The 86,991-nt window shown below is 61.5% G+C and carries 71 protein-coding genes, 1 tRNA gene, 8 pseudogenes and 2 riboswitches (1 of these 82 cut by a window edge); of the genes and pseudogenes, 40 read left to right on the top strand and 40 right to left on the bottom strand.

Annotated features, from left to right (window positions below):
• The 11 genes from KPG66_RS00625 to KPG66_RS00575 form a co-directional block, all read left to right on the top strand.
• On the top strand, positions 1-770 hold a 770-nt coding region (locus KPG66_RS00625), incomplete at its 5' end, for a baseplate J/gp47 family protein (RefSeq protein WP_237069715.1).
• Positions 763-1,305, top strand: a complete 543-nt coding sequence (locus tag KPG66_RS00620) for a phage tail protein I (RefSeq protein ID WP_237069714.1) — start codon at positions 763-765, stop codon at positions 1,303-1,305. The genes KPG66_RS00625 and KPG66_RS00620, both read left to right, overlap by 8 nt.
• A gap of 2 nt (positions 1,306-1,307) precedes the next feature.
• Complete coding sequence (locus KPG66_RS00615) at positions 1,308-3,224, top strand: hypothetical protein (RefSeq protein ID WP_237069713.1); 1,917 nt, start codon at positions 1,308-1,310, stop codon at positions 3,222-3,224.
• A 21-nt stretch (positions 3,225-3,245) separates the two neighbouring features.
• Positions 3,246-3,989 (top strand): tail fiber assembly protein, encoded by a 744-nt coding sequence (locus KPG66_RS00610; RefSeq protein WP_237069712.1) that lies wholly within the window; start codon positions 3,246-3,248, stop codon positions 3,987-3,989.
• Positions 3,990-4,060: 71 nt separating this feature from the next.
• Complete coding sequence (locus KPG66_RS00605; protein ID WP_237069711.1) at positions 4,061-5,233, top strand: phage tail sheath protein; 1,173 nt, start codon at positions 4,061-4,063, stop codon at positions 5,231-5,233.
• Between the two features lie 15 nt (positions 5,234-5,248).
• A complete protein-coding gene (locus tag KPG66_RS00600; protein ID WP_237069710.1) occupies positions 5,249-5,758 on the top strand; it encodes a phage major tail tube protein in 510 nt (169 codons plus the stop codon).
• Between the two features lie 161 nt (positions 5,759-5,919).
• Positions 5,920-6,243 carry a phage tail assembly protein gene (locus tag KPG66_RS00595; RefSeq protein WP_237069720.1) on the top strand — a complete coding sequence of 108 codons (324 nt, stop codon included), beginning with the start codon at positions 5,920-5,922 and terminating at the stop codon, positions 6,241-6,243.
• 8 nt (positions 6,244-6,251) lie between these two features.
• On the top strand, positions 6,252-6,365 hold the full coding sequence (locus KPG66_RS00590; RefSeq protein ID WP_237069709.1) for a GpE family phage tail protein: 114 nt from the start codon (positions 6,252-6,254) through the stop codon (positions 6,363-6,365).
• A 2-nt stretch (positions 6,366-6,367) separates the two neighbouring features.
• Positions 6,368-9,343, top strand: coding sequence for a hypothetical protein (locus KPG66_RS00585; RefSeq protein ID WP_237069708.1), 2,976 nt, complete (start codon positions 6,368-6,370; stop codon positions 9,341-9,343).
• Positions 9,344-9,361: 18 nt separating this feature from the next.
• A complete protein-coding gene (locus KPG66_RS00580) occupies positions 9,362-9,799 on the top strand; it encodes a phage tail protein (protein ID WP_013433946.1) in 438 nt (145 codons plus the stop codon).
• A complete protein-coding gene (locus tag KPG66_RS00575) occupies positions 9,796-10,821 on the top strand; it encodes a phage late control D family protein (RefSeq protein WP_013433945.1) in 1,026 nt (341 codons plus the stop codon). The genes KPG66_RS00580 and KPG66_RS00575 overlap by 4 nt, the downstream gene beginning before the upstream one ends.
• 937 nt (positions 10,822-11,758) lie before the next feature.
• On the opposite strand, the gene KPG66_RS00570 is transcribed toward KPG66_RS00575, so the two are convergent.
• Positions 11,759-12,262, bottom strand: a complete 504-nt coding sequence (locus KPG66_RS00570; protein WP_237069707.1) for a helix-turn-helix domain-containing protein — start codon at positions 12,260-12,262, stop codon at positions 11,759-11,761.
• A 392-nt stretch (positions 12,263-12,654) separates the two neighbouring features.
• Here KPG66_RS00570 and KPG66_RS00560 point away from each other — a divergent pair, with 392 nt between their 5' ends.
• The 6 genes and pseudogenes from KPG66_RS00560 (at position 12,655) to KPG66_RS00535 (ending at position 18,545) form a co-directional block, all read left to right on the top strand.
• Positions 12,655-12,909, top strand: coding sequence for an ogr/Delta-like zinc finger family protein (locus KPG66_RS00560; protein WP_013433939.1), 255 nt, complete (start codon positions 12,655-12,657; stop codon positions 12,907-12,909).
• 74 nt (positions 12,910-12,983) lie between these two features.
• Complete coding sequence (locus KPG66_RS00555) at positions 12,984-13,202, top strand: hypothetical protein (RefSeq protein WP_237069706.1); 219 nt, start codon at positions 12,984-12,986, stop codon at positions 13,200-13,202.
• Positions 13,203-13,823: 621 nt separating this feature from the next.
• Positions 13,824-16,619 carry a toprim domain-containing protein gene (locus KPG66_RS00550; protein ID WP_013433937.1) on the top strand — a complete coding sequence of 932 codons (2,796 nt, stop codon included), beginning with the start codon at positions 13,824-13,826 and terminating at the stop codon, positions 16,617-16,619.
• Positions 16,620-16,846: 227 nt separating this feature from the next.
• Complete coding sequence (locus tag KPG66_RS00545; RefSeq protein ID WP_162145540.1) at positions 16,847-17,053, top strand: hypothetical protein; 207 nt, start codon at positions 16,847-16,849, stop codon at positions 17,051-17,053.
• A gap of 158 nt (positions 17,054-17,211) precedes the next feature.
• Positions 17,212-17,349: pseudogene (locus KPG66_RS17515) on the top strand (helix-turn-helix domain-containing protein); the annotation flags it as partial.
• 65 nt (positions 17,350-17,414) lie between these two features.
• Positions 17,415-18,545 carry a tyrosine-type recombinase/integrase gene (locus KPG66_RS00535; protein ID WP_083813410.1) on the top strand — a complete coding sequence of 377 codons (1,131 nt, stop codon included), beginning with the start codon at positions 17,415-17,417 and terminating at the stop codon, positions 18,543-18,545.
• A gap of 267 nt (positions 18,546-18,812) precedes the next feature.
• Here KPG66_RS00535 and KPG66_RS00530 read toward each other — a convergent pair.
• The 5 genes and pseudogenes from KPG66_RS00530 to KPG66_RS00510 all read right to left on the bottom strand — a co-directional run.
• Positions 18,813-19,010 (bottom strand): annotated as a pseudogene (locus KPG66_RS00530) (ATP-binding protein); the annotation flags it as partial.
• Positions 19,011-19,078: 68 nt separating this feature from the next.
• Complete coding sequence (locus tag KPG66_RS00525) at positions 19,079-19,588, bottom strand: GNAT family N-acetyltransferase (protein WP_013433933.1); 510 nt, start codon at positions 19,586-19,588, stop codon at positions 19,079-19,081.
• A complete protein-coding gene (locus tag KPG66_RS00520) occupies positions 19,585-19,866 on the bottom strand; it encodes a type II toxin-antitoxin system TacA family antitoxin (protein ID WP_041752945.1) in 282 nt (93 codons plus the stop codon). The genes KPG66_RS00525 and KPG66_RS00520 overlap by 4 nt, the downstream gene beginning before the upstream one ends.
• Before the next feature lie 278 nt (positions 19,867-20,144).
• Complete coding sequence (locus tag KPG66_RS00515; protein WP_013433931.1) at positions 20,145-20,480, bottom strand: helix-turn-helix domain-containing protein; 336 nt, start codon at positions 20,478-20,480, stop codon at positions 20,145-20,147.
• Positions 20,461-20,782, bottom strand: a pseudogene (locus KPG66_RS00510) (type II toxin-antitoxin system RelE/ParE family toxin). Before KPG66_RS00510 ends, KPG66_RS00515 begins: the two are co-directional and overlap by 20 nt.
• Before the next feature lie 256 nt (positions 20,783-21,038).
• On the opposite strand from KPG66_RS00510, the pseudogene KPG66_RS17835 reads away from it, so the two are divergent.
• Both KPG66_RS17835 and KPG66_RS17830 read left to right on the top strand, forming a co-directional pair.
• A pseudogene (locus tag KPG66_RS17835) lies at positions 21,039-21,092 on the top strand (hypothetical protein); the annotation flags it as partial.
• Positions 21,073-21,316: pseudogene (locus tag KPG66_RS17830) on the top strand (tyrosine-type recombinase/integrase); the annotation flags it as partial. The pseudogenes KPG66_RS17835 and KPG66_RS17830, both read left to right, overlap by 20 nt.
• Positions 21,317-21,369: 53 nt before the next feature.
• On the opposite strand, the gene KPG66_RS00500 reads toward KPG66_RS17830, so the two are convergent.
• A tRNA-Arg gene (locus KPG66_RS00500) sits at positions 21,370-21,445 on the bottom strand.
• Between the two features lie 281 nt (positions 21,446-21,726).
• Between KPG66_RS00500 and KPG66_RS00495 the strand changes: the two genes are divergently transcribed.
• The 7 genes and pseudogenes from KPG66_RS00495 (at position 21,727) to KPG66_RS00465 (ending at position 32,598) form a co-directional block, all read left to right on the top strand.
• Positions 21,727-22,347, top strand: a complete 621-nt coding sequence (locus KPG66_RS00495) for a c-type cytochrome (RefSeq protein WP_237069705.1) — start codon at positions 21,727-21,729, stop codon at positions 22,345-22,347.
• Positions 22,348-22,508: 161 nt separating this feature from the next.
• The gene (locus KPG66_RS00490; protein ID WP_237069704.1) at positions 22,509-24,653 is read left to right on the top strand and encodes a UvrD-helicase domain-containing protein; all 2,145 of its coding nucleotides are present in this window, start codon (positions 22,509-22,511) and stop codon (positions 24,651-24,653) included.
• Between the two features lie 275 nt (positions 24,654-24,928).
• Positions 24,929-25,032, top strand: a riboswitch (glycine riboswitch).
• 60 nt (positions 25,033-25,092) lie between these two features.
• Positions 25,093-25,236, top strand: a riboswitch (glycine riboswitch).
• 63 nt (positions 25,237-25,299) lie between these two features.
• Positions 25,300-26,418 carry a glycine cleavage system aminomethyltransferase GcvT gene (gene gcvT / locus KPG66_RS00485; protein WP_237069703.1) on the top strand — a complete coding sequence of 373 codons (1,119 nt, stop codon included), beginning with the start codon at positions 25,300-25,302 and terminating at the stop codon, positions 26,416-26,418.
• Between the two features lie 95 nt (positions 26,419-26,513).
• Positions 26,514-26,894, top strand: a complete 381-nt coding sequence (gene gcvH, locus KPG66_RS00480) for a glycine cleavage system protein GcvH (RefSeq protein ID WP_013433925.1) — start codon at positions 26,514-26,516, stop codon at positions 26,892-26,894.
• A gap of 64 nt (positions 26,895-26,958) precedes the next feature.
• A complete protein-coding gene (gene gcvP / locus KPG66_RS00475) occupies positions 26,959-29,961 on the top strand; it encodes an aminomethyl-transferring glycine dehydrogenase (RefSeq protein ID WP_237069702.1) in 3,003 nt (1,000 codons plus the stop codon).
• A 326-nt stretch (positions 29,962-30,287) separates the two neighbouring features.
• A complete protein-coding gene (locus tag KPG66_RS00470; protein ID WP_237069719.1) occupies positions 30,288-31,301 on the top strand; it encodes an alginate lyase family protein in 1,014 nt (337 codons plus the stop codon).
• Positions 31,302-31,385: 84 nt separating this feature from the next.
• Positions 31,386-32,598 (top strand): annotated as a pseudogene (locus KPG66_RS00465) (L-serine ammonia-lyase).
• A gap of 124 nt (positions 32,599-32,722) precedes the next feature.
• On the opposite strand, the gene KPG66_RS00460 reads toward KPG66_RS00465, so the two are convergent.
• The 21 genes and pseudogenes from KPG66_RS00460 to KPG66_RS00360 all read right to left on the bottom strand — a co-directional run.
• Positions 32,723-33,874 (bottom strand): branched-chain amino acid ABC transporter substrate-binding protein, encoded by a 1,152-nt coding sequence (locus KPG66_RS00460; RefSeq protein WP_013433920.1) that lies wholly within the window; start codon positions 33,872-33,874, stop codon positions 32,723-32,725.
• Positions 33,875-33,963: 89 nt separating this feature from the next.
• Positions 33,964-37,887 (bottom strand): trifunctional transcriptional regulator/proline dehydrogenase/L-glutamate gamma-semialdehyde dehydrogenase, encoded by a 3,924-nt coding sequence (putA, locus tag KPG66_RS00455; protein ID WP_237069701.1) that lies wholly within the window; start codon positions 37,885-37,887, stop codon positions 33,964-33,966.
• A gap of 780 nt (positions 37,888-38,667) precedes the next feature.
• Entirely contained in the window at positions 38,668-40,977 is a 2,310-nt protein-coding gene (locus tag KPG66_RS00450) for a molybdopterin oxidoreductase family protein (protein ID WP_237069700.1), read from the bottom strand.
• Positions 40,978-41,244: 267 nt separating this feature from the next.
• The gene (locus KPG66_RS00445) at positions 41,245-43,536 is read right to left on the bottom strand and encodes a primosomal protein N' (RefSeq protein WP_237069699.1); all 2,292 of its coding nucleotides are present in this window, start codon (positions 43,534-43,536) and stop codon (positions 41,245-41,247) included.
• A gap of 456 nt (positions 43,537-43,992) precedes the next feature.
• The gene (gene hemE / locus KPG66_RS00440) at positions 43,993-45,132 is read right to left on the bottom strand and encodes a uroporphyrinogen decarboxylase (protein WP_237069698.1); all 1,140 of its coding nucleotides are present in this window, start codon (positions 45,130-45,132) and stop codon (positions 43,993-43,995) included.
• 625 nt (positions 45,133-45,757) lie between these two features.
• Positions 45,758-47,488: an AMP-binding protein gene (locus tag KPG66_RS00435; protein ID WP_237069697.1), complete on the bottom strand. Its 1,731-nt coding sequence runs from the start codon at positions 47,486-47,488 to the stop codon at positions 45,758-45,760.
• 212 nt (positions 47,489-47,700) lie between these two features.
• Entirely contained in the window at positions 47,701-48,126 is a 426-nt protein-coding gene (locus tag KPG66_RS00430; RefSeq protein ID WP_041752940.1) for a F0F1 ATP synthase subunit epsilon, read from the bottom strand.
• A 105-nt stretch (positions 48,127-48,231) separates the two neighbouring features.
• Entirely contained in the window at positions 48,232-49,623 is a 1,392-nt protein-coding gene (gene atpD / locus KPG66_RS00425; protein WP_013433911.1) for a F0F1 ATP synthase subunit beta, read from the bottom strand.
• Between the two features lie 71 nt (positions 49,624-49,694).
• On the bottom strand, positions 49,695-50,579 hold the full coding sequence (gene atpG, locus KPG66_RS00420; protein ID WP_013433910.1) for a F0F1 ATP synthase subunit gamma: 885 nt from the start codon (positions 50,577-50,579) through the stop codon (positions 49,695-49,697).
• A gap of 79 nt (positions 50,580-50,658) precedes the next feature.
• A complete protein-coding gene (gene atpA / locus KPG66_RS00415) occupies positions 50,659-52,200 on the bottom strand; it encodes a F0F1 ATP synthase subunit alpha (RefSeq protein ID WP_237069696.1) in 1,542 nt (513 codons plus the stop codon).
• A 66-nt stretch (positions 52,201-52,266) separates the two neighbouring features.
• Positions 52,267-52,815 (bottom strand): F0F1 ATP synthase subunit delta, encoded by a 549-nt coding sequence (locus tag KPG66_RS00410; RefSeq protein WP_013433908.1) that lies wholly within the window; start codon positions 52,813-52,815, stop codon positions 52,267-52,269.
• Between the two features lie 2 nt (positions 52,816-52,817).
• Entirely contained in the window at positions 52,818-53,288 is a 471-nt protein-coding gene (locus tag KPG66_RS00405; RefSeq protein ID WP_013433907.1) for a F0F1 ATP synthase subunit B, read from the bottom strand.
• Between the two features lie 121 nt (positions 53,289-53,409).
• Positions 53,410-53,679 (bottom strand): F0F1 ATP synthase subunit C, encoded by a 270-nt coding sequence (atpE, locus tag KPG66_RS00400; protein ID WP_041752938.1) that lies wholly within the window; start codon positions 53,677-53,679, stop codon positions 53,410-53,412.
• A gap of 60 nt (positions 53,680-53,739) precedes the next feature.
• Positions 53,740-54,588, bottom strand: coding sequence for a F0F1 ATP synthase subunit A (gene atpB / locus KPG66_RS00395; protein WP_013433905.1), 849 nt, complete (start codon positions 54,586-54,588; stop codon positions 53,740-53,742).
• 51 nt (positions 54,589-54,639) lie between these two features.
• Positions 54,640-55,179, bottom strand: coding sequence for an ATP synthase subunit I (locus KPG66_RS00390; RefSeq protein WP_041752937.1), 540 nt, complete (start codon positions 55,177-55,179; stop codon positions 54,640-54,642).
• A 221-nt stretch (positions 55,180-55,400) separates the two neighbouring features.
• On the bottom strand, positions 55,401-56,543 hold the full coding sequence (locus tag KPG66_RS00385) for an SLC13 family permease (protein WP_442929383.1): 1,143 nt from the start codon (positions 56,541-56,543) through the stop codon (positions 55,401-55,403).
• Positions 56,544-56,614: 71 nt separating this feature from the next.
• Positions 56,615-57,502 carry a ParB/RepB/Spo0J family partition protein gene (locus KPG66_RS00380; RefSeq protein ID WP_041753960.1) on the bottom strand — a complete coding sequence of 296 codons (888 nt, stop codon included), beginning with the start codon at positions 57,500-57,502 and terminating at the stop codon, positions 56,615-56,617.
• Between the two features lie 69 nt (positions 57,503-57,571).
• Positions 57,572-58,342, bottom strand: coding sequence for a ParA family protein (locus tag KPG66_RS00375; protein WP_041753959.1), 771 nt, complete (start codon positions 58,340-58,342; stop codon positions 57,572-57,574).
• Positions 58,343-58,410: 68 nt separating this feature from the next.
• The gene (rsmG, locus tag KPG66_RS00370) at positions 58,411-59,121 is read right to left on the bottom strand and encodes a 16S rRNA (guanine(527)-N(7))-methyltransferase RsmG (protein ID WP_237069694.1); all 711 of its coding nucleotides are present in this window, start codon (positions 59,119-59,121) and stop codon (positions 58,411-58,413) included.
• Positions 59,118-61,127 carry a tRNA uridine-5-carboxymethylaminomethyl(34) synthesis enzyme MnmG gene (gene mnmG / locus KPG66_RS00365; protein ID WP_237069693.1) on the bottom strand — a complete coding sequence of 670 codons (2,010 nt, stop codon included), beginning with the start codon at positions 61,125-61,127 and terminating at the stop codon, positions 59,118-59,120. Before mnmG ends, rsmG begins: the two co-directional genes overlap by 4 nt.
• A 274-nt stretch (positions 61,128-61,401) precedes the next feature.
• Positions 61,402-62,652, bottom strand: a pseudogene (locus KPG66_RS00360) (ABC transporter permease subunit); the annotation flags it as partial.
• A 285-nt stretch (positions 62,653-62,937) separates the two neighbouring features.
• Between KPG66_RS00360 and KPG66_RS00355 the strand changes: the two are divergent.
• The gene (locus tag KPG66_RS00355; RefSeq protein WP_013433891.1) at positions 62,938-63,360 is read left to right on the top strand and encodes a hypothetical protein; all 423 of its coding nucleotides are present in this window, start codon (positions 62,938-62,940) and stop codon (positions 63,358-63,360) included.
• Here KPG66_RS00355 and KPG66_RS00350 read toward each other — a convergent pair.
• Positions 63,338-64,213, bottom strand: coding sequence for a helix-turn-helix domain-containing protein (locus KPG66_RS00350; RefSeq protein ID WP_272907001.1), 876 nt, complete (start codon positions 64,211-64,213; stop codon positions 63,338-63,340). The genes KPG66_RS00355 and KPG66_RS00350 overlap by 23 nt on opposite strands.
• A gap of 262 nt (positions 64,214-64,475) precedes the next feature.
• Between KPG66_RS00350 and KPG66_RS00345 the strand changes: the two genes are divergently transcribed.
• Both KPG66_RS00345 and KPG66_RS00340 read left to right on the top strand, forming a co-directional pair.
• Positions 64,476-65,003 carry a class IV adenylate cyclase gene (locus KPG66_RS00345; RefSeq protein WP_013433888.1) on the top strand — a complete coding sequence of 176 codons (528 nt, stop codon included), beginning with the start codon at positions 64,476-64,478 and terminating at the stop codon, positions 65,001-65,003.
• Positions 65,000-65,302: a 4a-hydroxytetrahydrobiopterin dehydratase gene (locus tag KPG66_RS00340; RefSeq protein ID WP_013433887.1), complete on the top strand. Its 303-nt coding sequence runs from the start codon at positions 65,000-65,002 to the stop codon at positions 65,300-65,302. Before KPG66_RS00345 ends, KPG66_RS00340 begins: the two co-directional genes overlap by 4 nt.
• A gap of 31 nt (positions 65,303-65,333) precedes the next feature.
• Here the strand turns inward: KPG66_RS00340 and KPG66_RS00335 are convergent, their stop codons facing one another.
• Positions 65,334-65,555 carry a DUF3717 domain-containing protein gene (locus KPG66_RS00335; protein WP_041752933.1) on the bottom strand — a complete coding sequence of 74 codons (222 nt, stop codon included), beginning with the start codon at positions 65,553-65,555 and terminating at the stop codon, positions 65,334-65,336.
• Positions 65,556-65,630: 75 nt separating this feature from the next.
• Here KPG66_RS00335 and KPG66_RS00330 point away from each other — a divergent pair, with 75 nt between their 5' ends.
• Positions 65,631-66,317 carry a response regulator gene (locus tag KPG66_RS00330; protein ID WP_013433885.1) on the top strand — a complete coding sequence of 229 codons (687 nt, stop codon included), beginning with the start codon at positions 65,631-65,633 and terminating at the stop codon, positions 66,315-66,317.
• Positions 66,318-66,373: 56 nt separating this feature from the next.
• Positions 66,374-67,840 carry a sensor histidine kinase gene (locus KPG66_RS00325; RefSeq protein WP_083813488.1) on the top strand — a complete coding sequence of 489 codons (1,467 nt, stop codon included), beginning with the start codon at positions 66,374-66,376 and terminating at the stop codon, positions 67,838-67,840.
• A gap of 54 nt (positions 67,841-67,894) precedes the next feature.
• Here KPG66_RS00325 and KPG66_RS00320 read toward each other — a convergent pair whose 3' ends face one another.
• From KPG66_RS00320 to mnmC, 7 genes and pseudogenes are all read right to left on the bottom strand, one after another.
• Complete coding sequence (locus KPG66_RS00320; RefSeq protein ID WP_041752931.1) at positions 67,895-68,449, bottom strand: SET domain-containing protein; 555 nt, start codon at positions 68,447-68,449, stop codon at positions 67,895-67,897.
• A 124-nt stretch (positions 68,450-68,573) separates the two neighbouring features.
• Positions 68,574-68,799, bottom strand: a pseudogene (locus KPG66_RS00315) (oxidoreductase); the annotation flags it as partial.
• Positions 68,800-68,941: 142 nt separating this feature from the next.
• Positions 68,942-69,586, bottom strand: a complete 645-nt coding sequence (locus KPG66_RS00310) for a MarR family winged helix-turn-helix transcriptional regulator (RefSeq protein WP_237069691.1) — start codon at positions 69,584-69,586, stop codon at positions 68,942-68,944.
• A 704-nt stretch (positions 69,587-70,290) separates the two neighbouring features.
• On the bottom strand, positions 70,291-71,406 hold the full coding sequence (locus tag KPG66_RS00305) for a YbdK family carboxylate-amine ligase (RefSeq protein WP_041752929.1): 1,116 nt from the start codon (positions 71,404-71,406) through the stop codon (positions 70,291-70,293).
• Between the two features lie 76 nt (positions 71,407-71,482).
• Positions 71,483-72,685, bottom strand: a complete 1,203-nt coding sequence (locus KPG66_RS00300; protein WP_041752927.1) for a cation:proton antiporter — start codon at positions 72,683-72,685, stop codon at positions 71,483-71,485.
• 510 nt (positions 72,686-73,195) lie between these two features.
• The gene (locus KPG66_RS17825) at positions 73,196-73,372 is read right to left on the bottom strand and encodes a MarR family transcriptional regulator (protein ID WP_370645051.1); all 177 of its coding nucleotides are present in this window, start codon (positions 73,370-73,372) and stop codon (positions 73,196-73,198) included.
• A gap of 578 nt (positions 73,373-73,950) precedes the next feature.
• Positions 73,951-75,939: a bifunctional tRNA (5-methylaminomethyl-2-thiouridine)(34)-methyltransferase MnmD/FAD-dependent 5-carboxymethylaminomethyl-2-thiouridine(34) oxidoreductase MnmC gene (mnmC, locus tag KPG66_RS00295; protein ID WP_237069690.1), complete on the bottom strand. Its 1,989-nt coding sequence runs from the start codon at positions 75,937-75,939 to the stop codon at positions 73,951-73,953.
• Between the two features lie 344 nt (positions 75,940-76,283).
• Between mnmC and KPG66_RS00290 the strand changes: the two genes are divergently transcribed.
• Positions 76,284-76,562, top strand: a complete 279-nt coding sequence (locus KPG66_RS00290) for an HU family DNA-binding protein (protein WP_013433873.1) — start codon at positions 76,284-76,286, stop codon at positions 76,560-76,562.
• A 102-nt stretch (positions 76,563-76,664) separates the two neighbouring features.
• On the opposite strand, the gene KPG66_RS00285 is transcribed toward KPG66_RS00290, so the two are convergent.
• Positions 76,665-77,972, bottom strand: a complete 1,308-nt coding sequence (locus KPG66_RS00285) for a GTP-binding protein (RefSeq protein WP_041752925.1) — start codon at positions 77,970-77,972, stop codon at positions 76,665-76,667.
• Positions 77,973-78,008: 36 nt separating this feature from the next.
• The gene (locus tag KPG66_RS00280) at positions 78,009-78,458 is read right to left on the bottom strand and encodes a lytic transglycosylase domain-containing protein (protein WP_041753957.1); all 450 of its coding nucleotides are present in this window, start codon (positions 78,456-78,458) and stop codon (positions 78,009-78,011) included.
• 497 nt (positions 78,459-78,955) lie between these two features.
• Here KPG66_RS00280 and gspD point away from each other — a divergent pair, with 497 nt between their 5' ends.
• From gspD to gspF, 3 genes are read left to right on the top strand one after another with little or no spacing between them, the layout of a single operon-like run.
• Positions 78,956-81,373 (top strand): type II secretion system secretin GspD, encoded by a 2,418-nt coding sequence (gene gspD, locus KPG66_RS00275; protein ID WP_237069689.1) that lies wholly within the window; start codon positions 78,956-78,958, stop codon positions 81,371-81,373.
• Positions 81,374-81,405: 32 nt separating this feature from the next.
• Positions 81,406-82,896 (top strand): type II secretion system ATPase GspE, encoded by a 1,491-nt coding sequence (gspE, locus tag KPG66_RS00270; RefSeq protein ID WP_041752924.1) that lies wholly within the window; start codon positions 81,406-81,408, stop codon positions 82,894-82,896.
• Positions 82,897-82,908: 12 nt separating this feature from the next.
• A complete protein-coding gene (gene gspF / locus KPG66_RS00265) occupies positions 82,909-84,126 on the top strand; it encodes a type II secretion system inner membrane protein GspF (RefSeq protein WP_013433867.1) in 1,218 nt (405 codons plus the stop codon).
• Positions 84,127-84,171: 45 nt separating this feature from the next.
• Here gspF and KPG66_RS00260 read toward each other — a convergent pair whose 3' ends face one another.
• Positions 84,172-84,603 (bottom strand): hypothetical protein, encoded by a 432-nt coding sequence (locus KPG66_RS00260; RefSeq protein WP_013433866.1) that lies wholly within the window; start codon positions 84,601-84,603, stop codon positions 84,172-84,174.
• Positions 84,604-84,843: 240 nt separating this feature from the next.
• Here KPG66_RS00260 and gspG point away from each other — a divergent pair, with 240 nt between their 5' ends.
• The 5 genes in view from gspG to gspK are tightly spaced (at most 46 nt apart) and all read left to right on the top strand, a layout consistent with a single transcriptional unit that may run on beyond the window.
• The gene (gspG, locus tag KPG66_RS00255) at positions 84,844-85,308 is read left to right on the top strand and encodes a type II secretion system major pseudopilin GspG (protein ID WP_041753955.1); all 465 of its coding nucleotides are present in this window, start codon (positions 84,844-84,846) and stop codon (positions 85,306-85,308) included.
• 46 nt (positions 85,309-85,354) lie between these two features.
• On the top strand, positions 85,355-85,867 hold the full coding sequence (locus KPG66_RS00250; protein ID WP_049786431.1) for a GspH/FimT family pseudopilin: 513 nt from the start codon (positions 85,355-85,357) through the stop codon (positions 85,865-85,867).
• Entirely contained in the window at positions 85,839-86,249 is a 411-nt protein-coding gene (gene gspI, locus KPG66_RS00245) for a type II secretion system minor pseudopilin GspI (protein WP_013433863.1), read from the top strand. Before KPG66_RS00250 ends, gspI begins: the two co-directional genes overlap by 29 nt.
• Complete coding sequence (locus tag KPG66_RS00240; protein ID WP_013433862.1) at positions 86,227-86,886, top strand: PulJ/GspJ family protein; 660 nt, start codon at positions 86,227-86,229, stop codon at positions 86,884-86,886. Before gspI ends, KPG66_RS00240 begins: the two co-directional genes overlap by 23 nt.
• On the top strand, positions 86,883-86,991 hold the beginning of the coding sequence (gene gspK / locus KPG66_RS00235; RefSeq protein ID WP_013433861.1) for a type II secretion system minor pseudopilin GspK. It continues 1,025 nt past the right edge of the window; the window shows 109 of its 1,134 coding nt (coding positions 1-109); it begins with the start codon at positions 86,883-86,885; its stop codon lies beyond the right edge, outside the window. Before KPG66_RS00240 ends, gspK begins: the two co-directional genes overlap by 4 nt.

Raw genomic sequence — 86,991 nt, 5'->3', positions numbered from 1 at the left:
CTGCAACGCTCGCACTCGAGTCCGAGCCGATGGTCAAGCTTTTGCAGGAAAGCGCGTACCGCGAACTGGTGCTGCGCCAGCGCGTGAACGATGCGGCGCGCGCGCTGCTGCTCGCGTATGCGAGCGGTGCCACGTTGGACCACCTAGGCGCCCTGTTCGATGTCAAGCGGCTGCTCATTTGCGCTGGTGACCCGGAAACTAGACGCGATCCGGTGTATGAGGACTGCGACGATTACCGCGAGCGTATCCAGCTCGCGCCACGCGGCTTCTCAGTCGCCGGCCCGCTTGATGCGTATGTTTTCCACGCGCGCTCGGCCGATGGCCGCGTGCTGTCGGCCGATGCGTACAGCCCATCGCCGTGCGTGATGGTTGTCACGATCCTATCCCGCGAAGGCGACGGCACGGCCAGCGATGAGCTACTTACCGTCGTGCGCGAAGCGCTCGAGAAGAAGCGCCCGCAAACGGACGAAGTGATCGTGCGCAGCGCCAAGATTATCCCCTACACGATTCGTGCCACGCTGAAGTTTTTCAGCGGACCGGACCGCGCGGTGGCGCTGGCTGAAGCGAATCGGTGCACCACGCAATTCGCGCGTGAAATGCATCGCATCGGCCGTGAGGTCACGAAAGACGGGTTGTATGCGTCGATGCGGGTGGCCGGCGTCCAAAAGGTGTTGCTCGACACCCCTGCTGACGGCGTACCAGTAGCCCACGATGAAGCGGCCTATTGCACTGGCATCAAGTTGATCGACGGTGGGGTGGCCAATGAGTGAGCTGCTGCCACCGAACGCGACGCGACTGGAGCGGCGTCTTGCGACAACGAATGCGCGCCTGTCAGACATCGCGGTACCGCTGGGCACGCTGATGAACGCCGATACGGTGCCGCTCACGCTGCTGCCGTGGCTGGCTTGGCACTTGGGCGTTGACACGTGGAAGGACTACTGGCCCGAATCGGTCAAACGCGCGCGTGTGCGCGCTGCGATTCACATTGCTCGCCACAAGGGCACGGCCGAAGCCGTACGGCAAGTATGCGCGTCGTTTGGCGCCCATGTCGCGATGCGTGAATGGTTCGAGCAGACACCGCGGGGCAAGCCCGGCACGTTCGAGATTGTCATGACCGTGGGCGAGCGCGGCGACCTCCCCTGCACGGCACAGTACGTAGCCGACATCATCGCTGAAGTGGATTGTGTCAAGCGCGGCAGTGCGCACTACACCATTACGCAGCACATGGTGCGCACAGGCTCAGTCGGTCTGCGCGCAGCCACCCACCTTGGACTGTACCGGCGTCTTTCTCTTTGCGATAACTAACGATGGCAGGCACCCCGATTACCGTATCTGAGGCTTTCCGGGCCGCGCTCGTGAGCGGCAACCATCAGGGCACCGTCGCACACACGGTCACGCACATCGGTCTGTGCACCGCCGCGTTCGACGCCTCCGGCGCCGCGCTTAAGCAACTGCCGCACGAACTCAAACGCATCGACACGTTTGGTGGCCAGCACGTTGACGCAGCCACAATCCACATCACGATACAAGACAACTCGCCCGACCAGTACGCGCTGTACGGGTTCGGGTTGTATCTGGAAGACGGCACGCTCGCCGCGTACTACAGCCAGCCGGCGGGTGACGGGCCGATCATGGAGAAGTCCCCGGCTGCGACGCTGCTGCTTTCGACCGATATCCAGTTCACGACGATCGACGCCGGCACGCTCGGGTTCGAGTCCGCGTCGTTTGTGAACCCACCGGCCAGCACCGAGCACCAAGGCGTGATCGAGATCGCGACGCAAGCCGAAGTCGATGCGGGCGAAGACGACACGCGCGCCGTGACGCCGCGCACGGCGAACGCGCGGTATGCCCCGCGTGAATGGGTGCTCCGCCATGCGTTGCCGCTGCGTGACGCGCTGGAGCAGAACGTCGATCTGAACACCGTCACGTCAACGGGTATCTACCTGCAGCCCTACACCAGGGGTGCGAGCGTCGAGTTGAACTATCCAGTTGCGTTCGCCGGCAAACTACAAGTCTATGCGCTCTACTGGACAGCCTACCAGACCTACACGGTCTTCAACAGTGGCATCAGCTATACGCGTGTGCGCTACGACCGGACATGGAGCCCTTGGCGCCGAGTGCTGGATGATGGCTCGGACGTCGTGGTAAGCGGCATCGGTGCATTCTGCGGCGCCGTGGGGGACGCGTCGTTACGCACAGCGGCCACCGGCGTGGTGCTCGGCGCGAACGCGGGGGGCGATCTCGTCTTCAAATACACCGAGGCACCGACCCATCACAAGCTGTGGGACATTAAAACTGGCGCGAACGCTTTCGAATGCCGGGCAGTAAACGACGGATGGACCGACGTGAACCGCTGGCTGATCGTCACCCGCGCCGGCCTCGACATCTCGACGGTGGGACTGGCCACAGACGGCGGGCGCGTGCTGATCGGCGAAGGCGCCACCGACGATGGGGCGAGCGCGCTACAGGTGGCCGGTACCGCCACAGCGGCCACGCCGCCGACAGGCGACGTGTCGCACAAACTCGCCACGACGCAGTTTGTCGCCAACGCGATCAGCGAGGCGACCATCGGTCAAATCATCATCGAAGCGCGCACGAGCGTACGGGCAGGCTGCCTGAAACTGGCGGGCGTGTTGATCCAGCGGGACGACTATCCGCAATTGTGGACCTACGCGCAGAGCTGTGGCGCGCTCGTGTCCGAAGACGAATGGCCCGATAACCCGGGATGCTTTTCGACCGGCGACGGTGAGACGACGTTTCGTATCCCCGAGGTGCGCGGCGAGCATCTGCGCTTTTGGGATGACGGGCGCGGCGTTGATTCGGGCCGTGGCATCGGCACGTGGCAGGACAGCCAGAACCGTGCGCATGCGCACGCCGCGACGGCATCGGTCGAAGGTGACCATGTGCACGGCGCCTGGATGGATGAGCGAGGCTGGCACATCCACGCTGTCCACGACCCAGGCCACAATCACACAACAGAAGTGCCATACGGCGGCGGTCACTCACATTTCCGGTCAGTAGTCGGCCCTTATGGAATCGAGGGTTACTACAACACGCATCACACCCTTACAGGCATCTCAATCCATGGTGACGGCAACCACATCCACAACGTTGGCATTGGCAGCGCAGGGAACCACTCTCACACGATCACAGTAAATGACGACGGTGGCACAGAAGCACGCCCGCGCAACATCGCCCTGCTCGCGATGATCCGCGCCTACTAATTGCGATAAAGGTCACCCCCTATGCTGATCCACCAATACGACCACCAAACCGGCCAATACGTCAGCAGCCGCCTGGCTGACCCGGACCCGATCAATCCAACGCGTTGGCTCATCCCGTCTTGCTGCACCGACGTGCCACTGCCGGAGCGCCAGCGCAATCAATGGCCATTTTTCCGCGACGGTGCATGGGTGCTGCTGCCCGACTTTCGCGGCCAGCGCTTGTTCCGCAAAGTCAATGGCGCGGCGGCGGAAATCCTTGCCCCGGGCATCACTGCCGACGACGCGGGACTCACGCCCATCCCGCGCCCCGGTGACGAATATGTGTGGACAGACGACGGCTGGCAGATCGATCCGCGCATCGTCGCGCAGCGCGAGCGCGACGCGGCAATGCGCGAATTTGACCGGCGCATGAGCGAAGCGCAGGCGGCCAACGCGGGCAAAGCCGATGCGTATGCAGCGGGCTTGCTATCCGACGAGCAGGTGGCGCTCTTTAAGGCATGGAGCCATTACCAGATGGAACTCGTCCGCGTGGTCAATGCCGACGACTTTCCGGCCCACGTCCAATGGCCGTCGCCCCCGGATGAACAGGCCATTGTCACCAAAGCGCTATCGGAGCGCGTGCTCTCGCAGGTGCACGAGCAAAAAGCACATCGCGCGTCACACTACGCCGCGCAACATGCCGATGACGCGTCGCTCAACGACGAGCTGGTGCCTGGGCTCGATACGGACAACGCCTCCACGCCCGATGTCTCCGACCGCGAATAACCGACCACTCTTAATCCAGAACTTGCCCCCTAGGCTCCCTTAACCCATAACTTGCCCCAGGAGTATTTGACATGCCGCAGGACTACCACCACGGCGTACGCGTGCTTGAAATCAACGCAGGCACCCGCCCCATTCGCACCGTATCCACCGCTGTTGTCGGCCTAGTGGCCACCGCACCGGATGCCGACCCGAACGCGTTTCCACTCGACACCCCCGTGCTCGTGACCAACGTACAACAAGCCGCCGGCCAAGCCGGTACGCAAGGCACACTCGCCCGCACGCTGGAAGCAATCGCCGCGCAAAGCCAACCGGTCACGATTGTCGTGCGCGTTGCCGAAGGCAAAGACGAAGACGAAACGCAAACCCATGTGATTGGCGGCGTCAACGCAGCCGGCCAGTACACTGGCATGCAGGCGCTGCTTGCCGCGCAAGCGAAATTCGGCGTCAAGCCGCGCATTCTCGGCGCACCTGGCCTGGATACCCAAGCAGTCGCCACCGCACTGGGCACCCTGGCGCAAAAGCTGCGCGGATTCGCGTACGTCGGCACCCACGGCGCGCAGACCAAAGAAGACGCCACCGCGTATCGCAGGCGGTTCAGCCAGCGTGAAATGATGGTGCTTTGGCCGGATTTTCTCGCGTGGGACCCGACCACGAATGTGCCGGACACGCTCGCGGCGAGTGCCGTGGCGCTTGGACTACGCGCCAAAATCGACGAATCTGTCGGCTGGCATAAAACCTTGTCCAACGTCGGCATCAACGGCGTGACAGGCATTAGCCGCGATGTGTTCTGGGATCTGCAGGACCCCGCCACGGACGCCGGTTACTTAAACGAGCAACAAGTGACCACGTTGATCAACCAAACCGGCTACCGGTTTTGGGGATCGCGCACCTGTTCCGATGATCCGCTGTTCGCGTTCGAACACTATACGCGCACGTCGCAGGTGCTGGCCGATACGATGGCCGATGCGCATCTGCTGTACGTCGACAAGCCGCTGCATCCTTCGCTCGTGCGTGACGTGATTGAGGGCATCAACGCGAAATTTCGTGAACTGATTGCGCACGGCTATCTGCTTGGCGGCTCGGCTTGGTACGACGAAACCGTGAACACGCCAGAAACGATGAAGGCAGGCAAGCTGGCCATCGATTACGACTACACGCCGGTTCCGCCCATCGAAAACCTGACACTGCGCCAACGCATCACCGATCGTTATCTTGCCGACTTCGCGTCGCGCGTAGTTGCCTAAAAGGAGTCCCCCATCATGAGCATGCCTCGCAAACTGAAAGGATTTAACTTATTTCACAACGGCACAAATTTCGCCGGCCAAGTCGCGGAAGTCACGCTACCCAAGCTCACCCGCAAAATGGAGGACTACCAGGGCGGCGGCATGAGCGGGCCGATTAAGATCGACTTCGGGCAAGAACCCATTCAGATCGAATGGACCTGCGGCGGCTTGATGCGTGACGTCCTCGCTCAATACGGCATCATGCAACACGACGGCGTGTTGCTACGCTTTGCCGGCGGCTATCAAGCCGAAGACACGCCAAGCGTCGATGCGATCGAGATCGTGATCCGGGGCCGCCATTCGGAAATCGATCCTGGCACGGCAAAGGCAAAGGAAGACACCGCGTTCAAGGTCACCACCGTTGCGAGCTATTACAAATTGTCGATCAATGGCGAAGACATTATCGAAATTGACCTCATCAACATGATGGAAAACATTAACGGCAATAATCTGCTCGCGCCGCTGCGCATGGCAGTGGGCCTGTAATGCGCTTGGCCCGCGCGTGGATCGAAAGCGGGCCTCATTCCCTCTTGACGCAGCACACGGAGTCCCACGTGAAACACGCCCCCACATCGGATAACGAACGCAGCGCAGCTCCGAATCAGGACACACTGCTCACATCGAATCATGAATGCAGCGCAGCCCCCATTCAGGACACACTGCGCAACGATTCCACCCATTCGAACACGCATACGTTAGATACGCCACTGGTACGCGGCAACCAGACCCTTGACGCGATCACGTTGCGCAAGCCGACTGTTGGCGAATTGCGCGGCGCATCACTGTCCGATCTGATCAATCTAGAGGTGGCCGCGCTGCAAAAGGTGCTTCCCCGTATTAGCTCACCGACGCTCACCGAGCACGATGTGGCCAACCTCGATCCAGCAGACCTCATCATGCTAGGAGGCATTTTTGCGAGTTTTTTGATGCCGAAGGCCGTCAAATCGAAACTGGACTCCCCGAGCGCGTAGAAGACCCGATGGCCGACATTGCCACGGTGTTTGGCTGGACGCCGGCGACGATGCAGGACTTTAGCATCACGGAATTGATGGACTGGCGTGAGCGAGCGCGCCAACGCAGCACGAGCGAATAGCGATGGACCCTACCCAAAACCTGCGTGTGATGGCTGACATGGTTGAGAAGCTTACCCAGCCGCTCAAAGCTGCGCTCACCGGTCGCCGCGGCGTGGCGCGCTCGCTCAACGACACGCGGCGCGCGTTGGCCGAGATGGGCAAGACGCAACAGCACATTGCCCAGTTTCGCGCGTTGCGTGGCGCGTTGGCCGCTACCGCGTCGCAGCTTGATGTCACCCGCGCGCGCGTCACGGCGCTCGCCGCTACGCTGCGCGCGGGCGGACCGCCGTCGCGCCAGATGCTGGCCGAGTTTCATCAAGCCAAGCGCAGCGCCGCGCAGCTGGCGACCGTGCATGACGCACAAGTCGCGCGCGTGCAGGCGTTGCGCAGCCAGCTGGCGCACGCAGGCGTGAGCACCCGCCAGCTCGTGCACCACGAACGCACGTTGCGCGCGAGTATTGCGTCAACCACCGCGTCAATGAACCAGCAGCTCAGCAAGCTTGATGCGCTCAATGCACGCAAGAAGCGCCTCGCCGAAGTCCGCCGGCATCGGCATGACACAGGCAGGATGCTTGATGGATCTGCCCGTTGGCGCGCGGACGAGGACCCCATCGATTATCTGCGCCTCAAGTTGGGTCGTGCCCGTCATTGGCTCAGCGAAGCGATACACGCTGAGCGCGAGGCCATGCGCATTGATGTCCTCGGCGCAGGCCAGCCTGTCAGCGCAAACGCGATGACATTTGCCCGTGAAATGAAGACGGTGGGCGTTTCGATCAGCGAACGCTTGACGATGATGCGCAAAGCGCTGCCGATTCTTGGCAACGAGCACGATGCCCAAATGGCTCTGCCGGCCCTGTCAAAAGTGAAGTTTTTGAACGAAGTCATGTTTGACGCCGACGACGCGCGCGCGAACACACAAACTTTCATGACCATGCTGCCGATCATTCAGCAGCGCGGCAGCATGCGGCACATCTCGACCTTTGAGCGTGAGGCGAGCACGATGCGGCAGATGCTCACCGCAACCCAAGCACGGGTTGGCGTTGACCAGTGGCGCGCGTTTATACAAGCCGGCGGTGCCGCGGCCAAGCAGTTGCGCGACGACGCATTCTTCTTTCAAATGGAGCCGCTGATTGACGCCATGCATGGCCACGCGGCCGGCGCCGGACTGACGGCCGCATACAACCATCTCTACGAGGGTAAGACCACGCCGGCGGCCGCCAAGCAGATGATTGCGCTGGGCCTACTTAACCCAAAGAAGATCGAGTACACGAAGCTTGGCGCGATCAAAGCGTTCCAGCCCGATGCGCTGGCCGGCAGTGAGATTCTTAAAGCGTCGCCGTTTGAATGGCTTGAACAAGTGCTGTTACCGAAGCTGCGGGCCCACGGTATCACGGACCCTGACAAGATCAAGAACGTCATTCCGACGATTCTGCCCGATCGTGCCGCCGCAGAATTCTTCTCGACCCTGTACAGACTGCGTACGGCGATCCACCACAATGCGCAGTTAGGCGTGGGCATAGACGGGATCGACGCGCTGCATACCAACGCACTACAGATTACAAGAGGCCGCGAGGTGGCCGCGCTCGCCCAGTTGCGCGATCTGATGCATGAAACCGGGCAGCACATTTTACCGATGTACAACGAGGCACTGGCGTACACCACTGCGTTGACTGAGAAGTGGCTAACCTTCATGCGCGAGCACCCAGCGCAAAGCAAGGTGGTCGTTCAAGCGCTTGCCGGCGTCGCCGCGATACTGGCCGCCATCAGCACGTTGAGCGTCGCGCTCGCCGGCATACTTGCGCCGTTAGCCATCATCAAATACAGCCTCGCGACGCTCGGTCTACAAGGCGGCACCCTGTCACGCCTACTCGGCACGTTGCTCAAAGCGTGGCGGCTCCTGGGACACGGCATCATGCTCGTCGGTCGCGTGCTGCTGGCGAATCCAATCGGCTTGGCAATCACTGCCATTGCGTTCGCTGCCTTCCAAATTTATCGGTATTGGGGACCCATTCAAGGCTTTTTTAGCGACTTGTGGGAGCGGGTTCAGCAAACATTCGACGGTGCCCTATCTAACCTCACCGCACGGATCGGTCAGTGCTCGCCGCTATCCCTGTTTAAACAGGCGTTCACAGCGGTACTGCAATGGTTCGATTCCGACCTGCCAGCAACATTCTGGGAGTTCGGCGCAAAGCTGATGTCGCAGTGGGTGACCGGTATCCGAAGCCAACTTGCCGCCGTTAAGGAGACGATCACCGAGGTCGCCAACAGGACGGTCGAATGGTTCCAGGACAAGCTTCGCGAGCTTGGCGCTCTCCTGCGTTGGGCATGCAACGGCGGCCTTATGGAAATCGGCACGTGGTTCATCGACGGGTCGCCCATTGGCTTGTTTTATCGGGCGTTCGCGGCCGTGCTGCAATGGTTCGGCATCGATTTACCGAAGAAATTTTCTCAATTTGGTGTGAATGTGATGTTGGGGTTGGCCAACGGGATCAAGAGTCAACTGGGGGCCGTGAAAGACGCGATCACCGAGGTGGCCAACAGTACCGTCACGTGGTTCAAAGAACGGCTTGGCATGCATAGTCCAAGCCGCATCTTCGGCGAGCTTGGCGGCTTCATCGGTCAGGGCGCGGCGCGCGGCATCGAAGGCGAGCAATCGCGCGTCGCCCGTGCGGCGCTGGCGCTGGCGAGCGTGGCCGCCAGCGCGTTTGCCGCGCCGGCCGTGGGGGCAAGCGCATTTTCCACGTCAGCTTTCGGCGCAGCGGTTGTCAATCAGTCGACCGTACCGTTCGTGCGCGCCAGCGTGCCGATCGATGCCCGTGCGTCTGTCACACGCGCCTCTGCCGCGGCCAGCGCCGAGCCCATTGCGTCATCGATCGTCATTCATGTTCATCCGCCGGCCGGCGCGGATACGGCCGACATCGCGCGCATGGTGCGTGCGGAATTCGAGCGCGCGCAACGAGCGAAGTTGTCACGCGCTGGCTCGCGGCTGTCCGACTAGGGTAAGGAGCCACCACCGATGATGATGTCGCTCGATCAGTTCGTGTTTGGACTGAAAACCGTACCGTATCGTGAATTACAGCGCCAGCGTAGTTGGAAACATCGCACGACCTCGCGCGTAGGCGCACGCGACGGCAGTCAGTACACCGGTATCGGCGAAGATACGATTACGTTGAACGGTCTGCTTGCGCCGGATAACGGCATCGGTACCACCGCCTCGTTGGCGCAACTGGTGCGCATGGCCGACGCCGGCCACGCGTACGTGCTAGTCGATGGCATCGGCCACGTGTATGGCGCATTCGTCATCGACAGCCTAAGAGAGACGGCAAGCTATCACACCCGGGCTGGTATCGCGCGACGCATCGAATTTAGCCTGACCATCAAGCGCGTGGACGAGCGGCAACTGGCGAGCGTGCATGACGCGATCTCGAGCCAACGCGTGACAAATGAGCAATGAGCGGACCCCGAGGCACGCGTATGCAACCGCAGCCGGACTATCGCATCACGCTGGACGGACGCGACCTGTCGCGCGTCATCGCCCCCCATTTGGTGAACCTGACACTGTCGGAGTCGCGCGCCGATGAAGCCGATACGGTTGAACTCGTGCTGGACGACTCTTGTAATACCTTTGCGGTCCCGAAGCGCGGCGCGCTGATTCACGTCGCGATCGGATGGACGGGTGAGCCGCTGGTGGATAAGCACTCGTTCACGGTGGACGAAATCGAGCATAGCGGCGCACCGGACCTGCTCACGATCCGTGCACGTTCGGCCTCGATGACGAACGCACTGCGCGAGCGGCGCGAGCATAGCTGGCATCACCAGACGCTGGGCTCGATCGTCCACACGATCGCAGCGCGCCATGCGTTAAAGCCCACCATCGCCGATGCGCTCGCGCCCATCACAATCGCACACATCGATCAGACACACGAGTCAGACATGTCGTTTCTCACGCGCTTGGCCAAGCGCTACGACGCGGTGATGAACATCAAGGATCAGCATCTGCTTTTGATGCCCATTGGTAGCGGCACGACGGCAAGCGGCAAGCCACTGCGCGACATTGTGCTCACGCGTGCAAGCGGCGATCAACACCGATATTGCATCGTGCAACGTGAATCGTACACGGCGGTGCGCGCATATTGGCATTCAAACGGTCAGGCCAAGCGCCGGTCGGTCCTCGTCGGCGATGACAATAGTCGCAGCATCAAAGTGCTGCCTGAAGACTACCCAAGTGAAGCCGAGGCCCGTGCCGCAGCCCAAGCCGAGCACGCGCGCGCGCAGCGCTCACAGGCGACGCTGAGCTACACGCTCGCGCATGGTCGTGCTGAGCTTTTTGTGGAAGTGCCCATCACGCTTGCTGGGTTTAAGCCAGAGATCGACGCGACGCCGTGGCTGATCAAGCAAGTGACGCATACGATCGGTGAGACGGGATTCACGTCAGCACTTGAGCTGGAGGTGCGCAGTGGTCCAGCGACCGCGTAGCCTCGTGCGCACGCGCGCAAAGACCGGCCGTAACCGTGGCAACGAAGATGGGCGCCGCGTCAATGGACTGCAGCGGCCCACCCCCAACTCACCTAACGATCCATGCGATACGGTCGCCGTCGCCACGCCGCGGTATGGGATGTGCGATGTGTGATGGTGATGTGCGGGCACCTTGATACCGCGAGGCGACGCAATCAATCGTTTGGGTATTAGCCTATCGGTCTATATGACTATTGGTCTATATGACTATCAGCCTATATGACTATAGACCTATACGACTATCGGCTTATATCACTATCGGCTTATGACTATCGGCCTATATGCCACCACGAGAAAGCGAGCCGCTTCGCATATCGCAGTAGCCCAGCGCATCGCCGATGTTTAAGCTGACCGCTGGCGTCGGGTCGCGTGCAGCCGCCCACGCAAGTCGCACCCGGCGCATTGTCGTGCGGCGTCAATGCATCGCGCACATTACGTAGATTTTCCATCGCTTCGAGCGCGGTCTCCAGGACGAGTCCGACTGACTTCATCGCGTTATCAATTTCGGCGCGAGCGTCGCGGCACACATCGTCGCGCTCATCCAAGTAAAATCGCGTTGACAGCATCGGAGCGCAAGCGCCCGCATGGCGCTCAGCATTCGTAGCGGTTGCATCCGCGCCATGACTGCGCTTTGGATTTCTATACATTCTTCCAAACTCCTATTTAGCGCTTACAAATAGGGCCGCCTTGCACGAAGCAACGCCTCGAAATAGACGCCCCTCGACTCGCTGAATCAGGCACAGCGGAGCGGAACTGTAGACGCTCCTTATTCAGTCTCATCACGGTGAACGGCTAGAGGCGACAGATAGATACGGAAGCGAAAATACTGTTTGCGACTGAGGGCAGTGACCAGCCCTGAACCCAAGCGACAACGCATGGCCGCGTCGCGCGCGCGATATCACTTATTCGATTTTTTTGCTCTTGCGGCACGCTCGGCGCGCAATCGCTTGATGTGCGCGATGGCCCGCTCGATGTTCTCGGCAGTGCGCTGATCGAACGCTGCGCGCCGATGCTCGGCTAGACGTTTCGCGCGACGCGGAACGGCAGACACAAGCATCGCACTCGAATTGAAGCAAGTGGACAAAAACGCGTGTAATGCTGCCTTGCCTGCTTCATTGAGTGCTCTGTAGCTTTCAATCAACTCCTGTTCTTCGGTGTCGAATTCGCTGCTTGTCGCTGCTTCACCCGCTTCGTCAGAAGCCTGTCTTGTGCCCCTCAATACATAGAGCAGGTCAACGCCAAGTTCCGCCACCGCGCTCAAATACTTGGCATCGGGCGACCTTTCGTCCGATTCATAGTGGGATTGAGCACGCCGCAGGACTCCCCCGATCGCCGCAAATTCCTCCTGGCTGAGCCCAAGCCGTAAACGCTCTTCCCGGAGACGCGCGCCTATTGTGTTCATTTGCACCCATAATATATTGACGAGCCTTTTTGGTCGCATTACACTAGGTTAACCGTAATGCAAGACTAGGCATCAAAGTATACCGATCATGACTACCGTTAAAGGCCCGCGCCGCTCCCCGCGCGGCGCATTGTCGGGTACATCCGTGTACGTAGGGCTCACGCCTCTTGAGCGCGCGGAGCTTGAGCAGATCGCAGCAGCACGTCACCGTTCAATCTCCAGCATGGCGCGCGAATTGATTTGCATTGGCAAGCGTCACGTTCAAGACGACCCTGGGTCTTCCGTTCCTAACACTGGCCCATGAATCGAGTCGCACGCATGTCTGCCAAGCTAAAACATGTTTTTAGCCATGGGCACGAGCGCACCCTGTATCTCGTATCGAGTGAGACGAAATGCGAACACTGAACCGTTGTCCACATTGCCGTACACGCGCCAAAGCGCGCAGCAGCCGTGAAATGTCGCTGACGTTTCGCGAAGTAACCTACCAGTGCGATAACCCCGATTGCGGCCACACGTATATTGTCAATATGGAGTTTGCGCGCACTTTGTCGCCCTCCGCGATGCCGGACTTGTCGCTGAGCTTGCCGCTGTCATCACACGTGCGCGAGCGCCTGGCGCAGCAACTTAAGCTACCCGTCTCGATTTAAACACTGTCTCCAGTTCCCCTCGTATCGCCCCTATAGGGTGCGAGGGGCTTTCTTTGCCCAAAAAAGGAGTTTGCATGGCGACCCTGGCTGCTACCCCGCTTGTTCTGCCATTTGATCCCGCATCGTTGCCAATGGAAAAGCGCTGTGAATATCTACACAAGCTTTGGAGCGCCGATGTCGATCCATTTGTGTTCGTCGGTATTGCCCGCCGGCTGGGCTACGGGCTGTGCTGTCACTGGGATATCACAGCCGATATGCCGTTACTCGCGCCTGACCTCAGGATCCTCCACTAAAGAGGTCAATGGCTGATTTGCTTTTTTTCTTCTAATTTAAGAAGAAGTACTAAACATTGTAAAGGTATTGTCCAGCCATGATGTTTCAAGGTAATGCTAACCATCTCAAATGGCGTTGCTGAGCCTCGCGAAATTGTCAACGACTAACAGGCCTGCGCACGATGACAGGAACGCATCGTCATCTGGCTCACCGTCGCTGTGCCACGGCGAGCGATCTAAGACATAACACCGCCATCACAAGCACGACTGTGAACATTGAGCACCAACACGTGCACGTTTGTCACGGATTCAATGACGCAATAAGGGCCGCGCTACGGTGGAGCGGGACGTGCAACGGCTGCCATTGAGTGAAGAACAACTTTGGGAAGACTCCGACATGAAGGGATGACAAAGGACGAACGGCACACCGCGATCGCTGTAGCGGCTAGCACCGTTGGCGTCGATTGCGATCAGGTCAGTTTGGCACGCTAACGCACGCTTGTGAGATATGTCACCGTGCCAGGCCATTGACCAACACGCGTATCGCCAGCCAGCTGCGCGCTAAGCGCTGTCATTTTGCGCGCCAACGATTGGCCATGCGCGCGATACCCCTTTGCCTGAACCTGAGCAACACGCGTAACGATGGCATCACTTGACGAATTGAAACGACTGATTGATTTACACGACCTTGCCAATCGGCTCGGGCTCAAACGCGGCCACGGCGGTGACAAGGCACTGTATCACTCGCCGTTGCACGAGGACAAGAACCCGTCACTGTCCATTTACGTCAACCACGCCAAATACGGCACGGGCTGGCGTGACCATAGCGCCAACGTCGGTGGCTCCTGCGTGGATCTGGTGATGCACGCGCGTGGCGGCAGCGTGGCCGATGCCATTCGCTACCTGCACGACGCTTATGCGATTCCCATTGAGCGGCCAGCCCAGTTGGAGCGTCGCGAGAAGTCGAGCGTTGAATACATCGCCGAGCGCTGCTTGAGTGCACGCGAGCGTGTGCGCGAATACTTGGGTCGTCGTGGCATTTCAGATGCCGCGATGACGGCGGCCATCAGCGCCCGCACGCTTGGCTTCAATGACTGGACAAGCGCCAAGATTCCAGCCGGCGAAGTAGGCCACGGTGGGCCGGCCGCCGCGTTCATTGTCCGGGCCCCGGACGAGCGCCACATCGTGGCCGTGGATATGCGTTACGCTGATCCGGCTTTGAACGGCCACGTCAAGGCACAAACGCAAGGTGACAAGTCTGGCTACGGTTGGACGGCCGATGCGCGCAAGCTCGACCGGGCCAAGCGCGTAATCGTCGTTGAGAGCGCAATCAATGCCCTGTCGATCGACACCTGCGACATACCGGGCACCGCCGCCTTCGCGCTACGCGGGCTCGCCAACGTTGACCGGATCGACTTTGCCTTCTTGCGCGGCAAGCAAATCGTGATTTGCCTGGACAACGATGAGCCATTCCCGAGCGACCACCCACGCGCCGGCCAGCGCCCCGGTCCGGAGGCCGCGTGGGCGCTGTATGAACGCCTCACCGCGTTAAACATCAGTGCCGTGCTCGTCGATCAGCGTCAATGGCTCGCGGATCTCGCCGACGGGGAGACGGAGCAAAAGCCAATTAATGACGTCAACGATTACTTACAGCTGCGCGGTCCGCGCGAGCTACAGCGCGCGCTCGAGCAGTACGAACCGTGGCTCATCGCCGGTCTGCCCGGCGATGACAGCCGCCGCGGCCGTGCGCGCGTCTTCCTGCCGTCGCACGACTTCGCACAATACTGGCGCTTTCGCGTGCGCCCTGACTTCACAAGCTATATCGCGAAAATGGAGCGTCATGAAGAGAGCGGTGTCGAGACGCCGGTGATGACCGACTTGTGCGGGTTTCGCATTGCCGGCATCTCGCGCGTGTGCGTCGCCAGCGCCAATTCGACGATGACGGGCGATCCCGACCAAGCACCCACGGTGTACTTTGCCGTATCGGTGCAGGCGCCGCGTCACGGCGCGACACTGATCCGCCGCGTGATGCTGGATGGCCAACTGCATAACACCGACCAGTGGGCCAAATTCGGACCGATTTGGGCGCCAGCCCCGTTCAAACGCATGGTCAACATTCTCGAGCGCGGCGCGGATCTCGGCGCACGCCAGGCGGCCAATTTTGTTGGGCTCGCGTGGCAAAACGGCCGTCTGATCGTCAACGAAGGACCAGACTGTTATTTTACGGACGCCGACAAGCAGTGTCCGTATCATAATCTGACGTTCCCGTCCGGGCCTGCGAGCGATGCACGTCGTGTGATTGCCGCCTATCAGCACACATTCAAGCAGAACGCCGCTGCCATGGCGCTCGTCTGGGCGCTGGGCGGCCACCTGAAGGCGCTGCTCGGCTTTTGGCCACACATGACGGTGCAGGCCGACAAGGGCGCGGGTAAATCGACGCTGATCAAGCGGCTCGAACGCACGCTGGCGTTCACGATGTTCTCCGGACAGAGCCTGCAAACGGAATTTCGGCTGCTCACGAGCATCAGCTACACCAGCCACCCGGTCGGATGGGAAGAAATCTCCGCGCGCGGCCAGGACGTGATTAATAAAGCTGTCGGGTTGCTGCAAGAGAATTACCAATACACCGTCACGCGCCGCGGTTCGGACATGACCGAATACCTGCTGTGTGCGCCCGTGATGCTGGCCGGTGAAGATGTGCCCGTGCGCAGTCTGCTCGGCAAGCTTGTGCGCACGACGCTGACCGGCAAGAAAGGCCCCATGCTGCCCGACGATCTGCCTCGCTTCCCGGTGCGTCAGTGGCTCGAATGCCTCGCTGGCCTCAATCGACGCGACGTACTGGAACAGTATCGCGCGGTGCGCGAGCTTGCGCTCGCCACCAGTCGCGCGAGTGGCGCCGACGACGGCGCATTGCGCATGGCTGGCAACTACGCGGCGCTTCTGCTCGCTTGGCGCTACCTGTGTGAATTCGCCGGGATGGACCGCAGCGAAGGCGCGTTCGAGCACGACCTGATTGCCGAGATGAACCACCATGTCGCCGAAACAAGCACTGATCGCGAACCGTGGATCTGGATTATGGAAACGGTGCTGTCCGAAATTGATGGCGGCCACTACAAGCATCCGTACACGTTCGACGTAGTCGATGGCCAATTGTGTCTGTTGCTGCGCACGGGCCATGCGATGGATCACATTGCGCACACCAGCAGCTTGCGCGAGAAATGGAACAGCCTGCCGGTGAAGTCGGACCGGGTGTTTAAACGCCAATTGCAACACGCAGGCGTCGTGGTCGGCGAAAAGGAAGTGGAGCGACGCATCTACATGCGCCGCGTACCGTATCTGACACCGGTGTCGCTTGAGCGGCTAGCCGGCTTCGGTCTGCATGTCTCGGTGCACGAAGATCTCGCGACCGACGCAGTGGAACAGCGCAGCCGCACATGACATGCGCTACCCAATCACACGACTCGCGCCGCGTTTTGTCGGCACGCACGGTGGCTGGCGGCAGAGTGGCCAGCGGCCCGGCCACTGTCGTGCCTGTACGAACCGTTCACGCACGTCGTCCCGGACAGGCAAGCCGACACGCGCTGGGCCATGCCGCCAACGTCAATCAATCGTGGATGTTAGACGTTGGTGAACGTAACCCATTGATTCTTGAAGGGATTGACACCATGAGTTGCCCCGTGTTTGCCATCAATGATGCGCGTTTTGCCACGAGTCCGTTTGGGACGGCTGACCCGCTGTCTTTTTTCTTCTTTTTCTTTAAATTATTGATAGAAAAGAAAAAACAAGCGTGCAAAGAAAAGGCACTAGCCGCCCAGGCGCGCCACGAGTCAGGCGTGCTTTGCCACCATTTCCCGACGCTGCCTATTTTTTAGGCCATGCGTTCCACCCGTCACATATGCGTAATTCATGGCATCGGATGGCGAACAATTCCTTTTAAATCAAAAATTTACTGACATGACCCAAGCTTACCCATGGATCCACGTGTACGCTGCGTGGGTTCCCCACCCTAGACCATTTTGGAGAGTAGCGGATGAAAACGATAGATCTGGTGCAAGCCGCAGCCCTACTTGGCGCGCATCCTGAGACCGTGCGCCTGAAAGCGAAGGCAGGCGAGTTGCCGGGCCGCAAGGTTGGCAAGCGATGGATGTTTTCGACGATTGCGTTGCAGCACTACCTTGCCGGAGAATGGATGCCACGGGTTGTGCAGAGCGATCGTCACGGAGAAGTGGAAAAATGTCGCTCTACAAACGAGATAGAAGTCCCAATTGGTACTACAAGCTATACCCGCCTGGAGGCGGAAAGCCGTTACAGGGCAGCACTGGCACCCGCGACAAAGCCAAAGCCCAGGAATTCCACGACCGCTTGAAGGCGAGCCTGTGGGATCGCGTCAAACTCGGTCACAGGCCGCACTATACGTGGAACGAGGCAGTATTGGAGTACGTTGCCGATCGCGAAGGCATGGCGAGCATCGAAACGACCAAAACACACCTGCGCTGGCTTGACAAGCACTTGTCTGGTGTACGTTTGGTTGACATCGATCGCGAGCGAATCGATGCGATCGCGCGCATTAAGCGCCAAGAACCGCGTGTCATCCGCACGCGTTACGGCGAGCAGGCGACGGGCCGCACGGTGAGCGAAGGCACCGTGCGGCGAGTCATCGGCGTACTCGTCGCTGTATTGAATGCCGCCGTCGAGCGCGGTTGGCTGGACCGCGCGCCGGTTCGCAAGCCCGTCAAGTTAGTGTCGAAACGCATTCGATGGCTCACCGCTGCTGAAGCCGACCGGCTACTCGCCGAGCTGCCGGAACATCTCGCGGACATGGCACAGTTCAGTCTCGAAACGGGACTGCGCCGCGCCAATGTCACGGGATTACAGTGGCCGCAGATTGACCTTGTGCGTCGTGTCGCGTGGATTCATCCGGACCAGGCGAAGGCGCGCAAGGCCATTACCGTGCCGCTATCCGACACGGCGGTCGCGGTGTTGCAACGCCAGTTACCGAAAAAGCGCAAGGTTGAACATGTTGAAAGCGTGTTTGTGTACCAAGGTGCGCCGGTGCGTCAGACAGCTACAGCGGCGTGGAAAAAAGCGCTCAAGCGCGCCGGCATCCGCGACTTCCGCTGGCACGACTTGCGGCATACCTGGGCGAGTTGGCACGTGCAGCGTGGCACGCCGTTGCAGGTGCTGAAGGAATTGGGCGGATGGCAAACGCTGGAGATGGTGCAGCGCTACGCGCACCTGTCGGCCGACCACCTGATGCAATGGGTGACGCCGCTCACGAAGCTACACGACGAACCGACAGGAACAACTGGACCGATTGAACCGACAATAGCGACGTGGCAGTCAATGCCTGCGTCGTCAACATGACTGCGTGGCGGTCAATGGCGTCTTGCTCCTCTGCGTCTGCCCCGCGATGGCGATCCACCAGCCCATTATTCGTCGCCGGCTAATTCACCGTAGCACAAGCTGTCTGAGTACAGCGCCGTTAAGTTAGCTTTGACAGCGTGTTCTGAATCTCTTCCAGCTTGGTCATCATATAGGAAACCTGGTCGCCCAGATCGCCAGCTAATTTAAACAGAGGTCGGCGACCTAGCTGCGCAATGCCTCGTTGATGACCGCCATCGGCAGTTGATGCCGCGTCACTAGCTCAAACAGCAGATCGGCATGGCGATTCGAGTACGAGAGGTAGCCGACCTCATCAATCACAAGAACGTCGGACGCAGCATAGCGACGCAAGCGTCGGCGCAGCGTTGAACCGCTATCGAGCGCCGCAAGCTCGCCCAGCATGTTGCCGGCGGTGGTAAACAGTACCGCGTGTCCATGCCCGAGCGCGAACGTGTGCAGTATCTATTGAGGGATTTTGGGAAGCAATGTTTGCTTGTCTGCCTTGTACCGAGTTTTCAAGGATTAGTTCGGGAAAACTGGACGGTTGCCAGCGGCAGAAACAGGGTAAGCGGCGAATCGGGCAAAGCAATGAAGCTGTGATGTCGGTAGAAGGCAGCTACCGCCTTGTCCTTGGCATCCACCATCAAAGCATAGGCGGCAATCTCCGAGCGTGCGGCACGGTCGAGCGCGTCGGCCAGTAACGCCCCCCCTAAGCCTCGCCCCTTAAATTCCCGATCGACAGCCAAGCGGCCCATGCGAACGGCGGGCACGGTCGGATAGCGTGGCAACTTCTTGCTGATACTGGCTGGAAGATCGGCCAGCAGCAGGCTTGCCGATGCCAATGTGTAGTAGCCTGCAATACGATTTTTATCCGCTAAGGCCACAAAACAGGCTGCCATACGGCGGCGAACGTCCTGGCTGACTTGCTCCCGTAGATAACGGTCTAGCGGGTCCGAGCCACTATTGAACGCGGCCCGATCATAGGTGACATCCAGCGGCGCGAGTCGGAACGGTGCGTCGCTCATTCGGCGCGCAAAAGTTTATTGCGACGGGAAAAAGCGCGTTTCAAAGCGGGCGATGGTTGCGGCGGTGACAGCAGCGCTTGGGCAAAGCACTCTTGATCGGCCAAGGACAGGCGGATGACTTCGGCTTGCTCGATGGCGCGTTGTGCGGCGTCCTGGACGGCAGACACAACGAAGTCCGTCATGGTACGTCCCTGAAGCTCAGCGGCGCGCTTAAGCATCGAATGTAAATCGGTACTGATCCGGGCTTCGAGACGGGCGGTAGAGATAGCTGCGGGCATCGTATTATCCTCCTGAGACAATGATACGGCAATTTGCCGTACAAATCCATCTCTTATGTGAGTTGACTAGCCCATTGAGCCAATTGAATCGCACCGAGGCTAATAGTGCCTGGGCAAAATGAATCTGAGTGAAGCCGAGCGCGAAGCGTTACTGTCGATGCAACGCAGCTGAACGATGGCCGGTGGACAGGTCAGTCGTGAAGTTGTCTCGACATCCTTGTGGGGCAGTTTGCCCCACGCTTCATCGGTAATGCAGGCACCCATTGGGTGGCACTGGGTCAAGCGAGCGCGAGCGTCAGATGCCCGACCGGCTCGGCCGCCGGCCGCACCTTTATTTCGATGTCATAGCCGAGGCGGTTCAAACAGTCCATCAGCTTGCGCTCAGACAGATTGGTAAAGTCACCACGCATCATTCCTGACACTTTCGGTTGCGGCACGCCCATGCGTTTGGCCGCCTCTTGTTGTGTCAGCCCGAGGGCGCGCATTGCCTTCCTGATCTCGACCACCAGGCCGGTCTTGATCTTAAGCTTTTCGGCATCGGGCAGTCCAAGGTCGGCAAAGACGTTGCCTGAACTGCGCTGAACCTCGACGCCTTTAATGATTCGTTTTTGCATTTCGTAGCTCCCGTGCCCATGCTTCGGCTACTTTCAGCCGAGCGCGAATGATGTCGATGTCTGCCTTCGGCGTGGAGATCCCGCTCTTGCTCTTCTTCTGAAAGCAATGTAGGACGAACACCGCTTCCGCAATTCACCGTGTAGACGGCCCGGTACGTGCCGCCAGCATCATCCTCGACTACCTCTAGCACGCCGGCGCCGCCGAGACCTTTGAGCACTTTTACAGCGTCATCTTGATCGCCCCTCTGCGCCAACGACAGCGCATAACCGAAACGCCTGCGCACCTCGGGTGGCAACGCCATCAGATCCTTGTAGCTGCTCGCGATTCATCCAAGCGGTTTTTCTTTGTCAGACATGGAAACAATTTATACCTGTTCAGGTAAAATGGCAAGCACTGCGCCTTACAGAGCAGAAGTCGCCAAACAATTATTTGGCGATGTCACTGCGCGAGAGTCGGGATTGCCGCCTTGAGAAAGGCAAAACGTGTGTGACAAACCATTCACGAACACGGTTTGCTGGAACATCGCCGTGTCGCCGGACACGGGTTAGTCCGCGCGCATGTTCCTTGCATTGCAAGGCGGCCGCCGCAAGGGCAAGCTTTCCCGTTTCATTGAAGAGGCCGTGCGTACTTATATTTTTGAAAAACGACTTACGGCACGCCTGGGCGAGTTGGCACGTGCAGCGCGGCACGTCGTTGCACGTGCTGGAGGAATTGGGCGGATGGGAAACGATGGAGATGGTGCAGCGGTACGCGCACCTGTCATGCCGACCACTTGATGCAATGGGTGACGCCGCTTAAGAAGCTCTACGACGAACGAAAGTTAGCTGTATTTTAGCTACACCGGGAGTAACCCGGCGGGAGGGAATCGCCGAAAACCGTTGTCCAGCTTGGCGCGCCCGGCTGGGATCGAACCAGCAACCCCTGCCTTCGGAGGGCAGTACTCTATCCATTGAGCTACGGGCGCATCGCCTTGAAAGGCATCCGAGGAAAGCGGACGCCAAAGCAGTCCAAAAGTATAACGCAACTCGACTGCATCGTCTATCCGATGCGCGGGAATGCCTGCCCGGCCATTGCGGTCCTGCACTGATTCCTGGTCAAGGTGCGCTTAAGCGCGCGGGAAGCGCCGTCACACCCCGTTTCTTTGCGTCTATAATCGATCGACAGTTGTTATCGGCAGTCGTTCTGGTAGGCCCTACCGTTCGCTACCACGCTTTACCGAATCCATTATTAGAGAGACGAGACAGCATGAGCGAAGCACACGAAGCCCCGATCAAGAATCCGAAGCAGCTCATCGCGCTGGTCATTGCCAGTTTTGCGCTCCCGGTCATCGTCATTGCGTTGCTCGTCCATTATGTGGACAACGCCACCCGCACCGGTGCTGGCACCGACGGGTTGTCGCACGAGCAGGTTTCCCGCCGTATCGCCCCCGTCGCCCGCGTGGAGGTCCGCCCAGATCAAGGCCAAGGCGCGCCCGACACATTGGCCGCGGCGCTAGCCCCGGCTGCTGCAACGCCATCCGCAGCGGTAATAAGTAGCAACAGCACGCAAGCCGCCGCAGCCGCAATCGCAGCGATTCCTTCCGCACCGCCGCCTGGCAGCGCCGCCACGTCCGCGAGCGCGGACGCCGCGCAAGCCGGCAAGGCGCTGTACCAACAGGTCTGCCAAGCGTGCCATGCTGCCGGCGTAGCCGGCGCACCGAAGCTCGGTGACAAGGCGGCCTGGGCACCACGGCTAAAGGAGTCGATGGACACTGTCTACCACTACGCGCTGCACGGCAAAGGTGCGATGCCGCCCAAAGGCGGCTCGAATGCTTCCGATGCCGACGTGAAGGCGGCCGTCGACTATATGGTAAGCACAGTCAAGTAGCCGGATCGGCACTGAGCGACGCAGCCAGTCCATCGCCGGGCCCATGCGACGCGTCGGCTGCCCGCGACGCGCCGCTGTGTTAGCATCCCCGATCCCAGCGAACCACATCGTTCGACGCGACGCATCTGTGCAGCGCGCGTCGTCGCCCTCCGCTACACCCCATGTATGGCCTAAATCCCGCGCAAAGTGCCGCCGTCACCTATCTCGACGGCCCCTGCCTCGTGCTCGCCGGCGCCGGCAGCGGCAAAACGCGTGTCATCACGCAGAAGATCGCCCATCTGATCGAGGCAAAAGGCTTTGAGCCACGTCACATTGCAGCAGTCACCTTCACGAACAAGGCGGCAGCCGAAATGCGCGAACGGGTCGGCAAGCTGCTCGAGGGCAAAACGCTGACGACGCCCGGCAAGGAAGGCCGCAAAGTGCCCGTCAATCAGCTGACGGTATGCACATTCCATTCACTGGGCGTGCAGATCCTGCGTCAGGAAGCGGCCCATGTCGGCTTGAAGCCACAATTCTCGATCATGGACGCGGACGATTGCTTCGCCATGATCCAGGAGCAGATCGGCACGACGGACAAGGGTCTGATTCGCAGGATCCAGTCAATCATCTCGCTGTGGAAAAACGGCATGGTCACGCCGGAACAGGCCAGTGTGCTCGCGCAGAACGAGGACGAGATGCAGGCGGCAATCGTGTTCCGTCATTACGCGGCGACGCTGCACGCGTATCAGGCGGTAGACTTCGATGACTTGATTCGGCTGCCCACGGAATTGTTCCGCGACAATGAGCCGGTGCGCGACAAATGGCAGAACCGGCTGCGCTACCTGCTGGTGGACGAATACCAGGACACCAACACGTGCCAGTACGAGCTGCTGAAGCTGCTCGCCGGCCCGCGCGCGGCGTTCACGGCAGTCGGCGACGATGACCAGGCGATCTACGGCTGGCGCGGCGCGACATTGGAGAACCTGGCGCAATTGCAAGTGGACTTTCCCCGTCTGAAGGTCATCAAACTCGAGCAAAACTACCGCTCGACGGTGCGCATCCTGAACGCCGCGAATAGCGTGATCGCGCAAAACCCGAAGCTGTTCGAAAAGAAGCTGTGGTCCGAGCATGGCATGGGTGACACCATTACCGTGACGCCATGCAATGACGAGGAGCACGAGGCGGAATCGGTGGTGTTCCGCCTGTCGGCGCACAAGTTCGAGCGCCGCACGCAATTTCGTGATTATGCGATCCTATACCGGGGCAACTTCCAGGCCCGGATCTTCGAGCAGGTGCTGCGCCGCGAGCGTATCCCGTACGTGCTGTCGGGCGGACAGTCATTCTTCGATCGCGCCGAAATCAAGGACATCTGCGCCTATCTCCGGCTGATCGCTAACCACGACGACGATCCGGCGTTCATCCGCGCAATCACCACGCCGCGCCGCGGCGTAGGCAACACGACGCTGGAGGCGCTCGGTTCGTTTGCCGGTCAGGCGAAGGTGTCGCTGTTCGAGGCAGTTTATATGGGCGGCATCGAGGCGCGGCTGTCGCCGCGTCAAGTCGAGCCATTGCGGGTGTTCTGCGATTTTATTCAGCGCATCGCGGCACGGGCCGGCACCGACCCGGCAACGACGCTGCTGGATGATTTGATGGAAGCCATCCATTACGAAGCGTACCTGTATGACGCATTCGACGAGCGCCAGGCGCAGACCAAGTGGACAAACGTGCTCGAGTTCCTCGAATGGCTCAAGAAGAAGGGCACGAAACCGGAGCGCGACGCCACGCTCGGTGGATCCGGCACGCCGCGCGACGAAGACGCCGACGACGATGACGATGACGAACAACACGCATACGGCTACGAGAATGCGGACGGACTGGCCGATACCGGCAAGAACCTGCTGAGTTTAATTCAGACCGTCGCGCTGATGTCAATGCTCGATGGCAAGGACGAGGATCCGGACGCGGTACGCCTGTCTACCGTCCATGCGTCGAAGGGCCTCGAGTATCCACATGTGTTTTTGGTGGGCGTTGAGGAAGGCATTCTTCCGCACCGCGGTGGCGCCGATGACGAGCCGATCGACGACGCGCGGATCGAGGAAGAGCGCCGCTTGATGTATGTCGCAATCACACGCGCACAGCGCAGCCTGCATCTGAACTATTGCAAGAAGCGAAAGCGCGCGAGGGAGACGCTCGTGTGCGAGCCGTCCCGCTTCATTGCGGAAATGCGTCTGGACGATGCGCCACCGCCCACGCCGGATGAAGCACCGATGACCCCCAAGGACCGGCTGGCGAGCCTGAAGGCGCTGCTGCAGAAACAGCCAGGCTGAACACCGTCACGTCACGCCGCGCATCACGTCCGCATTGAAGAAAAGAGGGGATGCCATGCCGCAGCTTCGTGTCGGTCTGATTGGATAGGGCTATGCCGGCCAGACGCTCCATGCACCGCTGCCGGTCAGCGCCTGTGATGCGGCCTCGGTATCCTCGGCAGCGCGTCAACCTTCGGCTTGCTGGATGGTTCATCGGCCCGGTCGTGATGACCGTGTTGATGACGTTGTGGCGCGATTGGGCTGATTGACACAGCGGCGCGCGGCGCGCACAATCGCCACGCGCGCCGGGAGAGCGTGCCGGCTTGGTGCGACGAATCACAAGCCGGTGCCGCCGAAGGGGCAACCCACAAACTCTCAGGCAAAAGGACCGTGCGCGCCGGACCGCCGACTCGTCGTCGCGCGCCGCGCCGCCCGTCGGCGCGTGTGCGCCAACCGGTCGGCACCGCACTCTGGAGAGCGGTAGTAGCAGCCGTGCGCGTGCAAACGCAGCGGCGCAAGCTACCCACCGAAGGGGCGCGCGCCGATGCGTGGCAGGCAAGCCGCGCGGCGCAATCTCTCAGGTACCGAGGACAGAGGGGTCATGCATGCATCCACCGCTGCCCGGATGCTCGTGCGCCTTTTTGTGTTCGCGCTACCGAGAGCTTTCATGACTCAACTCAAGACCACCCCGCTCAACGCGGTCCATCGTGCGCTCCATGCACGCATGGTCGACTTCGGCGGCTGGGACATGCCGGTGAACTATGGCTCGCAGATTGACGAGCACCGCGCGGTGCGCAGCGACGCCGGCATGTTCGACGTGTCGCACATGTGCGTCGTGGATATCGCCGGCGCTGGCGCACGGGCGTTTCTGCGCATGGCATTGGCCAACAATGTCGACAAGCTGCAAACGCCGGGTCGGGCACTGTACTCGTGCATGCTGAACGCAAGCGGCGGGGTGGTCGACGATCTGATCGTGTACTACTTCGCCGACGATGCGTTCCGCGTCGTAGTCAACGCCGGTACCGCGGACAAGGACATCGGCTGGCTCGGGCAACTCAACGCGGAAGGCAGCTTCGGCGTCACGCTGACGCCGCGCCGGGACCTGGCGATCCTCGCCGTGCAAGGCCCGAATGCGCGAGTGAAGGTTGGGCAGGCCGTGCCGGCGGTGCAGCAGCCGGGCGAAGCGCTCAAGCCCTTTAACGCCGCGCGTGTGGACGGCACGCCGTTCGGTGCACTGATGGTCGCCCGCACCGGCTATACCGGCGAGGACGGCTTCGAACTCATTGTCGAGGCTGCGCACGTGCAAGCATTGTGGCAAGCGCTCGCCGCGCAGGGCGTTAAGCCATGCGGCCTGGGCGCACGCGATACGCTGCGGCTGGAAGCCGGCATGAATCTGTACGGGCAGGACATGGACGAAAACGTGTCGCCGCTTGACGCCGGCCTCGCGTGGACCGTCGATTTGTCAGGCGAGCGCGATTTCGTCGGCAGCGCGGCGCTGCGCGCACAAGGTCAGCGCGCGTCGTTCGTGGGCCTGGTGCTGGACAAAGACCCGCAGGGCAAGCCGGCGGGTATCCTGCGTGCACACCAGAAGGTGCTCACTGCACACGGCGACGGCGAGGTCACCAGTGGCACGTTCTCGCCGTCGTTGCAGCAATCCATCGCATTGGCGCGTGTGCCGACAGCCGTGTCGGCCGGCGACACAGTACAGGTCATGATCCGCGACAAGGCGTTGCCCGCGCGGGTGGTTAAACTGCCGTTCGTGCGCCACGGCAAGCCGCTCATCTGACGCGGCGCGCCGCCACCGCCAAGCGCCGGGCACGGTTCGCCTGCGCCGCGCCGGAGCACACCGATTCACGACCTCAACGATATTAGGAGCCACCCATGACTATCCCGGCCGAACTCAAATACACCGAATCTCATGAGTGGATTCGCAAGGAAGACGACGGCACGCTCACCATCGGCATCACCGACCACGCGCAGGAAGCGCTGGGCGACGTCGTGTTCCTCGAACTCCCGGAAGCCGGCAAGCAGGTCGAGGCCGGCGACGCGATCGCAGTGATCGAGTCAGTCAAGGCGGCCTCCGACATCTATGCACCGGTTGCCGGCGAGATCGTCGAGTCCAATGACGCGCTGATCAGTGCGCCGGACCAGGTCAACGGCGCGCCGTACGAGTCCTGGTTATTCCGTATCAAGCCCGCGGACACCGCCGCGATGGACTCATTGCTCGACGCGGCCGCGTACGGCCAGGCGATCGGCGCCTGATTGACCTCAACGGGTCCACGCCGGCCCCGCGCATCGCGGCGGCGTGGACCGACAGGATTTCGATATGAAGCCAGAGCACCCGGATCACCTGATGAATCGCGCCCCCCGTCCCACGCTCGCCGAGCTTGAACGACACGACGCTTTCGCCGAACGTCACATCGGGCCTAGCGCCGACGATCAACGGCAGATGCTGGCGGTGCTCGGCTTCGATCACCGCGACGCGCTGATCGACGCGGTGATGCCGCCGAGCATCCGACGTCGTGACAGCCTGTCGCTTGGCGAATTCACCGCGCCGCGCAGCGAGGCCGAAGCGCTCGCGCGACTGCGCGAACTGGCGCGCCAAAACGAAGTGTTCCGCAGCTACATCGGCCAGGGCTACTATGGTACACATACACCTGCGGTGATCCTGCGCAATGTGCTCGAGAACCCGGCCTGGTACACCGCCTATACACCATACCAACCCGAAATCTCGCAAGGCCGGCTCGAGGCACTGCTCAATTTCCAGCAGATGGTGATTGACCTGACTGGGCTGGACACTGCCAATGCGTCGCTGCTCGACGAAGGCACAGCGGCGGCCGAAGCCATGACGCTGCTGCAGCGCGTGGGCAAGCCGCGCTCGAACGTGTTCTACGTGGCCGACGACGTGCTACCGCAGACGATTGAGGTGGTGCGCACGCGCGCACAGCCGGTGGGCATCGACGTACGGGTCGGCCCTGCCGCGGCGGCGGCACAAGCCGGCGCGTTCGGCGTGCTGCTGCAGTATCCGGGCGTCAACGGCGACGTGCGTGACTATCGCGACCTGGCTGCCGCGATCCATGAAGCTGGCGCACACGTGGTCGCCGCCGCCGATCTGTTGGCGCTGACGCTGTTGACGCCGCCTGGCGAATGGGGTGCGGATGTCGCGGTGGGCACCTCACAGCGTTTTGGCGTGCCACTCGCGTTCGGTGGCCCACACGCCGCGTATCTTGCCGTGCGCGACACGTTCAAGCGGCAGATGCCGGGGCGGCTCGTCGGCGTGAGCGTCGATGCACAAGGCAAGCCTGCGTTGCGGCTGGCCTTGCAAACCCGTGAGCAGCATATCCGTCGCGAGAAGGCGACCTCGAACGTGTGCACCGCGCAGGCATTGCTAGCCATCATGGCCAGCATGTACGCGGTCTATCACGGTCCCCGAGGTCTGCGGCAGATCGCCGAGCGCGTGCACCGCATTGCGGCGATTCTGGCGACCGGCGTGCGGCAGCTCGGCTACACGCTTGCCAATGACACGTTCTTCGACACGCTAACGATCGAGTCGGGCACGCGCACCGAAGCGCTGCACGAAGCTGCGCGCGCGCGGCGGATCAACCTGCGCCGGATCGACAGCGCGCGCGTGGGCGTGTCGGTCGATGAGACGACGACGCGTTTGGACCTGGCTGATTTGCTCACGCTGTTCGCCGAAACAGCCGGCACGGCGCCCGCGCTCGCTGGCGTGCAGCCGGGCACCATGCCCGCGCAGGCCGGCGCGCCGACGTTGGACATCGACGCGCTGGATGCCAGCGTCGAAGACGCGCTGCCTGCCGCGTTGTTGCGTCGCAGTGCGTACCTGACGCATCCGGTGTTCAACCGCCACCACTGCGAGACGGAAATGCTGCGCTACCTGCGCCAGCTCGCCGACAAGGACCTTGCACTGGATCGCGCGATGATCCCGCTCGGTTCGTGCACGATGAAACTGAACGCCACGTCGGAGATGCTGCCCGTCACGTGGCCTGAGTTCGCGCAGATCCATCCGTTCGCGCCCGCCTCGCAAACCATCGGCTATTGCAAGATGATCGAGCAGCTCGAGCAGATGCTGGTGACGTGCACCGGCTATGCCGCAGTATCGCTGCAACCGAATGCCGGCTCACAGGGCGAGTACGCCGGATTGCTGATCATCCACGCGTACCACGCGTCGCGCGGCGAAGGCCATCGCAACGTTTGCTTGATCCCGGCTTCCGCGCACGGCACCAATCCGGCATCCGCCCAAATGGCCGGCATGCAAGTTGTAGTCGTCGCGTGCGATGCGCAGGGCAATGTCGACGTCGAGGACCTGAAGACCAAGGCCGCACGCCATGCAGACAAGCTGGCGGCGATCATGATCACGTACCCGTCCACGCATGGCGTGTTCGAGCAAAACGTGCGAGAGATTTGCGAGATCGTCCACGCGCATGGGGGCCAAGTGTACGTTGACGGCGCGAACATGAACGCGATGGTGGGCCTAACCGCTCCGGGTCAATTCGGCGGCGACGTGTCGCACCTGAACCTGCACAAAACTTTTTGCATCCCGCACGGCGGCGGCGGCCCAGGCGTGGGCCCCGTCGCGGTGGCCGCCCACCTGGCGCGCTTCCTGCCGAACCAGCGTTCGGTCGGCTATGTGCGCGAAGGCGCGGCGACGCCAGCCGGCAATCCGGACGGGATCGGCGCGGTCTCGTCGGCGCCGTACGGCTCAGCCGCCATCCTACCGATTTCGTGGATGTACATTGCGATGATGGGCGCGCGCGGCCTCAAGTCGGCGACTGAAACGGCGATCCTGAACGCGAACTACATCGCCAAGCGCCTCGCCCCGCACTACCCGGTGCTGTATTCGGGAGCCGGCGGCCTGGTCGCGCATGAATGCATCCTGGACTTGCGGCCGATCAAGGACGTAAGCGGCATCACCGTTGACGACGTCGCAAAGCGGCTGATCGACTACGGTTTCCACGCACCGACGATGAGCTTTCCGGTGCCCGGCACGTTGATGATCGAGCCGACCGAGTCAGAATCTAAGGCGGAGCTGGACCGTTTCATCGACGCGATGATCGCGATCCGCGACGAAATTCGCGCGATCGAGCAAGGCCACGCTGACCGAGACGACAACCCACTCAAGCACGCACCACATACGGCCGCGGTCATTGGCGCCGACACGTGGCCTCATGCCTACGGGCGCGAGCAGGCTGCGTATCCCGTCCCATCGCGGGCGGCCAGCAAGTACTGGCCGCCCATAGGCCGCGCCGACAACGCGTACGGCGATCGCAATCTGTTTTGTTCGTGCGTGCCGGTCTGCGACTATGCGTAGCGAGGCACTGTCACGTTAGCGCCGAGCAAACCCCATGCGCTCAAGCCCAAACGCGACAGAAAGGCTTGCGTGCGCTGCGGATCGCGACGGCGTCGCGACCGAAAATCGGCACGAATCAGCGCACGGAAACGTATCGTTTGCGTGAGCCATCCACGAAGAAAGGCTAACATCTCGATCCGAGCGCAGCCCAGAGAGTGAAGCCCCAAATAGTGGACACGTTCCGATCTGATCCAACATGCCGCCGTGCCGCCGCACGCACTACAATCGTGCTCGCCGCGATAGTGGGCCTACTGGGCCCGCTCTGCGCGGTGCCGGCGCGCGCGGCGATGAACTTTTGCGCGGCGCCGGCACTGCAGAACAGCGAGCGCACCCATGCCGACCCCGGGGTGCGTGCGCTGGTACAACAGACCTTGGTAGGGCTCAGCGACGCGCCGCGCGCGGTAGCTCGGTTGCATACCGAAGGCACGCTGCCCCACCAGGGCCTCTACGACCAAACTGTCAACGCACAAAAGGATTTCCAGCTGATGCGCAACGCCGCGCTCGCGTGGCGCGCAACCGGCGACGAGCGCTTCCTGCGTTATGTCGCGCGCCTGCTTGACGCCTGGGTCACGACTTACCAGCCAAGTTTCAATCCGATCGACGAGACGAAGCTCGATGGCTTGATTCTCGCGTATGACCTGACCGCCAGCGCACTGCCGGTCAAGACTCGCAACGCGACGATCGCGTTCCTGCGCAAACTGGCGCGCGGCTATGTCGAGCGCATCGACAGTCAGCCCCGGCCACTCCGACATACGTTCGCGAACAACTGGCAGAGCCATCGCGTCAAGCTGATCGCGATGGCCGCGTTCACACTGGATGATCGCAAGTTGATCGATGCCGCGCAGCAGTTGTTCGTGGAACAAGTCGGCACAAACATTGCCCCGGATGGCACAACACGAGATTTTGGCGAGCGCGACGCGCTGCACTACGTGACCTATGATTTGCAGCCGTTGGTGATGGCCGCGCTGGCCGCGCGCCGGCACAACCGCAACTGGCTGCGCGAGCGCAGCGCCTCCGGGGCGACGCTGGAGCACGCGCTCGATTGGCTCGTCCCGTATGCGCTCGGCCGCGCGAGCCATGAGGAGTTCGTCCACAGCCGCGTGCCGTTCGATGAAACACGCCGCGCCGCCGGATTGCGCAGCTTCAGTGGCACGTGGGACCCTCGCAGCGCGGCAGAGCTGTTTCATCTCGCCGCGCGGCTAAACGGGCGGTACCAGCCGGTGGCACTGCACCTGGCGCCGGTGCCGCCGCCGTGGCTCGCCGCATGCCTGCCACTGCCCGCGCGCTCGAGCGAGCGATGAAACAACGCGGGCGCAACATCGACATTGCAACCGCCTGCCCCGCTGACCCAGCCGCGGGCGTGGCGTGACACTTCTGGAGTCGCCATGGCCGTCAGCGTATTCGATTTGTTCAAGATTGGCATTGGCCCGTCAAGCTCGCACACGGTCGGCCCGATGCGCGCCGCACTGCTGTTCGCGCAAGGCTTGCAGCGCGACCTCTTGCTGCCGGCCACCGCATCGGTCAAGGTCGAACTCTATGGCTCGCTCGGCGCGACTGGCAAGGGCCATGGCACCGACCGTGGCGTCATGCTCGGCCTGCTTGGCGAGGCACCGGACACCGTGCAGGCCGAGGCGATCGCGGACAAGCTCGAGCATGTCGCCTCGTCGCGCACACTTGCGCTGCTCGGCGCGCATCCAGTTCCGTTTCTGCCGAAGGAGCACATCGTGTTCTACCGGCAGCGAGTTGTTGCAGCGATGTACGCAAACTGGGCGCACCATCGCGCAGCTGATGTTCGAGAACGAGCGGGTATGGCGCAGCGACGACGCGATCCGTGCCGATCTGCTGCGTATTTGGGGCGTGATGCAGTCATGCGTCGCGCGCGGTTGTGGCATCGGCAATCCTGCAGCAGACGGCAACCTGCCGGGCCCGTTCCAAGTGCGCCGGCGGGCGCCGCAGTTGTATCGCGACCTGTCGGGCAAGCCCGAGGTGGCATTGCGCGATCCGCTGTCGATGGTCGATTGGATCAATTTGTACGCGATTGCGGTCAACGAGGAAAACGCAGCCGGGGCCCGTGTGGTGACAGCGCCAACGAACGGCGCAGCTGGAATCATCCCAGCCGTGCTGCATTACTACACGCGGTTCGTGCCCGACGCAAATGACACGGGCGTCATCGATTTTCTGTTGACCGCCGGCGCGATCGGCATCCTGTACAAGCTCAATGCATCGATCTCCGGTGCCGAGGTCGGTTGCCAGGGCGAGGTCGGGGTCGCCTGCTCGATGGCGGCCGGCGCGCTGGCCGCGGTCATGGGGGCCACGCCCGCGCAAGTCGAGAATGCAGCGGAGATCGGCATGGAGCACAACCTGGGATTGACCTGCGACCCGGTGGGCGGCATGGTGCAAATCCCCTGCATTGAGCGCAATGCGATGGCCTCGGTCAAGGCCGTCAATGCCGCGCGGATGGCACTGCGCGGCGACGGCTCGCACTACGTGTCGCTCGATTCGGTGATCAAGACAATGCGCGAAACCGGCGCCGACATGAAAACGAAGTACAAGGAGACGTCCCGCGGCGGCCTCGCCGTGAACATCGTCGAGTGCTGACGCAGTATCAATCCGGGCTATCCGACTGCACCAAAGCAACGAGCCCCGCTCGGGGGCCCGTGCATTCACGCTGCCGTTCGACCCGCCCGCCCGAGTCATCCACGCACGGGCGCTCAGCGGCGACTTACTTACCGCCCACGCTTTGCAGCGGGGTCCATTGGCCGTTGACGACCTTGTACAGCGTGATGCCACCGTTCTTTAGGTCACCCTTCGCGTCATACGCGACGTGCTTGGCCGTGACGCCCGACATGTCGGTCCTCGCCAACGCCGGCAGGTACTTCGCCGGATCGGTCGAGTTGGCCTTCTTCATCGCTTCGAACAGGGCCATCGCGCCATCGTACGCATACGGCGAATAGGTCTGTACCTCTTCGCCAAAACGCTTCTTGTACTTCGCGACATAGTCCTTGCCCCCCGGCATTTCTTCCAGCGGCAGGCCTGCCAGCGACGCGATCGTGCCGTTGGCGGCGTCGCCCGCAAGCTTCAGGAACGTGTCGGTCTTGACCATTTCGCCGGCCATCAGCGGCGTTTTGATCCCTAGCGCCTTCATTTGCTTGACCATCGGGCCGGCTTGCGCGTCCGCGCCGCCATAGTAGACTAGATCCGGCGTCAACGATTTCACCTTGGTGAGGATCGCCTTGAAATCGACCGCTTTGTCGTTCGTGTACTCGCGCTCCAGGATCTTCGCGCCCGAGGCCTTCGCGGCCTTCTCGAACTGATCGGCCAGGCCCTGGCCATACGCGGTTCGGTCGTCGATAATCACAACCTTCTTCAGTTTCAGCGTCCTCGCCGCAAACGTGCCAGCCACCGAGCCTTGCTGCGTGTCGGAAGTCATCATCCGGAACGTCGTTTTGTAGCCCTGCTGCGTGTATTCCGGCGCGGTTGCCATCGCGATCTGCGCAATCCCGGCATTCGCATAGATGCGCGATGCCGGAATCGTCGTCCCAGAGTTGAAATGGCCGAGCATGCCCTTGATACCATCATCAACGAGCTTTTGCGCAACGGTTGTGCCGGTACGCGGGTCGGCCTGGTCATCGCCGGTGTCCAGCACGATTTGCACCGGCTTGCCGCCGAGCACCGGCTTGGTTGCATTGAAGTCTTCGATCGCGAGCACGATGCCGTTCTGCATGTCCTTGCCATAGTGCGCCTGGGCGCCGGTCATCGGTGCGGCAAAGCCCACCTTCACTTGCTCTGTCTGCTGCGCGTGCGCTACGCTCCCCGCGACCGACAAGGCGGCGAACAACGTCGCGCCCGTCAGCTTTTTCATCGTGTGCTCCATCGAGACATCTCCTTTTGGCTTTAAGGGTGAGGCGTCGCCCGGCGTCCGCCGTGCCCCGCCTCACTTTGTGTCAAGCGACCAAATGGTATTCAGCCGATTGTCATCAAACTGGCATTACCGCCCGCCGCAGCCGTGTTGACGCTCACCGAACGCTCAGTCAACAGCCGCTCAAGCGCATAGTCGTCGCCGAAGGCATCCTCGTCGAACGCGCCGGTCGCAACACTCTGCACGCTGACGATCGGGCCGCCGCGCGCGGCGATCTGCCGTACTAGCGATTGCAACGCATCGCTGTCGCCCTCAAACAGCACGGCATCATACTCGACGCTGAGGTCACCGTCGCGGCTCACCGCCGCGTAGCTGCGCAACGCGACTGGCAACGCACCGACCAGTTGCTCGCCGCTCGCGCCGATGAACAACGCGCGGTTGCCGGTGGCCAGCACCGCCGCCAGCTGTGCGCGTGCGCCGCTGGCCGTCGACGCGATGCATAATACCGTGCCACGTGCGCTGAGCGCATAAGTGTTGCGCTCCCCGGTCGGGCCCGGCAGCGTGGCCGTGGCACCGGCGAGCACCTGGCTCAGGTAGCCGTCGCAACGGGCAGCGAGCTGGACATCGCGCTCGCCGAGCAACCAGTCGCGAAACGCCGTGAGCGCTGCCGCCGGTCCGCCGTCGGCCGGCGTCTCCTCGCTCAGCGACCTGGCCAGCGACGCGGGTATGCCGTTCGGACGCTTAGCCAGCAGCCGATACAGGTACAGCGGTCCGCCCGCCTTCGGCCCGGTGCCCGAGAGCCCTTCTCCGCCGAACGGCTGCACGCCGACCACCGCGCCGATCACGTTGCGGTTCACATAGATATTGCCCACATGCACGCGCTCGATGACGTGGCCGATCGTCTCATCGATTCGCGTGTGGACCCCCAGCGTCAGCCCATAGCCGGTCGCACGGATGGCCTCCAGCAGCGATTCCAGCGCATGGCGGCGGTAGCGCACCACATGCAGCACCGGCCCGAACACCTCGCGCTCCAACTCGTCGATGCTGTCAATCTCAATCAGTGTCGGCGGCACGAACATGCCATGCTGACAGCTGTCCGGCAGCGGCAATTGGAACACCTTGCGGCCCTTATCGCGCATCGTCGCGATATGCGCTTCGATGCCACGCTTGGCTTCGGCATCGATGACCGGGCCGATATCGGTGGATAGACGATCTGGATTGCCAATCGACAATTCGCGCATTGCGCCGGTCAGCATCTGCAACGTGTGCTGCGCCACGTCATCCTGCAGGCACAACACGCGTAGCGCCGAGCACCGCTGGCCGGCCGAGTCGAACGCCGACTGCAGCACGTCCGCGACGACCTGCTCGGGCAGCGCCGACGAGTCAACGATCATCGCATTCTGGCCGCCGGTCTCGGCGATCAGCGGAATCGGCTTACCGTCCGGATCCAGCCGTTCGGATAGCGTACGATTGATGAGGCGTGCGACCTCGGTGGAGCCGGTAAACATCACGCCACGGGTACGCGGATCGGCGACCAGCGCAGCGCCCACCGTCTCCCCGTCGCCGGGCAGCAATTGCACGGCGCCAGTGGGAACGCCAGCCTCGTGCAGGAGACGCACCGCCTGCGCGGCGATCAGCGGCGTCTGCTCGGCGGGTTTCGCCAGCACCGTATTGCCGGCGGCCAACGCCGCCGCGACCTGGCCCATGAAGATCGCCAGCGGGAAGTTCCATGGACTGATACAGACGATCGGCCCAAGCGGACGGTGCGTGTCGTTGGAAAACTCGCCGCGGATCTGGCTCGCGTAGTAGCGCAGAAAATCAATCGCCTCGCGGATCTCGGCAATCGCATTCGGCAGCGATTTGCCCGCCTCGCGCACGACCAGCCCCATCAGCGTATGGATCTGCGCTTCGAGCAGGTCAGCGGCGCGGGTTAGGCAGTCGGCGCGCGCCTGCACGGGCGTGGCCTGCCAGATCGGCGCGGTGGCGAGCGCGTTAGCGAGCGCGGCTTGCACGTGCTCTGCTGTCGCGTCCACCACCGTGCCAACCACGTCGCGCTGATCGGCGGGGTTGCGCACCAGACGCGGCGTGCCGCTCACCACCTCGCCGGGCTGCAGCGTCGGTGCGGCATGCCACATCACGTTGGTGCTCGCAAGTAATGCTGACGACAGCGATGCGAGGCGATGCTCGTTGGACAGGTCCAGCCCCATTGAGTTGGCCCGTTCGCTGCCATACAGCGCGCGCGGCAACGGAATCTTCGGGTGCGGCGCACCGAGCGGCACAATCCGTGATGCCTCGTCGGCAGGATCCGCCACCAGCTCGGCCACCGGCACCGACTCATCGGCAATCCGGTTCACGAACGATGTGTTCGCACCGTTCTCCAGCAGCCGACGCACTAGGTACGCGAGCAGTGTCTCATGGGTGCCAACCGGTGCATACACGCGGCATGGACGATTGAGCTTGCCGCGGCCGGTCACTTCCTCGTATAGCGGCTCACCCATCCCGTGCAGGCACTGGAACTCGTACTGGCCCGGATAATAGTTCTGGCCCGCCAAATGGTAGATCGCCGACAACGTGTGGGCGTTGTGCGTGGCGAATTGAGGGTACACCGCACCGGGCACGCCCAGCAGTTTCTTTGCACACGCGAGATAGGACACGTCGGTGTAGACCTTGCGGGTGTAGACGGGGTAGCCTTCGAGCCCATTCACCTGCGCCCGCTTGATCTCGCTGTCCCAGTACGCGCCCTTGACCAGCCGCACCATCAGGCGATGTCGGCTGCGGCGGGCCAGATCGATCAAATAGTCGATCACGAACGGACAGCGCTTCTGGTACGCCTGCACGACAAAGCCGATGCCGTTCCAGCCGGCCAGCTCCGGATCGGAGCACAACGCCTCGAGCAGATCCAGCGAGATCTCCAGCCGGTCCGCTTCCTCCGCATCGATGTTCAGGCCGATGTCGTAGCGGCGCGCCAGGCGCGCCAGCGCTCGCACTCGCGGCAGCAACTCGCTCATCACGCGCTCGTACTGCGCGCGCGAGTATCGCGCATGCAACGCCGACAGCTTGATCGAGATCCCCGGTCCGTCGTAGATGCCACGCCCGCCAGCGGCCTTGCCAATCGCATGGATCGCCTGTTCGTACAATGCATAGTAGTGCTGAGCGTCTTTCTCGGTCGTTGCCGCCTCGCCGAGCATGTCATACGAATAGCGGAAGCCGCGCGCCTCGTATTTTCGGCTGTTCGCCAATGCCTCGGAAATCGTCTCGCCGGTGACGAACTGCTCGCCCATCAACCGCATTGCCATGTCCACGCCCTTGCGGATCAACGGCTCGCCACCCTTGCCGATCATCCGCGTAAGTGCGCGCGACAGGCCCGCTTCGCTGTTGGTCTCAACCAGCTTGCCAGTGATCATCAGGCCCCATGTCGCGGCGTTCACGAACAGTGATGGGGCATGGCCGACATGCGACTTCCAGTCGCCCTTGCTGATCTTGTCGCGGATCAGCGCATCGCGCGTGGCCCGGTCCGGAATCCGCAGCAGCGCCTCGGCCAGACACATCAGCGCAACGCCTTCCTGGCTCGACAGCGAGAACTCATGGATCAATCCTTCGACGCCACCGCCGGTACGCTTGGCGCGCAACGCCTCGACCAAGCGCGTGGCGAGCACCTGCACGTCGCTGGCCAGCGGCGGCGCCAGCCGCGCTTGCCCGATTAGGAACGGCACACACTCCGGCTCCGGACGTCGATAGGCCGCGGTGATCGCCGCACGCAGCACCGACTGCGGTTGCACGTTCTGCGCAAGTTCCAGGAACGGGTGCGACGCGTCGTCGTTCGGTTCGATGCCCGACTCGCCGGCGTCAGCTACTTCATGGGACAGCGACAACTCGGGGGGCAGCGTCCCATGCTCGATTTTCTCCAGGTACGCGAAAATTGCCTGCTTGATCAGCCAGTGCGGCGTGCGCTCCAGACGCAGGGCCGCTTCTTTAAGTCGGGTCCGCAGCGGATCGTCGACCTTAACGCCAAGGGTGGTGCTAGCCATGATTCCTTTATCGGCGTTGCCGCCGGACCACTCGAAAAAATCTGGCTGATCGTACTTTGTACATTAAAAAGGTGCAATCTTTTCCGGCTGAAGGTTGCCGCTCCATAAATTGTTTATTTACAAGGGGTTAAGAAGTTTCGCCCGCAACAAATCAAGCGGCTAGGCGTCGGTGTTTTCCCTAGTCATCGAGGCGAGAGGCACCGCCGTTAACAAGAGGGAGGGCGCAGCAAGACGAGACAAGCGCATCACACTCGTCGCGCGTCGATACGAGTTAATCGTCGGGCCAGCGTCGGCGGCTATCGGCCACGCCAGGACCCAAGCAGAAACTAAACACGGAGAGACCTGCCATGGTGTGCTCGAGACTTTTTGCGTCGGCGTCGCGGTGCCGGCAATCGGCACAACTGCCGTACACCCGCATCGGCTCGCCGACACACACGCCGCTGCGGCGCTCGCCCGTCACCGGGGAATTCATTGGCCGGAAACAGCCCAGTAGCTACCGGACACGCGCACTGGCAGCGCGCAGCCGGCTACTGCGTTGACGGTGCCGCTCGTCTCCGCCTTTCGGCTCGGTCTTTCCGTTCCGATTTCTGTCTTTCCGCTCCGATCGTCCAGGACAGGCGCCGTCGGCGCTGCCGTGCGATCCGGTCCAGTCAAACTGCGGCGCACTGTAGTCGTCTAACTTTCTCGGACAGGTCAAGTGTTGGCCATCTTTGCTTGGGTACAGTGCAGCCGACGAACGCGGGCTTTATCGCATTCATGCGATAGAGCGAGGAGAGTCGCTTATCGAATATCTCTGGCAGCATACGGCTTCATATTCCTATTCTGCAAGTCATTCCGACGCTCAACCAGCCAGGGCTCCGGTTCCGCAAAGCTCAGCCACTTTAACTGGACTGGGGACGACTTAAACTGCGGCTGTTGGCTGACAGGATCGCGGGCATAGGTCGTGTGTTGATTGGCCGCTTGATGGCCTTTGCCGAAATGGAAGGGAATAAACAATTCTCCGGGCCGCACCGTGTCGACGACCATCGCCGGCCCTTCCCATCGCCCGCGCATCGACGACACTTCCACCCAGTCTCCAAGACAAATGCCCAGCCGTTGCGCATCGTCGGGATGGATTTCAACATAGGCATTCGGCACACGCCGATGCAGCGCTTCAGAACGTCCGGTCTTGGTTCGCGTGTGGAAATGGTAGACAACACGCCCTGTCGACAAAACGAAGGGATATGACTCGCTTGGCGGGTTGGGCGGCCGGCGCCATTGCGCTGGCCGCAGGAAAGCACGCCCGTTGGGATCGATGGCCTTGTATTGCGCGCGCGTGTGCTTGCTGCCGGTGAGAAAATCGGCGCCGTAGCTTTCGCAGTCGTCAATCCCGGTCCAAAAATGTAGATCCTCATATAGCCGCTCGCTGCCCTCCGGGTGCTGTTCGTTGCAGGGCCAGCGCACGCCGCCCTTCTTCAACAACAACTCGTAGGTCATTCCTGAGTAATCGCACGGCCGGCCCTTGGACACGCGGCGCCACTCGTCGAACGCCTCCGATGGTTCCCGATAGCCGATTAGCGGTTTGCCGTCCCGATCCTTAAAACCAAGACGGTGTGCGACCTCGACGAAGATTTCGAGGTCGGTGCGGGCCTGTCCCGGCGGTTCGACGGCTTTGCATAATAAATTGACAGTGCGGTCAGCATTTGTCACGCAGCCCGTCTTTTCGCCCCACATGGCCACGGGAAAGTAAATGTCGGCCAAAGCAATCGTGTCAGCGTCGACAAAAGGATCCTGTACGACCACGAACAACTGCTCCAGGATGCGCCGCGTACGATTCTGGTCAGGCAGGCTGACAATTGGATTAGTGCCGATCACCCACAGGAATTCAATCTCCCCGCGCTCGGCGGTTTCGAGCATCGTGACGATATCTTTCGGTACCTCAGGGTGGAACGTAACGGGGTCGATATTCCAGAGTTCGGCCAGCTCCCGCATATGGGTGAGGTTATGGGGATTACGATAGCCGGGGTAGGAGCCGTCCGCCCCAGCTTCCCGGTTCGACATGGCGGAGGGCTGTCCCGCCATTAACAAGGGGCCCGCGCCGCGCTTGCCGATGGCACCGCGCAGCAGATGCACACTGTTGACCAAGGAAGAGGATGCGGTCGCCTCCACAGCCTGATAAAACCCCTGCAGCACGGTAGAAACCATGCGCTCTGTACTGCCTATCCATTGCGCCGCCGTCTCCAGCGCGGTGATCTCAATACCGCAGATGTCGGCCACGCGCTGCGGCGAATATTCGGCCACGACCGACTGCATCAGCTCGAAACCGACCGTGTGCTTGCGCACAAAATCGAGATCGACCGCGCCGTTGCGAATTAGCAGGTGGATCAGCCCGTTCATCAGCGCCACGTTGGTGCCAATTCGGATTTGTAAATGGAGGTCCGCTCCCTGGCGCACAGTCGGACTCTTGCGCGGATCCACTACAATGATACGGCCCTGGTTGCGTTGTTTTGCCGCGAGCATCCGCTCCCACAACACCGTCTGAGCCTCGGCAACATTGTGGCCATAGAGGCATAGGAGTTCTGCCTCATCAATGTCGACGTAGGAAGCAGCGGGACCATCGGCGCCAAAATTGGCCATCAGCCCAGTGGCCGCAGTCGCTGTGCACAGCCGCGTGTTGCCATCAATGTTTGACGACTGCAGGCCGCCTCGCCAAAGCTTACCCAGGGTATAGAACTCCTCCAAGGTCAGTTGTCCGGAGTTGTAGCACGCGAGATTCCCGTGGCCCTGTTCCCACGCATCTTGAAATTTTTGCATAAAAAAGGCCAGCGCCTCATCCCAACTCACCGGCTCTAGCGGCGCACCCTTGGCACGCCGGACCATCGGTTGCCGCCCGCGTCGGCGACTTTCGTTCGCCACCCAGGCATGCTTGCCCTTGGGGCCAAGGTGCCCGAAATTCACCGGATGGTCTAGCTTGCCGCGAACACCCACGATGCGCTCGTCCTTGACAGCGATTTCCAGACCGCAGCCATTAGAACAAAGTATGCACGCGGAATGAACCCACCGATCAGGTTCACCGAGACAACTGATATTCTGATCCTGACGGGGCTCCATGCTCGCTCTCCCTAAACATTTCTTTTGGAAGAGCAACCCATATTCCCACGTAACGCAACAACACGGTCAGCGTCAGAATCGTCACGGTTACCCCAACCCCGTCGGGGTGACTTGCCTTCGGCACAAATAGGGCCAGTCGGAACCTAGTAAAGTTCGTTCTCAAAGATGAAGATGAACACGAAAGAGCGCTTTGTAGTGGCCAAGTTGTTTTGAACAGGCCGATGGGTTCTTTCACTGTTGGTTTCGCCGGCGCCACGCCATACACGCTCAGATATCCAGCGGATCGACTTCCACATTCCAGCGCAGCGCCCCTTTGAGTTCGCGCAACCGCGGCACCCACGCGTGCAGCGTACGCTGCAGCGCGGCACGCGAAGCGCTTTCGAGCAGCAGCTGTGCGCGGTGCACGTGCATCACCTTGACGATGTTCAGCGGCACCGGATCATAGCGCGTCACGCACTCGGCGCCGGGTACCGCGTCAAGTATCGCGGCAGCCTCATTGAGAAACCGCAGCGCATCGTCCAAGCCGCGCGCTTCGGCGCGCAGCAGTGCCTGAAAAACGAAGGGCGGCAGATGCGCGTCGCGCCGCTCGGCCAGTGTCGTCTCGGCAAAGCCCACGTAATCGTGGCGCGCCAGCGCCGCATATAACGCGTGCCGCGCATGCCCGGTTTGGATCAGCACCTCGCCGTGGGTGCCGCCCCGCCCAGCCCGGCCCGAGACTTGCATCAATTGCGCGAACAGCCGTTCTCCCGCGCGAAAATCATGCGAGAACAACGCGGCATCCGCATTCAGCACGCCGACCAGCGTGACCCGTTGAAAGTCATGTCCCTTCGCGATCATCTGTGTGCCAACCAGGATATCGACATCGCCGGCATGCACCCCGGACAACAACGCCTGTGCACTGCCCTTGCGCCGCGTGCTATCCGCATCGATGCGCAACACTCGCGCACCGGGCACCGCCGCACCGAGCGCCTCCTCGATACGTTGCGTACCGCGGCCGAACGGCGCTAGATCGACGTTGCCACACGCCGGGCATGCTCGCGGGATGCGACTTTCCCCACCGCAGTGATGGCATCGCATGCGCTGCTCGGGCCTGTGCAGCACCACATACGCGCTGCAGCGCGGGCAGCCTGCGACCCAGCCACACGCGTCGCAGGCCAGCACCGGCGCGTAGCCCCGGCGGTTCAGGAACACCAGGCTTTGTTCGCCACGCGCCAAGCGCTCTTGCAACGCTTTCACGAGCGGCATCGATAACCCATCCGCGCGATGGCGACCCGTCTGTTTCTCCGCCTCCATGTCGATTAGCCTGACCCGAGGCAACGTCGCGTCCGCTACCGCGCGCCGCGACAACGCCAACGTCGTGTAGCGGCACTGGCACGCATGCCACCATGTTTCGAGCGACGGCGTGGCCGAGCCGAGCACGACGGAGACGCTCAACTGCTTGGCCCGCCACACCGCCAGGTCCCGTGCGGAGTAGCGCAGCCCTTCTTGCTGCTTATAGGCGGGCTCGTGTTCCTCATCGACGATAATCAGTGCCAGCCGCGGCAGCGACGCGAGCACCGCCATCCGCGTGCCCAGCACGATCCGCGCACCGGCGGCGTGCGCCGCCAGCCAATTACGCGCTCGCTCACCGTCCGCCAGACCACTGTGCAAAGTCACCAAAGCGGTGGCCGGCCAGTGCGAAAAACGCGCCCGGAATACCGCTTCGAACTGCGGCGTTAAGTTGATCTCCGGCACCATCACCAGCGCCTGCGCATCGGGCCGACGGGCGAACAAGGCAGCCAAACTGTGCAGATACACCTCAGTTTTGCCACTGCCGGTCACGCCATGCAATACGAACGGCGCGAAGCCTCGGGCGGCGTCGATCGCCTCGACCGCCGCCCGCTGTTCAGCATTAAGCTCGGGCACCGCGCACGGGTCCAGCCGCGACGAGACATCGTGCCCGGGCCGCCCCGGCGGCTGCGTCGTGTCGCTCATTTCCAATGCCTCGACGGCGCCGCGCCATTGCACGTGAACCCATCCGTGCTCCTGCCACTGCTCGAGCGTCGCAACGGCCTTCGGGTGGATCGCGCGGGCATCGTCAGCGCCCAGCGTGTCCGCCCGCAACAATGCCTGGGCGAGCCGTCGCAACGCCGTCGCGCGGGCCGGCAACGCGTCAGGCAACCTATCGCGCCCGGCCGTCGTCAGCCGATAGACCGGCTCACGCGCGAACAGCCGTGGCCAACGGGCCGCATCGCGCAACGCCTGCGGCAACGCTGGCAACGCCACTTCGCCGCGGCCGCGCTGATAGTAATCCGCAGCAAACGCGATCAATTGAAGCCAGTTTGCGTCCAGCGGCGGACAATCGATGCACGCGCTTTGGACGTCTCGCAATCGATCCTCTGGCACGTCAGTCGCATCCGCGACCTCGATGACCAGTCCCACTATCTGCCGGCGGCCAAATGGCACTTGCACGAGCATGCCGGGCAGCGGCTGCGACGGCAAAGTCCAGCGGTAGTCGTACAGTGCCGAAAGCGGATGGTCCAGCGCGACTCGAACGTAACGAAAAAGCGTCGGTTGCATGGGTCGTGTGTCGGCGCAGCCACGGCGATCCGAGCCGGCGCGGCGAAGCGTCACCGAGAGGGGAGACAAGGCGGCGTAAAGTTAAAGTAAAACATCGCAACCACCGCTAAGCCATGGATTCATCGTAAAAATTTATGATCGCTCGGCATCCTGTGGATAACTTTGTGTAAAAGCCCGCGGCCACCCCCGTGGAGCGGCCGAGCGACGCACATTTCGCCGAGATCGGGCTTTGCGTCGGCTCGATCCAGATTATTTTACAAATCAAGGATTTAGAAAAATAATTTGCGCGTGATGCTACTCTGCTACGCCAAAATTCACGATGTGACAAAGGTGGCAAAAAAATGTGTATAAGTGGCCGCCAGCAGGTGTTGACAAGTCGCTACTACCGCGGTTTGCACAAGTCCAGGCCCCTGACGAACAGGGTCCACGCTATGGCATTGCAGCAACGGCCGGCGATCATTCGACGGCACGCATTGCGCGGCTGTACTGGTGTACTTCGTCGACCAGTTCGGTAACCGCCTGCACTGGCGTGAATTGCGAAATGCCATGCCCGAGGTTGAATATGTGCCCCGGGTGATTGCCGTAGGCGTCCAGCACCTGACGAGCCTGGGCGCGAATCACCTCGGGCGGGGCAAACAACACGTTCGGGTCAAGATTGCCCTGCAAGGCAACCCGGCCGCCCACTCGCGCCCGTGCCCGCGCCAGATCGACGGTCCAGTCCAGCCCCACCGCATCGACGCCGCTCGCGGCAATCGCCTCAAGCCACTGCCCGCCGCCCTTGGTAAAGGCAATTACGGGGACAGGCTCGCCATCATGTTCACGCTTGAGCGCCGCGACGACCTGGGACATGTACTGTAGTGAAAACGACTGGTAAATGCGCTCGGCCAGCACGCCGCCCCAGGTATCGAAGATCATCACCGCTTGCGCGCCGGCATCAATCTGTGCATTCAGATAATCGGCGACCGCGCGCGCATTGACCTCCAGGATCCGGTGCATTAGATCGGGCCTGGCATACAGCATCGATTTCACGATACGGAAATCGTCACTGCCACCGCCCTCAACCATGTAGCACGCTAGCGTCCACGGCGACCCGGAGAAGCCGATCAGCGGCACGCGCTGACGGCCATCGGCGCCCACCAGCGCGCGACGGATCTGCGCAACCGCATCGGTCACGTAGCGCAACGTCGCATCGATGCCGGGCACGGCGAGCCGGGCGACGTCGGCCTCGGTGCGGACCGGATGGGCAAAGCGTGGGCCCTCGCCGGGCGTAAATTCAAGTCCCAGCCCCATCGCATCGGGGATCGTCAGGATGTCCGAAAATAGGATTGCCGCATCGAGCGCATAGCGATCGAGCGGCTGCAGCGTCACCTCGGTTGCGTAGTCGGGCTGCTTGGCCAAACCGAGGAAGCTGCCCGCACGGGCGCGCGTGGCGTTGTACTCGGGAAGATAACGGCCCGCCTGGCGCATCAACCAGATCGGCGTGTACTCGGTCGGTTCGCGCCGCAGCGCGCGCAGGAAAGTGTCGTTGGCGAGATTGTGAGGCACGGTACGCTCTGCCCAGGAAAAGCACCATTTTAACGGACGCGCGCCGCGCATCGGCGATTCGAGCAATGGATGCCGACTCGCCTATGATGGACGGGCCTCGGCGTTTCAGCGTTTCGACGTTTCGGTGCGTTAGTGCGCCGTGCACGCATGCGGCACGTTAGGACTCTAGCAGGTTCCGATGCCGGTCCCGCCGTCCCAAGGAGACGCAATGAACGGTTTGACCCGTTTGATCCGTTCATGCGGTGCTTGTGGAAAAACGTGAACGACCGTAACACAAGGCCGCAGCGCACGCGTGTAGCAACGGCCGCACACACTATCGGCTACCTGTGGTCCAAATATTTTAATTAAAAGGCAAAGGCTGCGGAAATAAATAACTTGCAAATGGCAGACGAAAGGAAGTTACAACCTGAAACACTTTGTTACCCCACGGGCGGCGGGTTTCCCCCAAAATGCTTCCATTGGTTTCCAACACGGATGCGGTCTACTGTGTCGTATGAGCGGATGCGACGCGTGAACACCGGTCGGCACTGCCGACGCTCTGCTGCGCAGGGGCATCTTTGTTGGCACCGCGTCAGACGCGGTAACACAATGCCACCCATGGTCTCCTCGCGCTAACCCCGTAGCGTGTGGTTTTTAGCGGGCTCCGAGCCCGCTTTTTTTTGCCCACGCTGGCTGCCTACGCGGTCTTATCCGACGATAGCTTCAACTCGTCAATCATTTTGGCGCGCATCACGAATTTCTGCACCTTGCCCGTTACCGTCATCGGCAAGTCCGACACGAATCGGACGTAATTCGGGATTTTGTAGTGAGCGATCTGGCCATGGCAAAAGTCTCGGATATCCTCCGCGGTCGCCGTCTCGCCAGGCCGCAGCACGATCCAGGCGCACAGTTCCTCCCCATATTTCGCGTCCGGCACCCCGAAGACCTGCACCGACTGTATCTTTGGATGCCGAAACAATAATTCCTCGATCTCCCGCGGATAAATGTTCTCGCCGCCACGGATCACCATGTCCTTGAGTCGTCCTACGATATTGCAATACCCCTGCGCGTCCAGCGTCGCCAGGTCACCCGTATGCATCCAGCCGTCGATGATCGACTCGCGCGTCTTTTCGTCGTCGCCCCAATAGCCCTGCATTACCGAATAGCCTTTGGTGCAAAGCTCACCAGTCTGCCCGACCGGCACAATATTACCCAGCGCATCGATGATCTTCGCCTCCAGGTGCGGCTGAATCCGGCCCACTGTCGTGGTGCGCTTTTCGAGCGGGTCCGACGCCGCACTCTGGAATGAGACAGGGCTCGTCTCGGTCATCCCATACGCAATCGTGATCTCACCCAGGTGCATGCGTGCGACAACCCGCTTCATCGTTTCAATCGGACACGGCGAGCCAGCCATGATGCCGGTGCGCAGCCGACTCAAATCATAGTGCTCGAAATCGGGGTGGTCGAGCTCGGCAATGAACATCGTCGGCACGCCGTGTAGCGCCGTGCATCGCTCGTCCGACACTGCAGCAAGCGTGGCCGCCGGATCGAATCCTTCCCCCGGGAATACCATCGCGGCACCAGTGGACACACAGGCGAGCACCGCAAGCACCATGCCGAAACAGTGATACAGCGGCACCGGGATGCACAACCGGTCCTGCTCCGTTAGACGCATCGACATCGCGATGAAGCGCGCGTTATTGACGATGTTGTGATGGGTCAACGTCGCCCCCTTCGGCTTGCCGGTGGTGCCGCTAGTGAACTGGATGTTGATCGGGTCATGCGCGTCGAGCGTGCCGCTTATCGCGGCGAGGTGCGCCATGTCCAGGCGGCTGCGGCCTTGCTGCACCAGATCGTCGTAGCAAAGCATGCCCGGCGTCCGGCCGGCGCCCATCCTGATCACGTGGCGCAGTTCGGGCAGGCGCGCCGCCTGCAATTCCCCCGGCGCGTGCTGCGCAAGTTCCGGTGCAAGCGTCTGCAGCATCTCGAGATACCGCGACATCTTGAATTGCTCCGCGGCCACAATCGCGCGGCAGCCGACTTTGTTCAACGCATAGTCGAGTTCGGCCAGCCGATAGGCGGGGTTGATGTTGACGAGGATCGCGCCGATGCGCGCGGTCGCAAACTGCGTGACCAGCCATTCGACGCGATTCGGCGACCAAATGCCGACCCGGTCCCCCTGGCCGATGTCCAGCGACGCAAACCCAGCCGCCAGCGCGTCGACCTCCTGGGAGAATTCCCGCCACGTCCAGCGCACGCCCTGCTCCCGGAACACAACGGCCAGATGGTCAGCGAAGCATCGCGCGGTCTGCCCAAGAAACTCGCCCACCGTTGCCCCGGACAGTAGAACATCGGTACGGCCACGAACGTAGGACAAGCCGTTCTTGGGCTCGATTTGTACCGGCGGCAAGGCGAGTGCAGTGGTCATTATCGTCTCCGGTTTCATCCGCTGAGTCGTTCAGGATGACCTTTACGTATTGGGAAGCTTTCAATCGCATTGTGTGACTGTGGAATATCACATTGAGCATCGATTGAACCCGGACGCAACCGCAACGCTTAAAAAGACGAAAAAAACCCACATCGCTCGATGTGGGTTGTTCAGACTGGCGCGGCCGCGAACTTGCCGCAGCCCCCTCCGGGTCAATGCTGTCCGCGACGACGACGCAGTTGCGCGATGGCCGCGAGTTGAGCCGTGGCATAGGCCAGTTCGGCTTGTGCCGTAGCGTACTCGAGGTTCGAGTCGGTGTTCTGCAAGGCCTCTTCGGCACGCTTGCGCGCCTGCTCGGCCTTCGCCTCGTCCAGTTCCGCGCCACGGATCGCGGTGTCCGCGAGCACCGTCACCGCGCCGGGCTGCACTTCGAGGATACCGCCGGCAACGAACACGAACTGCTCGTCACCATTCTCGTCCTCGATACGCACGGAGCCCGGGCGGATACGCGTGATGAGCGGCGTGTGGCCGGGCAGGATGCCCAGTTCACCCGCTTCGCCCGGCAGCGCGACGAATCTCGCGTGTCCCGAGAAAATACTTTCCTCGGCACTGACGACGTCTACTTTGATGGTTGCCATATCGACTCCTGGTTGAGCGTGAATCGCTGGGGTGGGCACGGCCAGTTCTGACTCTCCCGGCGCCCTCAAAAAGAGGACGCCTCCCCGCTACGAACACCCGACCGATTAGATCTTCTTTGCTTTTTCGAAGGCTTCGTCGATCGTACCCACCATGTAGAACGCCTGCTCCGGCAGATGATCGCACTCGCCATCGACGATCATCTTGAAGCCGCGGATCGTTTCCTTCAATGGCACGTACTTGCCGGGCGCGCCCGTGAACACTTCTGCCACGTGGAACGGCTGCGACAGGAAGCGCTGGATCTTACGCGCACGGGCCACCGTGAGCTTATCTTCCGGCGACAGTTCGTCCATTCCGAGAATCGCGATGATGTCGCGCAGTTCCTTGAAGCGTTGCAGCGTCTGCTGCACGCTACGCGTGATCGTGTAGTGCTCCTCGCCAATCACGTTCGGGTCGATCTGGCGCGACGTCGAGTCGAGCGGGTCAACCGCCGGATAGATACCGAGCGACGCGATGTCACGCGAGAGCACGACGGTGGCGTCCAAGTGGCCGAACGTGGTCGCCGGCGACGGATCGGTCAAGTCATCCGCCGGAACGTATACGGCCTGCACCGATGTGATCGAGCCGGTCTTCGTCGACGTGATGCGCTCCTGCAGCTTGCCCATTTCCTCGGCGAGCGTCGGCTGGTAGCCCACCGCGGACGGCATCCGGCCCAGCAGCGCCGACACTTCCGTACCCGCCAGCGTGAACCGGTAGATGTTGTCGACGAAGAACAGCACGTCACGGCCTTCGTCACGGAAGTGCTCGGCCATCGTCAGGCCCGTCAACGCCACGCGCAGGCGGTTGCCCGGCGGCTCGTTCATCTGGCCGTACACCAGCGCGACCTTGTCCAGGACGTTCGAGTCCTTCATTTCATGATAGAAGTCGTTCCCTTCGCGGGTCCGCTCACCGACACCGGCGAACACGGAGTAACCGCCGTGCTCCTTCGCGATGTTGTTGATTAACTCCATCATGTTCACGGTCTTGCCCACGCCGGCGCCACCGAACAGACCCACCTTCCCGCCCTTTGCGAACGGGCAAATCAGGTCGATCACCTTGATGCCCGTTTCAAGCAGCTCCGTCGATGGCGACAGTTCGTCGAACGCCGGGGCCTTTTGGTGGATCGAGCGCGTGTTCTCGTGCGAGATCGGGCCCGCTTCATCGATCGGCCGGCCGAGCACGTCCATGATCCGGCCGAGCGTCGGCGTGCCGACCGGCACGGTGATCGGGTTGCCCGTGTTCTTCACCGTCAACCCACGGCGCAAGCCTTCGGACGATCCCAAACAGATCGTGCGCACGACGCCATCGCCGAGTTGCTGCTGGACTTCGAGCGTCAGATCGCTGCCTTCCAGAATCAGTGCGTCGTAGATCTTCGGCATTTGCTCGCGCGGGAACTCCACGTCGATAACGGCGCCGATGCACTGTACGATCTTGCCTTCTACCAAAGCAGTAGTACTCATCGCATTTCCTTTAGATACTTGATTCTTTCCCCGCGCGCGGCGCGTGGTTCCGGGCTTCGTCCAGGCGTGGCTCAGACCGCCGCCGCACCACCGACGATCTCCGACAGTTCCTTCGTGATCGCTGCCTGCCGGCTCTTGTTGTAGACGAGCTGCAGGTCGTTGATCACCGTTTTCGCGTTATCGGATGCTGCCTTCATCGCCACCATCCGCGCCGATTGCTCGGATGCCATGTTCTCGGCCACGGCTTGGTACACCAGCGCTTCCACATAGCGCACCAGCAGGTCATCGACCACCGCCTGCGCATCGGGCTCGTAGATGTAGTCCCATGACGACTTCGGCGTTGGGGCTTCATCCGCGCGCTTCTCGAAACGTTCGTCGGTCAACGGCAGCAGTTGCTCGATCACCGGCTCCTGCTTCATCGTATTGACGAAACGTGTGTAAGCCAGGTACACCGCCGACAACTCGCCTTGCGAATACCGATCAAGCTGGACCTTGATCGCGCCGATCAACTTCTCCAGGTGCGGGGTATCACCCAGATGCGTGACCTGCGACACGACCTTGCCGCCGAAGCGGTTCAAAAAGGTGAGGCCCTTGCCACCGATTGCAGTTGACTCAGTCTTGATGCCCTGTGCGTCGAGGTCCTTGAACTTCTGCACCAGCGCACGCAGCACGTTCGTATTCATGCCGCCGCACAAGCCCTTGTCGGTGGTCACCACGATGACACCCGCCGTCTTCGCGCCGACGTTCTTCACCATGAACGGGTGACGATACTCCGGATTCGCCCCGCTCATATGCGCGGCAATATCGCGAACTTTGTCGGCGTACGGACGAGCCGTGCGCATGCGCTCCTGCGCGCGTCGCATCTTCGACGCGGCCACCATTTCCATCGCCTTGGTGATCTTGCGCGTGTTCTGCACGCTCTTGATCTTGCCGCGGATTTCCTTCATGCCAGCCATTGCTTACTCCTTGTCCGAAGCGGCGCAGCCCGTCGTGACGTTGCACGATGTAGGCCGCATTCTGTCCGCATTCCCGAGATCAGTAAGCGCCGGACTTTTTGAAGTCCTTGATCGCCGCATGCAACGCGGCTTCATCGTCCTTCGCTAAGTCCTTGTTGTCTTCGATACGCTTGATCAGCGCGGCATGGCTGGTCTTCAGGAACTCGCCCAGGCCCTTTTCGAACGGTAGCACGTGCTTCACTTCCAGGTCGTCCAGGTAGCCGTTGTTCGCGGCAAACAGCGCAACCGCCAACTCCCAAACCTGTAGCGGCTGATACTGCGGCTGCTTGAGCAGTTCCGTCACGCGACGGCCACGCTCGAGTTGCTTACGGGTCGCTTCGTCTAGGTCCGATGCAAACTGTGCGAACGCCGCAAGCTCGCGGTACTGCGCCAAGTCAGTACGGATGCCGCCGGACAGCTTCTTGATCACCTTCGTCTGCGCCGCGCCACCGACCCGCGACACCGAGATACCGGCGTTGATCGCGGGGCGAATACCGGCGTTGAACAAATCGGTTTCCAAGAAGATCTGGCCATCGGTAATCGAGATGACGTTGGTCGGCACGAACGCAGTTACGTCACCGGCCTGCGTTTCAATCACCGGCAGCGCGGTCAGCGAACCGCTCTTACCCTTCACTTCGCCGTTCGTGAACTTTTCGACATATTCCTCGGACACGCGGGCCGCCCGCTCGAGCAGACGCGAGTGCAGATAGAACACGTCGCCGGGATACGCCTCGCGGCCTGGCGGACGACGCAGCAGCAGCGAGATCTGGCGGTACGCCCACGCTTGCTTGGTCAAGTCGTCATAGATGATCAGCGCGTCCTGACCGCGATCGCGGAAGTATTCGCCCATCGTGCAGCCGGCGTACGGCGCGATGAATTGCATCGCGGCGGAATCGGATGCCGACGCAGCCACGACGATCGTGTAGTCCATCGCGCCATGCTCTTCGAGCTTGCGCACGACATTCATGATCGACGACGCTTTCTGGCCGATCGCGACGTAGATACACGTCAGGTTCTTGCCCTTCTGGTTGATGATCGCGTCGACGGCCACGGCGGTCTTGCCGGTCTGGCGGTCGCCGATGATCAGCTCGCGCTGGCCACGGCCGATCGGCACCATCGAATCGATCGACTTCAAGCCGGTCTGCACCGGCTCGGACACCGACTTGCGCCAAATCACGCCCGGCGCAATTTTTTCGATCGCATCGGTGGTCTTCGCGTTGATCGGACCCTTGCCGTCGATCGGGTTGCCCAACGCGTCGACGACGCGGCCGATCAACTCCGGGCCGACCGGCACCTCGAGGATGCGGCCCGTCGTCTTAACCGTGTCGCCTTCGGAAATGTGCTCGAATTCACCGAGAATCACCGCGCCGACCGAGTCGCGCTCCAGGTTCAGCGCCAAGCCGAACGTGTTGCCCGGAAACTCCAGCATTTCGCCTTGCATCACGTCCGACAGGCCGTGGATGCGGACGATGCCGTCGGTCACGGAGACCACAGTTCCCTGATTGCGAACGTCAGCGTCGGCCTCCAGTCCCTGGATCCGGCTCTTGATCAGCTCGCTGATTTCAGAGGGGTTGAGTTGCATAATCGCTCCTGATGTTCAATTCTGTTGCGCGTCGCGTTAGCGTGACGCTGGCGGACCGCAATTCGGTTATGCGGTCAACGCCGTTTGCATCGCCGCGAGCCGCGCGCGGACCGAGGTATCGAGCACTTCGTCGCCAACCGTCACCCGCACGCCGCCGATCAGTGCAGGCTCAAGCTTCACCGTCGGCTTTAGCTTGCGCTGAAATTTGCGCTCGAGCACCGCGACTAGATCGGCAAGCGACTGCCCATCCAGCGCAAACGCACTCTCGATGGTCACGTCGGCCGCACCTTCCTGTGCATTCTTCAATGCATCGAACTGGGCAGCGATTTCGGGCAGCAACGGAACCCGGTGGTTCTCCACCAGCATCTGCACAAAGTTCTTCGCGGCAGGCGAGTCCTTTACCGGCGACTTCAGCGCGGCAAGCAGCAGGTCGACGACCTGCTGGCGGCCCACCTTCGGGCTCGATACAATCGACAGCACCTCGGGAAGACGCGCAACCTGCGCCAACTCCTGCACCAGTGCGGACCAGGCGGCCAGATCGGCGGCACGATCGGTGGACGCTACGCCAAACAGCGCCTCGGCGTACGGACGGGCGATGGTTGCTAGTTCGGCCATGATCAGAGCTCGGCTTTCAGTTGGTTCAGCAGCTCGACGTGCGCGTTCTGGTCAATTTCGCGCTTCAAGATCTGCTCAGCACCCTTGACGGCCAAGGCGGCGACATCGCCGCGCAATGCGTCGCGGACCTTGACCACTTGTTGCTCGGCTTCGGCCTTCGCTTGCGCGATGATCCGCGCCGCTTCAGCCTGTGCGTTGCGCTTGATCTCGTCGGCCATGAGCTGCGCGCGCTTTTCCGCCTCCGCGACGCGCTGCTGCCCTTCATTGCGCGCGTTCGCCAATTCCTGATCGATCCGCTTGTGGGCCGCCTCGAGTTCCGTCTTGCCCTTGTCGGCGGCGGCCAGCCCATCGGCGATCTTCTTCGCACGTTCGTCGAGCGCGCTGATCAGCGGTGGCCACACGAACTTCATCGTGAACCACGCGAGGATCAGGAACACGACCATTTGCGCAATCAAAGTTGCGTTCAGATTCACGGTGTTTCCTTAACGATAGCTTTGCCGGAATTGAAAGCGGGCGCGTTCGCAGGACCTAGCGAAGCTCGCGCCCGTTTCTTCAATACGCCGCGCATCATGCGGCGCGTGGTAACCGAAAACCTTAGCCAGCGAGCTTCGACAGCAGTGGGTTCGCAAACGCAAACAGCATGGCCACACCGACGCCGATCAGGAACGCCGCATCGATCAGACCTGCAAGCAGAAACATTTTGGTCTGCAGCGGGTTCATCAATTCCGGCTGGCGCGCGCATGCTTCGATGTACTTGCCGCCCATCAACGCGATACCGAGGCAGGCACCGATCGCACCCAGGCCGATAATAATGCCGATACCGATGGCGGTCAGACCCTGGATGTTGGCGATGAAAGCTTGCATGATCACTCCTTTTTAAAAGACTCGAAACTAAAAATTTAAACTTGGTGAGCTGGAAACGCTTTAGTGAGCGTCATGTGCCTGGCCGAGGTAAACCAGCGTCAGCATCATGAAAATGAAGGCTTGCAACAGCACGATCAGGATGTGGAAGATCGCCCAGATGCTGCCGGCGAGCACGTGACCGACAAAGCCGAGCACCGTGGTGTCCGCACCAAAGCTCCAGATGCTACCTAGCAGCGCGATCAACAGGAACAGCAGTTCGCCTGCGTACATGTTCCCAAACAACCGCATGCCGAGCGAAACGGTCTTCGCGAGAAACTCGATGAGGTTGAGCAACAAGTTCGGTAACCAAAGAAACGGGTTCGAGCCGAATGGTGCCGACACCAGCTCGCGTACAAAGCCGCCGGGCCCCTTGATCTTCACGTTGTAATACAGCATCAGCACGAGCACGCCGAGCGCGATACCCAACGTGCCGTTCAAGTCGGCGGTCGGCACGAGCCGATGATGTGAAATCGTGTTCGACAGGCCGATCCATTCGATGATGCGGCCCGGCAGGTCAACTGGAATGAAGTCCAGCGAGTTCATCAACGCAACCCAGATGAACACGGTCAGTGCCAGCGGGGCGATAAAGCGGCGATTGCCATGGACGATTGCCTTGGACTGGTCCTCGACCATCTCGACCAACATTTCAATCGCGCATTGGAACCGGCCCGGAACCCCTGGCGTTGCGGCACGTGCAGCAATCGCCAGTATCACGATCGTGACGAGCCCCATCGCGATCGACCAGAACAGCGTGTCGAGATTGATGATCGAGAAGTCGACGATCGAAGTCTGGTGCTTCGTCGCGAAATTCTGTAAGTGGTGCTGGATATACTCGGACGGATCCAGATGCGTTCCTGCGCTAGCGGCCATGACGTGTCAATCCAATAAATCGAAAACTTGCTTCGTCGGGTACCGCACCGCTCAGCGCCATGCCAGCGCGAGCCAGTACGTTTTCAGCGCAATGAGGTAGGTGACAAGCAGCGCGAGCCAGTGGACGTTCCGATACAGCATCGCGGTCACAACAAACATCGCGACCGTCGACGCGATCTTGACCGCCTCGCCCAGCACCCAGGCAAGAATGCTCTCGGTGCTGCCCTTCCTCCTCAGGCGTGCCGCGAACAACGCACTCGGCACCCAGCATATCGCCCCGCCCAACACCGCGGACAGCGCAGCATGACCCGGCGACTTTGAAAACAGCCACCACGCGAGCGCCGCTGCCAGGGATACAACCATTTGCGCTGTCACGACCTTCGTCGGCGTGACGCGCGATGGACGGCTCACCTGCGGCCCGAACATTCGTTCGGCTTCGCCCCGGGTGAGCGGAACGATGTCGTTATCTTCCAGCTCGTCGTCCCGATCGTTGTGCGCAGTGGCAAGCCGGTTTGATGGCTTGCAAGGCGATGGCGCCGAACCCGACGCAACGGCCGGATCACGCTCGTTTTCCGGTACGCCGGTTGTCATCACACATCCTCTGCAGCCCCACCACGCTTACACGCGCCTTTCGGGGTAGGCAAGCTGATAAATCCGGGCGATTGTAAGCGATTGTTGCAGCGTATTCAAGGCTTTATTGCCGCCGGCACCCGTGCGTCCGGCCCGGCGTGCGCAATGTACGGTGTTGCTTTGCCTTAGCGTTTTCCTTACTACACGCTGACGCGGGGCATGCGTCATGGTGCACGCCTGCGCTACAACAACATCCTCCCCAGCAACAACGCAAGCACGTAAAACGGCAACGAAATCACGTGAAAGTACCACCAGCTGCCATGCGAGCCGACCAGGCGCATCGCAATGAGGTTCGCTAGCGAACCGATTGCGATGCCAAAGCCGCCGACGCTGACGCCGAATGCGAGCGCGCGCCAATCTTGCGAGTACTCGGCGAGTATGATCGCCGCCGGCACATTGCTAATGAGCTGCGACACCAGTGCGCCGGCAAGGTAGGCCGGCCCCGGCCGCGTGAGATCGGCGTCCGCCAGCAGTCGGTGCACGATCGGCAGCAACGCGGCACTGCGCAGCACGATAAACATCAGCACGAAGATCAGCAGCAACAGCCAGTCGATGCGCATCACGATGTCGCGCCGCCACGCTCCTAAGCCCAGTGCCACCAACGCAAGGCCGATTCCGGCATGATGTGCGTCGGCCAGCGCCACGAAGCCGGCGAACGAGGCCGCGGCGGCGCAGAACAACGGCCGGTCAAGCGTGCCTGGCAATGGATCGCGTGACAGGTCCAATGGCCGCGCGCGGCATGTCACTAGCGTCAACGCCACCAGCACGGCCATCAGCGCGGCGCACAACGGCGCAAGCGCGACGATGAACGCGACGAACGACTCGCCGCTGCGCTGCCACAGAAACAGGTTCTGCGGGTTGCCGAACGGAGTCAGGATGGAGCCGGCATTGACCGCCAAAGCCACGAGGACGACCAGGCGGCCGACGGGCAGCGGCACGAGCGCATGCAGCGACAGCATCAGGGGAACGATCACAAATAACGCAACGTCATTGGTGAGCAGCGTCGACAAGCCGGCGGCGAGCAGCACGAGCAACACCGCAAGGCCACGCTCACTGCGGATGCAACGCACCAGGCGATGCGACGCCCATGTCAGAAATCCTGAATATTCGACGGCTTTGGTTAGCATCAGCAGACCGGCCAACGTCATCACGGTTTGCCAATCGACCCGGGCCGGCATGGTGCGCCAGGGCTGCGGGTGAACACACTGCAATAGCGCGAACACCGTGACCAGCGTCGCCAGTATGGGCTCCTTAGCAAGCCCGTGGCACACCACCACGATGACGCGACGAAGCCGGCGATATGCGCCGCCCACGCCGCGTGGCATAGCGACGGACTGCGCAGAGCCGGCGCCCTGCTTGCATTGCACGCGGCGCGACGGCGCTTCGTGACGCGACATCACGCAGTCGCGTCGCGACGCAGGCGTGCCAGGATGCCATCCAATGCGTCGAGGCTACCAAAGTCGATTGTCAGCTGCCCACGACCACGCCGACCCATCTTAATCCTGACCGTGGCCGCAACCAGGTCGGACACCTCCTCCTCGAGCCGCATAATGTCACGGCTGCGCTCCTGGCTCGCTCGCTTGGCCGATGGCGGGATCTGCTTGGCGGTGGCCGCAACCAGCTTCTCCGTTTCACGGACCGACAAGCGGCGGTTGACCACCTGGTTCGCCAACGTAATTTGGGTCGCCCCATCCACGGCCAACAGTGCCCGGGCATGTCCCATGTCGAGATCGCCCGCCAACAGCATGGTCTGAACCGGCTGCGCCAGATTGAGCAGTCGCAGCAGGTTCGACACCGCGCTACGCGAGCGTCCGAGCGATTCGGCCGCTTGCTCGTGCGTGAACTTAAATTCGTCGAGCAGCCGCTGGATGCCCTGCGCCTCCTCGAGCGGATTGAGATCCTCGCGCTGGATATTCTCGATCAGCGCCATCGCGGCCGCCGCTTCGTCCGCGACCTGCTTGACTAGCACCGGCACCTCGTCGAGGCCGGCGAGCCGTGCCGCGCGAAAGCGTCGCTCCCCGGCAATAATCTCGTAGCGCTGCGCTGCCACCGGTCGCACCAGAATCGGCTGCATCAGCCCCTGCGCGCGGATGCTCGCAGCGAGCTCCTGTAATGCGCCTTCGTCCATCCGCGTGCGCGGCTGATATTTGCCGGGTTGCAGCCGGTCCAGCGGCAGCACGCTCGGCGAGCCCTGTTGCTTGACGGCTTCAGTAATGTCGGCACTGCCCCCGAGCAGTGCATCGAGGCCCCGACCTAATCCCTTCTTCTTGACTGCTGCGTTCATCGTCATCCCTCGCGACGCGGCTTCGCCGCGACGCCTGTTTCACCCGACCTGTGCCTGCGCAAACAGGCCTTAAAGCGCACGCACGCGCTCGATCATTTCCGCACCAAATTGCAGGTATGCCTGGGCACCCCGTGACGCACCATCGAATACGATACCCGGCATCCCATAGCTGGGCGCCTCGGCCAACCGGACATTGCGCGGAATCACTGCATTGAATACCTTGTCGCCAAAATGCTGCTTCAATTGGTCTGATACCTGCTGTTGCAGCGTGATTCGTGGATCGAACATGACCCGCAGCAGGCCGATCACGGTCAGCTCGCGATTCAGGTTTGCGTGAATTTGCTTGATGGTATTGACCAGATCGGACAATCCCTCGAGTGCGAAGTACTCGCACTGCATTGGGATGATCACACCATGCGCCGCGCATAAGCCATTTAAGGTCAATAACGATAGCGCCGGTGGACAGTCAATCAGCACAAAGTCGTAAGCATCGGCGACCTTGGCCAGTGCGTCCTTGAGTCGTCGCTCGCGTTGCGGCGCGCTCACAAGCTCGACCTCGGCCCCCGCAAGCTCACGATTTGCCGGTAACACGTCGTATCCCGACGTCGGCGCGCGGGTGCAGGCATCGGCGATTGCCACGCCGTCGACCAATACCTCATAGACAGTGTTAGCGCAATTGGCCTTGTCCACGCCACTGCCCATCGTCGCGTTGCCTTGTGGATCGAGATCGATCAGCAACACGCGCTGTCCCTGCATCACCAGGCTCGCGGCGAGGTTAACCGACGTCGTGGTCTTGCCAACTCCGCCCTTCTGGTTCGCGATACAAAAGATCTTGGCCACGGCTTGCTGGCCTGCGGGGCTTGTCGCGTTCACCACGCGCGACTCGGCCAGGGTGTTGTCAGCATCGCTCATTCAGGCTCCACAGCTATTTCAACAAGATGACGCTCAGCATTGAGCGACGGAACAGTCAGACGAATGACCTGGCGCACCGTCGCACCAGTCGGCAACCGGGCGATCTCCTCATCCGGACGCACGCCCTTCATGGCCCATAACGCGCCGCCTGGCCTGACCAAATGCCGAGCGAGCGTAACAAAATCGGCCAACTCCGCGAACGCGCGCGATACGATTGCATCGAATCGAACCGGCACGTCAATCTCAGCGCGCAACGCCTGCACGCGACCAGTCACGATAGACAGGTTCGACAAGCGCAAGCATCCCTTGGCTTGCTGCTGGAATGCGGTTTTCTTGTGCACGATATCGTTGGTCACTACGTCGCAAGACGGCATAGCGAGCGCGATCACGATCCCTGGCAGACCACCACCCGAACCGACATCAAGCAACGACGCTGGCGGACGGGACGCGATATATGGCACGATCGCCAGCGAATCGAGCAGATGCTGGATCACCATTTGACGCGGCTCGCGGATCGCCGTCAGGTTGTAGACCGCATTCCATTTCGTCAGCAAGCCAACATAGTCCAACAATCCGCCGATCTGTTCCTCCGACAGCGGAACGCCCAACTCAGTGGCACCACCACGCAACAATAGTTCAAGCTCGGGCCGTTGCGCCGCAAAATTTTCTGGCGCGCGTCGAGTTGCCCCACTCCCGGTACGGATCATTGCGCGGTAGCCCGAGTGGAGGAAGCGCCCGTTGTGGCATCGACGGCTTCTGGTTCAGTGAGAGGGGTATCCGCCGCCACTGCGCTTTTTTTCAGTGTCGAACGACCCAGGCCTTTCTTCAGATGAACCATCAACAGCGAAATGGCCGCGGGTGTCACACCGGAAATCCGCGAGGCTTGGCCGATGGTTTCAGGACGATGATGATTCAGCTTTTGGCAGACCTCAAACGACAACCCGCGGACCTGCACGTAATCCAAGTCTGCCGGCAACCGGGTATTCTCATGCGCTTCGTTCCGCTCGATTTCGCCTGCTTGTCGCTCGATATAGCCTTGATACTTGATCCCGATCTCGATCTGGTACTTGACTTGCTCAAGTAGCCCCGGATCGTCGACCAATACGTCGGGCGGTGCATAACGGCTAGCCTGCAATGCCATCAAGCCTTCATAGCTCACTCCAGGACGGCGCAACAAATCCGCTAGGCTGTATTCATGGTCGATCGGCTTGCCCAGCAACGCAACCGCGTCCTCCGCCGGCAACGTCTTAGGATTGACCCATATCGACTTCAAACGGGCTGTTTCACGTGAAACAGCTTCGCGTTTACGCGAGAATGCCTCCCAGCGCACGTCATCGACGACACCCAATTCCCGGCCGATTTCCGTCAGCCGCATGTCGGCATTGTCTTCGCGCAGGCTTAACCGGTATTCAGCCCGGCTGGTGAACATCCGGTAAGGCTCAGATACGCCTCGCGTCACAAGATCGTCAACGAGCACACCCAAGTACGCCTGGTCGCGACGGGGCACCCATGCATCGCGCTGCTGCACAAAGCGCCCCGCATTGATGCCCGCCAGTAGCCCCTGAGCGGCGGCTTCTTCATACCCAGTCGTTCCGTTGATTTGTCCGGCAAAGAACAATCCTGCGATCGCCTTCGTCTCCAGCGATGCCTTCAGCGCCCGTGGATCAAAATAATCATATTCGATTGCATAGCCCGGCCGTAGGATATGGGCATGCTCGAGACCTTTCATCGAGCGAATCAGGTTCAGTTGCACGTCGAACGGCAAGCTGGTCGAGACACCATTCGGATAGAACTCGTTTGTCGTCAGCCCTTCCGGCTCCAAAAAGATCTGATGGGATTCCTTAGTGGCGAATCGATGAATCTTGTCCTCAATCGACGGGCAGTAGCGGGGACCTACGCCTTCGATCACGCCGGTGTACATCGGTGAGCGATCCAGGCCACTACGGATGATCTCGTGCGTCCGCGCGTTCGTATGGGTGATCCAGCAAGACACTTGCCGCGGGTGCTGGTCCGCGCAACCCAGGAATGAGAATACTGGAATTGGATCCAGATTACCTGGTTGCTCTTCCAGCTTCGAGAAATCGATGGATCGGCCATCGATCCGAGGTGGTGTGCCGGTCTTCAATCGTCCCTGTGGCAGCTTCAGTTCTCTCAGACGCGCTGATAACGACACCGCGGCCGGATCGCCGGCGCGACCGCCTGTATAGTTGTTCAGGCCCACATGAATTTTGCCGTCCAGGAACGTGCCTGCGGTCAAGACAACTGCACGGGACCGGAAGCGAATGCCGACCTGCGTAACAGCGCCTGCTACACGGTCGCCTTCGATGATCAGGTCGTCAACGGATTGTTGGAACAACCACAGGTTCGATTGGTTTTCCAGACGGCGTCGAATCGCCGCCTTGTACAAGATACGGTCAGCCTGCGCGCGCGTCGCTCGAACGGCAGGGCCTTTGGACGAATTGAGAATACGAAATTGGATTCCGGCTTCATCGGTGGCAACCGCCATTGCCCCACCCAAAGCATCGACCTCCTTGACCAGATGTCCTTTACCAATGCCCCCAATCGACGGGTTGCAACTCATCTGGCCAAGCGTCTCGATGTTATGTGTCAGCAGCAACGTCTTCGCGCCCATCCGGGCGGAAGCAAGCGCGGCTTCGGTGCCGGCATGTCCGCCGCCAACCACGATGACATCAAATTCGGTGGGGTAAAGCATGATGATGACGCGCCGAGCAACCGTGCGCGCCCCTGTAAAAGAGATAAGGGAATCCACGAATTATAGCGGCTCAGCTACATTGATGAATTGATCCGCACGATTTATGCGCGAAAAAAGCGTCGTGTTTCACGTGAAACAACCGCAGAATCATCGCCGTGCCGACCCTAACCGCGAGGCCGGCCGCAAGGAGACGCTGCGCCGGCGGGTTTTTTGGCAAGGCTTAGGTATGTCTTGATCACGTGCAGATGTCTCAAACACGCGCGAATTCAATGCAAATGATGCTGCGATATACGCCGATCGTTCCACGCAAATGCACACCGCTCGCGACATTCTCGAGCACTGTATGGTTGGCCGTATTTCATTTACTGAAATGTACGGCCGGTGCCTCGCTTGACGGTATTGTGCGAACCGAGCCGATCGATGCACTGCCCACGACAGCGTGATCTCACCGCGCGTAGGTTGCAGCACGCCGGTCACAAGGTGAAATGTCGTCGATTTGCCGGTGCCATTAGGGCCGATCAACCCAAAGACCTCCCCCGCCTTCCATCCAAACGACACGCCGTTGACCGCGACCAGCCTGCCAAACTCCTGACGCGCATGATTGACCGACAATAGCAGTTCGCTGGCCGTCGGCTTTACATGTTACGGCAGCGGCGGCTGGGCCGACTGCGGCACACCGAACACAATGGCCTCGAAGTTGCCATTCTCGCCGAGCAACTTGGACGACAGCGACTGCAGCCCGTCCCGCAGCACCAGTCAGGATCGCCGCGCCAAGCACAGCGCCCCATACATGCGTAATGCCGCTAACAACGGCCATGAACCGGCACTCGACCCCATGGTCCAGACCAAAGGGCGTTGGATTGATTGACGGCACGCTACAAATGCACGTACAGGAAGCCCGAAATCGAGGCCAGCACCGCTGCATACACGAAAATCACGATCTTCATCCATGTCATGTTTACGCCCATCGCTTCAGCCATCGTCCCGCCGCAGCACAACGCGCGGATGGCACGTTCGGGCTAGGCTATTTAGCAAGTTTTACACCGACACGACCGTGGCCAGCACCACCATCCAGATTAGGTAGTCGATGCTGCGGCTACTATCCGGTATCCAACCGAATCACTCGAGCGCCGGCATGCCGTTGATCCCGTCGTACTTGCCCAGCCATTCCATACTGCTGAACAGAAAGAAAAGCGAAATACCTCAGGCTATCGTGTCCAGCGGCAGGCAGTGCCCAGACAGCCGCATCATGATGGCGCCAATCGCCAGTGCGGCGAGCGCTGCGATGACGACGCCGACCACTAGGCCGAACCATGGCAAGATCCATAGCGAGTGGTTAGGAACGCGGTCGCATAGGCGCCCAGCCCAACAAAGGCGGCTTGACTAAAGCTAGTCATGCCGCCTACGCCGGTCAACAGCACGAGCCCAATTGCGACAATGACATACAGACCGATATAGTGGAGTAAATAATCCAATATTCGGGCAACCGGGCCACATCGGGCAGCCGTTGATCATAATCGACTATTTATTTAATTCATTAATATTATTTCAGAAAAACCACGCGTCGTTTCCTCGATACTCAGCAGGCGAATGAGCATGTCGAGCATGCATTGCATTATCCGTCGATGACGCAGATAAGACAGCGAATCGGCGCGTGCCTTTAAATCGGATAGATATCACACTCTCCTCCATTTCGTGATTCCCATACGCTCGCTGCGCCAATACCGATCGTGCATCCGGCACACGCCCCTGTCACACCGCGTGACGCCGCCACCTAAATCAGGCTGAAATACAATCGGCGACAACGCAATTGTCTGATAAACGTCAATTGACGGCGCAAATAAAAAGCGCTGTTGGATACTTATCCAACAGCGCTTTCTTTTTCGGGCGCTTTGCGCCACTTGTCTCCTCGTTCTCCACCTGTAAATTCGGTGCGTTGAACGGTTTGAAGATTAAACAATCACCTGCCCAGCAACAACTAGCATTTACCCTAGTGGTGCATGATGCTCGAAATGGGTGCTTCCCATTACATTGCCATGATGCGCCACACCGCTGTTTCAACCGCAACGCCCGAGGCGCCGCGCAGGCGACGATCTCACGCACTACGCCGCGCCATTTCCGTGCGACGGTGCTGCCGCTTGCCGTGTTGCACGGCAAGCGGTTTTCCCGTCACGGCTTGCAGCGCAGCGGCTCGTTCATGATGGGCGGTTCTAGCCAGGCGCCCCTGCCTTAAGCCGCCGCGCCAGCTCCACCGCCACCCAGTTCAGCCGCGCAGGCTTCTCAAAGGGTTTCACATCGTATTGCTGGATCACCCGCGCCACGTCATCCTCGTTCGCCTCGCCCGTCACGAGCTTGCCGGTCAGCAGCAAAATGGGCGCGTCGCCGTAGCGCGACTGCCGGATCGACTGGATGGTCTGTTCGGCCGTGCCGCTCTCCAGTAGCCAGTCAACAATGAATCCGTCGAACACGTTCTCGCGAAGCGCCGCGCGAAACGTCGCCTCCGTGTTGTACGGCTGGGCAACATAGCCATGGGAATGGAAATACGAGCACATCTCGGCAGTCAAGAGCGGATCGTCATCGAGTATCGCTATGACCGGGCTCACCTCAGGCGCGCTTCGAGGGCGTATCAGAATCTGCTCGACCACGAAATAGTCGCCCCCCGGCGCCGCCTCAACCGGAAACACCTTCCATCGATTGCCGTCCTTGAGCGCAACAAACTCCAGCCCCGACACGTCATACGCCCGCTCTCCAATATCGGCTAGGCAACGATAGGTAGCATCGCCAATATAAAACACCGCTTCTTGCATCTTCGCGGCTATTGCGCTAACCGGCTCGCTTGAGTCGAGGCCATCGAGCAGCATCGCCGCAGACTCGCCATACGCTTGCGCCACCGCCTTGACCTGCGCAATGGTCCACGGATTGGCCCCCTTCATTTTCCGATGCGCTTGCGAATAGCTCAGCCCGAGAATGCGCTGAATCTCCGCCGCATGCTGACGTTTGCCAACACCATGCCGGTTCAGCAAATCATGAATTCGCATGGCAATCGCCAACGACTCTTCTGAAATCTTGTCTTCGCTTGAAAACATGTAATGTCTGGTTCGTCTGCTCGCCCCCAACCGGATGCCCAGATCCGCCGAGAGCCGGTTCACCAGCACGCAGCTTGGCGTGCCCGTCCCCGCAATGATGTAGTCCTACTCGCCGACGTCGCCACGAGCCGGCGATTGCTGCTGCGCTGCGGCTGGTTGAACAACAACGGCATAATGACACGATGATACGCTAAGCTGCATGAGCAGCCGCGCGGCAGGCGCCGTTCGGCCATTTACCGCACCCATCGTCGTGGAGAGATCAATGGCACGCAACATCGAGATCAAGGCCCGGGTTCCGAACATCGACGCGCTGCGCGAGCGCGCGGCGGCGCTCGCTAGCGGCGACGCCCCCCTGGTGTACCGCCAGCAGGATCACTTCTACGATGTGCCGCGTGGCAGACTGAAACTACGGCAGTTCGAGGATGGCACGCCAGCCGAGTTAATCTTCTACCAGCGCGATGACCGCGATGGCCCAAAGGTGTCGTTCTACCAGCGCTGTCCGGTCGCGAATCCGCACGCCACGCATGCGCTACTGGCTGCGGCACTGGGCACGCGCGGCATCGTCACGAAGGAGCGCACCGTCTACCTGGCCGGCCGCACCCGGATCCACCTGGATCGCGTCGACGGCCTGGGTGATTTTGTCGAGCTTGAAGTCGTGCTCGCGCAGGATGACGAGGAAGCGATCGGTGAGGCGGAAGCACTCGATATCTTCAGCAAGCTGGGTGTCTCCGACACAGACCTCGTGCCGCATGCCTATGTTGATCTACTGCAGGAACAAGTGACGACATGATCCAGAAACTCAGCACCGACGAGCGCGCAAAGCTCGGCTCGACATTGCCCGCGTGGCAGCCGGTCAGCGGCCGCGACGCGATTCGGCGCCAGTTGCAGTTCGCCGACTTCAACGCGGCGTTCGGCTTCATGACCCGTGTGGCGATTAAGGCACAGGAAATGAACCATCACCCGGAATGGTCCAATGTCTACAATCGGGTCGAAATTACGCTGGCCACGCATGAAGCAGGCGGCATCACCCCACGCGACATCGAACTGGCCAGGTTCATCGATTCAATCGCCGACGCGTCATGCTGTTGAAAGCTCGCGCGGGCCCTGCCTTTCATGAATGTTAGCGCCCGTTCAGCCGTATGTAAGCCTGCCACGCATCGCGTGCCGCGGGCTCTAGCGCGTCCTCCGGAATGGCGTGCTGACGCGTTACAATCAAAAGCGCATAAGGTTTCGATAGCGCGCTCGCCTCGTTGCCCAGGCGCAATTCATCGCCGGTGGACGGCGAGCGAGCACGCCAGTAGTTGATTGCAGCTTCTAGTTCGTGAATCGAGATATTGGACATCACGGGCCCTTGTGCAAAACGTGGGGCGTTGTCGCCCCGGCAGGCGGTCCAACCCATTGTACTTGAGCGACTTCCATGCGACTTCTCCTGATCGAAGATGACCGCCCCATCGCACGGGGTATCCAGAGTAGCCTAGAGCAGGCGGGCTTCACGGTGGACATGGTCCACGACGGCATTTTTGCGGAACAGGCCTTGACGCAGAACCGGCATGAACTCGTGATCCTCGACCTCGGTTTGCCGGGCATCGACGGCATGACGTTGCTGGCGCGATTCAGGCAGGCGAATCGCCATACGCCGGTCATCGTGCTGACTGCCCGCGACGAATTGAACGATCGCGTGCAGGGCTTGAACAGCGGCGCCGACGACTACATGATCAAACCGTTCGAGCCGGCCGAACTCGAGGCCCGGATCCGTGCAATTATGCGCCGCAGCGGATCGCATGGCGACATGCCGCGCCCGGAAGTGAGCCTTGGCGGACTGCGGCTATCCGGCGTCGATCGGCGCATCTTCAACGATGACAAGCCGCTCGAGTTGTCGCCGCGCGAGTTCGCGGTACTCGAGATGCTGCTGTTGCGTCACGGGCGCGTGGTCAGCAAGGCGCAGTTGCAGGATCATCTGACGCACTTCGGCGGTGACCTCGGCGACACGGCGATCGAGGTCTATGTGCACCGCGTACGCAAGAAGCTCGAGCATTGCCGCGTTGAAATCGTGACCGTGCGCGGCTTCGGCTACCTGCTTCAGGAAATCCGCCAAAACTCGTGACCCCTGCCAAGAGTCTGCGTCGCTCGCTGCTGCGCAAGCTGGCGGCGCCATTGTCGATGCTGGCGTTGATGAGCGGACTCATCGCGTACTGGCTCGCGTGGGAATACACCGAGCGGGTCGTTGACCGCTCGATGGTCGATCTGGCCAGCGCCATTGGACGGCAGGTCGAGCTGTCCGGACCGGACGCGCCGCGGACCGTGCCACCGCTCACGCATGCGATGTTTTCCGATCCGGCACAGCAGTTGATCTACCGTGTGAGCCGCGGCAACCAGCTGATCGCCGGCGACCCGGCATTGCCGCTGCACGGCACGCGGGTGCGCCACATGCGCTACGCGTACGTGTTCGATGCCCGCTATGGCGACAGCCTGGTGCGGGTGGCCCAAGTCCGGGTCGAACAGGTGAACGGCGATGCAATCATCATCGAGGTGGGCCAGCACGTCACACACGGCTACCAGATCGCCGCTGAATTCCTTGTCGCGATCATGATGCCGCTGCTGATTTTGCTATTCGCCGGCTGGGCAATCGTATGGCGCGTGGTCAACCAGCAGTTGAATCCGCTCACTGACCTGGCTGACTCGCTGAACCGCCAGACGCACCGATCGCTGGAGCCCGTAGACGAAACGCATGTGCCACTGGAAATCCGCCCGTTGACCCGTGCACTGAACGCACTACTCGATCGGTTGAAGGCGGCACTGGACGCACAGCGCAAGTTCATTGCCGATGCCGCGCACCAACTGCGCACGCCGTTGACCGCAGTCAAGCTGCATGCCGAACAGGCCAGCGTGGCCAAGGACAACACGACGTTGCGGCTTGCGCTACACGAGCTGCGCACCTCAGCGGACCGCGCAGTGCGCCTATCTAACCAATTGTTGTCGTTGGCCCGTGCGGAACCGGAGGAGCAAAACGCGCGATTCGTCGACATCGACCTGACCGAGCTTGCGTTCGACACTGGCGCGGAATGGGTGCCCCGGGCGCTGGCCGCGCAGCTGGATCTAGGCTTTCACTCCGATCCGCCACCGGATGGCAAACCGCTGATCGTGCGAGGCAATCCGGTGCTGCTACGCGAAGTCATCGGCAACTTAATTGATAACGCGCTTAAATATGTCCCACCGACGCGGCCCAGCGGCGGCGGCACCGTCACGGTCACGGTCACGGTCGGCCGTGTCGATGCCCTGTGCCACGATGCCGGATTGGCTGACGATCGCGCGAGCGCGGCCGTCGAACCCACCGACCTGCGCGGCTGGGCGGAAGTGGTTGTCGAGGATAACGGCCCCGGTGTGCCGAAGGCGCTGCATGCCGACCTGTTCAAGCGCTTTTTCCGCGGCGACGCACAGACCGGCAGCGAAGGGCCGACGGGCGCGGGCCTTGGGCTGGCCATCGTACGAGACATCATCGCGCTGCACGGTGGCTCGGTGCACTATGAAGATGCGCCAGACGGCGGAGCGCGATTCATCGTGCGCCTGCCGCTGCCTTCGTCGCACAAGCCTGGACACGATAACGCGCTGCTAGAGCCAGCCCACTGAGCCCCGGCGCGGCCTACGAATGTAACCTGGCCCGCCGTCGCGGGCGGGCCGCGTTCAGCGCTTTTTCTTCGCCGAGGCCGAATCGCCGCGCTGGCGACTGCCGTTACGCGGCTTCGCGTCGCCGCTGGCGGCACGCGGCTTCTTACCGCTGCCGGGCACCGGCGATGAGGATGCGAGCATCGTGCCACGGCACTTCTTTGCGCCGCACCGGCACTCATATTCCTTTTTCAGCTTCTTTGTCAGCCGCGCGTCGATGACCAGCCCATAGTCGTAGAACAACTCCTCATCCGGCTCGATCGTGCGGATTGCATGGATGAATACGCGCCCGTCGATCTCCTGCGCTTCGCAGTTCGGCGCACACGAATGATTGATCCAGCGCGCACTGTTGCCGTCGACCTTGCCATCGATCACTGTGCCGTCATCCAACGCGAAATAAAATGTGTGGTTTGGCTGCTCAGGATCGTGCGGATGACGACGCAGCGCTTCCTTCCAGGAAATGCGCTCTCCTTTATATTCGATCAGCTGCTCGCCCGGCGCAATCTTGCTGGTCGCGAACACGCCTTTGCCATGTACTCCAGAGCGGCGCACGGCGATCCTGCGTGAACTCATCGAATCGTCCCTTCCCGAAGAATCAACTGTGAAACTGCGCATCGTACACGTACACCATTGCGCTGTTCAACGCGGGCACGCATCGAATGCATCGAGGATCGCACCAACGAGCCGTGCTGCGCATGTCCCACAGTCCGAGGTCTGCCGGCGTGATGCGGCCGGCCGGTTCCACCACGCTCGCCTCGCCGATGCCTAGCATGCCGGCCCTGGACAACGCCAGTTAGCCCATGGATCGTGTGCCAGTCCGTAGCCCGGCCCTGCGACGCTGAATACTGGCACATCGACAAGATGACGATCCGGTTCGCAAGCATCACATCGCGCAGTCGGAACGGAGAAAAGAGGACGTTCATCGCGGCACGATTCCAGGTAGTGGCACACTGTGCATGAGCATAGTATAGGGGCAGGCCGCGCGCCGGCTGCAACGCGCCGCGCGCCCGGCCCTCGCCATGCCTGGCGCCAGACGCTGCGGCCACGACATGGCGGTGCCCGCCCTCAGGCGGCTTGCGAGAAGATCTTCCAGGTTCTCTTTTGTGTGGGTACGTCAGCTTCTTCGAAGACCGAACAATCGAGCCGCAGATCGGTGTCGCCCATTGACAGATCGAGCAACTCGCACCGGTGCGGTGTCTTCTTCGGAGTTTTGCTCGGCCCAAAATGAGTACATGAGACACACATCCGATGACGCGGAATATGGTCCTTCTCCTGCATCTGCCAGATCATCTTCAACAACGAGCGATAGAAGTGCGATTGCTCCTCCGGGCGCAGCACACCGAGCGCATGCCCGATGAAGTCGGGCCATTGCAATGCCTTCTTGGCAGCCGTCTTGCCACGCGCACTCAGACGCACCGCGAGCGCCCGCCCATCGTCCAGCGCGCGGCGCTTCTCGACCAAGCCCTTACTCTCTAGGGTACTGACCGCATCGCTGGTGGTGGCCGGTGTCAATGCCGTCTCACGCGCGATCTCGCCCAGACGCATCGGTCCCTTACGCTGCATCAGCAACACCAGGATTTCTCCCTGGGTTGGCGTCAGACCCGCGCCTTCTGCCCAGCCCCAAGCCTGGCTGCGCATTGCCGTACTCAGCCGCAGCAACCCATGGGTAATTCGACCGGTTACCCTATCGCCGTAGACCCCTTCGCTCATAGTCGTGTTTTGCAATCCATCCAAGATAAATATAAAGACGGGAACTTGCAGCGATACACTGCGGCTCCCGCCGTCCGGTTCACTGCCGGCGCAGCGCTGCCGTGCGCCAGGACGCCGACAATAAAATTTCGTACCACGATGTTCCGATGGCCACGTTACCGGGTCGGCGTGTCCATTCTATGCGAGCCTGGATGATAGGTCATGTCGCGCGCGGACATAAACTGTGGATAATCCAGTGGAAAAACGGCGTTGATCACGGTGCATCGATTCTGCACAAGTGCCCGACGATAGTAGCAAGCCAACATTTGTTCATCGCGATCCACCGTGGCAACACCGTCATTCCTATTGTTATTATTTTCGTAACGCATTGATATAATGTTGTTTTTTGTGGTTTTCCACGCTGCGGGCACACCTTTGTTAACGACTATTACTGTTGTATACAACAATACTAATCATCCTGGTGAGGATGTCGAATCGAGTTGACTACAGTGTTAAGCGCGAACATTTCCAACGTTTACCAAGCTTTCCGGACGCCTACATATAATGGCGGACAACAATAAATCGCCGAGTTTCCGTGGGGCTATTCGTTATTCAGCAAGTCGATCCGGGCGTGACCACCACGCGCCATACAGCCGGGATTGCGAAACAATTGCCGACACAGCGATAACGGCAACGCAGCGATGTAAAGGTAACGCGGTGATGTGTCAGCCCCGCCAGCGCAACGTCTGCTGCCGCACCACTTCGGGCAGCGACTGTTCCTGCTCGAAGACGTTGCGCAGCCACGTTGCATCGTTTTCGCCGCCTCGCGCGATTCGCTCGATGTCAGTCAGCGCGTCGATCGAGCCCAGCGCGCGTGCATGCGGCTCTAGTGCGGCGAGCGTTGTCAGGATATCTTCACCGATCGTGCGCCGCTCACGGGTCTGTGGATTGACAAGCACACCGGAAAGTCCGAAACGGCATGCCTCAAAACGGTTGAACGTATAGACGAGATAGTCGTCCTCGGACAGCGTCAGCGGCCGATCGAGCAGTAAGTAACGCGCAAGCGCCTGGATATACGCCGCAATTGCTGCAGCCCGATCGATGGACAGCGGCGTATCCATCACGCGCACCTCAATGGTACCGTAGCCGGGCTTCGGCCGGATGTCCCAGTAGAAGTCCTTCATGCTGTTCACCACGCCGGTGCTGACCATTTTCGAGAAATACGTCTCGAAACCTTCCCAGGTCAGCTCGTACGGCGCGCGGCCCGAGAGTGGAAAGGCAAATACTGAATTGAGCCGCGCCGAATGAAATCCCGTGTCCACGCCCTGCACGTACGGCGATGAGGCCGACAACGCGATGAAATGTGGAATGTACCGCGACATTGAATGCAGTAGAAACAATGCACTGTCCGCGTCCGGGCAGCCGACGTGCACATGCTGGCCGAACACGGTGAATTGCTTGGCCAGATAACCGTACAGTTCCGATAGGTACTGGAACCGCGGCATGTCGAAGATCTGCCGCTCGTTCCATTGCTGGAAGGCATGCGTGCCGCCGCCGCATAGCCCGACATTGAGTTGATCGGCCGCAGAAACCAGCATGTCACGGATCACGCGAAGCTCGTCCAGCGCTTGTGCATGGGAGTGGCAAATGCCGGTCGACAGTTCGATCATGCTTTCAGTGATCTCGGGTGTGACCGCGCCCGGGGCCTTTTGGACCTTGATCAGCCGCATCAGGTCGGATGCGGCCTTGGTCAGGTCATAGTCGTGCGTATTGACGACCTGGATCTCCAACTCGACGCCGAACGTGAACGGTTCCGAATTAATGAAGGGTTCGAGTGCCATGATCAACGCCTCTGGATGCTTCGATTGTGCTTGTTGTCCACCTGGCCGCAGCCGTGAGTTGCAGCTGCGCCGATCGTCATTGACGCCGTTCGCCCGCGCGCGCCAGCCCCCAATACACGAGCAGTGGCGCAGTCAGTTGCAGCATGACAATCGAGCACATCAGCACGGCTCGAAACGCGGGGTCGAAGTCAGGATACAACGCATAGGTGTCGTCCATCAGCAAGTACGCGAGCGCGGACATCGGCGCAAGCGACACGCCCAGCGCAGTGCCTTGACGCAGGTCGATACCGCTGGGCTTGGCAAATGCCAGTACACCCACGAGCTTGGCGACAAAGCGCGCGACGATCAACACAAGCGCAGCCAATCCACCCATCGCGATCTGCGACCATTGGAAGCTGAGCAGCGTCAACACAAACAGGATCACGGTTAGCAGCCAGCCGGCGCTGCCGAAATGCTCGGGCCACAGTTGCGGGCGCTCATCCAGGTTCTTAAAGATGATCCCCGCCGCAAGCAAGGCCAAGACCGTGGACAGCTTGAACAAATGCGCGATGGCGATCGCCAGCAGCACCAGGCCAAAAACCGCAACAAACGAATGCTCGTCTTGCAAGCCGATGCGCCGGTACAGAAAATTACAACTGCGCGCGAGCCCATAGGCCAGCACCGACGAGCCGGCGATCAAGTAGATCGGCTGCACAATTGTGGCGAACGCGTTGCCGTAATACTCCTGGTGCAGCCAGCCGGACACGAGCTTCACCAAGACGACAGCGTACATACTGTTCAGTGCCGCGAGGGTCAGCAACCGCTGCGTGACCTGCCCCTGAGCGCGCAGTTCGGTCTTGAGCTGGATTACCATCGCAGGCGAAGTCGCGATCGCGATAGCCGCCAGCACGGTGGCCTCGACGACCGGCATCTTCAAGAACAGCAATGCGCCAAGCACCGTGATGAACGTCAACGCGCCCTCGGCCAGACTCGATACGATCAGCCATGGATTCTTGCGCAACCAGCGCAAGTCGACGCGGCTGCCGAGTTCGAACAGCAATAGCCCGAGTGCCACGTCCATCAACAAGCGAGTCGAAAAACCCAATGTCTCATCAATCGCATGTGCGCCGGTGCCCGAAGCCACCAGGCCGATGATCGCATAGCCGGTAATGCGCGGTAAGCGAAACGCCCGCCAACAGGCTTCGCCGCACAACCCGGCGACCAGCAAGATGAGTCCGGCGTAGAAAACCGCGTCGGGAACTAACGGCCAGCTCGGGAAAAAAGAAAACGCCGACTTCATCGTGATGCCTTCTCCTGTCAAGTATCCAGCGTTTCTGCAAGTATTTGCCTAGGTGACAGTCGTTGCGCACCACCAGCGCTTAAGGCTGGCTCATTATCTACGATCGTCGCCGGTTTGCGCGTGGCCGCCGAGCGGCATGCGTAGCGATATCACCCCGTGCGGACACCGCATCAAAACACTGCGGCCTGAAGAAAGTGCGCAGCCTGATATGACCGGTCGAGCACATTTTGCAAAGGTGATGACTGTTTCGACTGACAGGCGCGCCCGCCGTTGCATCGCAGATCGTTTTATAGCGACGCGCCCCGCGCGATGCCAGACAAGCCGGATTGGCTGCCTGGGCAAACACGAGCAGAGTAGAAAGTGCCTGATTTTGCCACAGCCCGGCTATCCCGATGCAACGTTGCGGACCTCGAATCAAATCGGTATGCCTGAATCGGTAAAAACAACGCAGCATTCATTGACGCGGCATGAGTGATGGGTAATTTTGACCGACATATGCCACGCCCGAGGCTATCCGAAGCGTTTGATGGGAATGCGTCTGTTCCCGGACAGCCACGTAATACGTTGACGTCGGTCTTGTTCACTTCGCTCCCGTCTAATCAAATCACGCTTCTCCAATCGCTTGAGCACATCAATCATCGTCGTGCAGTCAATGCTCGACTCCATGCATAGCAAGGTCTGGTGCATGCTCAAGGCGGGTATGCGACAACTGGACCAGCAAACTGTACTGTAGGGGTGGAATGACAAATTGCTGACAGTTCCCGAAGAACAGCAAGTCGTGAATTGAGTGACGTCAGTACACGAGGCAACTTGGCTATTCCCAAAGTCTCACGTGGACAGAGGTTGGTACCTTAGGAACTCTGATGCTCGCGTCAAGTTATCTGTGCTGACGTAAATGGATTGTAATCGTTGGAATTGACAACGTTGACATCGGGTACATTCGACTGACCGGGCATGACCGAGTGTTGGTTTTAAGGTTTACCGTATATGTAAACGTAGTAGAAGTTAACAAAGCAGTGCTCCGTCTGTGGATAACTTGAGTTAACGCTTTGTAAACATCTACTTGCCATACTGAGAAGTCTTCGGAGAAAATGTGCGGCGCGCATTGCTTTTGCCGAACAACTTTGTTGACGCAAGGTCACGTCCAGCAGTTACCCAGAATGAGTCCACATGCCGTGCGCCGGTAACCCACGCGGTTATCCACAGCACAAGGTGGATAACCATCGAACGGGCGTCAGGCCATCGCGCCGTACCGCTACCCCGCTCTATCGTTGAGCTGTAGCGCGCAGCGTGCGCAGCAGGTAACGCGCCGGATCCAATGCGTCAGCCAGGTCCCGCTCCAGTGGCCAAGGCTCGCCGTTGATCTGGCTGGCGAGCAATTCGCCGCTTATCGCCGCCCACACGAGTCCTCGTGAACCATAGGCGAATGCGCCGTACAGGCCTGGGCGCCGTTGCAGCTCCGGCAGCCGTGCGCCGGACTGGGAGGCGCCGGCTGCCATCGGATCCGCTTCGTCCGCCAGCGGACCGACCATGGGCAGCCGGTCACTGACCACGCAACGTAAGCCTACCCGCCCCTGTACCCTAGCCCAGTCAACTGACGGCGCGATTCCCGGTATGAGCGCGCGCAGGCGGCTGATATTCTCGTCATGTGACGCGCGCCGTTCGTCCAAGCCAGCGTCATCCATGTCGTAGCTTGCACCGGTCATCAGGCGGCCGTTATCCAGTGCCAGTGCGTAGCCATCGCCGATTACGGGCATGCGAAGCGAAGCCGGCGCGGCATGTGGCAATATCGTCAATTGCCCGCGGGCCGAGCGCACCGGCGCGTGGGCCAAATGGCCCAGACGGATCGCGTCGTGCGCGTTGGCGATGACCACGACGGGTGCTGTGGCGATCCGCCCGCCCGCTGCATCGAGCGCGTGCCAGCCTTCCACGTCATGAACGAGCTGTTCAACGCGCACGCCGAACAGCGTGCGCCACGCCAGGCTTTGGCCGTTCGCGGCGAGCGTGGTGCGTGCCGCGGCCAATTGGGCACGGCACAGTGATGGCGGCGCGATCCACCCGCCACGTGGGAACCAGACGCCACCGCGCTCGAGCGTGACGCCAGCGTAGGCGCTGGCCGCATCGCGGTCCACCGCGACGGCGAATCCGGCCGGCAGTCCGGCTGCGGCGATGGCGCCGCGCAATGCCGCGGCGTCGACGTCGTCTTGCGCGAGCTGCAGCAGTCCACCGGCGTGCCAGTGCAGCGCATGGCCAGCGTCGGCCAATGCCTGCCAGGCCCGCAGCGCATACAGGAAGCCCGCGCTGGAGAGCCGCATGGCAGGTGTCATCGCGCGCGCGATCATCGGATGGAACACGCCCGCCGGGTTACCTGAGGCTTCGCTCGCCGGTGCATCGCGCTGTTCCAGCAGCGTGATCGCCCAGCCGCGCGCAGCCAGCCGCTCGGCTACCGCGCAGCCAGCCAGCCCCGCGCCGACCACAATCGCATGGCGGTGCGTCCAGGCAGCGCGCGGCGGCGGTTCATGGCGTCGGACCCGGTAGGCCGGTGCGAATTCGCCGACTAGCATGTCGCGCTTGGTGCCATAGCCCCGCGCCTTACGGTGCACGAAACCGGCGCCGGTGAGTGCAGCCTTGACCTTGCCGGCCGAGGTATAAGTGGCGAACGTGGCGCCGACTTCGGCCATTCTGGCTAGCGCCTTGAAGATCGCGGGCGACCATAGCGCGTCGTTTTTGGCCGGCGAGAAGCCGTCGAGATAGAACGCATCGGCGCGCACGGCCAACTTGGGTAGCATTTGCGCTGCATCGCCCAGTGCCAGTGTCAATGTGACGCGTCCGTCATCGAACGCCAGCCGATGAATGCCGGGCGTGAGCATGGGCCAGGCGCGGACCAGCTTGCGTGCAAGGCCTGCAAGTTCAGCATGCGAATCGAGCAGGCGCGTGAGCAGCGTGTCAAGATCGTCGCGGCTGAACGGATGTTTTTCGACGGAAACGAAATGCAGCCGATCGCATCGCGAGGGGTCGCCGCGCCACTGTGACCATGTGACGAGGAAGTTTAAGCCGAGCCCGAAGCCGGTCTCCACGATCGAAAACACCGCCTTGTGTTGCCAATTGGCGGGCAGCCGGTTTCCCGCGACGAACACGTGCAGCGCCTGGCCGATGCCCCCCATCGCGCTATGGTAGACGTCGTCGAACAGCGGTGAATAAGGGATGCCGTCCTCGCGCAACGCAAGTTGCGCGGCAATGAGTGGGCCAGTCATCGGGCTCGAACGTTGGCAAAAACCAACGCTGGCCGGGTTTTTATCGGGATGAGAGCGAACATCACGTTCCTTTTCGGCACAAACTGCGCACAGCGTGTGAAAGAGCAGGTAAATTCTGCGGAACCCTTGTCAATAAAGGGTTTGCCGTGGTTATCATAGCAAGCGCCGTCCACGCACGTGGGGTACGCCAGTTCGGGCCGGGAAGCGGCAACGCTGATATTGCATCGCCGCAAGTGATGCGGGGAACGCTTGCAGCAAGATCGCGGGGCTCGACGCCATGGTGCGCGCACGTATAATCGGCGCGTTTATGGCGTTCATAATCAACCAACTTTAAAAGGATACGTATGAACAAACAGGAACTGATCGATGCGGTCGCCGCGCAGACCGGCGCCAGCAAGGCGCAAACTGGCGAGACGCTCGACACGCTGCTCGAAATCATTAAGACGGTCGTGTCCAAGGGCGACAGCGTCCAGTTGATCGGCTTCGGCAGCTTCGGCTCGGGCAAGCGCGCGGCGCGCACCGGCCGTAACCCGAAGACCGGCGAGACGATCAAGATTCCCGCTGCAAAGACGGTCAAGTTCACGGCCGGCAAGGCGTTCAAGGACGTCGTCAACGAGCGTTAAGCGCTGACGCAAGCAGCCGTGCCGCCCGCTGCCCACAAGCGGGTGCACTTTCCCCGCGCCACGCCCGGCGAACACGCCGGACGTGGCGCGCGGCACCGTGGTTTATATTGATCGGCTGGCGAACGCCGGCGACCCGGGTGCGTTCCCGGGCGGGTCATCGACATCGTTGACGTGATCGAACGCTTCGCTCCATCGCGGAAACGGGTCGGCGAATCCCTGCCATGCCGACGGATTGGCGCCTTTCTGCCCTGCTTGCCATTGCGCATCGGTCAGCACGCATGCGTCAAGCCTGGCTTGCCACGCATCGCGATCCAGATGCGCGCCGATCAGCACCAGTTCCTGGCGACGATCACCGATCGTCGGATCGCTCCAATCTCCATGCCAGTCCGTTTTCAACTCCGACAGGAACGCGTCGTCTTGCGGCCACGTATCGCGCGGCTGGGCGGCCCACCACGTTCCGGCCGGCCCGTGCCGGCATACCGTGCCGGCCTGAGACAGCGTGCCAGCAAGGTCGTTGCGGGTAGCGAGCCAGAAAAAACCCTTGCTGCGCAGCACGCCGCGCCAGGCAGTCTCGTTGTGCAGCAAGTCCCAGAAACGTTGCGGATGAAACGGCCGGCGCGACCGATACACCACATTGCCGATGCCAAATGCGTCGGCTTCGCCGGGATGATCGTGATGTAGCGACGCAAGCCAGCCTGGCGCGCTCGCCGCCAGATCGAAATCGAAGCGGCCGGTGTTAAACACCTCGGCTAGCGGCACGTCGGCAAAGCGTGAGACCACTTGGCGCGCGCGCGGATTGATCCGCGCAAGGATGTGCCGTAGCCGGGACAGCTCGTCGGCGCTGACCAGATCGGCCTTGTTCAGCACCAGCACGTCGCAAAACTCCACTTGCTCGATCAGCAACTCGACCAGCGCGCGATCATCGCCGGCATCGACGGCCATGCCGCGGTCGGCCAGCGCGTCGGTCGATTCATAGTCACGCAGGAAATGGCACGCATCGACCACCGTGACGAGCGTGTCCAGCCTGGCAAGGTCGGCGAGCGCCACGCCGTCGTCGTCGACGAACGTGAAGGTTTCAGCAATCGGTAGCGGCTCTGCGATGCCAGTCGATTCGATCAGGATCGCATCAAAGCGGTTTTCTGCGGCAAGCCGCTTCACCTCACGTAGCAGATCGTCGCGCAACGTACAGCAGATACAGCCATTTGAAAGTTCAACGAGCCGCTCATCGACGTGCGACAGCTCGCTCGCGCCGCGTACCAGCTGCGCATCGATATTGACCGACGCGACATCGTTGACGATGACGGCCACGCGCAAGCCGGCTCGGTTCGCGAGGATATGATTGAGCAGTGTGGTCTTGCCGGCGCCAAGAAAGCCGCAGAGCACGGTGACAGGCAGGGGAGCAAAAGTCATCGCCACATTCTACGCCTGCCGCTTGCGCCGCTCAGCTCAGCGCTGCGCGAGCAGGTTCCACTTGTTCAGAATCGCCATGATCTGCTTGGCGTACTTGTCGCGCAGCGCCGGTGTTTCGGAATGATAAGAGCCGACCGCCTGCCAGGTATTGCCGTATTTGTCCATTTGGCGTCGCAAGTGCCAGGCGGCGATGTAGACGGCCTTGCATGGCTCCATTAGCGTCTGGTGCGAGATGCCGTATGACGCGAGCTTAGGTAAGTGGATCGAGTTGATCTGCATCAAGCCGTAGTCGGTTGAGCCGTTCGCGTTCTTGTGCAGTGCGTCAGGCCGGTTGTGCGACTCCTGCCACGCGATCGCGCGCAGGATCAGGGGATTCACGTGATGATAGGCAGCCGCGTTGTCGAAGCAGTCCGCATGCGCGCGCGGCGACGTCAGTGCGAGCACGCTGGCGGCAAAGGCGATCGAGGTGATGGATCTCAGGTTCATCGTTTCGAACAGGAGCAGTTTCAAGGCGGCACCCGGCGTGTACAATGCGACCCCGCGGCGTGGCCGACCCGTGCCGGCACACGCACCTTCGTGCCACTTCGTCGCTCATGGTAACGCATCGGGATGCCCGGTCTGTGGCGTTGCTTCGCGCCGGCACGCGTCACTGCGCGGCGCGCCGCTGAGTTGCGTCGCGTATGGCCCATCATCTGGCACGATAGGCGGCGGAACTAGGCGTTTGCCCACAGAAGCGGCAGGCGGAATAGTCCGCCGCCGGCATTTTTGCCATGGTGACGCATGCGTGCGCAAGTAAGGATCGTTTAGGGATAACTTTTTGTCCGAATTCAAGGAATGATCGTTCTTGTGATAGTTCAGACTTAAAAAGCTGTTAATGTTGCGACTTTGGCATTGCGCATGGCATCTTTGCGGTGCCACACCAAGCTGCTTGCATAATTGATCGGACTGAGCACTGCTCGGCCGGCGCCAAACACCACTATCCAATGACACAGAATCGTTTTCCTGCGCGACGCATGGCGCGTTCGCTGCTGGTCGCGGGTCTGATCGCCGCCGTGCTCGGGGCGTCCCCCGCTCGCGCGCAGGTCACCTTGAATTTCGTCGATGCCGATATTGACCAGGTTGCCAAGGCAATCGGCGCGGCGACCAACAAGACGATCATTGTTGACCCCCGCGTCAAGGGACAATTGAATCTCGTTTCCGAGCAGCCGGTACCGCGGGAACAGGCACTTAAGACGTTGCAGTCTGCGTTGCGGATGCAGGGGTTCGCCCTGGTGCAGGACCACGGGGTGCTGAAGGTCGTGCCGGAGGCGGATGCGAAGCTGCAAGGCGTGCCGACCTATATCGGCAACACGACGCCGGCCCGCGGCGACCAAGTGGTCACACAGGTGTTCCAGCTGCGCAACGAGTCAGCGAACAACCTGTTGCCGGTGTTGCGGCCATTGATCTCGCCAAATAACCAAGTTGCCGCCTATCCGTCGAACAATACGCTGGTGGTGACCGACTACGCGGACAATGTGCGCCGTATCGGCCAGATCATTCAGGGCATCGACACGTCGGCCGGGGCACAGGTGCAGATCGTGCCGTTGAAGAACGCCAGCGCAGTCGATGTCGCGCAACAACTGGGCAAGCTACTCGACCCGGGTGCGATTGGGGGCACTGATGCGACGCTGCGCGTGAGCGTGAATGCCGACCCGCGGACCAATTCGGTGCTGCTGCGCGCGGCGAGCCCGTCAAGGTTGGCGGCGGCGAAATCGCTGATTGCGACGCTGGACGCGCCGACGACGCAACCGGGCAATATCCACGTGGTGCCGCTGCGCAACGCGGAAGCGGTACGCATGGCTAAGACGCTGCGCGGCATGCTCGGAGGCAGCCGCGGTGCAACAGGCTCGGAATCGCAAAGCAGCGGCGGCAAATCCGATTCGTTCGGTGGCGGTCTTGGCAGCTCCACCGGCGTGTCTGGGCTGCCACCGCTACCCTCGGGCTCATCCAGTGCCATGAGCCGCAACCCGCTGTCGGGCAGTGGCGGCGCTGGCGGATTCGGCTCCGGACAGTCGAGGGACCAAAGTTTCAGCGACAAGGAAAGTAGCAACGACGACAATGCGCAGGGCGGTATCGTGCAAGCCGACCCGGCTACCAATTCGCTCATCATCACCGCGCCAGAGCCGTTATACCGGAACATCCGCAACGTGATTGACCAGCTCGACCAGCGCCGGGCACAGGTCTACATCGAAGCGGTGATCGTGGACATGAACGCGACCTCCGGTGCCAACCTTGGTATCCAATGGCAGGGCGCGCTGTTGTCGAACAACGGCAATAATGGGGTGTATGGCGGCTCAAACTTCAATGCAAACGGCAGCCAGAGCATCGTCGGCTTAAGCGCCACCGGCGCCATCGTCGCGCAGGACCCGGCCACCGCGGCCGCACAGATTGGCCCGAACAACCTGCTCAACAATGGCCTGAACATTGGCCTGCTGCACCGCTTCGGTAAGGTCTTCGGCCTGGGTGGCCTGTTGCAGGCGCTGGCCACGAGCAGCGATACCAACATCCTGTCTACGCCTAACCTGATCACGCTAGACAATGAAGAAGCGCGGATCGTGGTCGGCCAAAACGTGCCGGTGGTGACTGGTTCATACGCGACGCCGACCGCCAATACGACGACTTCGGTCTCCGCATTCAACACGTTCGATCGCCAGGACGTGGGTATCACGCTGCATATCAAGCCGCAGATCAGCGAGGGCGGCGTGCTCAAGCTGCAGATCTACCAGGAGGATTCCGCCGTGCAACAAGGCACGCAGTCCAACCCTGGCGGTGTGTCGATCACCAAGCGCTCGATCCAGTCCACCGTGCTGGCGGACGACGGCGAAATCATCGTGCTCGGTGGCCTGATCCAGGACAACTACGCGAACGGCAATTCGAAGGTGCCATGGCTGGGCAATATCCCGGTGCTCGGCAGTCTGTTCCGCAGCGAATCGAAGACGCGCACGAAATCGAACCTGATGGTGTTCCTGCGCCCGGTGATCGTGCGCGACCAAAGCACCAGTAGTCAGCTGGCGCTGGACCGCTACGAGTATTTGCGCGCCGAACAGGCCGCATACCAATCGGATAACCGGATCGTCAAGGACCGCGAAACGCCGTTGTTGCCGCCCGCGCCGCTGGGGCCGAACGAAGGAGGCGGGCCCGCGGCGAATAACGTGTTCGATCTGCGCTCGGCATATGGCCGCAGCGGGCCGCACCATGGCAATGGAGCCGATGCACGCGGCAACGGCGCCGCGGCGACGAGCGTGTCGCCACCTGTTGACGCACCCGACGCGTCAGTTAGTCATGCCCCTGCACCTGTGGGCGCGTCGCCTGCGCCAGCGTCGCCGGCCGATTCCACGGTGGCGCCCGGACAGCATCCGTGACGCCTGCCCTTTCTGTACAAACAGGTCCGTCAATGCGTACCGTGACTGCTTCGAGCGAAACCGTTGCCGAGCGCGAGCCGCCGTCGCCGTTGGCCGCGCGGCTGTTGCCTTACGCGTTCGCGCGCAGCGGCCAGATCCTGATCGCGCACCAGCACGCCAGTGGACTGGATGTCTGGATCAGCGAACGCACCAGTGCCGCGGCGCTGGCCGAGGTGGCACGCAACTTCGGCGCGCTGACGCTGACCCGCTTGCCGTCAGACGAGTTGACGCAGGCGATCAACAACGCGTATGCGCGGCAAGACGGCAGCGCCGCGCAGGTGGTCGGCGAGGTCGAGGGCGAAGTCGACTTGTCCAGGCTGATGCAGGACATTCCGGAGGTCGAGGATCTGCTCGAGTCCGAGGACGACGCGCCGATTATCCGGATGATCAATGCGCTGCTCACGCAGGCTGCCCGCGAAGGCGCGTCGGATATCCACATTGAGCCGTTTGAGAACACGTCGGTCGTGCGCTTTCGCGTGGACGGCACGTTGCGCGACGTGGTGCGGCCCAAAAAGGCGCTGCATGGCGCACTGATCTCGCGTATCAAGATCATGGCGCAACTGGACATCGCCGAAAAGCGTTTGCCGCAGGACGGACGCATTACGTTGCGTGTCGGCGGGCGCCCGGTCGATGTCCGGGTATCGACGCTACCCACCGGTCACGGCGAACGCGCGGTGTTGCGGTTGCTCGAGAAGGATGCGCAGCGACTGAACTTGGAGCGGCTGGGAATGGGCCCCGACACGCTTGCGCAATTCGACAAGCTGATTGGACGCCCGCACGGCATCGTGCTGGTGACCGGCCCGACCGGCTCGGGCAAGACCACGACGTTGTACGCGGCGCTGTCGCGGCTGGAGACCGAGACGTCGAACATCATGACGGTCGAGGATCCGATCGAGTACGACTTGTCCGGCATCGGGCAGACGCAGGTCAACGATCGCATCGGGATGAATTTTGCCCGCGCGCTACGCTCGATCCTGCGGCAGGACCCGGACATTATCATGATTGGGGAAATTCGCGACCTGGAGACGGCGCAGATCGCGGTACAGGCGTCGCTGACCGGGCACTTGGTGCTGGCCACGTTGCACACCAACGATGCGGCATCTGCGGTGACGCGGCTCACCGACATGGGCGTGGAGCCCTATCTGCTTGCTTCGAGCCTGCTGGGCGTGCTGGCGCAACGACTGGTGCGCCAGTTGTGTCCGGTATGCAAGCGACAGAGCGTCGATGATGGTCGTATGCAGTGGCATCCGGTCGGTTGCGACAAGTGTGGCCACTGCGGCTATACCGGCCGCCGTGGCGTCTATGAACTGTTGCTAATTGATGACGCGATCCGCACGTTGATTCACCGCAATGCATCGGATGCCGAACTGCTCCAGCGCGCACGCGCGAGCGGCATGCGTACATTGCGCGAGGATGCGCAGCGCTGGCTCGACACCGGTGTGACCTCGCTCGAGGAAGTGCTGCGTGTAACCGGCGGGGAATAACACGGACCGCCTATGCCCGCTTTCCGATTCGAGGCGATCGACGCCACAGGCAAGTCGCAACGCGGCGTAGTCGAGGCTGACAGCGCGCGCGCCGCGCGTGCGCAACTGCGCACGCAAGGGTTGACGCCGCTGCTGGTGGAGGCTGCCGGCAGCCGCGAGCGCGGCCAACGCGGCCAGCGGCTGGTATGGGGCCGCAAGCTGTCGCAGCGTGAGCAGGCACTGTTCACGCGGCAGCTGGCCAGCCTGTTGATCGCCGGGCTGCCGTTGGACGAAGCGCTCGCTGTGCTGACGGACCAGGCCGAGCGCGAGTACATCCGCGAGTTGATTGCCGCCATCCGTGCTGAAGTGCTCGGCGGTCAGTCGCTGGCCGGCGCGCTGGCGCAGCATCCGCGCGATTTTCCGGATATCTATCGCGCACTGGTGTCGGCCGGCGAGCATACCGGCAAGCTCGGGCTCGTGCTGTCCCGGTTGGCCGACTATATCGAGCAACGCAACGCGCTGCGCTCGAAGATCCAACTCGCCTTTACGTACCCTGCCATTGTCACGCTGGTGGCGTTCGGCATTGTGACGTTCCTGCTCAGCTACGTGGTGCCGCAAGTGGTCAGCGTGTTCGCGAGCACGAAACAGCAATTGCCACTGCTCACGGTGATGATGATGTCGCTGTCCTCGTTCGTGCGGCACGGCTGGTGGGCGATTCTGTTGATTGTGGTGGTCACGGTCTGGCTCGTACGTCGCATCCTGCAGCAAAGCGGGCCGCGCTTGGCGTTCGATCGCTGGCTGCTCGGCGCACCGCTCGCCGGCAAGCTGGTACGTGGCTATAACACAGTGCGCTTCGCGTCGACGCTCGGGATCCTGACCGCCGCTGGCGTGCCAATCCTGCGTGCGCTTCAGGCCGCTGGGGAAACCTTGAACAACCGTGCCATGCGCTCGCTGGTGGATGAGGCGATCGTGCGCGTGCGCGAGGGAACCTCGCTGTCACGCGCGTTGGGTAACACGCGCACCTTTCCGCCGGTGCTGGTGCATTTGATTCGCTCCGGCGAGGCGACGGGCGACGTGACGTCGATGCTCGACCGCGCATCGGAGGGCGAGGCGCTGGAGCTGGAGCGGCGCACGATGTTCCTGACCAGCTTGCTGGAACCGCTGTTGATCCTCGCGATGGGCGGGGTGGTGCTGGTGATCGTGCTGGCGGTGATGCTGCCGATCATCGAGTTGAACAACATGGTGGGCTGAGCGTCGCGGCGATGGTCGCCGCGCCCGTGGTTCAGCGTCTGCGATTCAGCGCACGTAGATCGTGGGTTGGCCTGGTGCGTTGGGCGGCAGGAAGATTTCTGAGCGTCCGCCATTGCGTTCGACGACGATCGAGCGCTGCCGCACGGCGACGAGCTTCACACCCCGTGCGATCGGGCTGTTCAGCGATATCGCGCGGGCTGGATCGGTGCCGTACGACACGATGGCGGCTGCGCCGTCGGCCAGCGCGAGGATACCGGACAGGTGGATGTTGGGCGCGCGCGTGTCGCCGGCGTGCGAGCCGAACAGAGTTTGAGCCGCGTCGGTGGTGACCGGCAAGCGGCCTGGCGCGGCGGCTGGAAGCGGCGCGGTGTCACGGGAGCGAAGCGTGATGACCCAGTAAGTGACGCTCGCGCACAACACGGCGAACAAGGCGAGCGATGCAAGCCGCACCGCAAGGCGTTGAGTCAGAAAGTTCATGATAGATATTGTACGAGCTTATATGACATTGAGGAGCGTGCATGACGCGCCGGATCGCAGCCGACGGCATGATGAGTTTGTGCGTCATGGTGCCACGGGGGAGGGCGAAACGGCGGCCGCGCGGAGCGGCCGCCTGGGCAGCGGCTTAAAATGGTCGCGACACGAGACCGGTCGATGAGCGCCGATGCACCGGCGCGTCGCGACGGCTTTTTTCCAGTCAATTCGAGTAACGAGGTAGGAATGCAATACGCAAGACCAACAATTCGCCGCCAGGCCGGCACGCCGGCGCACCGCCAGCGTGGTTTCACGCTGATTGAGATTATGGTCGTGATCGCGATTCTTGGGATCCTGGCCGCCCTGGTGGTGCCCAAGATCATGAGTCGTCCCGACCAGGCACGCCGCGTGGCGGCGGGCCAGGACATTCATACGATCATGGATGCGCTGAAGCTGTATCGGCTCGACAACGGCCGGTATCCGACACAGGAGCAAGGTTTGCGAGCGTTGATCCAGAAGCCGGCGACCGATCCGGTGCCAAACAATTGGAAGGAAGGGGGCTACCTCGAGAAGCTGCCGAATGATCCCTGGGGTAACCCGTATCAGTACCTGAACCCGGGCGTGCACGGCGAAATCGACGTGTTCAGCTATGGCGCCGATGGTAAGCCAGGCGGTGAGGGCAACGACGCTGACATCGGTTCGTGGCAGTAGTGCGCGAGCCGACGCACCCGCGATGGCCCGCGTGATGAGTGTGGCGATGATCGCCCGTCGTGCCGCGGCGTGTGGCGCTGGCCGCGTGCAGCCGTGCCGAGGCGCGCGCGCGGTGGCCGGCTTCACGCTGTTGGAAATGCTGGTGGTGCTGGTGATCGCGGGCATCCTGATATCGATGGCGACGCTGACGGCAACGCGCAATCCTCGCACAGATCTGAACGAGCAGGCGCAGCGTTTGGCGTTGCTGTTCGAGTCGGCCGGCGACGAGGCGCAGGTGCGTTCCCAGCCGATCGCTTGGGTGCCGGTGGCGGGCGGCTATCGCTTCGAGGCACGCACCGCGGATGGCTGGCGTGCACTGCGTGACGACCTACTTGCGTCGCGTCGCTGGGACACGGAAGTAACCGGGGTGGCGATACGTTATCCAGGTTCGGACGAGACGGTCAGCCGAATCGTGTTCGGGGTGGAGAGCATCGACACGCCGGTAGAGGTCACGCTTTATTCGGCGATCGGCCAGGTCAGCATCGTCGGCAATGGCAATGGCCGCTTCGAGGTGCGTTGAAATGAGGCGCGGCATACGGGGTTTCACGATGATCGAGGTGCTGGTCGCGTTGGCGATCATCGCGATCGCGCTTGCCGCATCGTTGCGTGCAGTCGGCGTGCTGGCTGTCAATAGCAGCGAGTTGGACAAGCGTATGTATGCGGGCTGGAGTGCGGACAACGAACTGGCCAGGCTGCATTTGATGAAGGCGTGGCCCGATATCGGCTCGCGCACGTTCGACTGCTCGCAGGGCAATCTCGCGTTGCGTTGCACGGAGCGGGTATCGGCCACCCCCAATCCGATCTTCCGGCGCGTCGAGGTGTTTGTCGCCACCCCGGGGCAGTCGGGCTACCTAGTGCAAATGGTTACGGTCATCGCCAATGAAACCGGCCGCTCGCTCTGACCGACAGCGTGGCTTCACGCTGATCGAACTGCTAGTCGCGATCGCGATCCTAGCGGTGATCGCCGTGCTGTCGTGGCGCGGGCTGGATTCGATCATGCGCAGTCGCGAGGCGATCAGCCGCTCGATGGAGGACGAGCGCGTCCTGGCGCAGCTGTTCGACCAGATGCGCGCGGACGCTCGGCAGGCGGCCACCGATGACCAGGCGGGCACCGCGGCGGTGGCGATTGGCAATGGCGAGCTGCGCATCGTGCGCCTGCTGTTCGCTCAGGACAGCGCGCCGCGGCTGCAAGTGGTGCGTTACCGGCTCGACAATGGGCGAATCCTCCGTCTCGCGTCGCCGCCGATCGCCACGCAGGGACAATTGCGCAGTGCGCTGCGCGGCGGCGCCGAGGGCTGGAGCGAGGTGTCGCTGATCGGCGGTGTCAGCGCGATGCGCATGCGTTTGTTCGTGCCGCAAGTCGGCTGGACCCGTTCCATGGCCGACGTTGACGCGACCATCGCGAAGAGCATGAACAACCTGAAGATACCCGGCTTGAACGCTGCGCCGCTGCTGCGCGCGGCCACAGGGCTGGAAGTGACGCTGCGCGCGCCGCAGGTCAGCGCGCCGCTCACGCGCGTGCTGTTGATCGGGGAATGACGATGCATGCCCATCGCCGTCCAGACCTTCTCCATTGTGCCCGGCCGCCACGGCGCACGCGCGCCGAGCGCGGCGCCGCGATCATCACCGCGCTGTTCGTAGTCG

The organism is Mycetohabitans sp. B2, from assembly GCF_021733735.1.
GTDB classification, from domain to species: domain Bacteria; phylum Pseudomonadota; class Gammaproteobacteria; order Burkholderiales; family Burkholderiaceae; genus Mycetohabitans; species Mycetohabitans rhizoxinica.
Note: the sequence above shows the minus strand (reverse complement) of the source record. Positions and strands in the feature narration are given on the sequence as shown.

Bases quoted from the DNA above. Each gene is read 5' to 3' on its own strand.
- KPG66_RS00620 (WP_237069714.1), top strand. From the start codon at position 763: ATGAGTGAGCTGCTGCCACCGAACGCGACGCGACTGGAGCGGCGTCTT.
- KPG66_RS00615 (WP_237069713.1), top strand. From the start codon at position 1,308: ATGGCAGGCACCCCGATTACCGTATCTGAGGCTTTCCGGGCCGCGCTC.
- KPG66_RS00610 (WP_237069712.1), top strand. From the start codon at position 3,246: ATGCTGATCCACCAATACGACCACCAAACCGGCCAATACGTCAGCAGC.
- KPG66_RS00605 (WP_237069711.1), top strand. From the start codon at position 4,061: ATGCCGCAGGACTACCACCACGGCGTACGCGTGCTTGAAATCAACGCA.
- KPG66_RS00600 (WP_237069710.1), top strand. From the start codon at position 5,249: ATGAGCATGCCTCGCAAACTGAAAGGATTTAACTTATTTCACAACGGC.
- KPG66_RS00590 (WP_237069709.1), top strand. From the start codon at position 6,252: ATGGCCGACATTGCCACGGTGTTTGGCTGGACGCCGGCGACGATGCAG.
- KPG66_RS00585 (WP_237069708.1), top strand. From the start codon at position 6,368: ATGGACCCTACCCAAAACCTGCGTGTGATGGCTGACATGGTTGAGAAG.
- KPG66_RS00580 (WP_013433946.1), top strand. From the start codon at position 9,362: ATGATGATGTCGCTCGATCAGTTCGTGTTTGGACTGAAAACCGTACCG.
- KPG66_RS00575 (WP_013433945.1), top strand. From the start codon at position 9,796: ATGAGCGGACCCCGAGGCACGCGTATGCAACCGCAGCCGGACTATCGC.
- KPG66_RS00570 (WP_237069707.1), bottom strand. From the start codon at position 12,262: ATGAACACAATAGGCGCGCGTCTCCGGGAAGAGCGTTTACGGCTTGGG.
- KPG66_RS00560 (WP_013433939.1), top strand. From the start codon at position 12,655: ATGCGAACACTGAACCGTTGTCCACATTGCCGTACACGCGCCAAAGCG.
- KPG66_RS00555 (WP_237069706.1), top strand. From the start codon at position 12,984: ATGGCGACCCTGGCTGCTACCCCGCTTGTTCTGCCATTTGATCCCGCA.
- KPG66_RS00550 (WP_013433937.1), top strand. From the start codon at position 13,824: ATGGCATCACTTGACGAATTGAAACGACTGATTGATTTACACGACCTT.
- KPG66_RS00545 (WP_162145540.1), top strand. From the start codon at position 16,847: ATGAGTTGCCCCGTGTTTGCCATCAATGATGCGCGTTTTGCCACGAGT.
- KPG66_RS00535 (WP_083813410.1), top strand. From the start codon at position 17,415: ATGTCGCTCTACAAACGAGATAGAAGTCCCAATTGGTACTACAAGCTA.
- KPG66_RS00525 (WP_013433933.1), bottom strand. From the start codon at position 19,588: ATGAGCGACGCACCGTTCCGACTCGCGCCGCTGGATGTCACCTATGAT.
- KPG66_RS00520 (WP_041752945.1), bottom strand. From the start codon at position 19,866: ATGCCCGCAGCTATCTCTACCGCCCGTCTCGAAGCCCGGATCAGTACC.
- KPG66_RS00515 (WP_013433931.1), bottom strand. From the start codon at position 20,480: ATGCAAAAACGAATCATTAAAGGCGTCGAGGTTCAGCGCAGTTCAGGC.
- KPG66_RS00495 (WP_237069705.1), top strand. From the start codon at position 21,727: ATGAGCGAAGCACACGAAGCCCCGATCAAGAATCCGAAGCAGCTCATC.
- KPG66_RS00490 (WP_237069704.1), top strand. From the start codon at position 22,509: ATGTATGGCCTAAATCCCGCGCAAAGTGCCGCCGTCACCTATCTCGAC.
- gcvT (WP_237069703.1), top strand. From the start codon at position 25,300: ATGACTCAACTCAAGACCACCCCGCTCAACGCGGTCCATCGTGCGCTC.
- gcvH (WP_013433925.1), top strand. From the start codon at position 26,514: ATGACTATCCCGGCCGAACTCAAATACACCGAATCTCATGAGTGGATT.
- gcvP (WP_237069702.1), top strand. From the start codon at position 26,959: ATGAAGCCAGAGCACCCGGATCACCTGATGAATCGCGCCCCCCGTCCC.
- KPG66_RS00470 (WP_237069719.1), top strand. From the start codon at position 30,288: ATGAACTTTTGCGCGGCGCCGGCACTGCAGAACAGCGAGCGCACCCAT.
- KPG66_RS00460 (WP_013433920.1), bottom strand. From the start codon at position 33,874: ATGGAGCACACGATGAAAAAGCTGACGGGCGCGACGTTGTTCGCCGCC.
- putA (WP_237069701.1), bottom strand. From the start codon at position 37,887: ATGGCTAGCACCACCCTTGGCGTTAAGGTCGACGATCCGCTGCGGACC.
- KPG66_RS00450 (WP_237069700.1), bottom strand. From the start codon at position 40,977: ATGGAGCCCCGTCAGGATCAGAATATCAGTTGTCTCGGTGAACCTGAT.
- KPG66_RS00445 (WP_237069699.1), bottom strand. From the start codon at position 43,536: ATGCAACCGACGCTTTTTCGTTACGTTCGAGTCGCGCTGGACCATCCG.
- hemE (WP_237069698.1), bottom strand. From the start codon at position 45,132: ATGCGCGGCGCGCGTCCGTTAAAATGGTGCTTTTCCTGGGCAGAGCGT.
- KPG66_RS00435 (WP_237069697.1), bottom strand. From the start codon at position 47,488: ATGACCACTGCACTCGCCTTGCCGCCGGTACAAATCGAGCCCAAGAAC.
- KPG66_RS00430 (WP_041752940.1), bottom strand. From the start codon at position 48,126: ATGGCAACCATCAAAGTAGACGTCGTCAGTGCCGAGGAAAGTATTTTC.
- atpD (WP_013433911.1), bottom strand. From the start codon at position 49,623: ATGAGTACTACTGCTTTGGTAGAAGGCAAGATCGTACAGTGCATCGGC.
- atpG (WP_013433910.1), bottom strand. From the start codon at position 50,579: ATGGCTGGCATGAAGGAAATCCGCGGCAAGATCAAGAGCGTGCAGAAC.
- atpA (WP_237069696.1), bottom strand. From the start codon at position 52,200: ATGCAACTCAACCCCTCTGAAATCAGCGAGCTGATCAAGAGCCGGATC.
- KPG66_RS00410 (WP_013433908.1), bottom strand. From the start codon at position 52,815: ATGGCCGAACTAGCAACCATCGCCCGTCCGTACGCCGAGGCGCTGTTT.
- atpE (WP_041752938.1), bottom strand. From the start codon at position 53,679: ATGCAAGCTTTCATCGCCAACATCCAGGGTCTGACCGCCATCGGTATC.
- atpB (WP_013433905.1), bottom strand. From the start codon at position 54,588: ATGGCCGCTAGCGCAGGAACGCATCTGGATCCGTCCGAGTATATCCAG.
- KPG66_RS00390 (WP_041752937.1), bottom strand. From the start codon at position 55,179: ATGACAACCGGCGTACCGGAAAACGAGCGTGATCCGGCCGTTGCGTCG.
- KPG66_RS00385 (WP_442929383.1), bottom strand. From the start codon at position 56,543: ATGCCACGCGGCGTGGGCGGCGCATATCGCCGGCTTCGTCGCGTCATC.
- KPG66_RS00380 (WP_041753960.1), bottom strand. From the start codon at position 57,502: ATGAACGCAGCAGTCAAGAAGAAGGGATTAGGTCGGGGCCTCGATGCA.
- rsmG (WP_237069694.1), bottom strand. From the start codon at position 59,121: ATGATCCGTACCGGGAGTGGGGCAACTCGACGCGCGCCAGAAAATTTT.
- mnmG (WP_237069693.1), bottom strand. From the start codon at position 61,127: ATGCTTTACCCCACCGAATTTGATGTCATCGTGGTTGGCGGCGGACAT.
- KPG66_RS00350 (WP_272907001.1), bottom strand. From the start codon at position 64,213: ATGTTTTCAAGCGAAGACAAGATTTCAGAAGAGTCGTTGGCGATTGCC.
- KPG66_RS00345 (WP_013433888.1), top strand. From the start codon at position 64,476: ATGGCACGCAACATCGAGATCAAGGCCCGGGTTCCGAACATCGACGCG.
- KPG66_RS00340 (WP_013433887.1), top strand. From the start codon at position 65,000: ATGATCCAGAAACTCAGCACCGACGAGCGCGCAAAGCTCGGCTCGACA.
- KPG66_RS00335 (WP_041752933.1), bottom strand. From the start codon at position 65,555: ATGTCCAATATCTCGATTCACGAACTAGAAGCTGCAATCAACTACTGG.
- KPG66_RS00330 (WP_013433885.1), top strand. From the start codon at position 65,631: ATGCGACTTCTCCTGATCGAAGATGACCGCCCCATCGCACGGGGTATC.
- KPG66_RS00325 (WP_083813488.1), top strand. From the start codon at position 66,374: ATGCTGGCGTTGATGAGCGGACTCATCGCGTACTGGCTCGCGTGGGAA.
- KPG66_RS00320 (WP_041752931.1), bottom strand. From the start codon at position 68,449: ATGAGTTCACGCAGGATCGCCGTGCGCCGCTCTGGAGTACATGGCAAA.
- KPG66_RS00310 (WP_237069691.1), bottom strand. From the start codon at position 69,586: ATGAGCGAAGGGGTCTACGGCGATAGGGTAACCGGTCGAATTACCCAT.
- KPG66_RS00305 (WP_041752929.1), bottom strand. From the start codon at position 71,406: ATGGCACTCGAACCCTTCATTAATTCGGAACCGTTCACGTTCGGCGTC.
- KPG66_RS00300 (WP_041752927.1), bottom strand. From the start codon at position 72,685: ATGAAGTCGGCGTTTTCTTTTTTCCCGAGCTGGCCGTTAGTTCCCGAC.
- KPG66_RS17825 (WP_370645051.1), bottom strand. From the start codon at position 73,372: ATGCACCAGACCTTGCTATGCATGGAGTCGAGCATTGACTGCACGACG.
- mnmC (WP_237069690.1), bottom strand. From the start codon at position 75,939: ATGACTGGCCCACTCATTGCCGCGCAACTTGCGTTGCGCGAGGACGGC.
- KPG66_RS00290 (WP_013433873.1), top strand. From the start codon at position 76,284: ATGAACAAACAGGAACTGATCGATGCGGTCGCCGCGCAGACCGGCGCC.
- KPG66_RS00285 (WP_041752925.1), bottom strand. From the start codon at position 77,972: ATGACTTTTGCTCCCCTGCCTGTCACCGTGCTCTGCGGCTTTCTTGGC.
- KPG66_RS00280 (WP_041753957.1), bottom strand. From the start codon at position 78,458: ATGAACCTGAGATCCATCACCTCGATCGCCTTTGCCGCCAGCGTGCTC.
- gspD (WP_237069689.1), top strand. From the start codon at position 78,956: ATGACACAGAATCGTTTTCCTGCGCGACGCATGGCGCGTTCGCTGCTG.
- gspE (WP_041752924.1), top strand. From the start codon at position 81,406: ATGCGTACCGTGACTGCTTCGAGCGAAACCGTTGCCGAGCGCGAGCCG.
- gspF (WP_013433867.1), top strand. From the start codon at position 82,909: ATGCCCGCTTTCCGATTCGAGGCGATCGACGCCACAGGCAAGTCGCAA.
- KPG66_RS00260 (WP_013433866.1), bottom strand. From the start codon at position 84,603: ATGAACTTTCTGACTCAACGCCTTGCGGTGCGGCTTGCATCGCTCGCC.
- gspG (WP_041753955.1), top strand. From the start codon at position 84,844: ATGCAATACGCAAGACCAACAATTCGCCGCCAGGCCGGCACGCCGGCG.
- KPG66_RS00250 (WP_049786431.1), top strand. From the start codon at position 85,355: ATGATCGCCCGTCGTGCCGCGGCGTGTGGCGCTGGCCGCGTGCAGCCG.
- gspI (WP_013433863.1), top strand. From the start codon at position 85,839: ATGGCAATGGCCGCTTCGAGGTGCGTTGAAATGAGGCGCGGCATACGG.
- KPG66_RS00240 (WP_013433862.1), top strand. From the start codon at position 86,227: ATGAAACCGGCCGCTCGCTCTGACCGACAGCGTGGCTTCACGCTGATC.